Consider the following 111,805-nt stretch of genomic DNA (forward strand, 5'->3'; position numbering starts at 1 on the left):
CCGTGTCGAGACGCGGGGGCTGGGCGATGTCGTTCAAGAAGCGGTAGGGGGTTGCCACGGAGAGCCCCGTCACCGGGGTTTGGGGGGCGACGGCGAAGAGCTCCGCCAGGACGCTGTCGATCTGCGCGTCGGTGATGATCCGATCCTGCACAGGCAGGCCCTTGAAGCCATGGATGAACCCGATGCCCTCTCCAAGCGCGTGCAGGGCGGCCGCTCTGTCCGCATCCGTCGCCGCCGCCGCCAGCTTTTTCTTCGTGTCGGCCGCGTAAAAAAGCGTGGTGGTCACCAAGGCCTTCTCCCACGCGCCCCTCAGGGTCGCAAGCGCGCTGGCCAGGTCGGCCGCGCACTCCACGGGCTTGGCCGCCGCCGCGCGCGCCCGGATCGAGGCGTACTTGATGGTCAGGTACAGATTGTCGGGGTTGGCGCGGTTCGAGCGGCGCGAGGCGTACTTCGCAGCCCCCACGTCGGTGGGGGTGTCGTAGGGGAAGGCGGGGGTGAGGTTCATGATGGCCACCATGCCGTCGACGTCAGCGGGGGTGACGGAGGCTTTGCGGGAAAGCTCCGTCAGATGCTTGTACTGAACCGCCGCCATGAAGCCCTTGTCGGTCTGCTGGCGCAGGTCGACCCCGTTTGCGTTGAAGATCCAGGTGCCCCAAAGCCCTGCGGTCATGCCAGCCATGAAACTGGGGCTGCCCGAGGCGGCTGCATACTGGCCGAGCACGCCGTTTGTGCCCTCGACTTGGGCGGCGTAGTAAGCGGTGGTCTTGGCCTTCAGGCTATCCGCCCCCCCGCTGAACAACGCTTCCAGTTCGGGGAGCGAGACTGTCTTCGCGGGATCCGTCTCGACGCTGGCCATCGCCGTGTTCAGAGCGGCCAGCTTGCCCAAGACGAGCGTCTCGTTGGCCGTGTTGGCTGCGAAGCTGTCGGCGGGGTAGGTGTTCGGGTTGGCGGGCGCGCAGGCAGGGGTTACGACGCCGGCATCGGGACCGAGCGCAAGAGCGTCGCCGCTGTGGCTGTCAGGAGCGGCGCCGTCGGGGCCGCTCGCGGCGTCAGGAAGGGAGGCCGCGTCCACGGCCGCGTCGGCTCCCGATTCCATGACGTCGTCATCGTCGCAACCGGCGAAGGCGAAACACGCGAGCGGGGCGAGCAGTAACAGGGGGCACTTCGAGAGGTTCATGGACCGAGGACCTTCCTTGGAGGCGTGAGCGCGAGCTCGGAACGAAATGGATTTGATAGTCGTTCTCAATATCAGTCACGGCTTGCCCTTGTCAACTGTTTCGGGGAAGGGGGGGCCTCGGGCGCCGCGGACATCGGGCTCAAGTTTTTTTGACGAAAGCCGCACCGATTGCGCCCTCACGGCGAAACCTCTGTTTCTTTTCATTACTTTTTACGGGAGCCGAAAATCATGTTGCTCGGGAACCAAGCTCGACGAACCGCAAGTTATGGCCTCGTGGTGGCCACTGCCCTCCTCATGGGCGCCCTCAGCACTGCCTGCGGCGGTGGCGACGGGAATAGTGGTGGCAACGGCGGCGCGGGCGGCGCCTTGCCAGGCACCGGGGGCGACGGCTCGGGCGGCAGCCTGGGCTCGGGCGGCAGCCTGGGCTCGGGCGGCAGCCTGGGCGCCGGTGGGGAAACGAATCCGGGCGAGGGTGGCGCTCCCGGCGGCGAGGGTGGCGCTCCCGGTGCAGGTGGCGCTCCCGGCGGCGAGGGTGGCGCTCCCGGTGCAGGTGGCGCTCCCGGCACGGGCGGTGCGGCCCAGGGGGGCTCGCCCGGTACAGGTGGTGCGCCTCAGGGTGGCATGGGCGGCGCGCCGGTCGCTTGCGGCGCCGTGGGGCAGCTCTGCTGTGGCGGTAACTCTTGCAACGGTGATGCGGTTTGCGACGAAGGGCCTGGTGAAGACCGCTGCGTAGCCTGCGGCCAACCCGGTGGTCCCTGCTGCGGGCGCAACGCCTGCAACGGTGGCGGCTGCTGCGTCGATGACGAGTGCGTGGCGGGCGGCCAGGAATGCGGCAACGGCATCGATGGCGTGTGCACGGCTGGCGCGTGCGTCGAGGGCACCACGAAGTGCGGGGGCCAGGGTGACGCGTGTTGCGACGGCTTCGAGTGCACCGCAAGCGGCCTTGGCTGTATCCAGAACATGTGCCAAGCCTGTGGTGCTGCCGATCAGCGCTGCTGTGGCGGCGGCGGCGGGAGCTCCTGCAACGACGGTCTGAGCTGTCAGGGTGGCGGCCAGGGCCAGCCCGGCATGTGCAAGCCCTGCGGCAAGGCCGGTCAGGCGTGCTGCGGTGGTTTCGGCGGCAGCTGCGAAAGCGGAAACAATTGTGTGCAGGGGGCGCAAGGCAGCTCCTGCGTGGCCTGCGGCGGCCCGGGTCAAGCGTGCTGCGGTTTCCAAAACACCTGCGGCAACGGCCTTCGCTGCAGCGGCTTCGGCGATGAGGCCGTCTGTGAGGCGTGTGGTACGGAAGGCGCCACCTGCTGCGGCAACGGGGGGAGCAGGACCTGCGGGATGGGGCTTGCATGTCGCCAGGTCCAAGACGCGCTGTCCTGCGTGAAGTGCGGCGCTGAAGGCCAGGCCTGCTGTGGAATGGGCCTTAACGGAAACATGTGCAACCAGGGCCTCTCCTGCCGCCCAGGCGAGAGCGGCGTGGCCTGTCGGCCGGCGATGATGTCGTTGCCTCCAGCGCCAATGCCCTAAACGGCCAAAGCGTCAGCGGATGCCCCGCGGCCTCGTCGAGGCGCGCGGGGCATTTTTGCGTTCGCTGGTGGGTGCCTTGCGCGCCCACGCAGGGCCCGGCATCCTTGCGCCCATGGCAACAGCTTTGGTCACGGGAGCGAATCGGGGCATCGGTTTGGCGCTAGCCGCTTTGCTGAAGCAGCGGGGCGACCGGGTGATTGCTACCTGTCGAAGTCGTTCGGCTGCACTCGATGCGCTGGGGGTAGAGGTGGTCGAGGGGATCGACGTGGCTGACGCGCAGGGGGTGGCGAGCTTGGCCGCGGCCGTGGGCTCCCGACGCCTGGACCTGCTCGTGAACAACGCGGGCATTTTGGTCTGGGGCGATACGTTCGAGAGTCCCAACTACGAGGCTCTCGATCGGCAGTTCCAGGTCAACGCCGTGGGCCCCCTGCGGGTGACCTCGGCGCTGCGCGAGAACCTGCAACGAGGCGCCAAGGTGGCGCTCGTCACGAGCCGCATGGGCTCGATCGGCGACAACACGTCCGGGGGCGCCTACGGCTATCGCATGAGCAAAGCCGCGCTCAACATGGCCGGCAAGTCGATGGCTGAGGACCTCAAGGGCGCGGGTGTCGCCGTCATCGTGCTTCACCCCGGCATGGTGAAGACCGACATGGTGGGCGACCATGGTCAGATCGAACCCGCCGAAGCGGCGCGGGGACTGCTGGCGCGGATCGACGAGCTCACGATCGAGACCACCGGCCACTTTTGGCACGCCAACGGCCAAGCGCTTCCCTGGTAGGCACGGGCGAGGCCGCTCACCGGAGCGCGCGCAGCGCCGCGTGGCCAATCCCGAAAGCAATGACGTCTTCGAGCAGAGCGGTCGCGAAAGACGTGCGTTTGCCCCGAGGTGCGGCGAGGGCACGCACCCTGTGAGCCAGGCAGGCCGCTCCCACCGCGCTCATCGCCCCCGCACCTGCGGCTACGCGTCGGGCGCGGCTGCGCCGGCCCCCCAAGACGAGTCCCACGAGCATGCCCATGGCGGCGCGCCCGGCAAGCGGCAGCGGGGCCATCCGCGAGGGGGCCGCGGGAAGTTTGTCCATGGCAAGCTCGGCCCACGCAAGCAGCGACAGCGCGTGAGCAAGGACGGGCGTGGCCATCAGCGTGGCCGTGCGGGTCCAACATGGATGGGTCGGGTGCGCACGCAACCAACGCGACACCAGGGCAGGTCCCATCATCGAGCGCAGGCCGGTGACAGCGCCCAGCGCCACCGAGAGGCCCCATCGTCTCAGCATGTCTCGCGTCCGGCGAGGCATGGCGTTCGCGGCGGGGCTCTGCGCCTCGTGGGCGAGAGCGCTCGCCCGCTGCCGCGCCAGCGCTCTCGTGGGCGGCCTCCGGACCCTCGCATCGTGATGGCCCCGGCCCTCGCGCGGCGAAGGTGAGACGACCGGCAGCAGGTCACCCGCCTCGAGGAGGTGTCGCATGCGCAGGTGTGCGAGCCGGTGCCAATCCTGTCGCGCCCGGCGTTCAACGAGGCCAAAGCCCACTTCGCTCCACCAGTTCGGAAAATCGCCAGGGCGCCAGATGGCCTCGATGCGGAAGCAAAGGTCGCCGGTGAGATGATCTTTGGTCAGGACAAACCACTCGGTGCCTGCTTCCACGTGTCCCGCACGCGTGTCGTAGCGATACCCGAACGCTGTCTCTGTTTTGCCACGCTCGTCGCGTACGTCACTCACCACCACGCCACACAGGTAGCGAAAGCCGCACGCCTTGAGCTCGAGCACCATGGGCCGACCCAACAAAGGCGCTTGAGGATCGAAGTGTCCAGCGACGATCTCAGGGTCGGAAAAGGCGTAGCTTGCGAGGAGCGCGCGACCTCGGGCGAAGGCGCCGTGGGGCCCAGGGGGGCCCGGTGCCTCGCGGCCGACCCACGCCTCGGACGTGTGTCGAAGCCAGCCATGGCTCGAGGTGGCGTGGGGCGCGGCGGGCGGCGCCGTCGACGGCCTGTTCGTGACCTGAGCGAGTTCCTCGGCCAAGGTGCGGGCAGAAAAGCCCCGCAGGAAATGCCAGCGCGTGCGGCTGGTTTTTGCTGCGGGGTTCTGGTTGCGGTCGGGAATGTAGATGCGGGCACACATGTCCTCAATCTCCCGTTGCCTCGAAGGTGGGTCCGTCGTCCTCGCGGGCCGTGTCCACGACGCGGGCCGTGTCTGCGTGAATGAAGCCCACCACGCCGTCGCCGAACGTGGAGGCTACGGTGCCCACGAAGTCGGTCCAGGTATAGGTTTGCATGGGGTCGCCAGCCAAAAGGAACCCGTAGCGCCTCACTCTCGAGCTCGAGCGGGCGCGGCTGCGAATGTGGAAGAGCACATCGCCTCGTTCGTTGCGGTACGCGCCGAAGGTGATGCGCCCCGCCTCCGGGTGGCCTTCGAGCGTGCTGAGGGTGAACGTTTGCGAGGTCACGTGCGCCACCCGCACCTGCGCCGCGCCGGCGCCACGAATCCGAACGTCCATCTGGTCGCCCAGGCAGAGCGGCTGGGTCCCTCCGTGCGGCCGGCGAAACGAGACGATGTCCGGCGGCGCCAGATCTACGAAGCGGGTTCGCACCGCTTCCACCAGCTCCGTGGGCCGGAAACGACACCTTGCCATGACGGCCCAGTAGTCCCTTTGTAGGAGAGGGCCCACGCCCCGCTCGGCGCGCAAAACCCTCCTTGGCGTCTCAGAGACTCGGCGCAGGCGCTCACGAAAATCGGTCCACACACGCGCAGCCTCATGCAACCGACAGTCCACCGCGGGGCTGGCCCGTCGTTTGCTAGCAAGGTCCGAACGAGGCCCTCTGCGAGGGCAGCGCTGAAGGAGACCTCTCGTGGAGCCTGAAAACACCAACCCTGCAGCCGAAAAGTCGCGCGCCTGTTACCGAGAGATCCCCGTGTTACGAACCGAGCACAGAGAAGGGTCCGTGACTCGTATGGTCGAGGCGCAAACCGCGCGCATCCCGTCGGACGTTTTTCTGTTCTTGGCCTTGGGGGCCATGGCCGCCTCGGCGGTGTTCCAAGCTCAGGGCAACACGCGGGCGAGTCACTTCGTGGGCATGTGGCCTGGGCCTTTGCTCACGATGGGCGTCTACAACAAGCTCGTGAAGCTGCTCGGACCTCGCTGAGCCGTCGGGCTTTGCCTAAGGAGCCTTGGGGCGTACGAAGCGGCGTGCTCCCACGACGACGGTCACCAGGATCGCGCCGGTCACCACACCCAACAGGGCGTCGAGGAGCAAGGCCAGCAATGGGCTCAGCACAGCGCCCACGGTGGAAACGTGTCGGGCACTGGCAGACCACGTCTCGAAGGCGTGGTGTAGCGGCGCGATGCCGTGACTCAAGATGCCGCCACCGACCAGAAACATGGCGATGGTACCCGCCACGGCCAGGCCTTTCATGAGCCACGGCGCTGCATGTACCAGGGCCGCTCCCGTCCACGCCGCGACACCCGAGGCGGGTTTGCCCGCCCGCGGCCGCATGAGGTAGGCCCCTGCGTCGTCCATCTTCACGATACCGGCCACCAAGCCGTAAACCCCCACGGTCATCAGCGCAGCCACCACGAAGAGCACGCTGATGCGGGTGCCGAGCGGGGCCGACGAGACCGTGCCGAGCGCGATGATGACGATCTCGGCGGAGAGAATGAAGTCGGTGCGAATCGCGCCGGCGATCTTGTCCGTCTCGAGCGCAAGCAGAGCGGACTCCGAGTCCGCCGACGCCGCAACGAGGGCCTGCGCGTGGTCTTCGTGAGCCTTGTGGGGCTCCAACCACTTGTGCACGAGCTTCTCGACGCCTTCGAAACAAAGAAACGCGCCGCCGAGCATCAGGAGGGGGGTGACGAGGAACGGAGCCAGGGCGCTGATGGCCAGAGCCAGCGGCACCAGGATCAGCTTGTTGCGGACCGAACCTTTGGCCACCCGCCAAACCACCGGCAATTCACGGTGGGCGCGGACCCCTGCGACTTGCTGCGCGTTTAGAGCCAGATCATCGCCGAGCACCCCGGCCGTCTGCTTCGCCGCGACTTTCGTCATCGTGGCGACGTCGTCGAGGATCGTCGCGATGTCGTCGAGGAGAGTGAGGAGGCTGGCGCCAGGCATGGGCTCGTTAAGGGGCGACGCACAGGGAGCGGCGTCGGTGTCGCGTCGGTTCTGCCAGATCCTGCGTCACGCGGAAAGGGGCGTCGCACAAGTTTCGAAAGCACGCGGACCCGTTCCCCCCCGCGCCCGCCCTCACGGGTGGGGGAGCGCTTCGAGGGACTCGGAATGGGGAACATCCCTGTCGAGCGCGGCGGCGAGGCTCCTCAGACTCCAGGGCTGGGTGACCACGGCGTGGGCATGGCCGGAGGCCACCGCCAGGTGCGGGAGGGAGTGATGCCTCAGCCCCGAAACCAAGAGCCGGCGGGCCGAGGGGCGGGTCTCGGCAATGGATTCGAGCACGGCCTTTTTTTGTTCCGGCTCCATGTGGCCGTCCACGATCACGATGGCGAAGGCTTGCTCCGGATCTTCCAGCCAGTCCGCGGCCTCTTGAGCGCTGGCGGCCGCGGCGGTCTCGATCCCCAGCGCCTTGAGGTCCCGCATGAAGGCACGGCGGGTGAGCTCCGTTTCGTGAACCACCAGAGCACGCACGCGGGCGTGCCCCAGTTGCCGTTCGATCGTCTCGATGACCACATCCTGAAGAGCGTCCTCGACGTCGGCGGGCACGTTCGAGAAGCGCATGGCGTAGGAGGGCAAAGCACGTTCTGGGGTGTTGATTTCGCGGAGCACGCGCCCCTCCACCTCGACGGGCCTGCGATCCTCGAGATGCAGTTTGAGCCGCACCACGTCGCCTCGGTGCAGGCGCTGGGGACCCAGGAGCAGGGCCCCACTTGCGGAGAGATTTTCGCAGGCGTAAAGCCCGACCCAGTGCCCTGTGGCAACCACTGTGGCGGTGCCCGCCACGGCTCCCCGCGGAAACTTTCTGCGCTCGGAATCACCCATGAGACCTCCAGGGCGGGACGTCGCCCGCTGTCATCGATCCCTATCGTCAGCTATTCAATAATATGTAAGCAATAATTCGATTTTTACAACGGTTATCTGCGGCGAGCAGGGCTTTTCGAGTTCGCAGGGGCTCGAGAGTGCCGAGGCTGCAGGCGGGTCTTTCAAGAGCCTCTCGGGGAGACCTCCCGGCGGAAGCTGGCTATAGTCCGCCGGGTCTTTGGCCCGCCCGGAATCAGTCATGCCGCCCATACTCTCCGTCAAGAACCTCAGTAAGTCCTACGCAACCGGGCACAAGGCGCTCGACGGCATCGAGCTCGACATCGCGAGGGGAGAGATCTTCGCGCTGCTCGGCCCCAACGGCGCGGGAAAAACCACGCTCATCGGCGTCGTGTGCGGAATCGTGTCGGCATCGGGCGGAACCGTGACGGTGGATGGTCACGACATCGTCCGCGACGCCCGCAAGGCACGCGCCAAGATCGGGCTCGTTCCCCAGGAGCTCACGGTCGACATGTTCGAGACGGTTTGGGCCACGGTGAGCTTCAGCCGCGGGCTGTTTGGCCGCCCTCCGGCACCCGCCCATATCGAACGGGTCCTCAAGGACCTGTCGTTGTGGGACAAGCGCGACGCTCAAATGATGACCCTCTCGGGGGGCATGAAGCGTCGGGCGATGATCGCGAAGGCGCTGTCGCACGAGCCAGAGATTCTGTTTCTCGACGAGCCCACGGCGGGCGTCGACGTGCAGCTGCGGCGCGAGATGTGGGCGGTCGTCCGGCGCCTCCGCGAGCAGGGGGTAACCATCATTTTGACCACCCATTACCTGGAAGAGGCGGAAGAGATGGCTGATCGCATCGGCGTCATCCAAAAAGGACGTCTCATCGTGGCCGAGGAGAAACACAAGCTCATGAAGACGCTCGGCAACAAGCGAGTGACGCTGGTCTTGGAGCAGCCGCTCTCCGTCGTGCCGCCGGAGCTTGCACACTGGCAAGTGGTCTTGAAGGCGGGGGGCCAGGAGCTCGAGGTCACCTTTGCGGGTGAATCCCATGGTGACATCCGCCCCTTCCTCCAACGCCTCGACAGCTGTGGCCTTCCCTGGAAAGACCTGAGCACACGGCAAAGCTCACTGGAGGACATCTTCGTGGACCTCGTCGGGCAGGAGGTTCGGTCATGAGCCTCAGCTTCAACCGCCACAGCGTCTGGGCCATCTACAAGTTCGAGATGGCGCGGGCACTGCGCACACTATGGCAAAGCGTCGCGGCGCCCGTGATCAGCACGTCGCTTTACTTCGTGGTGTTCGGCTCCGCGATCGGCGGGCGCATGAGCAGCGTCGAGGGCGTGAGCTACGGGGCGTTCATCGTGCCGGGCCTCATCATGCTCTCGGTGTTCACCCAGAGCTTGTCCAATGCTTCCTTTGGCATCTATTTCCCAAAGTTCACCGGGACCATTTATGAAATCCTGACCGCGCCCGTGTCCGCGCTCGAGATCGTCACGGCGTACGTGGGAGCCGCAGCCAGTAAGTCCATGGTGCTGGGCGGCATCATCTTGGCCACGGCAGCGCTCTTCGTGCCCTTGAGGATCGCCCATCCTCTGTGGATGGTGGTCTTCCTGATCCTGACCACGGTCACGTTCAGCCTGTTCGGTTTCATCATTGGGATCTGGGCCCGAAGCTTCGAGCAGCTACAGTTCGTTCCCATGCTGATCGTCACGCCTCTCACGTTTTTGGGAGGTGCGTTCTACTCGATCGACATGCTGCCACCCGCCTGGCGTACGATCACGCTCTTTAACCCGGTGGTTTATGTGATCAGCGGCTTCCGCTGGAGCTTCTATGGCTTGGCGGACGTCAACGTGGCTGTCAGCTTGGGGCTGACCGTGAGCTTCCTCGTCGCGTGTCTCGCGGTCGTCGTCTTCATGTTTCGCACCGGGTACCGCTTGCGCCGCTGACGTTGACACGCCCTTCCTGCCGAAAAAGGTGAAAGCCGGCGGGTGAGGCCGGCTTTCAGGGGAGGAGGGAGTGAGGGAGAGATCAGGTCTTGAGCTTGACGTTGTCGATGCAGGTGCTGCCTGTGGTGGAGATGATTTCCACCTTGAGGAGGTTGTTCCACGACAGGCTGACGGTGGAGGTGCCCGAGGCGGGCAGGGACACGTCCTTGACGAGGCGGCCAGACTGGCCCTTGACGTAGCCGTAGACGCGGTAGCTGGTGGCGGCAGACTCGTCCCAGAGCTTCGTGAGGTCGAAGGTGGTGAGAGAGAAGGGCTCGCCCGTGTTCTTGGTGATGGTGATCGTGTCACGTTGGTCGTAGGCGCACAGGCGCTTCGAGCCCTTGACCGTTTCGATGCTCAGCTTGCCAGGCGAGAAGGCATCGATGATGTTCGCGAACTCGAAGTTGTGCGACGTGGTCCAGATCTCGGAGGGGTTCTCGGTGACGGTACCAACCGCGTTGGCCTCGAAGGAGAGCGTGCGGGAGACGTTGTCCTGGGTTACGGCGCCGTTGTAGTTGGAGTTCACGTAGGTGGTCATCGTGTAGGGCCAGTTGGTCCAGGTGCCACCGCCGAAAGCCGCGCTGTGGAAGTCGCAGGAGGAGTAATCGTAGTGCTCGCCATCACCCACCGGCACTTGCCTGCAAAGGCGCTCGGCGAGGCCCGTGTACTTGGTGGCCTGGTCCACACGGTAGCCTTCGATGGGCTTGTAGGGGTTGCCAGAGCTGGCGCCCAGGCGGCCGGCGATGTTGGCCTTGAAGCCCTGGCCCTTGGCGTAATGAGCCACGGGCGGGTTGGACGCAAACACGTTGCCCATGTACACGCCTTCCTGAATGTGCGCGTCGCTACCCACCTGGTAAGCGAGGGAGAAGCCCACCGAAGGCATGTCCTCGGGGTCGGCGGTGACGAAGATGGGCACGTTCTGGCCGGTGCTGTTGAGGTGTGCGAGCACGCAGGCGCTGATCTGCTGCTGGCAGCGCGCATCACAAGCGCCGTTCTTCCAGCCGGTGCCCACACCAAGGCCACCGGGGAAGGTGTGCCAGTTGCCGTTGTTGTCTTGTTTGCTGATCGAGTCGTTGGCGGCCAGCGCGCACTTGGCGATGTACCTGACCGTGAGGCGGCCCCCGTTGGTGGTCATGAGGCCGTTGGTGGTCATGAGACCGTTGGTGGTCATGAGGCCATTGGTGGTGGCGAGGCCGTTGGTGGTCATGAGACCATTGGTGGCCACGAGGCCGTTGATGGCGGACAGGCCGTTGATGGCGGACAGACCGTTTTCGCTGAGAACGCCCTGGGAGATGGGATCGTCCTGCAGGAGAGAGTTGTCGTTTTGGCCGGGGGCGGCGCCGCAGCCCACGGCGCCTCCCAGGAGCAGGAATCCAAGGGTCTTGGCGAATCCGGTGTTCATCTGAGGTCTCCTTCGGTAGCCCGGCCAGCTCGAGGAGCTCCGTGGCTTTGCGTAACGCGGTCGCCCGCGTGTTGCCGTTTCGGGAACATTCCCTTGTCCCGGAGAAGAGCAATCGGTGTGCCATGTATAGAACGTAAGCCAGCTTACTCAACATGCAGCGAAATCGTCCTTTCGGCCCCGGGACCTGTTGTGCCCCGCACAACACCTGCTGATTCGCTGTCGACAGAACACATCCGCCCGCCTGTCGGCACCCCGCTCACCCCTGGCGGGGGTACGGGGGCACGATGGAGACGTTCAGTTACGCGATGGCAACAGGCGTGCGGGCCGGGGGCCCTTCCCTGACGGGGTCAGGTTGGCGCGCTTCGTGCTTCCTAGTGAAGGGGGCGCTCGAACCCCCGCCCAACACGAGGCCGCGATGCAGAGCACACGAGACCCGACCCACAGCGAAGACACCGCCAACGCGGGCAGCGGGCCCTCGAACAAGCCGTGTCCCGAGCACATGCGTATCGACGGAGGTCCCGTGGAGCCGGGCCTGCGCGGCGCCGACGAACAAATCTTCACCTACGTGCTGGCTGAGACGATTGGCGCCATGGAGGCCGCGGCGGTCCCTCACGCGATCATCGGGGGCATCGCCGCCAGCGGCTTTGGGCGCCCGCGTTGGACCCACGACATCGATCTCTTCGTCCGTCCCGAGGATGCGGGCCGGGCCCTCGAGGCTCTGTCCGAGCGAGGCTTCCGCACCGAGCGCACCGATCCTCGCTGGCTCTACAAAGGCTACAAAGAGGACGTGATGGTGGACATCATCTTCAGGTCGACCGGAGGCTTCTACCTCGACCAGGAGATGCTGGATCGGGCCGTGACCTACCGGTTCAAGGGCCACGACGTGCGCCTGGTTCCTCCGGAGGACCTCGTCATCATGAAGGCTGTGGTCCACGACGAAGCGGGCCCGCGGCACTGGCATGACGCCCTCTCGATCATCGCCTGCGGAAACGTTGACTGGCCCTACTTTGCACGCAGATCGATGAAGGCGCCCCGGCGGGTGTTGAGCTTGCTCGTTTATGCTCAGTCCATCGACATGTACGTTCCGAATGACGTCATTCGTCAGTTGCATGGGCAGCTGTACGGGATGTGAGCTGGATTCATGGACAAGATTCCTGCCGAAGAGCCCGTCAAGTACCTGGTGGCCAAGGTTCGCGAGGCCCTGGCGCAAGACCCGCGCACCAACGTTTTGGATGTTCACGTGCGCGTGGAGGGTGAGCGCGTTTACTTGTTGGGAACGGTGGAGCTGGCGGCGCGCAAAAAGGCGCTGGAAACCGTGGTGCAAGAGATCCTTCCGCCGGGTATGATTCTCGTGAACAACGTCACCGTCGCAACGTACAGCGCCGAGCCAATCGAAGAGACCGTGGAATGATCCGGGTGGCTGCAGTGGGTGATCTTCACGTGGGTTGCGAGGGCCCTGACCCGCTCTGCGGTGCCTTCGCGAACGTCCATGAGCACGCCGACGTGTTGCTGCTGGCGGGCGACCTCACCCAGCACGGAGATCCCAAGGAAGCGCGCAACCTGCTGCACACGATCGAAAAGGTGCGCACCCCCGTGGTCGCCGTGTTCGGAAACCACGATTATCATATGGGGCACGAAGAAGAGCTTGCGCGTGACCTCCGCGGCGCGGGCGTTCACGTGCTCGAGGCCGAGTCCGTCGTGCTTGACGTCGCGGGCACGAAGCTGGGCATCGCCGGCTGCAAGGGCTTCGGTGCAGGCTTTCCCGGCGCGTGCGGCACGGAGTTCGGGGAGCCAGAGATGAAAGCCTTCATCCACCACAGCAAAGCGGCGGCCCACGCGCTCGGCGAGGCGCTGGCCGCGATGGTCTGCGACGTGCGGGTGGCGTTGACCCACTACGCGCCCGTCAAGGACACTTTGGTGGGGGAGCGGCTCGAGATCTTCCCCTTTTTGGGATCCTATTTTCTCGGAGAGGTCATCGACCATGCAGCCTGCGATCTGGCGCTGCACGGTCACGCCCACCGGGGGACGGAGCACGGCATGACCCCGAGCGGGGTGCCTGTGCGCAACGTGGCTCGACCGGTGATCCGCTGCGCCTACAAGGTGTATCGGGTGGCCGCGTCGACGCTGCGGTCATCGACGCCCGCGCGGTGCTGAGAGTTGGCCCCGCTCGCGAAGGGCGTGGCTCCGTCTGGGCCTAGCGCGTGACGAGCGCGGCGCGCGGGCCCCGGCCCTCGACGTAGTGGCTTGCCGCCTGCAACCGCGCGAAGGCCGCCCGCACGGCCTGTGCATAGAGCGCGTGCGATGGGAGCTCTATGCGGGCCTTGACGTCGGCGGACGACAAACGATCTCCCCTCCTGGCCGCGCGCAGCAGGTGCAGCAGCGGGTCGCGGTCTGCGTAAAGGGGGGGCGTGCCGTTCACGTGGCGGGCCCAAAGGCCGGGATCTGGGGAGGCTGTCACCCGCGCCAGGGACTCGAGCCAGGCTGAACGTTGCAGACGCCAGTCGATGAGCTTCTCGATCCAGCCCGTGGGATCTTCGCTGTCGGGTTCGATCGTGTGGATGCGCACGAAGAGTCGCCGCTCGAGGGTGTGGAGCGCCTCGAGGATCACGGTGGCCTCGGGCGGTGTGGCCTCCGCGGGAGCGCTCCAGGCTCTTACGAGCGCGCCGTCGCGGTAGAGATTACGCTCGGCCGCGTCAGGGGCAGGCGGCGCGAGCACGCCTTGGGCGCTGTCGTGCACCAGCCACATCAACGCCGCGGCGAGCCGCGGGTCGGCGCGGGTGCCCCGGGCGGCTGCATCCAATTCAGCGAGCGGCTCGGCCGGGCTCCGCCAGACACCTGCCAGGGCCGAGGCCGCTTCATGGTGTTCAGCCAACGTGTCCCAGGCCCGCCCAGGCAACGCGTGCGCGCAACCCACCAGGGCGAAGGTGTCCTCCGCGGCCGCGAAGGTGACGAGGCTAAAGGGCGCGGCAGAGAAAGGCGCTCCCGCTCCAGGCGCCGCCTCGGCCCGGGACCAGTGGGTCTCGAGGAAAGGCAAGAACCCCGGCAGGCCCAGCAGGGCCCGGCGGGTCAGGGCAACGCTCATTCTTCACCTCCGGTCTTCGTGCTGCGCGCCTTTTCGTACTGGCGCAGGAACTCTGCGACCTCGGGTGGTTTGTGAGGGCGCAAGAGGTCACAACGGTCGGTCAGCACGTCGTCGTCGATCGTCCCACAAAGGTAATCACTGCAGGCCTCCGTGTAGACGAGCGCCCGGGTCACGGCCTCGGCGTACTGGCTGCGTGGCGGTGGGCGGCGGCTCTTGAGGAGCGCGTCGGGTGCGGCCGCGCCCCCCTGGCGTAGCCGTTCGAGGAGAACGAGCAAGGGCTCGTCGGCATCGTAGAAGTTCGGCGCGACGAGGTACTTTTGTACCCGCACCGGATCGGGTCGGTGGTAGGCCTCGGCGTAACGAGCCGGGTCCACTTCCAAGGGCTCGAAGACGCTTTTGGCCTTCGCGAACCGCTGTGACACGGAGTCTTGTCCTGCGAACGATTGCAGACGCAAGAGCTCGCGCTGCCACATGAGACCGAAGAGCGGCTCCAGGGCTAAGGTGGGCAACGACGCCTGCGGGCCCGGCAACGAGGGGCCGAAGGCCAACGTTCCAGGTGTCATGGGGGCGCGCCGTCCGTGCGCGTACACCTCTTTGAACACCGCCACGTCATGGTAGATCGTCACATCACTCACCCCGGGCTGCTTGGGCACGTAGTGTTCGGGCTGCAGATACCGGTAAACGGGTTTCCACTGCCTGTCCGCTGCGTTGTGAGCCCTCCAGCCAAGCGTGAACGCCAGGAGGCGCAGCGTGCGTGCGGGCAGGACGGGTGCGGTGAAGCCCTGCCGCAAAGGGGCGAGCACCGGCAGCGTGTGTTGGTCGCCAAGGCGCGTGACCGAGCCAAGCACGCCCACCGGCCAGGCGGAGCGCAGCGCTTGTTTGAGATGCGGATGGACCGCGGGGGACAGCAAGGCCAAGCGGGCAGCGTCCTCGAAGACCGCCACGTGCGTGATGTGTTCGGACACGCAGGTACCATAGGCCCCTTGGGGCGCTCGTGCGAGCTGGGCCTGTGCGCCCCGTCATGGTCTGCCCTTCGGATCTTGCCCTCATGCCCCAGCGGCCGTTTTCGAGGCATGCCGCAGCGGCCGCGGGCTGCGCAGGGGGCGGCGCCCGTGCCCTGGCCTCGCATTGCGCCGCTTCGCCCCGCCCTGTACATGATGGGCCCGCCCCTTGTATGTGGGCGGTGGGTCGTCAAACTACCCCCCCAGGAACGCTGCATGAACCGGATCTCCTTGGCCTTCGCGTGCTTTTTCTCGCTGCTCTTTCGCGGCCGATTGCCCGAGGGCCCGATGAGACAAAAGCTCGCAGCCCCCCCGGAGCCGCCCCGCCCCGCGCCCGAAGCCTCCCCCGTCGCTGAAGTGGTCGTGGCCGCCCCGGCTCCCGAGCGCGCAGCCGCGAGCTCTGCAGACAAAGGCCGCTACCGCAACGAAGGGGCGCTTGCGCTGCTCGCGCTTTTGCAACGGGAAGGGCGCCTGGTGGACTTCCTGCGCGAGGGGCTCGACGGCTACTCCGACCAAGACATCGGCGCCGCCGTCCGCGATGTGCACCGCGGGTGCCGCAAGGTTGTGGAAGATCACGTCAAGCTCGAGCCTGTGCTGCCCGGTGAGGAAGAATCCCCCGTGCTCGTTCCGCCCGGGTTCGATCCCGGCGAGGTGCGGCTCCTTGGTGAAACCCGGGGGGCGCCCCCGTTTCGAGGCACTCTGGTGCATCATGGCTGGCGGGCCGTGGAGGTACGCTTCCCGCAGCTCAACGACGGTGTGGACAGGCGGGTGTTGGCACCGGCCGAGGTGAAGCTGGCCTGAGCCGGCGGAGGGCGAACATGGCGCGTTTCATCGTAGGCATCGATCTGGGAACCACCAACTCGGCGGTGGCGTCGGTCGATCTGGAAGCCCCGGGGCCCGACGGCCCGCGCATCGAGCCGTTTTCGATCGTGCAGGCCATCGCCGCGGGGCAGTTCGCGCCGGCGCCCACGCTGCCTTCGTTCCTGCTCGTGCCGAACGAACACGAAGTGGCGCCGGGCGAGATGTCTTTGCCCTGGGTGGAGAGCCCCGCGTACGCCGCGGGCGTATGGGCCCGGGAGCGGGGCGCCGAGTTGCCCCACCGGGTCATCTCGTCGGCGAAGTCGTGGCTGTCGCACCCGGGTGTGGATCGCACGGCGCCGCTTTTGCCCTGGCGGGGCGCGCAGGTGGCCGAAGAGGAGGCGCCCGGCGAGACCGACGGGGTGAGGCTCTCCCCCGTCGAAGCGTCGTCGATGTATCTGTCCCACATTCGCGACGCCTGGAATCACGCCCACCCGGACGCCCCGCTCGAGGCTCAGGAGGTGCTGGTCACGGTGCCCGCCTCGTTCGATGCCGTGGCCCGCGAGTTGACCGTGGTGGCCGCCCAGCAGGCGGGCCTTGCGTCCGTGACCCTGCTCGAGGAGCCTCAAGCCGCGTTTTACGCGTGGCTTGCGAAGAACGGTGATACCTGGCGACAGGCGCTGGCCCCCGACGACGCGGTTTTGGTCTGTGACGTGGGCGGCGGCACCACTGACTTTTCCATCATCAAGGTCGCCGATGATGGCCAGGGCGCTCTGGCCCTCGAACGTGTGGCCGTGGGGGATCACATTCTCCTCGGTGGCGACAACATGGATCTTGCGCTTGCGCACCTGTGCACGCAGCAGCTGGGCGAAGCCGGCGCGAAGCTGTCCACCTTGCAGCACCGGGCGCTGGTGTTTGCCTGCCGACGGGCCAAAGAGCAGCTGCTTTCGATTTCGCCCCCCGAAGCGGTGCCCGTGAGCGTGCTTGGCCGCGGCGCCAAGCTGATCGGCAGCACGTTGCGCACGGAGCTGCGGCAGGACCACGTGCAGCACCTCGTGCTCGATGGCTTCTTCCCCTTCGTTCCCAAGGACGCCCGCCCCCAGAAGCGCCGCACGGTGGGTCTGCGGGAGCTCGGTTTGCCCTACGCGCAGGACGCCGCGATCACGCGGCACCTGGCCGAGTTCCTCGCACGGCATGGTCAACGCCCCTCCGCGATCTTGTTCAACGGCGGCGTGATGCGGGCGGCGTTGCTGCGTGAGCGCGTCTCGCAAGCCGTGGGGCTTTGGGATGGCCGCGGCGATACGCCCGTGCTCTCGGGTACGGATCTGGATCTCGCGGTGGCGCTGGGCGCGGCCTACTACGGGCTCGTGCGCCGGGGCCGGGGCATTCGTATCCGCGGTGGCACCGCACGCGCCTACTACATCGGCCTCGAAGCGGCCATGCCCGCCATTCCCGGCTTTCCTCCGCCCCTCAAGGCGCTCTGTGTGGCGCCTTTTGGCATGGAAGAGGGGGGCGAGCCCGTCAAGCTTCCCGATGAAGAGCTGGGCCTGGTGGTGGGCGAAACGGCCGAGTTTCGCCTCTTCGCCTCGACGGAGCGCAAAGACGATGCGCCCGGCGTGCTCGTCGATCCCGACCAGGCCGGGCTGCAAGAGCTGGCACCCGTGCATGCCGAGCTGCCGGCCGGTCCGCGGGCGCTTGCCGGCGAGCCCGTGGCCGTTTCGCTCGAGTCCCGGGTGACGGAGCTGGGCACGCTCGAGCTGTGGTGTGTGGCGCGCGAGGGGTCCGATACCGGAGCGGGGCGGTGGAAGCTCGAGTTTTCCGTTCGCCACCACGACTGATCCATGTCCAACGCCCGCTACGTCATCGGCATCGACCTTGGCACCACCAACACGGCGGTGGCCTTCGTCGACACCCAGGCCGCCTCGGGGCGCGTCGAAGTGTGCGAGCTGCCGCAGCTCGTGGCGCCCGGCGAGGTGGCGCCGCGCACCCAGTTGCCTTCCTTCGTGTACTTGCCTCGCGGCCAGGATCTGTCGGCGGCGCAGGTGGCGCTGCCTTGGGGTCAGGACGAACACGCGCCCGTGGTGGTGGGTGAGTTGGCCCGTGCGCAGGGCGCGCGCCATCCGCAGGGCCTGGTTTCTTCGGCAAAATCGTGGCTCTGTCACGCAGGCGTCAACCGCCACGCCGCGATTTTGCCCTGGGGGGTGGGGCTCGAAGGCGGAGAGACTCCGGAGGGAGGCGGCCGCAAGCTCTCACCGGTAGACGCCTCGGCCGAGGTGCTGCGCCACGTACGGCAGGCGTGGGGGCACGTGCGGGGCAGCCAGCCCGGCTCCGACCTGGCGAACCAGGACGTGGTGGTCACCGTTCCCGCTTCCTTCGACGAAGCGGCGCGCGAGCTCACGCTCGAGGCTGCGCAGAAGGCGGGGCTGCCGCACTTGGTCCTGCTCGAGGAGCCTCAGGCCGCGTTTTACGCCTGGGTGAACGCGCGCACGGGCAAGGCGCAGCTTGCGCCGGGTGAGTCGGTGCTGGTGTTCGACGTGGGCGGCGGCACGAGCGACTTCACGCTCATCACCGTGGGTGAAGACGGCGACAGCTTCGCGCGCAAGGCTGTGGGTGAGCACTTGCTGCTGGGTGGTGACAACATCGATCTCACCCTGGCCAAGCACGTCGAGGCAGGCTTGGCCACGAAGCTCGATTCCGTGCAGTGGCACGCTTTGGTGCACGCCTGCCGGATGGCCAAGGAAAAGCTGCTCGCAGACGACAGCCTCACGAAGCTCACCCTCACCGTGCCCGGCCGCGGGACCAAGCTGATCGGGGGCGCGCTGCACGCCGAGCTTTCCCGCGGGCGCCTCGATGAGGTGCTCTTTGAAGGCTTTTTTCCCCTGGTGCGCAAGGAGGAAGGCCGCAAGCGCACGCGCAGCGGGCTGCAAGAGTTCGGTTTGCCCTTCGCCTCCGACCCCGCCATCACACGGCACCTCGGCGCCTTTTTGCTGCGCCACGCACAGGGCCGCATCGACGCCGTGTTGTTCAATGGAGGCGCGATGGCGCCCCCGTCGCTGCGCGCGCGCGTGCTCGAACAAGTCGCCGCCTGGCAGCCCGATGCCCCGGCACCGCGCGAGCTCGCGAGCCCCCAGCCCGCGCTGGCCGTGGCCGAAGGCGCCGCGGTGTACGGTCTTGTGCGGCGGGGCCTGGGTGTGCGCATCGGAGGCGGCACGCCCCGCAGCTTCTACGTGGGCGTGGGCCGTGTAGAAGGGCGCGAGCGCGCCGTGTGTATCGCCCCCCGGGGGCTGACGGAAGGCCAGCGCCTGGAGCTGGATCGTGCGTTCGTGTTGCTCACGAACAAGCCCGTCAGCTTCAAGCTGTACTCGTCCACTACGCGGAGGGGTGAGCCGGGCGCCGTGGTGGACGTGGGCGATGGCCGCGCCGACACGGTGGACGACGGCAGCGATCTCTTCGAGCTTCCCCCCCTCGTCACGGTGGTGAAGGCCCCCGGGCGTGCGGAGGTCACGGTGCACCTCGAGGTCACCACCACGGAGGTGGGCACCCTGGATCTCGGCTGCCGCGAAGCTGCGCCCGCCGATCCCCAAGCCCCCTTGCGCTGGCGGCTGTCTTTCGACATGCGCGCCGGGGGCGCACGCCTCGAGGGGCCGGACGAACCGGCCACGCTGGAGCCGCGCGTGCGTGAGGCACAGGCGCTCATCCGTAGCGTGTTTCGCGACAAGCCCTCCGAGGTGTCGGGGCTCAACAAGGCGCTCGAGCACACGCTCGAGGCGCCGCGCGACGCCTGGTCGATGAGCGCCGCCCGTGCGCTCTTCGACGCCGCGTTCGAGGTGGTCGAAACGCGGACGAAGTCGCCGCAACACGAGGCACGCTGGCTTCACCTCGCGGGCTATTGCCTGCGCCCGGGCTGCGGGGCCCCCGCCGACGAGTGGCGGGCCAAGCAGATGTGGGGGATCGTGTTTCATCAAGATCTCCACCACCCCAAGGACGAGGTGTGTCGCCTGGCGTGGTGGATCACCTGGCGCCGCGTGGCGGGAGGCCTCAACAAAGGCCAACAGCACCAGCTCTACCTGCGCCTGGCGCAGCTCTTTCTCGGCAGCCGCCAGGGCAAAAAGCGCTGGTACGAGATGAAGCCCAGCCCCCAGGAGGCCGCCGAGATGCTGCGTTGTCTCGGCAACCTCGAGCGCTGCACCCCCGAGCAAAAAGCCACGCTGGGCGACGAGCTCACGAACCGCATGGTGGGCAGCCGCAAAGTGCGCAGCGACCCCGGCACGTTTTGGGCCCTCGGCCGCCTGGGCGCGCGGGTTCCGCTTTACGGCCCCGCCGACGCGGTGGTTCCCCCTGCGCGCGTGCAGGCTTGGATCGAGGCCCTGCTCGAGGTGGATTGGCCGGACCCGCAAAAGGCCGCCTTCCCCATGGCGCAGCTCGGTCGCCGCACCGATGACCGCAGCCGCGATCTCGAGCCCGCCGTGCGCGACAAGCTGGCTTCCCGCCTGGCCACCATCGAGGGCGCCGAGCGCAGCGCTCGCTTGGTCACCGACGTGGTGGAGTTGGAAGCCCGCGAAGCCTACATCGCCCTTGGGGAGACCCTGCCCGTGGGCCTTCGTCTTTCGGGTGACGACGGGGCCGTTTCGTCTGCGTCTTGAGTCCCATGGGAGACGAGGCCGTGGTCCCCGCCCTGCGCACGCCAAGTTGTCTCGCACCTTTTCTGCTGGCCAGTGTGTCCGCCTGCGCGGCACACACGCCCCGCCTACCCGGGGAGCCTCGGGTGTGGATGGAACCGTGGGGCGAGGTGGAAGGTCAGCCGGTGGCCCTATATCACCTGGCGAACCGCAACGGTGTGAGGGCAGCGATCAGCACCTACGGCGGAAGACTCGTGTCGTTGCATGTACCCGATCGGCAGGGGCGCTTCGACGATGTGGTGAGAGGCTACGACGAGCTGGCAGGCTACGAACAAGATCCCGCTTACTTCGGTCCCCTCATTGGCCGCTTCGCCAACCGCATCGCCGAGGGACGTTTCACGCTGGACGGCGTCGAGATACAGCTGGCGCACAACGAGAACACCAACGCGCTTCACGGGGGCGTGCGCGGCTTCGACAAGGTGGTGTGGCAGGCGACGCCAAGCCGCGAGCGTACGAGCGTGAGCCTGCGCTACGTGAGCCCTCACCGGGAAGAGGGCTATCCGGGCACACTCGAGGTGGTGGTGCGCTACGCGCTCACGGAAACGAATGAGCTGCAGATCGACTACGAGGCAAAAACCGATCGCCCCACCGTGGTGAACCTCACCAACCATTCGTATTTCAACCTGGCCGGGCCCGACAGTGACGACGTGACGGCACACCTCATGACCATCGATGCCGAGGCCTACACCCCCGTGGACGAACGCTTGATCCCCACGGGCGCGCTCGCTTCAGTCGAGGGCACGCCGTTCGACTTTCGGCAGCCTCACGCGATCGGCGCGCGCCTCGGGGTGGTGCACGAGCAGCTTCAACGAGGCAAAGGGTACGACCACAACTGGGTGCTGAGGCCCGCGGGCTCCTCCCCGCTGCGGCGGGCCTGCCGCGTGGAGGATCCGGGCAGCGGCCGGGCCCTGGAGGTGCTGACCACCGCACCCGGGCTGCAGTTCTATTCCGGCAACTTCCTCGACGGACGCCTCACCGGCAAGGGTGGTCGCCCGCAGCGTCACCGCAGCGCGTTCGTGCTCGAGACCCAAAACTTCCCCGACGCGCCGAATCACAGGAGCTTCCCTTCCTCGGTGCTGCGCCCGGGTCAGACCTACCGGCACACGTCGGTGTATCGGTTTTCGTGGTGGGACATTCCACCGGCGACACCTCCGAAAACGCAACGCGCTAGATAGGTGGTAGGGCGCAAGCGAAGAGGCCCAGGCCCTCGCAAGCCTTTCCCGCGGGCTCGAATCGGTATTTCCTCGGTGACGAAAAGACCTCGTCAAGTATCATATTGTTTTGCCCTTCGTTGTCTCACGAGAGGCGATTCGACTCACTTCAACCTGCAATCGAGCATATCCAGCGGAGGCATGATGTACCGAAGGACCGCCTTGCTGCCGTGCGCCATGAAGCGCTCAGGCTTTTTCTTGGTTGGTGTAGCAGTTGGCATCGTTGCGTGGAGCGGCACAGCCCAGGCGTTCCCAGACGGCTTCGCGGGCAAGCCGCTGGCCCAGGCGTGCGGAAACTGCCACTACAAGACCAAGGGGCCGAAGATAGACCTCATCTTCAGCAAGGAGCGCCCCAGCAAGGGAGAGACGATTGACATTACCGTCAAGCTCGAGGCCCAAGCAGCGGTGGCGATCAACACAGGCGTGTACATCGAAGGCAGTGCTGGAAAGTTTGCCCTCATCGACGCCAACGTTACACGGCTACACAGCCCGAGCGAGGTGCTCCACTCGAAGCCAATGCCCTTGGTCGACCGCAAGGCCGAGTTCAAGTTCAAGTGGACGGCCCCGACGACTCCGGGAGCCGCGACCTTCACGGTAAATTCCGTGACTTCAGTGCCCGAAATCCCCACCGAGTGGCCGGGCGAGTTCAACTCGTCCTCGAGCTCCGCGGGCGTCGCTGTCGACTGCGACGGCAAGTACTACTACCCCGACGACGACGGCGACGGGCACGGTAGCGCCGACCCCAACCTGCGGAAGATGTCCTGCGAGCCGGTGCAAGACTACATCGACGTGGGCGGTGACTGTTTCGACGACGACGACAAGTCGTACCCCGGCGCTACCGAGATCTGCGACAACAAGGACAACGACTGCGACGGAGAGCCGGACGAGGGCCTAGAGCCAGGTCTCTACTTCAGAGACGATGACCGTGACGGCTTTGCCCGGGGAACCTCGGGGGGGGCATCGATCTTCACGTGCAACGACAACGAGGGGTACGCGAAGGAACGCGGGGACTGCGACGACAACAACAAGGACGTACGCCCCGGCGCCAAAGAGATCTGCAACGGCGTCGACGACGACTGCAACGGCGAGGTCGATGACGATTGCGAGGACGAGGCAAGTGGGGGCGCCTCTGGAGGTTCTGGGTCCGGGGGGGCTGCGTCTGGGGGTTCGGGTTCCGGGGGCAGCTCGGGAGGTGGCGATGGCGACGACGATGGAAACACCGACGAAGACGATGAATCCAACACGATGGTTGGCGGTTGCAGCTTCGGTGGACAGGATGCTTCGCCGTTCTCGATAGGCCTTTTCCTCATTCTTGGCGGTGTGCTCCTCGGCCGGTTGACCCGCCGCTGGCGCGCCTGAGGAAGAGTGAGTGCAACGATCCCCCGGCTAGGCCCCGCGCCCTCCCGGGGGTTTTTGCTTTGGCGCCGATGCCTGCGGCCTTCAGGTCCGGCTCTAGGGCGCGCTTACTGTGCACGCCCTGCGGTGGGCTATAGGCTTTACCGAAATCATTGCGCTTTTTCTCCGATAACACCGCGTCAGACCCTGACGAACGTACCCAATCCGGCCGAAATGTGCGAGTTACCCATTGATCCCACGGTGGGGGGAGTTATCGTTCCCTAGTTGATACGCTCGACAGCCGCCCCGTTCGGCTTCGGGCTTGCGATTCGGCCGTACACCGGCCCGTCCCCCGGAGAAGTCACATGAAACGCTTAGGACGTCTCGAATCCATTGCTACGGCTGTCTTGTTGTTTGCTGCCTGTACGGGTTCACCTGGAGGAGGGGATGAGGGGGACGGTGACGAGGATGGCCCCGGAGGCCAAGGTGGATCGGGCGGAACGAACGGCGGGGGATCCGGAAACGGCCCTCCCGAACCTCTTCCGACCCCGCCCGCCGCGAACTCGCTCGAGCGCAACCCGATCGAACCGCTCTCGTGCAATAAGTCGCTCTTCGAGGACCCCGAGTCGTCCCCTCTCGAGCGGCTGACCCGCGAGCAGTACCTCAACACGATGCGGGATTTGTTCGCGGGCCTCGTGGACGCAGGCAGCCTCCCGAAGAAGACAGACATTCCGGACCCGCCCCGAGAAGGAAGCTTCTCAAACAACGTGTTTGCGCAGCTGGGCTCGGAATCTGAAACGAATGCTTGGGAAGCCGCGGCGTTCAAGATTTCGACGGAGGCCGTGAAGGACCTGCCCAAGCTGATGGGGTGTAACCCGGACGGCAACACCGGCTGCGTCGATACGTTCATCGACGATTTCGGTATGCGCGCCTGGCGTCGTCCGCTCTCGGGCGGAGAGAAAGACGCCCTCAAGGGTCTTTACCAAGAGGCGCGCGCCTCCCTCGATGTAAAGGGTTCCGTGGCCACGGTGCTCGGCGCGATGCTCAGTTCGCCGCAGTTCCTGTTCCGCGTGCAAGAGGGTGCGGGTGACGTGGAAGAGGGGCAGAAAAAGCGCCTTTCGGGATACGAGATGGCGTCGCGCCTTTCTTACTTTCTCTGGAACTCCATGCCCGACGCGGAACTGTTCGCTGCAGCCAAGGACGGGAAGCTTTCGAGTGAGGCCCAGGTGGAGGCTGCAGCTCGACGGATGCTCGAAGACGACCGATCTAAGGATACGATTCGCCTTCTTCAGAAGGAATGGCTTCACCTCGAACGCCTCGAGGTTCGGTCGACGGCCAGCCAGAAGAGCGACGAGGTCTACCCAAGCTTTAACGAAAAAACGGAGGTGGCTCTCCGGGAAGGTCTGCAGGCGTACCTGGATCACACCTTCTGGGACGGGGACCACTCGCTGAAAAACTTCTACACGTCGACCAAGGGATGGGTTAACGACGATTCCGCTGACATCTACGGCGTCGGGAAACCCGGTTCGGGCAACCTGACGGAGGTTGACCTCGACGCCAGCAAGAGGAAGGGCTTCCTGACCCAGCCGCAGGTGATGTCCGGATACGGCAGCCAGGTGGCTCAGTCGGCGATCTTGCGAGGTGCGTTCATCATGGAGTCGGTGCTCTGTGCGCCGTCGCAACCTCCTCCGATGAACGTGGTGAGAGAGTTCATCGAGGTCCCAGACCGGAACGCGGTCACGTTGCGGCAGGTGGTGGAAATGACGGTTGAGCAAGGGACCTGCGCAGGGTGCCACAAGGTGATTGACGGGTTCGGGTTCCTCTTCGAAAACTACGACGGCATTGGCGCGTACCAGACGAAAGAGCGTGACCTCGACATCGACGCCAGCAACGAGGTGGTTGCAACCCTCGACTTGAACGGGAAATACAAAAACGGGATCGAGTTCACGGAGGCTCTCTCCAAGAGCGAGCAAGCCGCTGACTGCGCGGTTCGGCAGTTTTACACCTTCGCCGTGGGGCGGCCCCAGCTGGAAAATGACGGCTGCTTCATCGCCCCGCTCGCCGACGAGTTCATAAAAGGCGGCACGAACATGAAGGACCTCCTGGTGAACATCGCGAAGAGTCAGGCATACCGCTACCGCAGCGCTGCCAAGTGAGGAGTACGACCATGAAAGACAATCGTTTCTCGCGACGGAACCTCCTGAAAGCGGCAGGGCTCGGCTCTACGGCAGCCGCTTTGCTCCCGGAACTCAGCAACCCGGCCTACGCGGACGGTGCGGTTCCGAAGATGTTCCTGATGTTCTACAGCTACCACGGCACCGTCAAAAGTCGGTGGGGTACTGGGAACGGAGGGCTGACTCTGGGCTCGTTTCTCAAGCCTCTGGAGCCCTACAAAAACGACATCGTGTTGGTCTCGAGCCTGCACATGAAGTCGGCTGACCTCTTCCCGGGTGACGGCAATGCCGCTCACATCCAGGGTCAGGTGCACTCGTTGACGAGTGCAAAGCACACGAAGGCATCGGCGAACGCAACGCCGATAGCGGGAGGCCCCTCTATCGACCAGGAGATCCTGAGCCTCCTCATCGCCAAAAACGGAGGCAACCCGCTAACGCCCGTGGATTCGCTGCAGCTTGCCATCTCCGACTCGGGTCCGGGCTCTGACCAGATGATGGGTCGGGCCGGTTATCGTAGGCGAGCAGGGGCAATCGTGCCGTTCTCTCCCGTCTATGACCCGCTCTTCGCACACCAACGCATTTTTCCGCCAGGTATGGGGGGGAATCCTAGCGAGGCCACGCAGCGGAAGCTGATGGCGAAGTTCTCGAAGGGCCAGTTCAACGAGGTGTCGAACAAAATCAAAGATCTTTACGGATCGAGCTCCCAGACACGGTTCCAGGCACACGCTGACTACATGTCGGCACTCGAGAAGAGCTTGGCTGCCGTACCGGGAGGCACGGATGCGCCCCCGGACGTCACCGTCGCGGCCTCAGCTTGTGAATCTGGTAAGGCAGTCACCTACACCAACAAGACGCCTGACGCCAAGGGCTGGTTGAGTACTCTGTCCGACACGATGCCCAAGCTGGCACACCTGGCGTTGTCGTGCGGGCGCACGCGCTTCGTGACCATCAACATCGAGGCCACCGTTGACCCCGACACGGGGCTTCACGACAAGATCCACAACAATGCCTTGAACGCCGAGCCGTTCTACGTACGCACCGCGGAGCAGGTGGCCAAAACGCTCAAGCTTCTCAAGGAGACGCCCACGGCTGATGGCAAGAACATGCTGTACCACACGGTGTTCCTGTGGGCCGGCGAGCTTGGGAACGGCCAGTCTCACAAGTGGGACGACGTCAACTGGATCGTGGGTGGACAGGCCGGGGGTGCTTTGCAGACGGGTCGGTTTGTCGAAGCCAACGGCAAAACCACCGCGGACCTCTTCGTGTCCGTTGGCAAGCTGATGGACTCGGGCATGACGACCTTCGGTGACTCGAGGGCCTTTACGGGCCCCATCGCCGCCATCAAGGCCTGAACGCAAGGCCTGAACGAGACCTGTGACGCCGCTTCGCACTGCTCTCCGGGGCAGCCGCGTGGCGGCGTCTCCGTTTCGAATGCGGGGGCTTGGCCGGGCGAGGTTGAAGTCGAACCAGCCGCCTCCGTCGCCTATGGTTTCGGTATGGGTGAGACAGGCCAGGGACGGGGCCCGATCGGTTCGGGCGGGGGCGAGCCGAACGCAGAGGCTGAGATTGCGAAGGTGGTTACGCTTGCGCGCTGGTTGGACGATCGTTTCCTGGACCCGCTCTTGGGTTTGGTGCTGCCGGGGGTGGGCGACGCGGCCGGGGCCCTGGTGGGCCTTTACGCGGTGCGGGTGGCAGCCAGGCTTCGTTTGCCGCGGGTGGTGATCGCGCGCATGTTGCTCAATCTTGCTGTTGACGCGCTGCTCGGGAGCGTGCCCGTCGTGGGAGAGCTCTTTGATTTCGTGCACAAGGCCCACAGCCGCAATGCCGACCTGCTTTTGAGGCGCGGGCAGAGCCGGGCGGCAAGGCCTAGCGACACGTTGGTCTTGGTCGGCGCGGCGCTGCTGTTCCTGGGCGCGTTGCTCCTGCCCCTGGTGCTGGTCGCCGGGCTGCTCGCGGCCCTGTTCTAGGCGTCGGGCCGGAAACACTCCAGGTGCGCGCTGCCTGGACGCGTCAGGTCGGTTGTTTGGTGACTTTCTCGCACATCCTTGAAACGTTCCCCCTGGAGTGTCATCTCATGCCCGCATGCGGTACGTCGTCGCGGTGGGGGTGCTCCTGGTCCTCATCACCGGCCTGGCCGGGATCAAATACAGGCAGATCTCCACCCTCATTCAATTCGGGGAGGCGGCTCAACAAGCCGGTCCACCTCCTGAAGCCGTGGGTACGGCTGTCGCGGGGAAAAACGCCTGGCAGGGCGCTCTTTCGGCGGTGGGCAGCGTGGCTGCGGCTCGGGGCGTGACCATCGCCAACGAAGTGCCGGGGGTGGTCAAGGCAATCCGCTTCGAGTCGGGCGCGCGGGTCAAGCCGGGGCAGGTGCTGGTCGAGCTGGATAGCAGCGTCGAGCAGGCTCAGCTGGCGGCGGCCCAGGCGCGCCTGGAGCTGGCCACGGCGTCTGCGGCGCGTACACGGAAGCTGGTCGAGGGCGGCGCCGCCACGCAGGCGCAGCGTGAGTCCGAAGACGCGCAGCTGAACACCGCCGCCGCGGACGTGGCGGCGCTCAGGGCACAGATTGCGAAGAAGACGGTGCGGGCGCCCTTCGGGGGCCGCTTGGGCATTCGGCAGGTGAACCTGGGCCAGTACCTGACGCCTGGAACGTCACTCACCGTGCTCGAGTCCTTGGGCTCGGTCTACGTCGATTTCACCTTGCCTCAGCAACAGGCCGGGGACGTGGAGGTGGGGGCCGTGGTGAACGTGACGGTTGCGGGTGCCGCGCCCGGAGAGGCCCCGCTGAGCGGGAAAATCGCGGCGATTGATCCCAACCTCGACGACCGCACGCGCAGCTTGCGCCTGCGCGCCTCCCTGGACAACGCACAGGAGCGGCTACAACCCGGCATGTTCGTGAACGTCTCCGTGGTGATGCCCGATCGGGAGCCGGTGGTCACCGTGCCTGCCACGGCCATCGTGCACGCGCCCTACGGAGACTCGCTCTTCGTGGTGGAGGATAAAAAAGACGACAAGGGTGTGGCCGTGAAGGGGCCTGACGGCAACCCCGTCAAGGTGGCGCGGCAGCAGTTCGTGCGGGTGGGAAGTGCCCGGGGAGACTTCGTGGCGATCGAGGATGGCCTTACGGGCGGAGAAGTGGTGGTGTCGCTGGGCGCGTTCAAGCTTCACAACGGGGTGCCCATCGTGGTGAACAACGACGTCAAGCTCGACCCGTCGACGAGCCCGCGCCCCGCAAACCGGTGAGTTGCCGATGCGCTTCACCGACATTTTCGTTCGTCGTCCGGTCCTGGCGGTCGTCGTCAATCTGGTGATCGTCATCGCCGGGCTGCAGGCCATCCGCACGCTCAACGTGCGGCAGTACCCCAAGCTCGAGAGCGCGACGATCACGGTCCGCACACCCTACGTGGGCGCCAGCGCCGACCTGGTCCGTGGCTTCATCACCACGCCGCTCGAGCGGTCGATCGCTGCCGCCGACGGCATCGACTACATCGAATCGCAGAGCGACCAGGGGCTCTCGACGATTAATGCCCGACTCAAGCTCAACTTCAATGCTCCGAACGCGCTGGCCGACATCAGCGCGCGCGTGAACCAGGTGCGGGGTGATCTGCCGCCCGAGGCCGAGGTGCCGGCCATCGCGCTCGAGCCGTCTGACTCTGTCTTTGCGGCCATGTACTTGAGCTTCAGCTCACGGGTGCTTGAGCAGAACCAGGTGACGGATTACCTCATCCGCGTCGTTCAGCCGCGCCTTTCGGCCATCGAAGGGGTGCAGAGGGCGGACATCCTGGGTGGCCGCACGTTCGCGCTGCGCGCCTGGCTCAAGCCAGACCGCATGGCCGCCTTGAACGTCAGCCCGTCGCAAGTACGCCAAGCTCTGGCCGCCAACAACTTTCTCGCGGCGGTGGGGCAGACCAAGGGCACGTACATGCAACGGAATCTCACGGCCACCACCGATGTCAGCACCGTGGACGAGTTCAAGAAGCTGGTCATCCGCCAACAAGAGGGAGCCCTGGTGCGGCTGGAAGACGTTGCGGACGTGGTGCTGGGCGCCGACACTTACGAACAGGACGTGCGGTTCTCCGGTGAAAAAGCCGTTTTCATGGGCGTGTGGGTCCTGCCCACGGCCAACTCGCTGGATGTGATCGAGCGTGTGCGCACGGAGATGGGACTGCTGCAGCAGGAGCTGCCCTCGGGGCTCGATGCGAGCATCGCCTTCGATTCCACGAAGTACATCCAGAGCGCGATTACGGAGGTGCGCTCCACGCTGCTCGAGACGGTGGGCATCGTGATCATCGTCATCTTTCTCTTCCTGGGCTCATTCCGGACAGTGCTGGTGCCCCTGGTGGCCATTCCCGTTTCGCTCATCGGCGCCGTGTTTTTGATGCAGGTGCTGGGCTTCACCTTGAACCTGCTGACCCTGCTGGCCATCGTGCTTGCCGTGGGCTTGGTGGTGGACGACGCGATCGTGGTGGTGGAGAACGTGGAGCGGAACATGCGGGCGGGCAGGACGCCCTTTCAGGCCGCTATCGTGGGGGCGCGCGAGCTGGTGGGCCCGATCGTCGCGATGACAATCACCTTGGCCGCGGTTTACACGCCGATCGGATTTCAAGGCGGCCTCACGGGCGCCCTGTTCCGCGAGTTTGCGTTTACCCTGGCCGGTGCTGTCTTCATCTCGGGTGTGGTGGCGCTGACGCTCTCGCCGATGATGGCGTCACAGCTGCTCAAGCCGAAGCAACACTCGCGGTTGAGTGGGGCCATCGACCGCGGCTTCGATGGCATACGCAAGCGCTATGGCCGGTTCCTGGACGCCACGCTGCGCGCCCGGCCCGCGGTGTACATCGTCTGGGGGGGACTTTCGCTGCTGGTGGTGCCGCTTTACCTGTTGTCTCCCGTCGAGCTTGCGCCCAACGAGGACCAGGGGGTGGTGTTTGGCGCCGTGGACGTGCCAGCCAACGCGACCTTGGAGCAGTTGACCCCGTTTACCGAGTCCGTGAACGAAGTGTTCATGTCGACGCCGGAGTTCGACCACAGCTTTCAGATCACCTTCCCGAACGGCGGCTTCGGCGGCCTCATCGTACGCCCCTGGGATGAGCGAGAGCGCACCATTTTCGAGATCCAGCCCGAGGTGTTCGGCAAGCTGTCGATGAACCCGGGTGTGCGGGCGCCTGTGTTTCTGCCTCCCGCGTTGCCGAGCCCAGGGACCTTCCCGGTGGAGTTCGTCATCTCGTCGACGGCGGACCACGAAGAGATCGTGCGCTATGCCCAGCAATTGGTGCAAGCGGCCACCGAGAGCGGGCAGTTTGCGTTCCCACCGGTGACCGACGTGCGCCTCGACCAGGCGAAGTCCGAGGTGGTGCTCGATCGTGAAAAGATCGCCTCGATGGGCCTCAGCATGCAGCAGATTGGCAACGACCTTTCCACGATGCTGGGGGGCAACTTCATCAACCGGTTCAGCCTTGCGGGCCGGAGCTACAAGGTCATTGCCCAGGTGGAGCGTGCGGGCCGGCTCACGCCCGCGCAACTGCAAGACATCCACGTGACCGGGCCGAACGGCACGTTGATGCCGCTGTCCGCTGTGGCCACTCTGAAGGACGGCGTGGAGCCCCGAACGCTCAATCGCTTTCAGCAGCTCAATGCCGTGAAGATCTCCGGCGTGGCGCCGCGCTCGCTCGATGCAGGACTCAAGGTGCTGGAGGACGCCGCCGCCCGGACACTCCCGCCGGGATACCGGATAGATTACACGGGCGAATCGCGGCAGCTGCGGCAGGAAAGCGGGAAGTTCCTGCCGGCCATGGGGCTGGCGATCGTGCTCATCTTCTTGGTGCTGGCGGCTCAGTTCAACTCGTTCCGGGACCCTTTCGTGATCTTGGCGGGCTCGGTGCCTTTGGCGATGTTTGGCGCCCTGGTGTTCACCTTCCTCAAGTTTGCCGGGCCACCGGGGTTGTCCTTCGGTCTCACGGAGGGCTGGACCACCACGCTCAACATCTACTCTCAGGTGGGCCTGGTAACGCTGGTGGGCCTCGTGGCGAAGAACGGCATCCTCATCGTGGAGTTTGCCAACGTGAGACAGTCGGAGGGCTTCAGCAAGCTCGAGGCCGTGCGTGACGCCGCCACCACGCGCCTCAGGCCCATCTTGATGACCACGATGGCCACGGTGGTGGGTCACTTTCCCCTCACGCTGGTGAGCGGGGCCGGGGCCGTGGCCCGTAACTCGATCGGCATCGTGCTGGTGGGTGGCATGACGATCGGAACGATCTTTACGCTCTTCGTGGTTCCCTCCGTATACGTCTTGGTGGCCCGCGATCAATCCAAGGCGCGCGCGGCCGAGGCGGCCCGCGCTGAAGAGGGCCGGGCCGTGGGCCTCATGACGAGCCCTGCATCGGGCGCGTGAAGCCTCGCGGCCCCGGGGACGAAACGCGCGCTGCGTTCCGTCCCCCCGTTCATCGTGGTCAGGGGAGGGCGCGGGAGATGACGCTCCAGCGGCTCGACTGTCCGGCCTTCATGGCCAAAATGGTGGTGAGGGTCGCGATGCCGATGCCCACGAGCAGATCCGTTGCGCCGAGCGTGCTCACCACGCGGCTGAGCCGCTTGGCTTTACGCGAGGCTTCGGGAGAGACCGTGTACCCGTCGTTTTCGACGGGCACGCCTCCCGAGGGAGCCTGAGCGGCAAGCCGGCGACCGGCGATGGCCGAGCCGAACGTGGTGAGGACCCCGGCGGCCACCAGGGCATCCTTGGCCAGCACCAAGGCGCGGGGGCCCCGGCCCAGGGCACGTCCCGAGACTGAAAGGCGGCCTGCGATCCAGGTCAACCCGACGACGCTGGCCGTGAGGACGTGTAGACGATTGAAGCGGCGCCAGGCGTCCTGGACCAGCCGGCCGCGCTCTTCCTTCTCCGAGACGTAGCGGGTAGCGGGGTGCATGGCCATGCGGCCGAACAGTGTGCCTCCGAGGCCGGCGGCGATTCCCAGATCGTGAAACACCCAAGCTGCAGTCGAAAGTGTTGCCATGTGCAATGAATCCTCCGGCGCGGAGGCTTTGCAGATCCCGTGCCCCGCCAGCCGGGGCGACGGGCGCCGTGACGTCGTTACCAAACGTGCACGGCTCTCGCGTGTCTGGCGGTAAAACCGAGGGCCTTTGGGGACTTCAGGAGGTGAGCACCATCCTTGCAAACGCGCCGCGTGCCAGCGTTTCTGCCGGCGAGGAGGTTACATGACAAGCAAACGACGAAGTCTGGTGGTGCCATCGTGGCTCTGGGGCGCGCTTTTAGCCGTTCTGGGTCTAACGTGGTCAGCGTGCGATGATGATGATGACGACGACGACGAGGAGGACGTGACGACAGACGCGGGAGCGGATGCAGCGGTTCGGGACGGAGCGGTCTTCGACGCCGCAAGAGACAGCCAAGGCGGTGATGCCATGGCGCTCGACGATGCGGAGGTCGCGGCCGTAGCTGCGGCCATCAATACGGGCGAGATCAACGCAGCCATGGTGGCGCTGGCCCGCGCGCAAAGCACGCAGGTGCGCAACTATGCCCAGTTGATGATCAATGAGCATACGGCGGCACAGATGCGCCTGGCGACCGTGCTGCAAACGGCGGCGATCACCCCGACGCCGAGTGCACTTAGCCAGCAAGTCCAGATCGGAGGCGCCACGGTGGTCGATCAGCTGCAGATAACCCCTGCGGCTTCCTTCGATACGGTTTACCTGCAAAGTCAGATCGGGGCTCACCAATTCTCTCGCAACCTGTTGATGAATACCTTGATTCCAGCTGCGCGAAATCCATCGCTCAAAGCGACGCTCGAGATGTTCTTCGTGGAGGTGTCGGGGCACCTCATGGCCGCCCAACAGCTGGTGGATGAGCGGCGTCCGGACGGCGGGGTTGGTGACGCGGGGGCCGACGCGAACTGATTCGTGAACGACGTGACGGCTCACCTGCGGATCGTTCGCTGGTGAGCCGTGACACCCGCTGCCCCACATCGTCGGCGACGACACACCCGCACGAAGACGTCGAGAGCGGAGGTGATGCCCGCCCACGAACACCATGGCATCACCTGCTCTCGACGCTTCTGTGTGCCCCCTTCCGTCCCTTTCGCCCCGCTTTCCCCAGGGTCTCGTCCTCGCGACGCGAAAGAGGCGCAAGTCCGGCCACGGCTGCGCCGATGGCCAAGCCCAGGCCCGCAAGCACCAAGGGCTGATCGTGCAACAGCGTCTGTCCGTAGTCTCGTGCCGAACGTACGCGGGCCCCGGCCTTCGCGGACGCCTCGCCGAGTCTCTCTTTGGCCTCGTTCATCCGCTCCCCAGCAGCCTGCACGCCACCCTTCGCGGCGTTACCAAGCCGCCGGGCGGTGTCCTTGGCCTGGGCGCCCGTGGATGTGCCACCGCTTTCGTATTCGCCTTCGCCTTCGCTGCGTCCCGTTTTTCGCTGCTGCGCGTCCGAATAGATGAGATACCCGAATCCCGCTGCGATCATGGCCAGCGGAACAGGGTTTTCCTGCACGGCGCGCGACAGGTTGTGCGTGAAGCGGCCACCACCTCCCTCCTGAAACGAACGGAGCGCCTCTTGCAACATCTCCCCCGGCCTCAGCCGCTGGGAAAGACTGTCGAGGGTGTGGGTGATCTCGTCACGAATCTCGCCGAGGTCGCTCTGGATCTCTTCAGAGCTCCTGTCTTTGCCGTTCCCTTTCACATACTGTTCGTAGGTCATGACGCCCTCTCCTTGACGAAGTCCCGATCTGCCTTGAGGTCGGCGATGGTCCGGTGGGGCTTGAGCTTCTCGGCCGTGACCCTCGAACGCCCACCCGCGATCATGATGCCCCCGATGATCGCCACCGCGCTCCCGACGAGGAGCGCAGCCCAGGGGATCGAGATCACTTGAGCCAGGGCGAATACGGCGGCCGCCAGGAGGACCAGCAGACCCGCGAAGAGCACGGCGCCCCCCGTGATCATCGCGCCTATACCTCGTTGGGCTTGCGTGATGTTCTCAGAGAACTCCGTGCGAAGGAGGTCGGCTTCTGCCCTGACCAGAGCTTCCGACTCTCGCAGCAGTTCCCGCACCAGACCCATGAAGGAGTGACCGTTGCGCTCAATCTCCGTTCTTTCGTTTCCAGGGCTCTCGTAGGGCCTCACTGACCCGATCTTCGTCTCACCAGTGTCATCTCTTGCAGTGGCCATCATGGCCTCCTTTCATCCGTGAATGCACGGGGCAGCGGCGCTTCGTTTCCAAGGCTGGGGCGGCCTCCGAAAGATGTCTCGGGTGGCTCGAGCGCGGCATCCTGGTCGTCAGTGTCGTGTTCGGGCTCACCTCGGAGGTCGGCGTCCTGCTCTTCGCGTCCGCTGCGCAGAACGCGTGTTGCAAGGAATCCCGCCACCAGGGCAACGCCGAACATCGTCGTGGGCTGCCTTCGTCCAAAGTCCTCGAGCGAAGACAAGATCTGGCCGGCGCCGCGCGACTCGATCGATCGCGAAGCATCGCCCAGGAACCGGGCCGCCTGGTGTAACGGGCTCTTGAGTACGCTGTGTTCATCAACGTGTTCGGCTGAGCGATCGATGGCTTGCCCGAGCATGCCCAGCTCGTGTGCGAACGTACGTTTCTTCTCCGAAACCGCCTCAGAGGCATCCTCCTTGACCCGGTCTGATAGGGCACTTGCCTTCTCCTGGACCTGGCTTTTGGCCTCGCTGGCTGCAGACGAGACCTGGTTCTTCGTGTCGTCGACTTTGCTCCTCAGAGCGTCTGATTCATCCGTCATGCTTGCCTCCCCATGTTGGACGCGATTGGGTGCAAGGCACATGCCTCGCCAGAGCTGCTGAGTGCGCCCTCAGCGCCCAAAGCGGAATCAGGTCCTTGGCTTGCAGGACGTTGAAGCCGGAAGTGACCCACCTCGATAGACCTGGGAAAGACGACGCACGATGAACGAGATACAAAAATCACGGTTGCCGTCCTGGAGGTTCTTCGTGATGTCAGGGGCAGTGATGCTCGTGGCCTGCAGGGCCAACCGAGAGCCCGAGGAAGGTGTATCGTCTGCGCGAACGGCCGAGCGTGGGTTCAACACGGCACCCCAAGACACCGTCGTTTACCCCACGGAGGCGGAGGGCGGCGCAGGCGAAGCTCGGGAGCAGGGGTCCGGGCCGCTCGATGGGCCTGGGGATTTAACTCGTCAGGTGCGTGGCGTGGTCGAGAGCGTCAGTCGAGCCGAAGGGCGCTTCGCCCTCGCGACCAACCAAGGACGCATCGTGCTGCAGGCGAAGCCGTTCCAGATCGCCGGGCTCCGACAAGGAGAAGTCTTCACCGCGACGTTCTCCAAGCACGGAGGCGATCGTTGGCTGACGAACGCCTTGCGAGGCCAGCCTCTGGAGGCGTTCGGCCGCCTGGCGCGCTTTTCAGGCCGCATCGAAGCGCTGGACAAGGCCGACGGGGCGTTCACGATCACCAGCACGACGGGGCAGGGGGGCATTCACCTCCAGGCCCACCCCGCCGAGTTGCAGGCGCTTCGCACCGGTCAGCGGGTGAACGTCACGGCGCAGCGGATCGGCGACACGCTCTGGGTCAGTGAAATCGTTCACGAAAGCGAAGGGGCGAGCGGCACGCGCGGCCGAGGGGCTAGGGACGACGAGTGACGAAGGCCACCGTCGAGGCGGGCGGCCTCGTGTGTTCTGCGGTTCACGTCGGTTCATTTGACATTCGTCCAGGGCGCCCGGCCGCGTCTGGGAAGACGTTGGAAGCATGCCGCCAAAAGCCATGTCGTTCGGGTCTCTTTGGGAGCGTCGCCTCGTGCTCAAGGGCCTCGCAGCCGCGCCGTTGTGGGGGTGTGCCCATGGGGGGGCGCGTGAGGGGGCCCCGGTGTTCGACGTGACCCGTTTTGGGGCGCGGGGCGATGGGCAAACTGACGACACGTCGGCCGTGGCGCAGGCGCTGGCCGCATGTGGCCGTGCCGGTGGCGGAACGGTCTGGGTACCGGCGGGAACGTATCGGGTGGGCCCACTGCGCCTCGAGAGCCGGACCACGCTTTACCTGGACGCCGGCGCGACCTTGCAGGGGTCGACCCAGGTTGCTGACTATCCGGAGCGCATCGACCCCTATCGTGGCGATTCATCCCGAGCGGGCTTGTTGACGGCGTTTGGGGCCGAGACGATCGCGATTCTGGGACGAGGTACCCTCGATGGGGCCTCTCTCGCTTTCACGACGGATGATCTGTCCCATAAGGGGAGCGATCACCTGCCAGAGCTGACGCGGCAGGGTTCTGCCTTTCTGTCGGACGTTCCGTTCTCCGATGGGCCCTACCGCAAGGGAGAGAACAGACCCGGCAACGTGCTTCGCCTGCATGACTGCCGCAACGTTCGCATCGAAGGCATCACCATTCAGAACTCTTCCACCTGGAACGTGCGCCTGTCGAAGTGCCGCGATGTGGTGCTGAGGGGCCTTGATGTGAACAGCCGCGCCGCCGGTCTCAAGATTCCCAACGACGATGGTATCGACCTGCAGGAATGTGAGAGCGTTCGCATCTCGGACTGTCACATCGAGACGGGCGACGACTGTGTGGCGCTCTTCGGATCTTCGGGCGTGACCATGACCAACTGCTGGCTTCGCACGCGTTCCACGGCGGTGAGGGTTGGCTACGACGGCCCTGCAGCCACTCGGGGCTGTACCTTCTCGAACCTGGTCATCGACGATGCGAACCGCGGCTTGGGGGTCTTCGTGCGCGGCGCGGGAGACGTCGAGGACGTTTCCTTTTCGGATTGCGTGGTGCACACGCGCTTGATGACGGGACGCTGGTGGGGCAAGGGCGAGCCGATACACGTCTCGGTGGTGCCTTGGGACGAAGAGGCCACTGGCTTGGGCCGCGTGCGCGGCGTGCGTTTCCAGGGCATCCAAGCCCGGTCACCGGCTGGCATCGTGGCTTGGGGTGATCCGCAAAGCGAAATCGAGTCGCTCTCGTTCCGCGACATCGAGATGCATGTGCGCCGGGATCCTCTGGCGGCGTCCTACGGCGGCAACTTCGACCTTCGGCTTGCCAAAGACCCGCGGCTCAATCTCTTTGCTCATGAGATCCCCGGTCTGTTCGCGCGTCACGTGAGCCGGCTTTCCGTTGATCGCTTCGACCTGTCCTGGGACGATGACGTGATCGATTTTTATGGTCCGGCGCTGGTGGCGGAGCGCTTCGGAAGGGTCTCCGTGGCGCGGCTCTCCGGGCGAGCCGCCCATCCGGCGCGCGATGCAGCCTTGTGCTTTCGTGACGGCCACGAGGTCTCCGTCGTGGACTCCCGGGTGCAGGTCGCCCACGGGGGCTTCATCGAGGTCACTGAGGTCAAGACGCCCCTTCAGCTCGACCGAAACCAGGAGGTGCCGTTCTCGCCGGCCTCATGAGGCTGGCTGCGTATGCCGAGGGGCGACTCGTCGAAGTGGGCCAGGAGGTCTTCAGGATCCTCGTACACGGCGATCGCTTCGGCCAGGGGTGGTCCTGACCACCCTCCGCACCGTAGAGCGATGGTGGCGATACCCAGCCGTTGGGCTGCCTTTACGTCGTAGGGTGTATCGCCCAGCATGCAGAGGGCTGAAGCGGGCAGTCCCAGCTTTTCTTGGGCCGCGGCAACGATGTCGGGGTCGGGCTTCGAGCGCTCTGCATCGGAGGACGATGTGGACGTCTGCACGAGATCCGCGACGCCGGCCCTCGTGAGCAGCGCATCCAGCTGCTCCCGCTTCGACGAACTGGCCACGGCGACCCTGTAGCCGGCCTGGCAGATGCGTTCGACCAGCTCGCGGGTACGGGGGAAAGCCCTGACCTGAGGCAGATAGAGCTCCTGGAAGATCTCGTCGCGCCGGCGGGACAGCGCCTCGCCGTGAGCGGAGCTCTCCTCGACGTCCAAAACCTCGGCGAGCAGCTTGTCGCCGCCTTTACCGATGAGGGGACGCACGGTCTCGAAGGTGACCTCGTGACCTGCCTCGCAGAACGCGTCGACCCACGCCTGCGCGTGCAAATCGTTACTGTCCACGAGGGTTCCGTCTACATCCAGAATCACGGCGCGATCGTCAGTCATGGCTGTTCGTCCTCTCGCCACGTGGCTGCATCTCGCGTGCCATGCCCGACGGCGGGCGTTTGCCCTTAGGTCTGGTAGCTTTGGCTCATGGAGAGTCGGGAAGGGCGGGAAGTGCCAGATGTCGAGGTCAACCACGGTCGCAACGGCGCGTGGCAGCCTCTCCGCTCGGGGCTTGTGTTCTCGGGCAAACGCATCGTGGCCTTCGGACTCCCCGGGGCGTTCACGCCTACGTGCTCCTCTGCGCACGTGCCCAGATTCGAGGAGTTGGCGCCCGCCTTTGCGCAGCAGGGGATCGACGAGTTGCTCTGCATCGCCGTCAACGACCCGTACGTGCTCGAAGCCTGGCGACGGAGCGAGGGGGTCAGCCGTCTTTCCTTCCTTGCCGACGGCAACGGAGACTTCACGCGCAAGCTCGGGATGCTCGTGGACAAGCGTGCCGAGGGTCTGGGCGAACGGTCATGGCGCTATGCCATGGTCGTTCGTGACGGCGTGATCGAGAAGATGTTCGTGGAAGCCGAACGCTCTGGCGATCCGTATCAGGTCTCGAGCGCAGACAACGTTTTGCACTGGCTGGATCCTGGGGGAAGACGCCCCCCTGACATCTTCATGCTCGGGCGGGAAGGTTGCTCGTACTGTGAACGAGCACGGGCGCTGCTCGAGGAGCGTCAGCTCGAGTTCGAGGAAGTGGCGGCGAATCCAAGGCGCCTCAAGGCGGTCTCGGGGCGTGAGACAACACCGCAAATCTTCGTGGATGGTGAGTACGTGGGAGGCTGCGACGATCTCGAGGCCTACCTGGAAGGTCACGCCTTGGAATTTCCTCGGCGGGGGGAGTCACGGGGCAGAGGCCCCAGCGGTTCGTGGTGGTGTCATCGGTTTTTTGAATGACTGAACGCCGTTTTATCTCTTCGACGAGGGGGCGGGAAGCGCCCAAACCTTCCCCCGCCGGCGCCGACGTGCGTCGGTCGCCGAGAAGAGAAGACGGAGTCCAACCATGGCCCCCCCACGAGGGATCGAACAGCTCGAGCAACAAAGTGTCTATGTGCTGCGTGAGGCGTTCCGCCACTTCGAGCGCCTCTGCATGCTGTGGTCCATCGGGAAAGACTCGACGGTACTGCTGTGGTTGGCTCGCAAGGCGTTCTTTGGTCACGTGCCGTTCCCCCTCGTTCACATCGACGAAGGCTACGAGCTTCCCGAGATGTTGACGTACCGAGACCGGCTCGCGAAGGAGCTGAACCTCCGTCTCATCGTGGGTCGTAACGACGAGGCCATCGCGAAGGGCTTGACCTTTCCATCCACCCAGCACTTGCCCGACGACCATCCCGACAAGGTGACTCGCTTTGCGTGCTGCACCCGGCTCAAGAGCGAGGCGCTGCGCGGAACTCTCGATGGCAGCATGACCAGGTGGCGCTTCGACCAGGCCACGGCCGCCTACGTCGAAGACGAGGATCGCGGGCCGTATACGGGCGTCATCGTCGGGGCACGGGCCGATGAAGAGGGGAGCCGCTCGAAGGAGCGCACGTTCTCTCCCCGAGACAAAAACCACCTGTGGGACATCGCGGACCAGCCTCCGGAGTTCTGGAACCAGTTCAAGACGGATTACGCGCCCGGAACGCACGTGCGGATTCATCCCCTTTTGGATTGGACCGAGGTGCAGATCTGGGAGTACATCGAGCGTGAGCGCATACCCACCGTGAGTCTCTACTACGACCAGGGGCAGGGACGACGTTACCGCAGCCTGGGCTGTGAGCCCTGCCAGGCCTCGATTGAAAGTCACGCCAAAAATCCCCAGGAGGTGCTCGTGGAGCTTCGCTCGGGGCGTCTGCGCAACATCGCTGAGCGTTCGGGACGTCTGCAGGACGGAAAACACGGCCTGGAAGAGCTTCGACGCGGCGGCTACATGTAACAGAGGCTTCTCGCGCTGAGAGCGGTTTTTGGAAGTGGTCGCGAGCCGGCCGCCCGCGGGTGTGGCATGGTTTGGTGAGGTGAGGAGTGGAGCCACGCAGTAGGGCAAACGCAGGAGGCGGTTCCGAGGAAAGCGCGGCGCGGGTGGTGCTGGCCGACTTGATCGAGCAAAACCGACTCGAGATCGTCGAGAGTTGGATCGAAAGGCTGCATGAGCTGAAGTTCCCGCCGGCACTCTCTCGAGAGGATCTGATGGACTCTCTCCCGGAGGTCTTGCACATCCTCGCCGAGCGGTTGCGGCAGCCCGGGCGCCCCGCGCTCGATGACGCCACGCTGGCCGCGCGGCACGGGGAGCAGCGCTTTTCGCTTCATATCTCCCTCGAGACGCTCGTGGCGGAGTACCTCCTACTCCGCGACGAGCTGGTCAAGTTCGCGCTCGAACACGGGGATCTCCGGGGCACGGAGTATCGGACGATGAACGACTTCGTATCGTTCGGTCTCGCCAAAGCGACTGAGGCGCACGCGAGGTGCCGCGAGCGCCAGGTTCAAAGAGAGGCCGCGGACCAGCTGCGAGAGAGCCAGCGGGTGTTGTCTGAGCTCTTCGCCACGATGCCTTCGTACGCGGCCCTCACCCGCGGCCCCCAGCACGTCATCGAGCTCATCACGGAGCCGCTCAAGGCACTGTGGGGCGGGCGCGATCCCACGGGAAAGCCCCACCATGAAGCATACCCGGAGCTCGGGGCAGAGCACTTCCGTGCGTGGGATGGTGTCTACGCCCTGGCGCGCCCGTTTCGCGCGCAGGAGATCGAGGCGTGGGTCGACACGGGCGGCCCCAACCCAAGGAGGATGTTTTTCGACCTGACGTTGCTGCCGCGCCGCGGGGCCGACGGCACGGTTGAAGGCGTCGCGGCGTTTGCCTTCGACGTGACCGATCGGCGTGACGCAGAGGATGAGCTGCGCAGGCGCGCCCTCTTCGAACAGCAGCTGGTCGGCATCGTCAGTCACGATCTGCGCAGCCCGCTTACGGCGGTGATGTTCGGTGTCGAAGCTCTGCTTCGACGTGGCGACTTGTCCGAGCCCGCCATACGCACGGCCCTTCGCATGCGCTCGAGCTCCCAGCGTGCAAGCCGTCTCGTCGATGATCTGCTCGATTTTTCACAGGCCCGTCTCGGGGGAAGCATCTCGATTCGTTTGCAGCCCGTCCATCTTGCAGAGGTCTGTCTGCGCGCCATTGAGGAGCTACGCATGAGTCACCCCGAGCGCACGATCGCGTTCGAGGTCGCGGGCGATGTGAGCGTGAGGGGCGATGGCGACCGGCTTGCTCAGGTGGTGGGCAACCTGGTCTCGAACGCCTTGAAGTTCAGCCCGAGCGATGCGCACGTCGTCATCACGCTGCAGGCCGTGGAGGGAGGTGCAGAGATCGCCGTCTTCAATCCCGGGCCTTCGATTCCCGCTGATGCCCAGCAGCGCATATTCGAGCCGCTGCAACAAGTCTTTGGGGCCAGCCGAACGCCGGGAAGAAGCCTTGGACTTGGTCTGTTCATCGTCAAGCAGCTCGTCGAGGCGCATGGAGGCCGCGTGGCCCTGCGCGCGAGCGATGCCAACGGCACCACCTTCTCGGTTTGGTTGCCCTCGGCGGGTCCCTCTCCTGAGACGCAGCAAGCGGGCCCCGCGCTCGTGAGGTGAGCGTCGAGGCCGCGTCCGGGATGTTCAACGTTGCGGGTGGGCGCCCGGGTGTGCTTGCTCTTGCGCGGGGACGTTCGTTGGCGCGTGCGGCTGCGGCGGGTCGTCAGCCAGTGTTTGGGGAGCCAAGGCCCGCGTGGCGGGGCCGTTCAGTACGGCGCCCCTCGTATCGAAGCGGCTGCCATGGCACGGGCAGTCCCAGCTCTTCTCCGCACCGTTCCAATGGACGAGGCACCCCATGTGCGGACACACGGGCGACAGCGCGTGCAGCGCGCCGGCGTGGTCCCGGTACACGGCCAGCTGGCGACCCTCGTGCACCAGCAGCGCCCCCTCCCCCGCGGGTAGATCATCGGGCTTGGTGCGGGTGGGGCGCAGCCGGTCCCGGAGCATGTGAAGCGGAAAATCCACGTTCTCCATCACGAACTTTTTGGCTGATGCGAATGACGCCCACCGCGAAGGCCGGTACGTGTGCGCATAGCGATTCTTGTGACCCAGCACGCGGTCCGAAAGGATCATGGCGGCGAGCGTGCCCATCGTCATGCCCTGACCTGCGAACCCGGTGGCGATGTACACATGGCGCGAGAGCGGGTTGCGACCGATGTAAGCCAGGCCGTCCAAGGGATCGATGATCTGACCCGACCATCTCTGCTCGATCGGCAAGGGACCAAAGTGTCCCTCCACGTAGCGTTCGAGCGCCTCGAAGGGCCGGGTGGTGTCGGTCTCCTGACCCACCTTGTGATCGCTCCCCCCGACGATGAGCATGTTCGAGCCATCCTGGGTCACGTGCGTGCGGATGTAGTGGTAGGGGTCTTCCGTGTCCCAGAAAAGGCCAATCGGGTCCGGCGTGGGCAAACGCGCCGCGAGCGCGTACGAGCGGTACGCTGGGATCTTCGTGGCCATGCGCAGGCGATCGTTGACGGGGACGTGAGCCGCTACGATTACGTGGTCGGCGGTGAGCACGCCACCTTCCGTGATCACGCGGCATCGGTCGGGCTCTTCCACGTCCAAGACCTGCGTTTCCTCGAAGATCTCACAGCCGTCCCCTGGGATCCGTTCGGCCAATGCCAAAACGTAGCGGCGCGGCTGGAACCTGGCCTGGTTCTCGAAGCGCAGGGTGCGGAACGTATCGAAGGGCAAAGGCGCGTGATCCATGAGGGTCACGTCCATGCCCAGGCGCATGCACGCGTCCGCTTCGCGCTCGATCTCCTCGGCGTGGGCGCGCTGGGCCGCATAGAGGTAGCCCGGAAGTCGTTCAAATTCGCAAGGGATCGAGAGCTCCGTGGTGAACTCCGCGATGCGCTCGATGGCGTCCCGCTGGGAGCGTGCCACCAGGCGGGTCGTTTCGAGCCCGAAGCGGTCCAGCAGGCTGTGGTATCGGGTGTCGAGCGATTGGGTCAGGTGGGCGGTGGTCTTGCTGGTCTCGCCCTTGCCCACCCGGCGCGACTCCAAGACCGCGACGGACTTGCCCATCCGCTTGAGCAGCAGCGTGGCCGTGATGCCCGTGATGCCCGCACCGATGATGGCTACATCGAAGCGTCGATGGCCCGTGAGCTTGGGATGGCGGGGCGCGACCTCGGAATCATCCGTCCATAGTGACGTCGCGTAGTTCGGCATGGGATCTCTTTCGTGGGCGGGAAGAAACGGCCGAGGTCACGCGCGTCTCGCTGCGCCCCCGCCTCGAGAGGCAAGCCGCCATCTCGCCTCTCTTGCGATGAGAGCGTGCAAGGGCTGCGCCGCTCTGACCGGCGTGGGTGTTCACATCCAGGAATACTCGAGATCGAGCGAAGCGGCGTGCTTGCGGTAGTTCCGATCTTGGAGATCCAGGGGGTGACACACCACCTCCAAGTCTTCACAGGCGGCCGTTCGAGTCCCGTCCACGTTCGAGACGTTCTGTGAATAGGTGTAGCGCGCGACCAGGGACAGCTTGTCCCACAGCCCCACGGCCAGGGTGGGAGCGAGGAAGAGCCGTCGGTCGAAGCGGCGCCAACTGCGTAGCGTCTGTCGATTCCCCTGTTCCGTTTCCCCTCGCACGCGGTTCGGAAGAAGGAAGGGGCGCTCCTCGTATGTGGCGCTTGCACTGAAGCGCACGCGCTTACCGAAGGGCGATAGGAGCAGCAACGAGACGCTGCGCCCGTCGTGGCTGTAGGGCGTGATGTTGCTGACGTCGTTACAGGCGTCGCAGTCGCTGGCCGCGAACGCGCCCGGCTGCACGCGCACGCCCAGGAGATCGCGCCGGTAGCGTAGCCTCAGGTTCAAGAGCCAATTGGCCCACGTCACCGACTGGGTGAGCGTGATCTCCTGGCGCTGTCCATCGAGAAAAGGCAGGGCTTCGTCGACCACACGACGACGGGACCACCCCACCTGCACGCGGGTGCGCGTCAGTCCAGCCCAGCGGTACGAGAGCTCGGGATAAAGGCCGCCCGTGACCTGAAACAGCTCGTAGGTTTCGCGCAGCCCCGAGAACGAGACCTCCACGAGCGCTGGCAGCGACAAAGTCACGCGCCGCCCGAAATGAACGTTCTGGGTGAGCGAGAGCGCGTGCTCCTGAATGGCGAAGAGATCGTATGCCGGCTGCTGGTAGGCCAACTGGAAGAAGGCATAGTCGAGTGCCAGGTCATAGCGACGCGTGGGCGCGAAGGTTCCACCGAGGGCAACCACCGCGGTCGCGTAGGCGTCACCACCGGCCCCGAAGGCCTGGCGCTCGGTCCCGAAGAGATCGCCCGTCCGCGGCAGATATTGCACGTTGCTATCAAAGCCCAGCCCGAGGCCCAAGAGCACGGACCCCGTCCAGCGATCTTCGTCGTCGCTGCGGTCCGCTTCCGTTGCGAGTGGGGGAGAGCGTCAACGCCGAGGCCCGCTCTTCGCCGCTCGCACGGGCAGACGCCCGATCGGCTCTGGCCTGGCGGGCGCGCTCTTTGCTTGCTGTCTCGGCGTCTTCGAGCTGGATCCCAACCAGCGCCAATTCGTCCTTCAGATGCGGGCTCTCCGGATGCATGAGAGCCATCTCGAAGAAGTCCTGTGCGGCGACCACGTCATCGCGTCGCAACGCGAGCAATACCAGTTCGACGCTTGCGAGCGCTCCCAAGCGCCCCTCGTCCCGGGCCGCTTCGAGGTAGAGGCGCTCGGCCTTCGTGTCCCGCCCCTGCAGCTCGAGCGCACGCGCGCGATCGAAAGCGAGCAGGGTAGGGCTCAAGCCGTTGCGATGGCGCTTGGCGCGGGCGAAGTGGGCCAGCGCAGCCTTGGGATCTCCTGCGTCCAGGTGGCAGAGCCCCATGAGGTGATAGGCTTCGCCGCGGTCTTTGTCGCGACGGAGCACGCGCTTGGCGAGCGCCGTGGCTTTCGAGCAATCACCTTGGTTCCGCGCCTCGCGGGCCCGCTCCAACAGGGCGTCGGCGCTTTCATCCGCAGCCCGCGCGCGCGGCGTTGCTTCCAGGCAGAGGGAGAGCGTGAGGAGAACGATCAGGCAGCGACGCATGAATAACCCGAACGGCCTACGAATCACTTCGAAAGACGCAAACCCCTCCGCGTGCACGCAGAGGGGTTTCGTGGATCAAGCTGGAAGGGAGGCCCCCCAGCCCGGTCCCCAATTAGCTGCGGTTCTCAGACTTGCGAGCTTCCCATTCGGCCTTCTTGGCCTCGGCTTCGGCTTGCTTGGCAGCGGCCTTCTCCTTGGCTTCGGCCATCTTGGCCTCGGCCTCGGCTTGCTTGGCAGCGGCCTTCTCCTCGAACTCAGCCTGCTTGGCAGCGGCCTTCTCCTCGAGCTCGGCCATCTTGGCCTCGGCTTCGGCCTGCTTGGCCGCGGCTTTCTCCTTGGCCTCGGCCATCTTGGCCTCGGCTTCAGCCTGCTTGGCAGCGGCCTTCTCCTCGAACTCGGCCATCTTGGCCTCGGCTTCGGCCTGCTTGGCCGCGGCCTTCTCCTTGTGCTCGGCCATCTTGGCTTCCGCATCGGCCTTGTGCTCGGCGATCTTGGCTTCGATCTCCGCCTTGCGTGCGGCGATCTTGGCTTCGATCTCGGCCCGACGTGCTTCTACGTCGGCTTTCTGCTCGGCGATTTTGGCTTCGATTTCCGCCTTCTTCTGCGCGATCTTCTCTTCGATCTCGGCGCGCTTGGCCTCGGCTGCGGCCTGACGGTCGGCGTCGCCCTCGGCGCGCTTCTCCGTGCGGTCCTTCAGCTTGTCACCGAGCTCGGCCTGGCGCTCTTGCGCCGCTGCAGCCCGATCTTCGGGTGAAGCCATGGAAATGGCGGGCAGCAGCAACAACGTGCCGGCAAGCAGGGATGTCAGGGTTCGCTTTTTCATCTGTCTGGCTCTCCTTGATCTGTGGTCTGTCTTGCCCAACCAGCGATTGCGGACGCAGCTTCGCGTCGACCTCAGGTCCGGGCCGCCGCGAGGAGGCAACCTCGGACGCTGTCAGGCACGGAGTGAGGGCGAGCGGGCCCCGGGACACTTCAAAAAAAATGTGCCAGAAACGCGTCGGCAGGATCCAGGACACTCTTTGGCCATGATTTAGCGGTGTTGCCGCTGTTTTGGCTGCTTCGAGGCTGCTTGCGCCGGCAAGCTGCGTTTCATCACGTCCGCGAGGGATCGCAGGGCGGCGCCCTGGGGCGCGCGCTTGCGCCAGACGAGCGCGATGGTGCGATGGGCCCCCGCCATGGACAACGGGCGAACCACCAGCCCGGCGCGCACGGCCTCGGTGGCCACGGACATGGCCGGAAGCAGCGTCACCCCGGCGCCGCTTGCGACCATCTGGACGAGTGTCGCCAGGCTCGTGGCCCGAAACTCGGCCTCGCGGGCGCGGGTGGCAGAACACAGCGCCAGGGCCTGGGTGCGGAAGCAATGTCCATCGTCGAGCAGCAAAACCTCGCTCGTGCCCAGATCGGCCGCGGAGGCCGCCGTGGCCTTCTTCGCCAGGGGGTGATCGGGCCTCATGGCCAACACGAAAGGGTCTTCGGCGATGAGGGCCTGCTCGACGTCCGGGACGTCCGCCTCGAGCGCCAAGAGCGCTGCCTCCAACTCCCCGGTCTCGAGCGCGTGGACCAAAACTTCGGTTTTGTCCTCCCGCCACGCGAGGGTCAACCGCGGGAAAGCCTGGCGAAGGGCTGGGGCGATCACCGGCAGCCAATATGGCGAGATGGTCGGAATCACCCCCACGCGCAAGCGCCCCGCCAAGGGATCGCTCACCCCTTCGCTGGCCCTCAGCAGATCGTCGGCCGCCAGCAACACCGCACGCGCGTGCGCGACCAGGGCGGCGCCCGCGGGCGTGACGAGCACCCGCCTGCGGTCGCGCTCGAAGATCCGTACGTGAAGCGCGTCCTCCAGCTGCGCGAGCTGCGCGCTCAGCGAGGGTTGCGACACCCGGCAGCGTTCGGCTGCGCGGCGGAACGACAGCAGGTCGGCCACCGCCACGACGTACTGGAGCTGACGGAGGGTGAAGGGGTGTGGACGCACGTTCACGATAGGATCAAGCTATCACGTCGTCGTGCCCCCCAGGGGCGGCCCCACCTTATGAGGCCGCAGGCATGGACACCCGGCGCGCCTGGCGTCAAAATGCCCGGCGATGCCACTTACGGTGAATCCCCGTTTCTGTCGACTCGCCGTCCTCCGCGCTTGAGCGGGTGGTTTCGATGCCCCAAAGCAGGCCTGGTCCCCTCCTGGGTGAGGACATCCCTTCGCCGCCCCGCGACCCCGTGCGCCTGGCCGGCTGGGTGAAAACTTGGGGCGTCGAAGCGTTCGCCTCGCTCACCGCCGTGGGCAGCCCCGAGGCCCCCTTGCCGCGTCACCGCTTTTCGGGCGGCCGCGACGTGCCGCTGTCGTTCCTCGAACTGCTGTTGCAGCAGTCCGGCACCCTCGGAGGCATGGGCAAGCTCTTGCAGGACGCCGCCCTAGAGCGGCTGAGCCAAGCGGCCTTGGCCCGGGCGACCCTGGAGGAGGCGCGCCGACGCTTCGAGCAAGCCACTCCCCCCGCCGACCCCGTGTTGGCCGGCTTTACCGACTGGCTGCTCGCGGCCCACAGGCGCTTGCCACCCGATACGCGGGTGCCCGGCCGCCACGCCCCGGTAGGGGTTCACGTGGAGGCCGCGGCCGAGCCTCATCTGGTGTACCGAGAGGACGACCTCTACGCACCCACGGTGGACGGCACGGTGAAGTGTCACCTGCGGCTCATCGGCTGGGAGACGGACGTGCCCCACCTCTCGGTGAGTCAGGGCCACAAACACGACCAGGAGGCGCACCCAGGTCTGCAACGGGCGGCGCTGGAGGCGTTCGTGCGTTTCGTCTGTGGAGAAGGCTCGCAAGATGCCCTCGAGGGGCTGCGCCACGTGCTCGTGACCCCCGGGTGGTCGTACTTACTCCAGCGGCTGGATGGCGAGCTCGACGATCTGCCCGAGCCCGATCCCGAAGGCGAAGAGCGGCGGATCGGGTTTCGTGTCACGGGACAGGCGCCGCTGTTGAAAGTCCAGCCCGTGCTGCAGAAGCGGCAAAGAGGGGGAGGGCTCTCGGTGGGCGCGCGCATCGACTGGCGAGAAGCCGCTGCGATGGAAGACGTGCTGACCCCCGAGGATCTTCAGGTGATTCGGGCCCACTTCGACCCGGTCGGCCGGCCGCCCTACGGCACGGGGCCTCATGACCTCCGCGCCACCTTTGCCTGCCTTCTGGCGATGCGGGAGCACCCGCGCACGTTCTGGGATCTGCCAGGGCATCCCGCGCTCGAGGTGGCGTCGGCATCGGTGGCGGTGCGCTTCGTGGAAGACGCGGCTCACAATTTGTCCTCGACGTTCGAGCTCGGCCCTCTGTCCCTGTCGGCCTCGGCACTCCTCCGCTTCACTCCGGATCGACGGCATGTGATCGCGGTGGGCGCCGAAGAGCCTCATCGCATCGTCCTGGCCACCTTGACGCCGCAGACCGCGGCCCTGGTCAAGGCCTTCGCCAACACCGACGTGCGGCTGGCGCCGGAGGCGAAAGAGGATCTGCTGGCACGACTGCAACCGTTGCAAGGGCAGGTGGATTTGTCCCTGCCGGCCAGTTGGATAGGTGAGCTGCGTCCCGCCCGCTTCGAACCCGTGGTGAGGGTGGAGCCCCAGCAAAGCGGCGCCCTCGACGTGACCCTGCTCGTGCGTCCGTTGCCTCGCGGGCCCACCTGGCGGCCCGGCCAAGGGCCCGCCGTGGTCCTGGGCGGCGTTTATCAGCAGCGCCACTCGGTACGCCGCGATTTCGCGCAGGAAGAGCTTGCTGCGGCGGCCTTGGCGACGCGTCTCGGTCTCGATGCGCCCGAAGACGACACCCCCTTCAGCTACCGCGTGGCCGCGGGTGACGCCGCCTTCGATTGGCTCACGCAGCTTCAGGAGCTGCAGTCCGCCGAGGACAACCCTCTTCAGGTCGAGTGGCCTCGTGAAGGGCCTCTGGTTGCCGGGGGGAGTGTGGGGCGCGCACAGCTCAAGCTGCGTGTAAACACCCAACGGGATTGGTTCGGTGTGCAGGGCGAGGCGCTCGCGGCCGATGGCACCACCATACGGCTCGCCGAGTTGTTGGCAGCTGCCCGCGAAGGACGCCGCTACGTGGTCGTGGCGGGCCGCACCTTCTATCGGCTTGCGGAAGAGCTGCGGCAGCTTCTCGAGCTGGCCGAGGCGGAACGCACCGATGCCCGGGGTGATCTGCTGCAGCTCGGGCGCGCGCAAGCGGCGCGGGTCCTTTCGCTGCTGGATCATCCCGAGCAGATCGAGGCCGATGCGGCCTTCGCTCGCTTTCGTCGCCGCCTCGACGAGAGCGAAGACATCGAACCCCAGGTGGGCCCCGCGCTGACGGCAGCGCTCCGGCCCTACCAATGGGAGGGCGTGCGCTTTCTCGCGCGTCTTGCGCATTGGGGTGCGGGCGCTGTCCTGGCGGACGAGATGGGGCTCGGCAAGACGCTGCAGGCGCTCGCCTTGCTCGAGCACCGGGCCCCCGAGGGACCCGCGCTGGTCATCGCGCCGACCTCCGTGAACGCCAATTGGCTTGCGGAGGCCGCGCGCTTTGCTCCCGCCCTGCGCGTTCAGGCGTACCGCGAGGCGGGGCGCCGGGAGCTGCTTGCCACGCTGGGGCCCGGGGACGTGCTCGTCACCAGCTACGCGATCGCGGTGCTCGATGCCGGGGCTCTCTCCGAAGTCCCGTTCGCGTCGCTCATCCTCGACGAGGCGCAGGCCATCAAAAACGCAAGCACCGAGCGCGCGCGCGCCGTGCGAAGCCTTGCAGCCGACTGGAAGCTGGCCCTGACAGGCACGCCGCTCGAGAACCGCGTCAGCGAGCTGTGGAGTTTGTTTCACACGGTCTCTCCGGGCTTGCTCGGCAGCTGGCAGAGGTTTCGCGCCGTCTTCGCCGTGCCCATCGAGCGCTATGGCGATCTCGAGCGGCGGCGACGTTTGGCCGAGATCATCCGGCCTTACGTGCTTCGTCGTCGCAAGGCCGAAGTGGCCCAGGAGTTACCGCCGCGAACCGAAGTGGTGCGCAAGGTGTCGCTGGGGCCCACCGAACGAAGGGCCTACGAGACGCTGCGCACGAGCGCGTTGGCGAACATCGACAAGCAGCAGAGGAAGGCCAACGAAAAAAAGAACGGCGAGCCCAAGGCGCAGGACGTCCGCATGCTGCTCTTGGCGGCCCTGACCAGGCTCCGCCAGCTGTCCTGCCACCCACGGCTCGTACAGCCGGACGCTGGCCCCTCGTCCGCCAAGCTCGAGACCTTGCTCCGCCTCGCGGGCGACCTTCAGGAAAACGGCAGCCGCGCGCTGATCTTCAGCCAGTTCCGGTCCTTGCTCGACATCGTCGAGCCCCATCTGCGCGCCGCTGGGTACGATACCCTGCGGCTCGACGGCACGACGGCCGCCCCCGAGCGCGCCGCGCGGGTCGAGCGCTTTCAGGCGGGCGAAGCGCAGTTCTTTTTGATTTCGCTCAAGGCAGGCGGCGTGGGGCTGAACCTCACCGCGGCCGACGTGGTCATCCACCTGGATCCCTGGTGGAATCCCGCCGTCGAAGATCAAGCAAGTGATCGGGCCCATCGGATCGGGCAAACGCGGCCGGTGACGGTCATCCGGCTCATCGCCGAAGACACCGTGGAAGAAGCCGTGCTGGCGCTGCACGCGGACAAGCGCGCTTTGGTGGACGGTGTGCTCGAGGGCACGGGGGTCGCCGGTGCCCTTTCGGTCGACGAGCTCGTGGGGCTCATCAAGGGGCGCACACCCGCTTGATCCGCGCGCTCAGCTCGCCCGACCCTGCTTCTTCGCAAGCACCAGCAGACCGTCGACGGGCTTGGCCTTCTCGAGGCGTAGGTGCACGCAGGCGATGAGCTTCGGGCTGAGGCCTGCGCCCTTGAGCACCCTGCGCACGTAGGTCTCCGTTTGGCTGTAGCGCCCATGGGGATGAATCGCAAAGCCGTCGGGTGCGTGGGCCTCATCGGCGCGCTCCACCGTAAAGGCCAGAAGCCCGTTCGGACGTAGCGCCCTCGCCAGGGACTCCACCGGCGCTTCGAGGCGCCCGAAGTAACAAAGCGTGTCTGCGGACACCACGAGGTCGTAGCATGCGGGGCGGCCGAAGAAGTGCGCCGTCAGCTCGGCCACTGTCAGCTCATCGTAGGCGGGGGCATCGCCCACCTTGCGATCCCGCGCGTGGTTCACCATGGCTTTGGACAGGTCGACCCCGTCGAGCGTGCGGGCCCACGGGCGCAAGAGCGGCCCGCACAGGCCCGTCCCACAACCCGCATCGGCCACATCGAAGCGCGGCGCCGGAGGGCCGAGGTACTCCTCGATGGCCTGCGCCAGTAGAGCCGGCGCGCGGTACTGCAGGCCCGACAGCACTTTATCGAAGCTGTTGGCGAACCTGTCGAAGGTGGAGGCCACGAAGGCGTCGGACGCCCGCTCGGGGATCGCCTGCTGCGTACAGGCGGCCAGCAGGTGTTGGGGATAGGGGTTTTCGGGTTCGAGAGCCACCCAGCGCCTGTAGACCTCCGCGGCTTCTTCAATCTGCCCCACGGCATAAAGCGCGGCACCGAGGCCACGGTAGGAATCGGGATGCTGAGGGCGCAGGAGGATGGCCTGCTTGAAGGCCTCGAGGGCTTCGTGCGGACGCTTGCGCAGCCGGAGCACGTTGCCCAGCGTATGGTGGGCATCGGCGTGGGCGGGCTGCAGCTCCAAAGCCTTGCGGGCGGCCGCCTCGGCCTCTTCGAGGCGGTCTTGCTCCTTGAGCGCCGTTCCCAGGTTGTTCCAGGCGTCTGCGTGCTGTGGCTCGATCTCGAGCACCTTGCGATAGGCCACCTCGGCGTCGGCCACGCGTTCGGCCTGCAGCAACATGTTGCCCAGGTTGTTCCAGGCATCGGTGTAGCGAGGCGCAACCACCAGGGCGCGTTCGATGGACGCGATGGCCTCTGCAAAGCGGCCTGTCTGGTGAAGGCCGAGGCCTCGAAAATGAAGGGCGCTTGCGTGTTCGGGCGCCACCTCCAAGATGCGGTCGCACAGCTTGAGGCCATCGTTCGTGTTGCCGTCCCTCAACATCTCGACGGCGAAGGCCAGGGCGTCATCGATAGACATCTCCCGGGGGGTGGGCGTTGCAGCGTGCGAGTCAGTCACGATGCGCCAACATTATCACGCACGGGTTGGCTGACACCAGGCGCTCACATCTGCACGATCACCCTTCGGTATGACGTGAGCGGTGGTGAGCCCGTGTCCGTCACTTCCAGGATCACGTGAAGGTCGGTATGGGCGCCGTCCTGAGGGGCGCGCAGGCGCACGCGGGGCCCTTCGGCCGGGGGGGGGCTGTGCGCGCCCAGGTAGGTGCCCGCTTCGGCGTAGGTCCACCAGCGGAAGGTCAGGGGCTGAGCGTCGGGGTCCGAGGATGCCGACGCGTCGAGAGTGAGACTCTCCCCCGGAGGGACCCGCCTTTGCAGGATCGCGAGCGAGGTGTCCCCGTCGACGACGGCGTGCGGGGGGTGATTCGCTTCGCCGACGGGCTTCACACACCAATCCATGCGCGCCGCGAAGCTGTTCTGAAACGCGGACCGCCAGCGGTACACGGTGGCGCGCGCTTCGGTGCGGCCGGCGACGCTATCGGCGGCGTCGCGAAACACACGTGGGTTGTTTGCCGAGGGGACAAAGCGGCCGCCCCATCCCCCAAAGGCGGGCTGCTCGGGATCGGACAAGCCCTGATTCAAAAAGTAAAACCACGAGGGCGTGTCCCCTTCTTTGAGAGCACCGTGGGGGTTCGGGGCGGTCCAGGTCTTGGGCGGGTAAAGTGCGCCCAGGGGCCCGTGCCCCGTGCGTACGTTCTCCTCCAGCCAAGCGCGCGAGGTGAGCTCTTCGTCGCCGCCCAGGTACATGCCCCGGTAAACGGAGGGGCGCCGATCGATGTTGGGTCCGCCCACAGTGCGAGGCTGTGCGTCCACGACGTCCAAGACGTAAAACAGCGTGGGAAAGGTCTCGAGAATGTAGGGCCCACTGTCGTCTTGATGATCGATGGCATGCACCCGGAGCTTGCTCACGAAGCGCTCGACCTCGTCGGCGCTGCGGTCGTGCTTGACCCGGTAGAGCGCCTGCGCGAGCTCCGTGGGCCCCCCCCAGACGGCGACGTTCACGGGCCCTGTTTCGGCAGCGTCCACCCGCGCGATGATCCAGTTCGAGCCCTCGGTGTCGTGCCCCTCGCCGACGTGGGCGCGGCCTCGGTGGGGATTGCCCGCCTTCACCACGCTGTGAAGCGCTGCGGGCTTGGGAAAGCCGGGGGCGTGCTGGGACAGCTGCGTGAAGACCTGGGCATAGGCGTCAATCTGCTGGTGAATCGACGCGGGGTGCACCACGTGCCGATCCAGCTCCCCCGGGGTGCCGGCGGCCGACGCGATGAGGCCTTCGATGCGGAACAGATTGGCATGGACGAGCAGCCGCACGAGGGCTTGTTCGTCGTCGGGATCACCACCGATGTCCGTGGTGACGATGAGGCGAGGCCGCTCCGGCGGCGCCTCTGGTGGTACCTGTTGGGTTCGTGGCGCGGTTTGTTCGGAACGACCTGTCGTGCAGCTTGCGAGCAGCAGAGCGGCGGCCGCGGGGACGAGGGGCGAAGACGGGCGGAAGGCCATGGGGCGAAAGCTACCTCAGGGGCGGCCATCCCGCGCCTCTCTTCGTCAGTCCCCGCACGGGTTGCCCCGAGCCGCTAAGCTCCGGGGACCTCCTCGTGATTTGTGATGACGAACGCCGCTATGACGCCCATCACGCTCTGTGTGTTCGCCAAGCCGCCTGTGCCTGGACAGGTCAAGACCCGCTTGGCCCGTACGGTGGGCAGGGACGCCGCGGCCGACCTGGCGCGCGCCTTTTTCGATGACACGCTGGCCGGTCTCGTGGTCTTGCCATGGGCACACGTGATTGTGGCCCTGGCGGCGCCGTGGCCTGCCTGCCCCTTTCCCGGTGGGCAGATCTGGCTTCAGGGGCCGGGCGACCTGGGGCAGAAAATGGAGGCCGTCCTCGCGCGTGCGCTCGCACGGGGTCTTCCGGTCATGGCCCTTGGGACCGATGCCCCCGGCCTACCGGTGGCGCGACTCGAGGCGGCTCGGGACCTGCTGCTGGCGGGGCGGGCGGAGGCCGTGTTGGGGCCGGCCGACGACGGCGGGTTTTATCTTTTGGGGCTCTCTTCGTGCCCACCTGGTGTGTTGCATGACTTGCCGTGGAGCGTGCCGGAGACCTGTGGCGCCACGGCTGCGCGCCTGCAAAGTCGTGGCATGTCCGTTGCCCTCGTGGAGTCCTGGTTCGACGTGGACGACGAGGTGGGCCTGCGTCGGCTCAGCCACCTTCTGGCCAGGGGCGAGGTGAGCGCCCCCCGCACCGCCGAGGTGATCGCGCGCCTCGGGATAGGGCTTCGATGAGCGCAAGGGCGCGCGAGCTCTCGATCGGGGTGGTGATTCCCACCTTGAACGAAGCCGAACGTATCGGTTCCCAGCTTTCTGCCTTGCGAGACGCCCGGGGTTTCGCGCGGGTGGTCGTGAGCGATGGCGGCAGCCAGGACGACACGTTGGCGCTCGTACGTCGCCATCCCGAGGTCACGCTCGTCGAAGGTCCCTGCGGACGAGCCCCGCAGATGAACCGCGGCGCCGCGTGTCTTGCGGACATGGACGTGCTTTGCTTCGTTCACGCCGACGTGCGTCTGCCCGTGGAGGCGCCCCGTCTGATTCAACGCGCCCTGGATCGACACGACACCGTGGCGGGCGCGTTTCGGACATGGACCATCGCCGACGGCGTTCGTCGTCCCTGGTGGCGCCCCTTGTTGCACCTGGCAGATTTGAGGTCGCGCTACGCGGGCTTGCCTTACGGAGATCAGGCGCTGTTCGTCAGGCGTGAGGTCTTCGAGAGGCTAGGGGGCTTTCCGGAGCAGCCGCTGATGGAGGATCTCGAGTTGTCTCGGCGTCTGCGTCGCCAGGGCCGCATCGCGCGGGTCAAGGCGTCTGTCACGGTCTCGGGACGGCGGTTCATCGAGCGGCCCGTGTTTTTCACGGCCGTAGTGAACGTCTTTCCTCTGCTCTACCGCGTCGGGGTTCCTGCGCACACCCTGCGGAAGCTCTACGACGACATTCGGTGAAGGTCTCGGGTGCGGACCTTAGGGCCTCTCCGCCTCAACGAAAGAGCTGCAGCGCCTCGGAGCGCGCTTCGTTGAGCTCGGGCCACAGCTTGGCGAGCTCCTCTGCGGAGAACGACGCGAACGAGGCGTCGGGTCCCGAGGCCAGCTTCTTGAGAGCCGCGGGGTCGGGCGCGCCGGGGACGCGAATCAGCGCCTCGAGCTGGTCGGCCAACCGCAACAGAGCTACCAACGATCCCACCTGTCCAGCATGCGCGTAGGCGCGCCCGGGCTGATGGTGCCAGGCCACCACCTGGGGCACCGGATCGGGGATCTGCCATCCCACCAAGACGTGCCCCCCCAGCACGGCGTGGTCGAAGCCCAGCATGCGCCGCTCGTCCAGATGAATGCGGTCAGGCTCTGCCGCGATGGCGTTGCCCAGGCTCTGGTACTCCTCTTCATCGGATTGCAGCAGCAGAAGCTTCCCCATGTCGTGAAGAAGCCCGCACAAAAACGCGGTGCCCGAAGGAACCACCCGGCGCGCCGCCAGTGTCCTGACGATCGCCGCGGTACCGGCAGAGTGATCGCGGACCAGCTTGCCCGCTCCCGTGGCATCGTTCAACACGCTCATCGCACCCACCGAGGCCACGAGCTCGGTCACCGTGCGCGCTCCCATCCGGATCATCGCCTCACCCACGCTCACGCAGGCGTCTCGACCGCGGAAGAGGGGCGAGTTGGCCGTACGCAAGAGCTTCGCGCAAAGCGAGGGATCCTCCTCGATCATGCGGAGTACGGCGCGGTGCTCGAAGTCGGGTTGGGCCAACTTCGCAAGCACCTTTTGCACCACCACGGGAAAGGGGCGCAGGCCCTCCACCTCGCCCAAGAACGCAGCGAAATGCGTGGACGCTTCTTGGTTGCTGGCCTGGAGATCGTCCTCCCCAAACCACAGCTCCTCCAGGATCGTTTCTCCCAGTTTTCTCGAATTCAAGGCGCCCACCGGTTGTTTGAATCGGCAGGGGCTCACCCCCGCTTGAGACGTGGCACAAGCTCCTCGTGAGCCCGGGTGCGTCGCGCTCCTGTTGCGTCATTTGCCAGGAGCGCGACCCGCACCGTGCTTTACGCCGCTGACCGCGCCAGCACTTTGGCGACGGCGGCCTCGGTCGAGCTCACGCTCGCCTTGGCTTGCACCAGGAGCAGGCTGTTGCCGGCGGTGGCCGAGGTGGTCGCCTGGTTGACGTGCACCGAGATCTCCTTGCCCGCAAGAGGGATGGAGATGGACGGAATCGTGTACACAGGGATGGAAAGCCCCGAGAGTGCGTCCTTGATGAGCGGACCAAAGACGGCGTTGAGGGCGTCGGCAAGGCCGTCGAGCAGGGGCGACAAGATCCACTCGACCCAGTCGGGGATGCTGCCCCAGGAGAAGCTGAAGCTCGGCAGCACGATCCCAGCCACCTGCACCACCAGCTCACCGTTGACGACGGAGGGTTGAAGCGTCGCGGTGAGCGACGCGGTTGCGGAAGGACCGAAGCTGAAGTTCGGGAGCGGCCAGGGCGTGTGAACCGTGAGCTGCGCGGAGGCATTGGCCACGGCCGTCGCCGTGAGGCTGCCGTCCGCATTGATTGTGATGCCCTGGGGCGGAAGCACCTGCGCCCGCGCCTCACCGCTGATGATCTTCCAATCGAATCCCGTCGAGGGTCCGATGGGGAAGGGGATGCTGGCGGCGGCCGTCAAGGCGGCCACGTCGGTGGCCACGTAGACGCAACCGGTTGGCCAGGTGGACGGTGGAGGGACGTCGGGCGGGGTCGCGCCCAGGGCGGAGTAGGCGGTGACGTACGGCGCGTTCACGACCGGCACAGGCATGCTGACCTGCAGGGACCCGTACGCGAGCGCGGGGATCTGAATGGGCGACAGAATGTTTTGGTTCAGGTAGGGAATCAGAAATCCCGGCACGAACCCTTCGTTGAGCAGAGCTTGAAGCGCCGACTGCCCAGGAATGTTGAGCGCTGCGGTAACCACCTGTACGGTCAGGACGTTGTTGCCCGAAACGACGGCGGCGTCGATCGAGACCGTGGCCGCCAAGGACGCGGTGACCTGGGTGGGGGTGCCTCCGCCGGTGTAATTCACCGTGAGGGCGACGCTCGAGGCCTGAAGGCCCAAGGTAGCGGTGGTTGCGGCAGCCACGGTCTTTGCGGCAAGCGACTCCGCGGAGGTGGCGCTCGCATGTACGGCGAGGGCCTTCTTGTACGCTTTCTCCAGCTGCTCCCGATCTGCCTCGGACAGCGTCAGTAGAGCCGTGGGAGCCTGGTTAATGTCGAACGAAACGGAAGAGATGCCCGCCTCGTTCACCTGAATGGTGTCGCGAAAAAGGCTTGGATACACCGCCGCATACACCTGTGCAATGAGCGTGTTCAATGTGCCGTTGTCAAGACCAGCTGCAATGTCGAAACCCATGATCCCATCCTTCCTTGTGTCCACCTGCGCTCGTAACGAGACGCGGTTTGCCCCATCGTCGGCCCCCGGCAGGAGCTTGATGGAGAATGCGCATCGATCCCTGCGACCACCACCTGCCGTGGGCGGCTCGGGGCTGAGTTCGTGCACCTGGCTCAAGCTGCCCGGAAGGCGTGCCGAAGCAGCGCTGCACGATGAGCAAGGCGCCGCAGCTTCAGGAACCGATGGATCTCGCCAACTGGATGTCCAAGACGCCAGGCGTTTTGGCCAAACCGTTGTGGAAGCTCGTGTTACCCGAGTCGCATGATGCGGGGACCTACGATGTCTCGGGAGGTCTCGTTCCCTCGTTCGCGGATCCCACGTGGGACAAAGTGGTCGAGTATCTCGACGCCGAGGGGCTCGGGCATTTGCTGGGCCCTCTGGTGAAGGCGTTTACCCAGGCACAGTCCCTCCCCATCCTACAGCAACTTCGTGCAGGGGTGCGGGTCTTGGATCTGCGTGTCTGCTGGCTCGAGGATGCATTCTACATCCATCACGGTCCGATCGTCTGTGGCCCGCTCCAGGAAGTTCTGTCTGATATCGCCAGCTTCCTCGCCGAGACCGAGCGCGAGCTGGTGGTGGCGGTGGCCTCTCACTTCGCGTTCGGCGACTACCCAGGAGGAGAAGCCGCCGCCTGCGAGGCCCTCGCGACGTGTGTGGTCTCGGCCCTTGGCGATACGCGGTTGGTGCCGCGTCCCGAAGCGCCGATGGAGACGCTGCGGACGGTGCCCCTCTCCTCGCTGATGGCCACGCGCTCGCAGGCGCTGGTCGTATTCGAGCTGCCCTCGTCCACGCCCAGCGTGGCCTCACCCTGGGTGTGGTTCCCCGATCCCATCGAGGGCTCTTACGCGGACTCCACGGATTTGGCCGTGATGGAGAGCCGCGAGCAGTCGTTCCTGGAGGCGCATGCTCAGTCTCCCGAGCAGAGCCTGTTTCAGCTTCAGTGGCTCCTGACCCCCGACGCCGATTTCGTGATTCGCACCGTGATAGCAGCGCTCGCGAGCGGCGCGGGATCCTTATCCGGCGTGCTCGTTTATCTCGACGCCCACGGGTTGACCGCCTTGGCCGCGGAGGCGCACGGGGCGTTGGGGCCCTTCCTCGCGCGGAACGCGGGCCAGCCCATCAACTGCTTGAGGGTGGACGAATGCGCAGGTTCGCCCGCCGTGGGTTGGGCGATCAGCCTGAGCGCGGCGAGCTGAGGCTCGAAAAAGTCTGGTGAAGCGGGGTCAGCGTTTCGGCGACCCCGCTTTCGGGCCTACATCGAAAAATCGTGGGTGCGCAGACCGTCGTTCACGTTGGTCTGGTGGCAGTTCACGCACATGGGAACCGACTTGCCCTCGAGGGGAACGCCCATGCCGTCGAGGAAGACCTTGCCATCTGGGGTCACCTGGCTCCAGTACCAGTCTGCACCCTGCTTGTGCATGATGGTGAGCGCCATGGGGCCTGCGTCGGTGGCTGCAGCCCAGTTCTCCTTGACGATCAGGGCGCCGTTGGGGAGTGGCAGGGTCTTCGCGGCGATGGCTTGCCCTACCACGTCGTTGTAGTAGCTGATGACCTGCATGTTGTTGTGGGTGGGAGAAGGCTTGAGCGTGGGGTTCTCAGCGAACTTGGACCAGTTTCGGTAGCCGGCGGTGAGCGCCAGAACGCTTTGCGTTTCGGCGGACGCCTGCTGCATGGCCGGACCCGGGGTCATGTCGGTGCTGTCACTCTCATCGTCGCTCCCGCAAGCAGCGGTGAATGCGGGCATGATGGCCAGAAGGCCTAGGCGAAGTGTACGGTTCATCGGTGTGTCTCCGGTTAGGGTTCGGGCGATTGGTCTCGCCAGCCCTGCCGTCGTTACACCTTTTTTTATCCGAGGGCTCCGCCGCAGCTCGAGCCCGCGCCCGCCGTACAGCCGAGGCAGTGATCCTCCACGGCGATACGTGCGCCCACGAACGCAGCAAAACTTTCGATTTCGAAGACCGTGGAGGTGCGGGCCATTGAATCTTCGGCTGGCATCTCGAGCATTTGGTTGAAGTCACAATCGTAGAGCCGTCCGTCCCATCCCACGCTCACCAAGCTGCGGCACATCAGCTCAGGTACCGTGTCCGGATTGAAGTGGTTGGCCAACAAGGACATGTACGCTTCATGCTGGCCCGTACGCTCGAGCGCGTGCGCGAACCGGCTGATCGGCATGTTGGTGAGGGTGAGCAGTCGATTGAACGAAAGACCGAAGTGCTCGGCGAGCTCGGCTTTGTAGCGGGCCTCGAGCTTCGCCTGCTCGGGCGGAAGCGACGGACCCTGTGGGTTGTAGACGAGATCGAGCTGCAGCGGCGAGCCAGGCTGTCCGTATCCCAGCGCGTTCAAGCGCTTGATGCCCTCGATGCTCTTGTCGAACACCCCTCGGCCCCTTTGTTTGTCGACGTTCTCGGCCGAGTAACAGGGCAAGCTGGCCACGATGTGCACCCCTTGTCCTGCAAGAAACTCCGCAAGGCCGTCCATCCCGGGCTCGAAGAGGATGGTGAGGTTGCACCGATCGATGACCCGTTTGCCCAGCGACTGGGCCCTCACGACCAACGGACGAAAGTGTTCGTTCAGCTCGGGGGCGCCTCCGGTGAGGTCGATGGTTTGAATTTGTGGGTCGTCCATGAGCGCCATCAATCGCTCGGCCGTGTGCCCCTGCAGCGTCTCCGTCCGTTTGGGGCCCGCGTCCACGTGGCAGTGATGGCAGGCCTGGTTGCAACGCTTGCCCACGTTGATCTGAAGCGTCGTGACAGCGTCCCGACGCAGCATGGGCAGCCCGTGAGCCGCGAGCTTGCGGGCGAAGAGCCGCGGTCCGAACAGCGGCAGCCGCGGCTGGGGATCAGGGGCGGGGAAGGAAGACATGAGATACGGTCTCGGATGAAGAATTACGCCGATGCACGTAGGCCTTGCCGTTTCCGTGCCACGCCCCAGGTGGCAAGGATGAACGCCGTCACCACACCCACGTGAAACAACGAAAGGTGCATGAGGTCGTCGCCAGGGCAGCCCGTCTGCGCAAACGCCTGCCCGCCAAGGGCGCCGAGACCTCCCACGCAGACGACCGCAGCGGGAGCCAAACGGAGGCGCAGGCCCCGGGAGGCCACCGCGAGCGCAACCAGGGGTAAGGCCCCCCCCACGAGCTCGACCAGGGCGCACATGGCCCCCGCCGACAGCGGCATCCGCGCGTGCGCGGAGATTTCTGCGAGGGGGCTTTCCCCCGCGTGCACCCCCAAGGCCTCGCTTCCGGGAAGGAACGCCAAGAGCCCGGACGCCACCACCAGAGTCACCGCGGCCCCAACACCCCAACGCCGCCGGGCCATGACGGCGCTGACCGACGCGACGAAGCGCGCAACGGCGGAGGGTCTGGCTGCGCGCAAGGCGTCCGCCTGGGCTGCGAAGACGCGCAACAGCTCGGGGGGCGGGGGTGTGTCGACGGGGACTTTCCCGACCTGCGCAACGAAGCGCGTGGTGGCCAGGACCTCACGACGGTAAGCGCCACACCGGGCGCAGCGCAAGGCATGCCACCGCCAACGGGCGTAGCGGAAGGCTGGCAGGGCGCGTTCGATCTCATCGCTCGCGTCGCGAGTAAAGGAAGGACATACGTCGTGGGACATTGCAGGGGGGGGCTCCGAAACGGCCTCGATCGGGATAGTCGCCGAGACCCCCGAAACGTTACAACGGTTTCGCCCCCTGCTGCGCAAGTGCTTGCACCGTAACCAGTCCCTCGGTGCGGCATCCACCAAAGCGGTGTCTTCGGCCGTTCGAGTCCGCGTTGCCGGAAGCCAATTCTTGATATGGTGCCTGCGGTGATGTCGCACTCGCAAGGGGGCCCCTCGCAGCCCGCCGTGTCGGACCCCCCGGGCGTGCCGGCCGCCCCCGCGCCGCCGGTCGACCCGGGGCGAGATGACGCTGATCGCCTGGTGGAGAGCCTGCGACACGCGGACAGCGCGGCTTTCACGGCCGTATACCAGCGCTACCACCGCTCGATGTTGCGGGTGGCCGCGGCCTACGTTTCGAGCCAAGCCCTGGCCGAAGAGGTCGTGCAGGAGACCTGGGTTTCCGTTTTGGAGAGCATGGCTCGCTTCGAGCGCCGGTCGAGCTTCCGCACCTGGCTGTTCTCCATCCTGGTTAACCGGGCGAAGACCCGGGGGCAGCGGGAAAGACGTACCGTGCCCTTCTCGGCGTTGACGGCAGGGGGCGAAGGGGACGAGCCGGCTGGTGCCGAAGCCGTGGGGGCGCAGGCGCTGCCATGGTCCGGCGGGGGCGCTCCGGAGGCGTCTCCCGAAACGGAGCTCGGACGCAAACGTCTGGCTTTGGCACTCGACGAAGCGTTGTCACGGCTGCCGGAGAACTACCAGGTGATCGTGACGATGCGGGACATCGAAGGCATCGACGCCGCCGAAGTGTGCCAGGTGCTCGACCTGTCCGCCGAGAACCAGCGGGTGCTCTTGCACCGCGCCCGCCACCGGCTGCGCGTTCTCCTGGCCGACCTCGTGCCCGCGTTCGAGACGCGCTAGCGTCGTCACGGCCGCGGGAAACGCGCCTAGCGGCGCCGGGCCAAAAGCCAAGAAAACGCGCGCTTGATACCGGGGGTCAGCCGGGTTCGGCTGTACGCATCCGCCAGTTTTTTGAAGACCTCCGCCTGCGTGGGGTAGGGCCGGATGGTCTCGGCGATCTGGCCCATGGTGATACCGGCGGTCATGGCCAGGCTGAGCTCGGCGATCATCTCCCCGGCGTGGCGGGCTACGAGGGTGCCCCCCAGGATGCGCCCTTTGCGATCGATGTGGACACGCGCGAAGCCCTCGGTGTCACCCTCGAGGAGGGCGCGGTCCACGTCCTTCATGTGAACGGTGAGTGTGGAGACACCGGGGGTGGCGTCGGCCTGCTTTTGGCCCATGCCCACATGGGCGACCTCCGGATCCGTATACGTGGCCCAGGGGACGATCAAGCGGGTCGAGCGTGCGCGCCCAAAGAATAGGGCGTTGCGCAGAACGATCCGCGCCATCGCATCTGCGGCGTGGGTGAACTGGTACTGACCGGCCACGTCGCCCGCGGCGAAGAGGCGACGGTTGCTGGTGCGGAGCCTCTCATCCACGCGCACGCCTTTGCGGGGCTCGAACGCCACGCCGGCGGCCTCGAGGCCAAGTCCCTCCACGTTGGGTGCGCGCCCGGCCGCAACCAGCAGGGCGTCGACCTCGAGGCGTACCTCGGGCGCGCCCGGCGCGGGGGAATACGTGAGGCACTTATTTTCCCCTGTGACCTCGACGCGCGTGATCGTGCTGCCGAGCGCGAGGTGGATGCCCTCGCGTTCGAAGGCCGTGCGCACCACGGCGGCGGCATCGGCGTCCTCTTTGGGCAGAAGCTGCGCGCCGGCGGCGAGCACGGTCACCTCGGCGCCAAAGCGGCGGAAGGCCTGCGCCAGCTCACAGCCAATCGGACCGCCCCCGATCACGGCCAGACGCCGCGGCCGTGTGGTCAGGGAAAAGACGCTCTCGTTCGTCAGGTATCCGCTTGTGGCGAGCCCGGGGATCGGCGGGAGCGCCGCCCGCGCGCCCGTGGCGATCACGGCCCGCGAAAAGCGCAGTGTCTGGCCCCCCACGTCCAGGGTGTCTTCCCCCGTGAAGCGCCCTTGTCCCAAGAACACGTCGACGCCCAGGTCGCGAAACCGGGCGGCGCTGTCGATCGGAGCCAGGTCGGCTCGCAGACGCCGCATGCGGGCCATGGCGTGCGCGAAAGAAGCCTCGGCGCTTTCCTGCCACGCACTTCCGAAGTCACCAAGGTTCCGGGCCGCGTGCAGGGCGCTTGCGGCGCCCAGCAGGGCCTTTGAGGGGACACAGCCGACGTTGAGGCAATCGCCGCCCAGGAGATGCTTTTCGACCAGCGCCACCTTGGCCCCGAGGCCCGCTGCCCCGGCGGCACAGACGAGCCCCGCGGTGCCCCCGCCCAACACCACCAGGTTGTAACGGCCCGAGGGGCTCGGATTGACCCAGCCCCTGGGGTGCACGGCCGCCAGCAGGCGTCGGTTGCTTTCGTCGTCAGGTTCGAGGTGCGGGGCTGCGTCCATGTCGTTCGCCTTTGTCGAGCTCGCGGGCAAGGGCCCGCCGCGCGGTGCGGGTGATGAGTACGGTGACGAGCAGGGTGGCCCCGAGCCCCACCCAATAAAAAGCGTTGGTGGCGCCTCCTGCCCCCCCGCGGGCCTGGAGGAGCTCGCTCGCGTTGGTCACCAACGAGCCGAGATAAACGTACAGGAACGTCCCAGGCAGCATGCCCACGAACGAGCCGGCCACGTAGGCGGGAAGGGACACGCGGGTCAGGCCCAGGCTGTAATTCAACACGTTGAAGGGCAAAATGGGGGAGAGACGCAGGAGGAAGACGATCTTGAAGCCCCCTTGCCCGATGGCATCGTCGAGCGCTGCAAAGCGCGGACGGCCCGCGAGCCTCCGGCTGATCCAATCCCGTGCCACGAAGCGTCCCACCACGAAGGCCAGCGTGGCGCCTGCCACGCTGACGGGCGACACCACCAACGTGCCGAACAGCGGCCCGTACAAGAACCCAGCGCCGAGCGTCAGCACGGAGCCTGGAAGCATGAGCACGGTAGCCAGAACGTAGGCGAGCGCGAAGACCGCCACGCCCAGGATCCCAAGCTCTCTCACCCACGCGACGAAGCTGAGGAGCCACGTGGCCACGGGAAGCAGGCTCACAGCCACGAGGACGGCACCTGCCGCGAGGCCGGCAAGGATGAGCTTGAGAGTTTTCGTCATGTTCGGGTCAATCGTCGAAGCGGAAACGAGAGACGAAGCCGCGGTCGATGCGGTCCTTGAGCCACGCCACGGATCGTCCCTGCAAAGCGAGGCCCCACTTGGAGCCCAGAGCCGTTCCGTCCGCCAGATTGAGGAGGCGCAGGTAGTCGCTCTGGGGGCGATGACTCTCGAGGGGGCGCCCCGCGAGGCGCCTGCGTAAGTTGGCGAGCAAGATGGGGCCGGCTCTCACCGCGTACACGCCCGCGCGCTCTTTTTCGGGAGCGCTCGCCAAGGTGGCGCAATCTCCCGCGGCAAAGAGGTTCGAGCAGCCCTCGACCAGCAGATGTTGATCGGTGCGCACGAAGCCGCGGGCATCGTGGGGCAGCTCAGAGTCACGAATGACCGGCGGTGCGGCAGCCCCCGTGGCCCAGATCGTGAGATCCGAAGGCAAGCGGACACCTGACGCCGTGGTCAACGCCGACGCGTCCACCGCGCGCACGCGGGTGTTGCCGCAAAAGGCAATGTGATGACGTCCGAGCGCGGCTTGCACGCGCGAGAGCGCCCGCGTCGTGGCTCCCGGAAGCGGCCTTCCCCCCCCGCCGATGAGGCTCACCTCGTGGATGCGGTGTCCCCCGTCTGTCGCGCCGAGCCGGGCTGCGATCGCACAGGCCAGTTCGACCCCCGCCGCACCAGCCCCCACGACGCAGACCTTCGAAGGACGGGTTTCTCGAGAAAGTTTCGCGAGAGCCAGCTCGAGCCGCGAGACCAACTCCGAGATCGGGCGTGTGGCGATTGCATGTGCAGGGCTGTCCTGGCCTTCCGGCCCCCTGGCCACTGAGCCCACGTTGAGACTGGCGTATTCGTAGTGAAGGAAGTTTCCCCCCGCGAGTTCGATGTGGCCCGCGCCGGCATCGACCCGAACGGCCTTGCCGATCACCAGGCGAGCCCCGGCGCGGGCCGCCAGAGGCCGAAGGTCGATGGTGGCCTCCTCGCGTGTGTACTGACCCGAGATGACCCCTGGAACCATGCCCGAGTAGAGCGCTCCGGGCTGATCGACCAACAGGGTGAGCCGCACGTTGGGAATGGGCTTGGTGACCAGCCCGCGCAAGACCTGAACGTGTGCGTGTCCCCCGCCGACCAACACCACCTCGGGGCGTTGATCCCTCGGGTTCGAGAGCTCCCCGTCGTTCATGACCAGGAGTACTCTAGCGGGCGGGACACGGTTGGCGACACGCTGGGTCTCGAACCGCCCGTCGGAACGCGAAAACTTTACGCACCCCGAGTCCGCGCCGTTGCGATAGGAGAGGGGACAACGACATGACGTACTCGTTTGCACTGCGCTTCGCTGGACCCTTGCTCCTGGCTGGCGTCGTGAGCGCCGGTGCTTGCGGCGGTGCTGCACGGACGACAGCCCCGCCGCCCCCTCCTGCCCCGGACGCCTCCCCGTCAGCCGCTCTTTCGCCTCGAACGGCGGCAACGGCGCTTGCGGCCCTGGAAGACGGGAACGCCCGCTTCATGCTCGGGCGGCCCCGCCACCCCCACGAGCACGCGTCGTTCCGCCACCGTCTCGTGGGGGAACAAAAGCCGTTCGCTACCATCCTCGGATGCAGCGACTCCCGTGTGCCGCCGGAGCTGCTCTTCGACGAAGGCTTGGGAGATCTCTTCGTCATCCGTGTGGCAGGAAACATCGTCGGCACCGACGTGGCGGCGAGCATCGAGTACGCGGTCGACCACCTGAAGACACCTTTGCTGGTTGTGCTGGGACACGAGAACTGCGGGGCCGTCACGGCAGCGCTCCACCACTTTCACGGCAAGATGGCCGAAAACGCGGAGCCACCCGAAATCATGTCGCTCCTCGGGCACATCGAACCGGGCTTGCACCACGACGATCCATCTCGTCCCTTTTCGGAACAGCTCCACCTGGCGGTCGAGGACAACGTCCGTCACTCCGTCAAGGACCTGCTCGCCGTCCAGGACATCCGAACGGCCGTGGCGTCGGGGCGTGTCGCCGTGGTGGGGGCCGTCTACGATTTAGCTTCCGGTCAGGTGCGGTTCCTGTCCGATGACCTCGTGAACCCTACCGGGACGGCGGAGGAGCCCCATGAGCCCGCTGCGGGGCAGCGCCACTAGGGGATGCCTACCAAGCGAAACGGAGCGGGATATCGGGCTCGAACCGACGACATTCAGCTTGGGAAGCTGACGCTCTACCAACTGAGCTAATCCCGCGGAGAAGGTCTAACTACCCTGGTTGTTTGGGTTTTGCAAGACCCTCCTGGCACGCCCCCCACCCGTGCTCAGAACGGAACGTCGTCCATCGACTCCATGAACTCGGGCAAGGGCTCTTCGTCCCGCCCCCCGGCGCCCTTCTGAGGGCCGCTCACCTGCCACACGTCGAGGGTGTTGAAGTACTTCACCTCGCCCTTGGGGCTCGTCCATTCCCGGCCGCGCAGGCTGAACTCGACCTCGACGGTCTGCCCCTCCTCGTAGCTGTCCAGCTGCTCGCAGCGGTCGCCGGTGAGCTGAAACATCACGGTTTGTGGATACTTGCCGTCGGCCAGCTCGAGCACGAACTCGCGCTTGCGAAACCGATCCGAGATCTGATTCGTATCGAACTTCTTGAGCAGCCGACCCGTCGCTTGGTAACCCATCGCCCATCGACTAGCGCACCTTGATGCCGGCGACGAGACGAAAAGCGCCTCCTCCACCCTTTTCCGAGGGGGAGGCCCAGGACCCGGGTCCGGGGGACGGGGCGTCAGGCGATGACAGAAAGCGTCGAATTGGGATTCCGGGCGCGCTCGGTTTCGGGGGAGCGCACGGCGGCCTCTTCGATGAGCTTCACGTTGGCCCGCCCTTCGGCCTTCTGCTGCTCCTTGGCCTTGACCAGCATCTCGGTGTCGTAATTCGTGGATCCCTCGACGGCGTTGATCGGCATAAATTACCCATCGGCGGACCGCAACGGGCGCTTGAGCGGATTTCAAGCCGCCGGTCGATGCGCGCGCGGAGGGGCCGGCGGAGACGCTGAGGCGGGGCGCGCTAGCGGCAGACGGACCGTGATGCTGGTGCCTCGCCCGGGGGTGCTTTGCACCTCGATGGTCCCGCGGTGGTCCTCCACCGCGCGGGCCACGGTCGCAAGTCCCAGCCCCGTGCCCCCCTTTTTCCCCTTCGTGAAGAAGGGCTCGAAGATGTGCTCCTGGTCTCCCGGCGATATGCCGATGCCCGCGTCCGAGACCGTCAGCACCGCTTCACGCTGGCCCGAAGTCAGCTCGTCCTGGCTCAACGTGACGTGAACGCAGCCTCCCGACGGCATGGCTTCTCCCGCATTGCGCAGGAGGTTCCAAAGCACCTGCCGTAGCTGGCCCGCCGCGCCCTGCACGGTGACGTCGGGCTCTGCGTCAAGTACCACCTCCACCGTGCCCTCGGGCTGCCCCGAGCGAAAGGCGCGCACGACCTCCTCCACAAGCTCGGTCAGGAGAAGGGGGTTACGTTCCTGGCAGGGTGGCCGGGCGTAGTCGAGCAGCGCCGAGATCAGCTCGTTCAACCGGTCCACTTCGCGGACGGTGATGTCGATCAGTTTTTTGGCATCGCCATCGGCTTCGGGCAGCGTTCGCAGCACCTCCACCGACCCCGAGATGCTGGCCAGGGGGTTGCGAATCTCGTGGGCAACACCCGCCGCCAGGCGTCCGATGCTGGCCAGCCGTTCCGAGCGCGCCACGGCCACCTCCATGCGCCTGAGCTCCGTGAGATCCTGGAAGTGGATCACACGACCGATCACGCGGCCGGTGTGATCCGAAAGCGGCGTGGCCGACACCCCCAACCTGCGCACGGCCCCGTCAGGCCGTACCGCATCCACCTCCTGGCGCCGCACGTTTCCCACCAGCCCCACCTCATCGAGCAACGCCGACAAACCCGGTACCCGCATCGCCAACGGCTGGCCCACCCCGGCCCGCCTCGTGATCCCCAAAATCTCACAGGCCGCTTCGTTGACGGACGTGATCACGCCTTCGCGATCCACCGTTACCAAACCCGACGACAAGCAGCGAATCGTGTTTTCGTGCAACGAGGCCAGATCGCCCGCGTACTGCTCGTGCCGCTGGAGCTTCTCGCCGGCCTCTCGCGATTGGGCCGCCAGCGACAAGCCCAGGGCTCCCACTGCGGCCACCCCCGCCAGGTTCAGCACCAGGCGAAAGAGCAGCTCGCGCCGGGAGACGTCCCAGGGCGCCAGGGTCTGGCCCGGCAGCTCGGGCAACCACTGCAGATAACCGGCGAGAGAGACCAGGGTCAGAGCACCCCCGGCGGCCAGCGAGACCCACAGAACCCCGCGGCGCGCGGGAAGGAGGGCCACCGCCACGATGTCAATCAGGTAAAGAAAATGAAACCCGCTCTGCACGCCGCCGGTGCCATGCACGAGCACGGTCACGAACAGCAGGTCGACCCCCATCTGCACGTACGCGAAGCGCACCAGATCGGTCACGCGCTTGACCACGAGCCCGTAGACCAGGCTCACCACGTAGGTCCCCACGAGCAGCGTGAGGGCAAAGCGGCCCGAAGGGCCCGTCAGGGTCTCCGCGCTGCCGTTCGCCAGGGCCACCGCCACCAACGCGCCCAGGAGCAGCGTGGCCAGGCCCACCCGAAACAGCATCAGGTAGACCACGGTGCGCAGCGCTTCGCGCCGCCTCAGCTGCTTGCGCCCGTCGTCGCCGCCCGTGCTCGCCCTCTCGAGGCCCACGGGCGTGGGGATGGGGGTGAAGCGGCCCGAGTCCGCGGCCCCGGCCTCGGTGTCACCCCCCGTCGTCGTCGAGCCATCCCCTTTTGCGAAGGGGCGGCCCGAGCCGGCGCTGTCGCCCGCGGTGCTCACGCCCCGTCGCCCTCATCCGGCCTTGACGTTGCCCGCCATCTCGAACACCGGCATGTACATCGCGAGCACGAGGCCGCCGATGACCGTGCCCAGGACCACCATGATCATGGGTTCGAGCAAGCTGGTCATCGAGGCCACGGCCACGTCGACCTCTTCTTCATAGAAGTCAGCGATCTTGTTCAGCATGTTGTCGAGAGCGCCCGTTTGTTCACCCACCGCGATCATTTGCACGACCATGGGCGGCATGAGAGCCGTCTCCATGAGCGGGGTAGCCATGTCTTTGCCCTCGGAGATCTTCGTGCGGGTGTAATTCAGACCCTCCTGAACGATCGTGTTCCCCGCCGTCTTTCCCACGATGTCCATCGCCTCGAGAATGGGAACGCCCGAGGCGAGCAGAGTTCCCATGGTGCGCGTAAACCGGGCCACCACGACTTTCCGGATCACGGCACCGAGCACCGGCAGCTTGAGAACCACTTGATCGAAGGTGCGGCGGCCCTTCTTTGTTCTCATGGCCCACCGCCAAGCGAACACGGACCCCACGAGCGTGACGATGATGTACGGCAGGTACTCGATCATCGCGTGGGAAATGTCGATCACGAACTGGGTGGGTGCGGGTAGCTTGCCGCCCCCGAACTCCTTGAACATCTTCTCGAACACGGGAATGACCTTGGTCAGCAAGACCACCACCACCAACGCCGAGATCCCCAGCACGGCGATGGGGTAGGTCATGGCGCCTTTGACCCGGCGCCGCAGCTTCGTGGCCTTCTCCATGTACTGAGACAAGCGCTGCAGGATCGTGTCGAGGATGCCGCCGACCTCACCAGCTGCGACCAAGTTCACGAAGAGCTGGTCGAAGATTCGAGGATGTCTTTTGAGCGCGTCCGACAGCGTCAATCCGCCCTCGACGCTGGCCTTGACCTGGCCAAGGATCTTTCCGAACGCCTTGTTCTCAGCCTGGCTCGAGAGAATGTCGAGGCATTGAACGATGGGCAAGCCCGCGTCGATCATGGTGGCAAAGAGCCGCGTGAAGATGACGATGTCGCTGGTCTTGACGCCCGAGCCGAAGCTGAAAGAGAGCTGCTTCGGCTGCTTCTTGATCGAAACGGGCGTGAGCAGTTGAAGCTTGAGCTTCTCCTCGACGGCCTCCGGGCTCTCCGCCTCGATGACCCCTTTTTTGACCTCGCCGCTGCGCGCGCGCGCCTCGTAGATGAATGCCGTGGTTGCCATCGTGCCTCAATGCCTCCCCATCGGCCGGACCCCGCCGGCTACGGCTCCCGGCTGAACGCCGCCGTTGGCGATGAGCTGCTCGAGCTCTTCCGGATCCGAGCTGTGGGTGACGACCTCCTCGAGACTCACCCGTCGCGCGAGGTAGAGCGTGGCCAGGGACTGGTTCAGGGTCTGCATGCCCGATTTTCCTTGGCCTATCTGCATCTGCGAATAGAGCTGATGAATCTTGTCCTCGCGGATCAAGTTGCGAATCGCCGCGTTCGGAATCATGACTTCCACCGCCGGCACGCGCCCACGCCCCGAAATGTGGGGCAGCAGGCTCTGGCTGACTATGCCCTCCAGCACGAAAGACAGCTGGGTACGTATTTGCGACTGCTGGTTCGACGGGAAGACGTCGATGATGCGGTTGATGGTCTGAACCGCGCTGTTGGTATGCAGCGTGGCGAAGACCAAGTGGCCCGTCTCGGCGGTGACCAAAGCAGCCTCGATCGTCTCGAGATCGCGCATCTCTCCCACCAAGACCACGTCCGGGTCTTGCCGCAGGATGTACTTCAGAGCGTCCTTGAACGATTTTGTGTCACCGCCCACCTCGCGCTGATTGACGACACAGCTCTTGTGGGCGTGCAGATACTCGATCGGGTCTTCGATCGTGATGATGTGCTCGTGGCGCTCGGTGTTGATCTTGTCGATCATGGCCGCGAGAGTGGTGGACTTCCCGGAGCCCGTGGGACCGGTCACCAACACCAGGCCTCGGGGCTTGTTGCACAACTCGTCGAGAATGGGGGGCAGCCCCAGCTCGTGGGTGGTCGAGATCTTGAACGGTATCGTACGGAAGGCCCCTCCCACGGCCCCCCTCTGCATGAACAGGTTGGCACGAAACCGGGCGAGGTTGCGCACGCCGAAGGAGAAGTCGAGCTCGCTGTCCTCCTCGAACCGAAGCTTCTGAGCGTCTGTCAGCACCGAATAGCAAAGCTGCTTCGACTCCACGGGGCCTAGCGGCGGAAGCCTCAACGGAACCATCACCCCATCGATGCGCAGCTGAGGCGGTGTCCCGGTGGTCAGGTGCAGATCGGATGCACCTTGTTCTACCATCGCCTTGAGCAGTTGCTGGAGGTTGACCTGTAAAGGGGGGGCCGCTGCCGTCATGGTCCATACTCTCCTAGTCGCCTGCCGTGACGCGCATGACCTCGTCGAGGGTGGTGGCGCCCTTGGCCACCTTGATGAGCGCCGACATCCGTAGAGTCTTCATGCCCAATCGCACGGCCTCCACCTTGATCTCTGCGGCCGAGGCGCCTTGGAGCACCAGCTCCTTGAGGGGCTCCTTGACGGTCAAGATCTCGTAGACGGCCAAGCGTCCCTTGTACCCCGAGCCTCCGCAGGTCTTGCAGTCCCGTCCGTGGCCCATGTAGAACTGGGCGGTGTCGATGAGCTCGTCCCAGGCGCCCATGGCCTTGAAGCGGTCCTTCGGCGTAGGGACCTCCTCTTTGCAGTCGCTGCACACCTTGCGTACGAGCCGCTGCGCTTCGACCAAGTTGACCGATGCGGTCACGAGGAAAGGCTCGATGCCCATGTTCAAAAGGCGCGTGATGGTGGAAGGGGCGTCGTTCGTGTGCAGGGTGGAAAGCACCCGGTGACCCGTGAGCGCTGCCTTGACGGCGATCTCTGCCGTCTCGAAGTCGCGGATCTCACCGATCATGATGGTGTCGGGGTCCTGGCGCAGGAACGACCTCAGGGCCGCAGCGAAGTTCAGCCCGATCTCCTCGTGCATTTGCACCTGGTTGATCCCGGGCAAGTTGAATTCGACCGGGTCCTCTGCGGTGCTGATGTTTTCGTCAGGCGTATTCAGCTCTTGAAGCGCCGAGTAGAGCGTGGTGGTCTTTCCAGAGCCCGTGGGTCCGGTGACCAACATCATGCCGTACGGCAGTTTGATCGCGTCCTTGAACTCCTTGAGCTGATCGGTCTCGAACCCCAGCTTCGTCATGTCGAGCTGGAGGTTGCCCTTGTCCAAAAGACGCATCACGATCTTCTCGCCGAACAAGGTGGGCAGCACCGAGACACGAAAGTCCATCTCTCGCCCGCCCGCGATCTTGAGCTTGATACGCCCGTCCTGCGGCAGCCGTCGCTCGGCGATGTCGAGCTGCGACATGATCTTCACGCGAGAGGAAAGCGCCGCCTTGAGTCCGATCGGGATCTGCATGATCTCGCGCAGAACACCATCTGTCCGCAGACGCACGCGGTAGCTCTTTTCGTAAGGCTCGATGTGGATGTCGGACGCGCGGACATCGATGGCCTGCATCAAGATGTGATTGGTCAGGCGAATGACCGGTGCGTCCTCCGACATCTTTTCGAGATCGACCGCCTTGATGTCTTCTTCCTTGACGGCCTCGATCTCGATCGCGGCCTCGAGCTCGTTCATCAAGCTCTCGATCGCCACGCTGAACGACTTCTTCGGCTCGTAGTACTTCGTGACCGCCGCGTCGATGGCCACGTCGGACGCGACCACCACCTCGATGTTGTAGCCGGTGAGGAACTTGAGATCGTCGATGGCCAGGATGTTGGACGGGTCGGCCATGGCCACGATCAGCGCCTGACCGGAGCGGCTGACGGGAATCACCCGATGCCGGGCGGCCACATCCTTCGGCACCAGCTCGATGATGGTGCTTTCGATCTCGAACTCGGCCAAGTTGATGGCCGGCACCCCGTACTGACGGGAAAGGAAATGGGTAAGGTTTTCCTCTTGGATGGCCCCGAGCTTCACCAGGCTGTGCCCGATGCGCTCGCCGGACTTGCGGCTTTCCTCTTGTGCCAGCTCAAGCTGTTCGGGCGAGATCAGCTGATCTCGTAGTAGCAACTCTCCTAGTCGGCTCATGAACCCCGAAGAGCCGGTCGTCAGATTCTCGACGCGACTTGAATCGGTGTGGTCTCCGGCAGTTATCGGCTTTGCTCGTCCGTCTGCCGAGCGGCGCGACCGGTCCCGCCTCGCGCCGCGGAGAGGGGCTCCGCGACGCCCGGGGGCTTCACCCTCAGCGGGTGGCTTTTTTCAGATTGGCCGGCTCAGCCCCGGCCAACTTCTTGTCAGCTTTTTTCTTTGGGCCCAGGGGCGCTGCCGCTTGGACCGGCGCAGGCTTCGCCGCCGGGGGCTCTGGTGGCGGGACCGGTGTCGGCAGAGCGACGACCTCGGGCGCGGAAGCCCGAGGAGGCTGTGTGGCTGCGGGGTGTACCGTGGGGGCGCTCTCGTGCTCCCCCCCCCGCGCCAGGACGGCCCCGAACAGACCGGAGGCCACCACCAACAAGCCGAGCTGAAGCGCCGAGAGTGAAACGGGCTTGCCCAGCACCTTCCTGAGCCGCGCGCCGAAAGGGCCGGGCTGTGCGCGTGCCGCCAAGGCCGCCATGCCGTACGTTTGAGCCGCGGGGTGCAACGGCATCATCGGAGGTGCCTCTTCGGGCTGGGCCTCCAAGATCTGCGCGTCTGCCGTGGGGTTGGTGCGATCGTCCGACTCCGGCGGAATCGGGGTAGGGGCAATCACGGTGCGGTCTTCTGAACCCAAGTCGAGATGAGCACTGCGGCTTTGGGCCTCGAGCGCCGCTTCGATGGCCTCGATCGAGCCCAGCATGGTCGGCTCTCCGGGCGTTTCGTCCAGGCTCCCCTGCAAACCCTCCATAGACACCTCCGATACCTCGTCCACCTCTTTCCCTCCTGCTGCTGCGCGGACTCCACCGCTTCCCATCGGAGAGGGCAAAGACTGCACAACCCCCTGCAAGACGGGCTCTTCTCGATCGACATCGGCCATGGGCCAAACTCCTTGTCGCCGGCGGCCCGTGGCCGGCAGAACCGGGACCGCGCGAGCCGCTCACCTTTGTATAACGAGCCCACCGTATACCACAGGTGGGGGGGCGTGTCACCTCGGGGGCCCGGGGGGCCGGGCGATGGCCCCCGGACGCTGCGGAATGGCAGCTGAGCCGGTTTGACAGCGAGGTGAGGGCTCTCTATATGGTGAGGTCCCGTGAAACGTCCTCCACCATCATCGTATCGCTCTGGCCCTTCCTCTGGCGCCTCTCGGGGCCCTCGCCCCGACCGAGGGCGGCCCCCGCGTGGACCTCGCGGGGAGGGGGGCGACGGGCGCCCAGGGCGCTTCGGGGACAACCACCCGCCACAGACGGAAGACGCGCGAGGCGAGAGCGACGAGGGCCGAGGGGGGCGCTTCGGAGACCGCCCACCCCTGAGGCGCGAAGACATCCCCGCCCGCCGGGTGATTCGGCCCGGTCAGGACGCCGCCCCGCCACGGGCGCGGGCCCGCGGGGTGCAGGCGCGGGACGGTCAATACCGTCTGCCGGACGACGTCGCCCGCCGGGTCATTTTGGGGCACCCCTGGGTGTTTCGGGAGGCTCTCGGCCGCCCCGTTACGGAGCCCACGGGCACCTTGGTGGAGATGATCGGGGGCAACCGCGAGTTCCTCGGTCGGGGGTTCGTGGACCAGGATCACCCGGTGGCGATCCGCATGCTCACGCGCGATGCCCGCGAAGCGGTGCATCCCGGCGCAGGCGCCATCGTGCGCCGCTTCGAGAAAGCCTTCCAGACCCGCTGGATTCTGTTTGGGCAGGAGCGGCCCAACGCGCTGCGATTGTTCACAGGAGACAGCGAGGGCTTTCCCGGGGTCACGGTGGATCGCTACGGCGATTTCGTGCTGCTCCAGTGGCTCTCCGCCGGCTCCTTGCCCTGGCGCGATGAGCTCCTCGATGCCATCGAGCGCGTGGTGCGTCCTCGGGGCATCTACGAGCAGAAGCGCTTGCGGCCGCTTGGCGGACAGGCGGCCCCCGAGCCCGCCGTTCGGGCGCGAGGTGACGAGGCGCCGCTCGAGATCGTGGTGGAAGAGGCGGGCGCCAAGTTCTCGGTGGACGTGACGGCGCCGTTGGGGGTGGGCATGTTTCCCGACCTGCGCCTCGGCCGCGATGCCGTCACCCGGAAGGCTGCGGGCCGACGAGTCATCAACCTGTTCTCGTACACCGGCGCGTTCTCGGTGCGTGCGGCCCTGGCCGGAGCCACCGAGGTGGTGGCTGTGGACACGGCAGCCCGCGCCCACGCCCGGGCCCGGCGCAACTACGAGCTGAGCGGGCTCGATCCGGCCAGCATGGAGCAGATCACCGGCGACGCGCAAAAGGCGCTCGAAAAGTTCGCTGATCGCGGCCGTCGCTTCGATCTGGTCATCTGCGACCCTCCCACGTTTTCTCACGGCAGTGCGCCCTCCGAGAGCTTCTCCGTAACCCGGGACATGGTCTCCGTGATCGCGGCGAGCCTGCGGGTGCTCGAACCGGGGGGCTTCATGGCCCTTTCCACCAACTCGGTGAAGATGAGCCCGGCGGATCTTGATAGGGCTCTGGCGGACGCGGCGGGAGTGGCTCACGCCGACGTGCGCATCGTTGAACGGGTGGGCTTGCCACCGGACTACCTCGTGGCGCCCGGATTTCCCGAGGGCAACTACCTCAAATTCCTCATGGCCCTTCGGGTGTGAACCTTCGCGCGCAAGCCCTTTCGAAACGTGAAAGGGCCCCCGAGGAGCCCTGTCCGCTTTGTCTCTGTGGGTGCCCGGCTTCGGCCGGCCCCGGGCCCCTTAGCGGGGCGCCTTCATACCGCGCCGCTTGACCTCTTCCAGGAACTGGAAGACCGTACTGTCGACGGACTCGTTGAAGGCCACCCAGCCCTTGGCCACTTCGCGCAGAGCGCTCACGGCAGGCTTGTTCTCGCAATCCACGAGCGAGCTGGCGCCGCTCGCGAGCTGCCGGGCGCGTTCAGCCGCCAGGATGACGAGCGCAAATCGGTTGGGAACTTTCTCCAGACAATCTTCGACGGTGACGCGGGCCATGGGAGGGTCGACTCTAGAGAACGACGACGGAAAGTCAAGGTCGCGGTGATGCGGACGGCGGGCAATTCTGCCGCCCAACGTCAACGGAGCGTTGCAAACTGGGCCCGGCAACCTTAGGCTGGAGTTCGGGGGCCGCGCGCCGCCCGAAGCGATTCTCACCGTAGTCTATAGACAAATTCTTGGCCGCTCTCTGTGGGAGGAGGGCGACAGGAGTCAGAAAATGGCCATAACCGTCAATTGGAGCGATCTGGAGATTGCGTTCGAACGCAACTCGCCGGATCAAGAGAGCTTTTTGGACCTCGAGGCGGGCGACCTGCTCTCCATCACGGAGGGCGAGCCGGACGCACCGGCGCGTCGCGCGAAGGTTGCCGCGAACCCGGACCGCTACCTCCGGGTCGACCCGGCTTCGTCGCGGGAGCAGTACCGCTGGATGGAGCGTTTCGTCGGGTCGGTCGCGGACGACGCTTTGCGGGATCGCCTGCTCGTCGCCATCGACGGCAAGGGGGCGTTTCGCCGGTTCAAGGACGTCCTCCTCGCCTTCCCTGCCGAGCGGGAGCGATGGTTTTCCTACCGGTCGGACCTGCTGCACTTTCACATGCAGACCTGGGTCGAGCACATGAAGATCGAGACGGCGAACAGCCCCCCCTGGGGCCGCGTGGAGACGCCGGCCGAACCGACGACGCTGCCGAAGATGGCGGTGGCCGGCGAGGCCCCCGGTGAGATCCTGCGGCGCCAGGCGCGCGACCTGCTCGACGAGATCCCCGCGGCGGAGCTGCCCTCAGCGCTGGCCTTTCTCGAGTTCTTACGGGACCGGGGCGCCACGGTGCTTCTGCACCAGGCCCGCAGCGACGACGCCAACGACGAGCTCGACGCCAAGCCAGGCGCCGTGGCTATGCGCTGAAGCGCAAGCGGGCCCTCACGCGCCGCTCACATGGCGGGTGCGAGGGCCGGGGGCGTCTTCTTGTTGGCCGTCTTGCTGAGGCGTCGCTTCGGGTTCGGGCGGAACCCAGATCCATCCGTCTTCGCTGGGCAGATCGGCGAGATCGTCCGGTTTGCGCCACCCATCACGGGCCCACAAGAAGGCGGTCAGCGCGCAGATCACGGCGTCGAAGACGTGGTCGCTCTGCACGCACTCTTCACGCCACACCCCAGGTGCAAAGGCGAGCTCGCCCTCGAGCGCCGCCAAGATTGCCACGCGGGTTTCCCGCTCGCGGATGTGCCGCTTGTACGGTTTCGGGAGACGGAGCAGCGACACCGTGGCCTTCGGCAGCACCTCAATCAGGCTCTCGCCACGCTGGTGCGTGCCTGCAAGCGCCCTGGCCAGGTGCATCGCGCGCGCGGCCAGGGGCCCCGTGCTTTGGACCGGCGTTTCGTGGGGCAGCAGACTGCGCCTCCGGTGCAGGTAGACCTCGGTGGCTCTTTGCGTGTAGGGCGTGAGCACGGGCTTACCCCGGCGGTAGTCGCGGTGCGGGCTGACGGGGTCCGTGGCGAGGCGACGCATCACCCGAACGGCGGGGTCTTCGCACGCCTCCTGTCCCGGACACACGGGCACCTGACAACGCAGGCAGGCGGGCTGGCTCAGCGGTGCGTCGATCGCGACCACGCTCGGGGCGTCGTCGAACGACTGGATGAGTTGCACGAGGCGATCGTCGTACAGGGGCTTTTCGCCGAGGCGCGGCGCCACACGCTCCACCGTGGCGCCGCCGTGGCCGTTGCGGCTCAGCACGGCCACCGCCGTCTTCTTGCCCTTGCCGCCGCCGAGGTCGACGCCGATGAACCGTTGGAAAGGTTTTCCTCTCACTCTGCTCCGCAGCTCTTCCCCCGGAGGGAAAGGTCGTTGGGTGTTTTTCTGACCTTGCGGGATCCCCGTGTCCGAGTCAACCGAACCAGGCCCAAGGCGACGCCCTCCCTTCGCTGCGTGCCAGGCCGTTGACACGCGGACCGATTACGTCACGATAGAAAGATAGGACACCTCGCCTGGACCCGTCAGGGCCGGGACGAAAGGAACTCGATGAAACGCTCGCTCTTCAAATCCAAGCTGCACCGGGTGCGCGTCACCGACGCGAATTTGGCCTACGAGGGCTCTGTCACCATCGACGAAGACTTGATGGACGCTGCCGACATTCTCGCGTTCGAGCATGTGCACATCTGGAACGCCACCAACGGCAGCCGCCTCGAGACCTACGCTATCCCCGGTCCTCGGGGCTCGGGTGTGGTGTGCATCAACGGTGCTGCCGCTCGGCACGCTCAGCCCGGGGATGTGGCAATCATCGCCACGTTTGCGGAGGTCGACGAGTCGGCCGCGCGGACGTGGAAGCCCACCGTGGTGCTGGTGGACGAAAAAAACCGGATCGTGGTGGCCAATCACCAGGAACGACCCGGCCCGGCCTTACCGCTGGCCACCTCCTGAGTGCCATGCCCGCCGCACCCAACCGCCTCGACCTGCTTCGAGGCTTCATCGCCCAGCGCCCGAGCGACCCGTTTCCCCGCTACGCCTTGGCGCAGGAGCTGAAGAACGGCGGCGATCTGAACGCCGCCTGGGACGCCTACTCCGACCTGATGGCGCAGCATCCAGCCTACGTGCCGGCGTATTTTCACGCGGGGGGGGTGCTCGTGGCGCTCGGGCGGCGGGACGAGGCACGCACCGTATTCGAGCGCGGCGTGGCCCTCTGTGACCAGGTAGGCGACGGCAAGACGCGCGCCGAGCTGTTGGGCGCCCTGGCCGAGCTCGGCTGAACGGGCCGACTCAGCCGCCGACAGCCACGTCGGAGCTGTCCGCGTCGGGGCCGTTCGCGTCTTCTGCGCCCGCGTCCAGGCCGCCTGCGTCTGGAGCGTTGGCGTCGCCGCCCATGCCCGCGTCGGCGCTCTGGACGGCTTTGGCCACCACGCTCGCCTCGAGGTTGACGTTCGGCACGATGGCCACGGGGGCCGAGCTGCCACGCGCGAGGTCGACGCCGTTGAGATCCCGCATGATCGCCGTGAAAACCAGCTGGCCACGGCTCTCGTCGGTGCTGAACTCGGCCTTGCCAAGCTCGTAAGGCACGCTGTTCAAGGTGCACGGGAGGCTCACGAAGTCCGTGTCGTCGCCTTCCACGACCAGGACGCAGGAGGCAATCTTTCGCCTCAGCTCGTCAGGCACCGTGGCCCGGTCGATTGAGACCTGAACGGAAAAGTAGGCGTACTCAATCTCGCTCCCGCATCCTGCCAACGTCAATGCGGCCGCAAGCAGGCCCGAAAACAGCGAACACCGGTTGAGAGCGGCGTGGCAGCGAGAGTGTTTGGTCGTCGAAGAGCTCATGGTCGTCCGTCACCGAAGCAGGCAATCGTTCCCGGGGAGCAGGTGCGCGCGGGTGAGTCTTCGGGCTGGGCCGCCCAGATACCCAGGCCCACCGTCCCTCCCACGATGGCCGCCGTCAACGTCCAGAACCACCACGTCTTGAACACCGAGGGCTCCTCCTCGTCCATCGCCACCTGTTTTTTGACCGCCGGGCTTTGGTCGGCCTCGGGCTCGGCCGTCGGGCTCCCCAGGAGCAAGCCCGGGGTCTCGGCATCAGTGGCGGGAATGGGCATAGGCTCGGCGTCGCCCGCGGTCGCCGGATCCTCCACCGCCAACAGGGCACGCAGCGGAACCACCGCAGGATCGGCGACCGCAGGGCGCGCGGCCGACATCCCCAAAGCGAACACCACCACGGCCGCGGACCCGAGGGCCACCCCCGCGTCGAACCAGCGTCTCCGAGCTACGCGCGTCATCTCCCCAGCACTATAGGGCCACAGCTTGGCTTTGGCCAGAAGCGTGCACGAGCCCCCCCGAGGGCTCATCCGATGGCGGCGGTTTGCCCGGCTTCCGCCAGCGGCACGTCGGCCGTGGATAGAGACACGCTGGCTGGATTCTCGGGCAGCAACGTGCCGATCTGCTGGGTGCCGAAGCGGGGAAAGAGGGGCGCCAGCAGGTAGCACTTCGTGAAGTACCAAAACAGGCCCTTTTCGACGAGCCGCGGGTCGATGCGGGACTTGATGCGGTCGTGCACCTCCCGCAGTTCACTCCAGTGTGTGCCGGCGTTCTCGTGGTGCGCGGCGTGCAAGCCATTGTTGAACAGGAAAAAATTCACGAGATGCCCGGACCAGCTGCGCGAATGGTTATGCGGCGACCAGGGATCCGCGTGCACGTGTTGCTCGTAGTTGAAGAGCATGATGGTCCAAAGCGCGAACAGCGCTGGAAAGAGCGTGGCGCACGCCCACACCCACAGGCCTCGCTTCCACCCGTGCAGGGCCACGCCGAAGCTGGCCGTGGCGAGGGCGGCCGTTCCCCATACGGCGTACTGAAAGAGGATCTCGCGATACAGCCGGCGGTTCCCCTCGCGCGCCTTCCGGATGAAAGTCTTGATGGGCTCGCTCTGCCAGTAGCTGGACACGAAGAAGTAGGTGACCGCCGTGAACAGATCGTGGGTGTTGCGGTAGCGCCAGGTGATGGTGGCGTCTCCCGGTCGGTTCACATACTTGTGATGGTTCATGTTGTGGGTGGGAATCCACGCGAACGTGGGGTACCCGTAGAACAACGACAGCCACAGGCTGAACCATCGATTGAGCCGACGGCTCTTGAAGGTGGTGCAGTGGTTGTGGTTGTGCGCGATGACGCCCGCGCTCAACGCCAAGTAGCAGCCCACAGGGAAAAGATAGGCGATCCACTCTGGCCGCAGATACTGGGCGAGGGCCACGGCCGGCATCAGGGCGGCCCACAACAGGGTTCGGTAGTCGGACGGTCGACGAAGCCACATGGGTGCGCGCATCCTAGCTCAGGTGGGTTGTACCGGCGGCGCTTTCTTCACGGCGTGGGCTTGGGAACACGGCTTGCGGCTAGCAGATCCTGGAGCATGGCGATCGTCTTGGGAGCCACCTCGTCGAACTGGGGCTCGTCGTTCGCTTCCACGCTGACCCCGCCTCGGTAGCCGATCTTCCGCAAGGTCTCGAAGAGCATGGCGTAATTCGCCTCGTCCGGCGTGCGAGGGAAGGAGCGATCCGGGGCCGCGATGTGCACGTGCTTGAGGCGCTTGCCGGCCCGCAAGATGACGTCGAATCCCTCGTTTTCCTTGAGCATGTGGTAGTAGTCGACCATCAGTGCAAAGTTTGGGCGGTCCACCGCTGCGACGTAGTCGAGCGCTTCGGCGGCGGTATTGAAAATGTTCGTTTCCCCCCGGTTCAAGGGCTCGACCGCGATCGTAATGCCGTGCTTCTTGGCTTCGGCTGCTGCGCGCCTGCCGAAGTCGATCAGCTGGTAGAGTGCTTGGTCACGAGGAAATCCGTCGGGCAGCTTGCGAGCGCCTCCGCTGCCGAACACGACCGTCTTGACCCCCAGCTGCTTCGCCCGGGACAACGCCACGGTGATGTACGCATTTTGGATGTCCAGGTTCGCTTCGGGCCCTACCAGCTTTATGTCGCTCGGAACGAAGCTGTTCGAGACGGGTACCTTCACGCCCAGCTGCTTGACCTCTTTGCGCAAGGCCGCGAATTCGGTGTCGCTCAGGCGGGCGTAGCGTTGCACGCCGATCTCGAAAAAGGCGAACCCGGCCTGCTTCGTGGCCGCGAGGTGGTTCACCGGCGTGCACCGTCCCACCACGATCGTGTCTCGTGGAGGCGCCGCGCTCGCGGAGCTGCCTGCCAACGTGACGAAAGCGGCCAGCAAGGAGGCGCGATGGGCAAAAGCTGAAACGAATGGCTTGCTCATGGGGGCAGGCTAGCCGCTTTGCTGCGTCTTGCCCACCCCGAAGCCGCACAGGGGAGCCGCGGGCCGTCGCGGGGCCGGGAGAAGTGCCAGAACTCGCGTCAGAGGGTGCCGACACCATCCACCGGGTGTGCCATGCTCCGCCCCTCGTGACCGTCGTCCGCCTTCCCCTTCTGCCTTCCGAAGGCATGGTTTCGAGGGCGGCGGCATCGGGGGCCGTGACCCGTCCCGGCCCTCCGGGCGCGGAGTGGCTAGACTTCCACTGTACGGATTGCGGTAACTGCTGCACCCAGACGTTGGTACCCATCACCGCCGACGATCTGTGGCAGGTTTGCCGAGGTACGGGGCTGGCTCCGGGACGGGTGGCCTCGTTTCAGCCAACGAGCCGCTTCGATGACGGCGGTGAAGGGTTGCCGGTGGTGCAGCTCGATGAGGGGCGGCGGGTGATGTGCCTCGCTCGCCAGCCTGCGGGAGCTTACGACGACCTGTGCGGGTTCCATCAGGAAGGGCGGTGCTCCGTGTACGAGCATCGGCCGGTGACCTGCCGCCTGTTTCCGTTCGTCGTGTCACTCGACCCGGAGACGGGTGAGATCGACGAGCTCACGATGAGCGGGCGCGTTGAATGCGTTTACGAACGAACGGGAGACGTGCAGCTCGAACAGCTGAAGGAGCAAGCTTCCATCGAGATGTCTCGCGATGCGCGCTTTTCCGAGCTCGTCGCGCTGTGGAACCGGCGTCATCCGGGAGGAACGCGCAAAGCCTTCTTCAAGTTCTTGAGGGAGTACGCCCCGGAGCCCGTCCGGGACGGAGCCTTGCTCGAGGGCGGTGGGCGATAGCGCCCTCCTCGTTGGCCGTGGCGCTTCGAGCTGGCGCAGGTGCCCTTGCGACGGGGCTCTCTGCATGCCACATGCACTGAGGGGGATTGCTGACATGCGGGCACTTGGGGCGGTGGCAACGGAGCTGGGAAAAGGCTCGATGGCGGGCATGGTGGGCACGGCAGCGATCACGATCGCGAGCACGCTCGAAAAGAAAGTGAGAGGGCGCCCTGCGAGCGACGCTCCGGCCGGGTCCGACCTGGTGAACCACGCCGTCTACGCCGCGGCCACCGACACCGCGTACCGGTGGTTGAGCCGCTCGCAGGGGAAGCCCGGCGCTCATTGAACCTGAGTAGGCCCTTGACGTGCGGGCTTGGCGTTGCTCTTCGCAAGGCCGGGCAGGAGTATGCATATGACGAAGCTTGGTGAGAACGAACTCATCCACCTCGATGCGTGGTGGCGTGCAGCGAACTATCTATCGGTGGGGCAAATCTACCTGCTCAGCAACGCCCTCCTGCGGAGGCCCCTCGAACGGGAACACATCAAGCCACGGCTGCTTGGCCACTGGGGGACCACGCCCGGCTTGAACTTCATCTATGCTCACTGCAACCGGGTGATCCGCACGGGCGATCTCGACATGATCTATGTCACGGGGCCCGGGCACGGGGGTCCCGCCCTGGTGGCCAATGCCTATCTCGAGGGAACGTACAGTGAGGTTTATCCCGAGATCTCACGGGACGAGGCGGGACTCGATCGGTTGTTCAAGCAGTTCTCCTTTCCAGGGGGGATCCCAAGCCACGTGGCGCCTGAAACACCGGGCTCGATTCACGAAGGCGGAGAGCTTGGCTACGCGCTTTCCCATGCCTATGGCGCGGTCTTCGACAACCCTGAGCTCATCGCCTGTTGCGTGATAGGTGATGGCGAGGCTGAAACAGGGCCCCTGGCCACGAGTTGGCATTCGAACAAATTCCTCAATCCGATTCGTGATGGGGCCGTCTTGCCCGTTCTTCACTTGAACGGCTACAAAATTGCGGGACCCGCTGTGTTTGCGCGCATACCGCGAGACGAGCTGACCAGTTTTCTGCGCGGCTGCGGGCACGCTCCTCGCTTCGTGGAGGGCAGCGAACCACACGCCTTGCACCAGCACATGGCCGAGGTGCTCGATGACTGCATCGCCGACATCAAGCGCTTTCAGGCTGAGGCTCGCGCCTCGGGACAGGCCCGGCGTCCCCTGTGGCCGGCGATCGTACTCGCAACGCCCAAAGGGTGGACGGGCCCCGCGGAGGTGGATGGTCGTTCTGTCGAGGGCACAGCCCGATCGCACCAGGTTCCCATCGCCGGTATGACGAAACCCGAGCACGTTCATCAACTCGAGGCGTGGATGAGGCGTTACCGTCCCGATGAGCTCTTCGACGAGGCGGGACGGTTGCGCCCGGAGATTGCCGAGCTGGCGCCGAAGGGGCAGCGACGCATGAGCGCCAACCCGCACGCCAACGGGGGCGAACTCTTGTGCGACCTGCATCTGCCCGACTTTCGCGCCTTCGCCGTGTCGGTGCCTTCGCCGGGTGAGTCCGTGGCCGAGGCCACCCGTGTTCAAGGCACCTTCATGAGGGACGTCGTGAAGCTGAACCAGGACAACTTCCGCATCTTTAGCCCTGATGAGACGGCGTCGAACCGTTGGGGTGACGTATTCCAGGTGACGGAACGCGTGTTGGTCGCCGAGCTGCGCCCCGGGGACGAGCACGTGGGCCCCGAGGGTCGTGTCATGGAGATGTTGAGCGAGCATCAGTGCCAGGGTTGGCTTGAAGGTTATTTGCTGACCGGGCGCCACGGGTTCTTTTCCTGTTACGAGGCCTTCATTCACATCGTGGACTCCATGTTCAACCAGCACGCCAAGTGGTTGAAGGTCACGCGGCACATTCCCTGGCGCCGCCCGATTGCCTCGCTGAACTACCTGCTGACGTCCCACGTGTGGCGCCAAGATCACAATGGCTTTTCGCACCAAGACCCTGGATTCATCGATCACGTCGTCAACAAGAAGTCGGAGGTCATCAGGGTCTACCTGCCGCCCGATGCCAATACTCTGTTGTCGGTCACCGACCACTGCATGCGGAGTCGCAACTACGTCAACGTAATCGTTGCAGGAAAACAGCCAATGCCCCAGTGGCTCACCATGGAGCAGGCCATCAAGCACTGTACGATGGGTATCGGGATATGGGAGTGGGCCAGCAACGATCACGACGTGGAGCCCGATGTGGTGATGGCTTGCTGTGGCGATGTCCCCACCCTCGAGACTCTGGCCGCCGTGGGCATCCTCCGCGACTTGGTCCCCCATGTTCACGTGCGGGTGGTGAACGTCGTGGATTTGATGCGCTTGCAGCCCGACACGGAGCACCCGCATGGTCTGTCCGATCGTGACTTCGACATGCTGTTCACGAGGGACAAACCCATCATCTTCGCGTTCCACGGATACCCTTGGCTGATTCACCGCCTCACCTACAGGCGTACGAATCACCACAACCTGCACGTGCGGGGCTACAAGGAAGAGGGCACAACCACCACGCCCTTCGACATGACCGTATTGAACGACATCGATCGCTTCCACTTGGTCAGCGACGTGGCCGCGCGCGTTCCTGCCGTGGGGCCGCGGGCGGCACACCTTGGACAAGCCATGCAAGAAAAGCGGATCGAGCACAAAGCCTACACCCGCCGCATCGGTGACGACCTTCCCGAGGTGAAAAACTGGAAATGGAAGCCCCGGTAGTCGGCCCGCAGGCGCGATCCACAAAGAGAGGGGGCGTGATGAACCAAGCACTCATCTTGAATGCAGGCTCGAGCAGCCTGAAGTGGGCTGTGCTGGACTTCGAGGGTGAGATCAAGGCACGGGGAAACGAGCGCTGGCGCTCCGAAGGGGCGCGCGCGCAGGCAGAGCAGATTAAAGATGTTTTGCATCGGGCGCCCTCCTTCGACGTGGTGGGGCACCGCTTCGTCCACGGCGGGCTGCGGTTTCGGGCACCGGCTCGCCTCGACGCCGACGCACGCGCGGCTCTGCACGAGCTCCTGCCGCTGGATCCTCTGCACATGACCCCTGCGCTCGCAGGCCTGAGCGCGGTCACGCAGGCTTTTCCCACGGCGCCCCAAGTGGCCAGCTTCGACACCGCCTTCCATGCCCAAATGCCCAGGGCGGCGGCGGGGTACGCCTTGCCCTCCGGGTGGAGCGAACGTTGGGGCCTCGTGCGCTTTGGGTTTCACGGGCTGAGCGTCAGCCATGCCGTCGAACGGGTGGGGGAGCTCCTGGGCGGGGTTCCCCCGCGTCTGGTGGTTTGTCACCTGGGCGGGGGCTGCTCGGTCACGGCCGTGGACAAGGGACGCTCGAGCGATACGTCGATGGGCTTCTCTCCGCTCGAAGGCATGATGATGGGCACACGTTGCGGATCGGTGGATCCGGGCCTTCTCCTGTTCCTTCTCCGCCGATGCGACGTGACGCCGGGCGAACTCGAAGACGCGCTGACGAACCGCTCGGGGCTGCTCGGTGTCTCGGGCGTCTCGTCGGATCTGCGCGAGGTCCGGGCCGCGGCCCTCGAGGGCTCGGCCCCGGCGCGGCTGGCCTGTGACCGGTTTGCTCTCTCGTTGCGCCGCAGTGTGGGGGCGATGGTGGCGGTGCTGGGGGGGGTCGATGCGATCGTGTTTACCGGGGGCATCGGCGAAAACGACGCCGAGGTGCGCGAAGATACCGCCGCCGCCCTCGCGTTCGCCGGGCTCGAGCTCGATGCCGTGCGAAACCGCCAGGGCCGCGGAGATCGGGAGATCTCGAGCGAAGAGACCCTCGTGCGCGCGTTCGTCATCGAAGCCCGGGAGGACCTCGCCGTGCTGCACGACGTGCGGACGCTCACCGAGGCTTCCGCCTCGGCTGACTAGGGCGAACGCCGCGCGCCAGAGGAAGAGCCACCGCGGCGAGGGCCGGGACGGCCCGCAGGCCGGCGTCCCCCACGGTTGAAGCCCCCGGGGCGGTTCGGGCGGGGACCCGCGCTCGGCGGGCCCTCTGCCTCGGCGACAGAGGGTGTGCGGGGCGGGAAAGGATGAGAGTCGTCCCGCGGAATGCGCAGGCCGATGAGACGCTCGATATCGTTCAAGTAGGGGCGCTCCTCTGTGTCGACCAGGGTGAAGGCCGAGCCTGAAGCGCCGGCCCGTCCGGTGCGGCCGATGCGGTGCACGTACGTCTCGGGCTCGTTCGGTACGTCGTAGTTCACCACGTGGGTGACGCCGTCGACGTCGATGCCGCGCGCCGCGATGTCGGTGGCCACCAGCACGGGAATGCTGCCGCTTCGGAATCCCTCGAGGGCCCGCGTCCGTGCGCCCTGCGATTTGTTCCCATGGATGGCTGCTGCGTTCATCCCGGCTTTTTCCAGCAGCCCCACGACGCGGTTGGCGCCGTGCTTCGTGCGGCTGAACACGATCGTTCGTTTCCAGGCGTCCTGGCCGAGGAGGAAGAGCAGCAGGCGCGTTTTGTTGGCCTTGTCAGTGAAGAGAACGCGCTGCTCGACCGTCTCCACGGTGGAAGATACGGGCGTCACGGTGACCTGGGCAGGGTTGGTAAGGAGCCCCGAAGCCAAACGGCCAATCTCGGGCGGCATCGTCGCCGAGAAAAACAAAGTTTGGCGCTTTTTGGGCAAAGCCGCGATGATGCGCCGAACGTCCGGCAGAAAGCCCATGTCGAGCATGCGATCGGCTTCGTCCAGGACGAAGATCTCCAGATCGGAAAGCGAAACGAGCCGGCGTTGCAAAAGGTCGAGCAGCCGCCCTGGGGTGGCCACCAGGACATCGACCCCCTTGCGCAGCTCTGCGATCTGCGGCTTTTCGCTCACGCCTCCAAAGATGACCGTGTGGTAAAGGTCGAGCTTTTTTCCGTAGGTGCTGAGGCTCTCACCGATCTGGGCAGCCAACTCGCGCGTCGGCGTGAGGACAAGGGCCCGCATCTTGGGGTTGTCACCCGCCACGGCATCAATACGCTGCAGGATGGGCAGGACGAACGCGGCGGTCTTCCCGGTGCCGGTTTGGGCGCAGCCCAGCACGTCACGGCCCAGAAGGGCGGGGGGAATGGCTTGGGCCTGGATCGGCGTGGGAACGGTGTACCCGGCCTCCTTGACCGCGTCGAGGAGAGGGTTTATCAGCGCGAGACTCGAAAAAGACACACGATTGGGTCCCACAGTTTCGCGGGGAAGTACAGGACATTCGGTGCCGGCAAGCCTGAGCGCTGCGCCGTCCGGGTGTGGTGCCTCAGCGGTCCAGGTGAGCGGAAGGGCGAAGATTGTTCCGAAATTTCGCTTTGCTCCTGCTTTGTCACGGTTTGGTCATGATTCGTTCATGGTGACGGGATTGCCGAGCCGGCAGCGTGGGGATCCGGCATGTTCGATCTATGTCTCCTCGTCAAACATCGTCCGTCGACTGGACGAATCTGGTCTTTTTGGCCGCCGTCCATTTGGTCGGTGTCGTGGGAAGTGCGCTTTACCTCGTGCTTGCGAGGCCCAGCATTGCACTCCTGGCCCTGGCGGCCGTGAGCACCGTCGTCACCATCTTCGCGATCTCGGCGGGTTACCATCGTCTTTTCTCACACCGCGCCTACGAGGCTCACCCGCTGGTCCGGCTCTTCTTTCTGATTTTCGGTGCCTCTGCTTTTCAAACGTCGGCGCTGACCTGGTCGGCGAACCATCGCAGACACCACGCGCGCACCGACACGCCTGACGACCCCTACAGTGTGCGCAGGGGGTTCTGGCACGCACACGTGGGCTGGGTGCTCGAGATGACCCCTTCACCGCTCGACGCGACACCCGCTCGCGATCTGCAGGCCGATCCGCTCGTCCGTTGGCAGCATCGTCACTTCGTTCTGATTGCGGCACTGGCCGCCTTCGGCTTGCCCCTCCTGGCCGGGGTGGCGCTCGGAGACGTATGGGGGGGGCTGTTGCTGGTGGGCTTCGGCCGCCTGGTCTTCGTCTATCAGGTCACCTTCGCGGTCAACTCGTTGGCGCACCGCTTGGGAAGTCAGCCTTACTCGAACCGAGAGAGTTCGCGCGACAGCTTCTGGTGCGCGCTCGTCACCATGGGCGAGGGCTACCACAATTATCACCACACCTTTCCCGGCGACTACCGCAACGGTGTGCGGAGCTATCACTTCGATCCCACCAAGTGGATCGTTTACTCCCTGAGCAAGGTGGGCTTGGCGAGGAACTTGCGCCGCACCCCCGCCAAGGCCATCGAGAGGGCCAGGGCGCGTATGCGGGCGCAGCACCAGCCAGCCGCCCCCCAGCGCTCGCTGCTTGCCGAGCTGACGGCCGACGCGCAGATGGCGCCGTCATCGTCCACGAGCTAACCCAAGCCGCGCGCTTCGACATACATCGCACATGACCGATCTCTTTGCCGACAAAGCCGCTGACTGGGATACGCGTCCGCTTCCTCAACGCATCTCTGCGGGGGTGAGTGCGGCCCTGCTCGCGCGGGTGCCGCTCGAGCCTGACCAGACCGTGCTCGACTTCGGTGCGGGTACGGGCCTTTTGACGGGAGCGATCGCGCCCAAGGTCGGGTCTGTGTTCGCGGTCGACACATCGCCCGCGATGCTCGCGCAGCTCACGGCCAAGCTGGCGTCCTCCGGCAAGGTCGAGCCCGTGTGCCAGGATCTCCTTGCAGCCCCCCTTGGCCGGCGCGTGGATCTCATCATCAGCGCGATGGCCATGCACCACGTGCAAGACACCGCGGCGCTGCTGCGCACGTTCTTCGAGCACCTGGTTCCCGGCGGCCGGGTGGCGTTGGCCGACCTGGATCGGGAGCCGGGCGACTTCCACCCACCGGAGGTGGAGGGGGTCTTTCATCACGGCTTCGACCGTGACGCGTTCACGGCTCTGTTGCGGCAGGCCGGCTTTACCGACGTGCACTTCGACACCGCCTGCAGCGTCGACAAGGACGAACGGAGCTACGCCATTTTCCTGGTCACCGCCGTTCGGCCGCAGTAAGCGCGTGCCTTGTGCCGGAGGAGAGACTCGAACTCTCAAACCCTTGCGAGTGGCGGATTTTGAATCCGCTGCGTATACCATTTCGCCACTCCGGCTGAGTGGAAGGGAACCGATGGTAGCGCGGAAGGTCGCGGCCGTCGAGGGGTCAAATGCGAACGAAAAACGTCCGCGTGAAATCCCCTCTTTCAGCCCGTGACCAGCCGCTGGCCGGACTCCCGCGGGCGTCCAAGAGCCTCTTGCAGACGCCCCACCAGCACGTCGAAGGTGGCCTGCAGGTCCTCGGCCGAGGACACCAGACGGTGGAGGCTCCCGCCTGCCATCGTGCCGTGGCCGCCGGCGGCGCCCTCGCGGTCGATGATGCGGCGAATGAGCCCCCCTGCACGCGTGTCGTCGACCTCTGTGCGCAGCGAGACGTAGACCTTGCCGCGGTAGCGGCCCGCGCACAGAGCAAAGCGCGCACCATCGAAGGTGAGCAGCATGTCGGCGATCTCGGCCACCAGGTCCGGGTAGAAGAGCTCGTCGAGGTTCGCCACCACCAGGTCGCCGTAGGTCTTCGCCGACCTCACCGCGCGATCCAGCGCCACGAAGTGCTCCTTGGGCACCTTCGGATGGCAGACGCGGTAGAGCTGGTCGTGATCCACCAGGGACACGAGGTGAAGGTAGGCGGCGCGCTCGGCCTCCGTGGCCTCGCGGCCGAGATCGCGCGTCTCGGTCTTCAACGCGTAAAACAAAGCCGTGGCGAGCCGCTCATCCAGCGGCACGGCGCGCTCTCGTAAGTACTGCAGCACGATGGTCGACGTTGCACCCAGCTCGGGCCGAATGTCGCACCAGGGAGCCAAGGCCGTTTCGCGCGCGGGATGGTGGTCGACGATCACGTCGGCGCTACGGCCTTTGGGAAGGCTGTTGTTGCCGGTCCCGGGCTGGCTGTCGACGATGGCGAGCGTGTCGAACGCGTCGGTGTCGAGGCTGTGAAGCGGAACCAACGGGATTTGGAGCTGCTCCACCATGGCCCGGTTTTCTGCCCTGCCCACGATGCCCGCCAGAACCAGCGTGACCCGGGCTCCCAGCTCCGCTTCGAACAGGCGTCCCAATCCCAGCGCGGCCGCCATGGAATCAGGGTCGGGGTTGTCGTGCATGAACACGCCCACCGAGCGGCGGCCAGAGAGCCCTGCAAGGGCGCGCGTCAGGTCGAACTGCATCCGTCCCCCCAACCCCATGGGAACGGTGATTTCGGTGGTGGCGGTGAGGTCAGTTTTCATGTCGAGCGATTCTGCGGTTCAGGGCAGGGGGCGGATGCTCAGGTTGTCGAAACGCACCTCGGTTTCCCAGTTGTTGAACCCGAAGTATTCGTTGCCGCTCCCCTCCAAAGGTTGCGGGTCCGCGTACGAGAGGAACGGTTCTCCATCGACCTTCCAGTCGATCGTGCCGTCCTTACGCGTGATGGTGAAGTGGTACGAGCGTCCCGGCTCCACCCGTTTGTCGGCCCGCTGGGCCTTGACGCCATCGTTGTGCTCGTTTTGGCGGGCGATGATGCTGAGCGAGTTGCGCCACCCGCCGAAGATCAGAACGTATCCCGTGGCGATATAGCTGTTTCCGTCCGGATCGAATGATTCGCCGTCGCCCCAGACCTCGACTTTGATGTCCCCGTTCGGGGTTTGGGCCACAGCATCGAGCTCGATGACGGCGTTGCGAGGCAGCCGCTTTCGAAGCCAGAGAGGGTGATTGCGTGCGCCCTTGGCGGACAATTTGCCTTCGACCAAGGTGTAGCCTCCGCCGGTGTCGTGCCACACGGGAGCCACTTCGGCCTGGTTGAACGATTCAACGAAAGGCGCCTCGATCTGGGGCACCTTCGCCTTACAGGCCGCAAGGCCCGCAGCGAACAACGCCAAACGCAGCAGCGAAGCGGGTCCATGCCCGTCACGAAACACGAGAGTCAACCTACCCCCCCTTCCCAGGGGGGGCAATACCCCGCGACGTTACAGCCAGGGAACCCCCGGGTATGTGAGTGTGGGTCAAGAGGTCACCGTGTGACCTGTTTTTCCAGCTGTTCGTGAAGCAGCCCCCAACGAATGCCACGGTCGCTCACCAGCACGAAGGGTGCCTGCGCCTTGTCCATCAAGCCTTTCAGCAGCAAGGCTCCCGCAAAGATCACATCAGCTCGCCGCGGATCCAGCCCCGGCATACCCTCGCGCTCGGCCTGCGTGGCGGTCGCTAGGCGCTCGAGTTGCGCGTGCAGCTCGGCCGCACTCAAGCGGTAGCCGTGGACCCGCGCGGGGTCGTAATCCGTCAGGGACTGGGCCATGGCGGCCAGGGTGGTCACCGTTCCTGCCGTGCCAATCAACGTGCTCCCGGGCGTGAAGGGGACCCGCGAAAGCTCTGCGGCCACGTGTGTGCCGAGGCGCGTAGCCTCCTCCTCCGTGGGGGGATCGTGCGTGACGAACGTCTCGGTCAGCCGCACCGAGCCCAGGGGCAGACTCTCTCGAAAGGTGATCTCGCCCTGGCGGCTCAGGATGATCTCCGTGGAGCCCCCGCCGATGTCGATCACCGCGGCCTCGCGCGCGGTGTCCTGCGGGAAAGCGCGGAGGGCGGCGAGGAAGGTGAGCGCAGCCTCGCGATCGCCGCTGATGACTTGAACCTCGGTACCCAAGATGCGGGCGGCCGGTTCGAGAAAGGTCGAAGCGTTGGGCGCCCGGCGTAGCCCCTCGGTACCAATCGCAAACACAGTGGCGTTGAGGCGCCGGGCGTCGTCGGCGTAGCTCGCCAACACGTCCAAAGTGCGGCGTATGTTCTCGTCTCGCAACAGACCGTCGCCTCCGATGCCGCGGCCAAGGCGCGTGATCTCCGCGCGCTCGAGCCGTGGCGCAGCGGTGCCATCAGGCCGCTGTTCCGCCACGAGCAACAGGGTGGTGTTCGTGCCGATGTCGATCGTGGCGATGCGCATGGAACGCTCAGCGCTGAGACGACCTGGGGGGGGGACCCCACGAGGGCGAACGGGCCTGTCCCTTGTAGATCTGCGTCTCTCCCAGCGTTTGGGGGTTCAGCAAAAACAGCCCGCCCCGTGAAGACGCGTAGACCAGCAGGCGGCCATCGGGCGACCAGTCGGGGTCGAAGTTCGAGCCCTGGTTCTGCGTCATGCGTTCAATGTGACCGTCCCGCGTGTCCAGCACGTAGACGTCGAAGGTGCGCTTTTCGTCGCGCCCCGTAAAGGCGATGAGGGGCTTGGCCGGGTTGGGATTCCAGCGGGGCGTCTGGTTGTAATTGCCCCGAAAAGTGACGCGCTTCGCTTCGCCCCCGGCCGCCGGCATGATGAACAGCTGCGGGCTGCCCTGGCGGTTCGACACGAAGGCGATCTGGCGCCCGTCCGGAGACACGCTCGGCGAACTGTCGATGGCCGGGTTCTTCGTGAGCTGCTTGAGCAGCTTGCCCGAACGCGCATCGATCCGGTAAAGCTCGGCGTTCCCTTCGTGGGTCATCGTGAGCGCCAAGGATGCGCCGTCGGGGAACCAGGCTGCGCCGGTGTTCATGCCGGGGCGATCGGAGACGCGCTTGGCGCGGCCACCCGTGGCGGGCACGATCCACAAGTCGGGGTTGCGGCGCAGGTAATTGGTGAAGGCGATGCGGTCGCCCGTCGGCGAGACCGACGGAAGCAGGGAATCCGAGCGCATCATCGTGTGGACGGCAGGCTGAGCCCCGTCGACCCCCACGCTCATCAGTTCCTCCTTCGGGCGGGCGAACACGATGCGTGAACCAAAGACGCCCGGCTCTCCGGTGAGCGCCTCGATGATGTCGTTCGTGAGCGCGTGCACGAGCGTGCGCAGATCGCTGCCCTTGTAGCTTTTGCTGAGCGTCGGGCGATCACCGCGCCCCACCTGGTAAAGGTAGCCTTCCAGCAGTGAGCCCGCGGGATCCTTCGTGGCGTGCAGCTTCACCACGGCCTGCGCGCCCACCTGGCTCCACAGAGCCGAGGAAAATCCCTTGCCCTCACCGTGCAACGCGGGAGGGAAGGACTTGGGATCGAGCACCTGAAAGAGGCCCACGATCTGAAGGTTTCGGCGCGCGATGGTCGTGGCCTCTGCCCCCGGCCCCTCGTCGCCCGAGGCGCTCGGCAGCGCCAGACGAAGGAGGTTGCGGTTCGGGTCCGTAATGGTGATTTGGGGCAGCGTTTCGTCGGCCCCACCGGCGCTATTGTTGTTCGTGGGCGCCGGGGTTTGCCCCCGGGCGGTCGCCGCGTGGGACACCCACGTGGCACATCCCACCGCCACCAGGACCAGCCGGGCGGGCAGACGGACGGAGCTCAGGTTCAACACGCGCATAAACGGTTCGCTTTCTCGATGGGTTGCGTCGGCGGGCGCCGAGCGGCCGCCCCCGCCATGTTTTATGGTGAGACGACCCCGTGCGCCTACTTCTTGAATAGCAGGGCGACGCCTCGCTCGAAAACCGCCTGACGGTCGGCTGGGGGGGGAGGCACGGCCCCCGTGGCTTGAACGGCCTGCAAGCAAGAATCGTCGAAGGTGCCGTTGCCGGAAGATTTGAAGATGGCCTCGCCTGAAAGCGTCCCGTCGCTGCCCACCTTGACCTTGACCTGTGCCTGCAGCTGGCTGAGCTCGTCGTCGGAGATGAGGCCTACCGGTACATTCCAGTTGCGCCGGATGAGGGCGAAGATCTGGCTGGCGTAAGCGTCTCCTGCGCCGGCCTCGCTTGCCGAGCCCTCCCGAATCCCATCGAGCTGGCCTTCGTCCGTTTCCTCCTCGGCGCTCTCCCGGAGCAGGCGCGCGCGGTTCAAGGCGTTGCGCAGCTTGTCGGACACCTCGGCGTCCTCGGGCTTGGGCGCCTCCTCGGGGGCTGGAGCTGCCTCTGGATCTTCGGCCACCTTGATGATCTGAGCCTTCTTGGTGGGCCGAGGTTGCGTGATCTTCGGCATCCAAAACTTCTCGCGCGGTTTACCCAGCTTCACCAGCTGCGTGGTGATGAGGTCACGGGTTTCGTCCACCGGTGGACGCCCTGGGCGGTGAGCGAAGAGGAACAGCCCCACCAGACCTCCGTGAATCGCGAGCGTGACGATGACGCCGCCCAGGCCTCCGGAGCCGAGCGAGCGTGTCCTGACGTGCGCCTCGGTCAAAGCTTCACCCTTGGCCCTAGTCGAGAGGGTCCGTCACCATGCCCAGCTTCGCCACGCCGGCTTGCTTGACGGCCGCCATGACTCTGACCACCTCGCCGTAGGGCAGCTCAGTGTCGGCGTGAAGGTAGACCTCTTTGTCGGCCTGAAGCTTGACGTTGTTTTTCAGCGTCTCTTCGAGCGCCTCGTAGGGGATTTGCAGTTTGCCCAAAAACACGCGCTTGTCTTTCGTGAGCGTGAGGATGAGCTTGCCTTCATCGTCCGGAATGGTCTGGGCTTTTGCATCCGGTAGATCCACGTCGACACCGGTTTGCAGCATCGGCGCCGTCACCATGAAGATGATGAGCAGCACCAGCATCACATCGACGAGCGGCGTGACGTTGATCTCGCCCAGCATGCCACCGCCGCCGCCGCCGCTGTCGCCGATGCTCATCGACACTAGAAGAACCTCCGCCGCACGATGTTGAGGAAGTCGCTGGCGAAGGTCTCCATGTCGGCCGAAAGCACGCGAATGCGGCGCGAGAAGAAGTTGTAGGCCATCACGGCGGGGATCGCCGCCACGAGGCCGATGGCCGTGGCGACGAGCGCTTCGGCGATGCCAGGGGCCACCGTGGCCAGATTGGCAGCGCCCTTGGCGCCGATCGATCGAAAGGAATTCATGATGCCCCACACGGTGCCGAAGAGGCCGATGAAGGGGGCCGCGCTGGCGGTGGTGGCCAGGAAGGGGATCTTGCTTTCCATCTCGGTGATGGCCGTGGTGCGGGCGCGGGCCAAGGCGCGCTCGACGCTTTCGATGTCGCCGAGAGAGGTCTCGTTCTGAACGAAGCTCTCCTGACCCTGTTCGGCCCGTCGCTTGCGCAGTTTGGCCAGCTCGGCATACCCCGCGCGAAATACCTCACTGACGGGCGAGGGACCCTGCTCCTCCGTGAGCTTCCAGACGTCGTCGAGGCGGGAGGTCTTCCAGAACGCGTCCAGGAACGACCCCGAGCGAGACCGCGCCCGCCCCAGATAGAGCAGCTTCGAGCCGATGATGTACCAGGACAGCATCGACATCGCGAGCAGCAGGAACATGACGGCCTTGACGGTGAGAGACGCGCCCTGGATGAGCGCCAAAATGTCCAATCCGCCGGAGGCGTCGAGCAGGCAATGCAGCATGGGCAGGTTTCCTTGATGATGCGCGGGGCCAATAGCCTGGAGAAGAAGCGATCTTATAGACACGGGAGGGCGGTGATGCATAGGGGGGATGCGCCTGCGAGACCTCTGCGGGCTGTGCAACCGGCCTCGGCCGTGAGAGATTCCCTGGGGGATGCTAGCCTCGCCGGCCGTGACCAAAGTGACCGCCTCCCCCGGCGCGTGCGCCCACGGTGGCTGGACGCGGGCTTGGCTGTGTTTCGGGCTGCTCGCAGCGCTGGGGTGCGTATCGGTCGAGGGAGGCGCCGTGGAGGTGTCGTGGGTGGTCCATTCGAGCGGGGGGTATGCTCTCTCGGGCTGCGGCTGCGCAGAGCCTCCGATCGACGCGATTCGGCTCGACGTGCGGCCCGCCGCACCGGCCGAGGGGCTGGCGTCCCTGTCCTACCTTTTCGGGTGCTCCCGGAAGCGTGGGGCCACGCCCTTCGAGATCCCCCCGGGGCGCTACGCGGTGTCCATCACGGCGCTCGACGGCCAGGGCCAGGCCATCGCGGCGGCCGTCACCCCGCCCCCGCGGCTTGCCACCGTGGAATGGGGTAAACCCGCGTCGATGGACGCACAGCTCGTGGTGGCGCCCTGTGCCGAACGCTGTGCGAATAAAAACGGCCGATGTGAAGCCCAATAGGGGGAACCAACCATGCCCATGCCAAAACTAGCTCCCTTGTTGCTCTTGGTGCTTGCCGCGCCAGCTTGCGTCATGGACGCGAACGATGACTCCGTCTTCTTCGTGGAGTGGAGTCTCGAGGACGTCGGCCCAGGCACAGACGTCCTCGGGTGCGACGAGATGGACGTCACCACCGTGCGCGTCCAGGCACGCAACGTGGCGACGAACACGGCCTACGAGTTCCCTTTCCCCTGCAGCGACGGTGGGGGCTTCACCTCCACCTTGCCCGCGGGCCCCTACGCGATCACCGTGAGCCTCCTGACCTCCGCAGGCCTCTCCGTGTCCTCCATCGACCTGGAGGGTTCGATCAGCCGGCGTCGTCGCACCGAGTTGGCCGTCATTTTCGAGCTGCAATCGTTCGAGTTCAGTTGGCAGATCACCAGCGCGTCGGGGGCCCCGCTGACCTGCGAGCAGGTGGGCGCCACCACCGTGTCGTTCGTGGCCCAGACCACGGGTGTGCCCCCCCAGGAGTTCCCTTTTCCTTGCAATCTTTACCAGGGGCTCTCCCCGGCCGTTCTCGACGGCACCTACACCTTGGCCGCTCGTCTCTCGAACGGCGCGGGCCAAGTGCTCTCCGAGCGAGTGACTTCGTACACCACCCCCCTCAGGTCGCTGGCCCAGCCAGGCACCGTCACCTTCTCGGTGAATTGACGCTATAAAGCGGACGTGTTGTCTTCTCGAAGGTTTTTCGTTCCGGGCCCCCGCGGGCTCTTGGGCGTCCTGATGGCGGCGCTCTTCGTGCTGGGCGCCTGTGGCGAAGAGGCCACCTACGTCCTTTCCTGGCGTTTCGCTGACGACCCTCCGGGCGCGTTCTCTGCGCGGACCTGCGGTGCTCACGGCGTGGAGGCCTTTCGGGTCACGGAGACGGCGGACGATGGCACCGTGCGGCGCTTCAACGTGCTGTGCGGCCTGGGACAGGCCGAGCGGCGCGTGTCCCCGGGCACGTACAGAGTGGGCCTGACGGGGCTCGACTTTTCCGGGCAACCGCCCGAGATGGCCGAGGGCATGGTGCTGTCCGGGGCGGCGGGGCCCTTCGAGGTGACCGAGGGTCAAGCCCCGCCCCTGGTGGTGTCCGTGGTGGTGACGCCCCGGTCCTCCTGCGTCGATGGCGTCGACAACGATGCCGACGGCCTCGTCGACGGCGACGACCCTGGCTGCCAGGGCGGAGGTGTGCGTGAGGATGGCCCTGCGCCTGCAAGAGACGCAGGGGCGATCGATGGGGCAGGACGAGAAGCAGACGCCGCAGGGCCAGACGCGGCTGGCGACGGAGGGGGGGCGGCGGGGGCGGCGGATGCCGGCGCGTCGCTGGATGGCGCAAGCGACGCCGGGGCCGACACGCAGGCCGACGCACCCTTCCCGACCTAGGCGCTCTTGCCTTGCGCGTGGGTCTCCGGAAAAGCGCGAGTAGCGTGTGCGCCGCGAGGTCCCCCTTTTGGGCTGCGTGGTAGATTCAAAGGGATGCGCGGGCCTGCTGAACGTCACATGGAACTTCCTTCGTGGATGCGTCCCATGACCCAGCGCCTCTCGCCCCTCGTGCAGGGGCTCGTGATCGTCGAGACCCTCGCGTACCTGGTGTACGTCCTGGCGCCGCCTTTGCGTGATTTCATCGTGTCGCACCTGGCGCTCTCGTCTGGCGTGGCGCTCGGGAAGCTGTGGCAGCCCCTGACGGCGCTCTTCGTTCACATTGATCTGCTCCAGTTCCTTTTCAATCTGCTTGGCATTTGGTTCGTGGGCGCGGCGATGGAGCTGGCCCTTGGCAAGCAGCGCTTCCTTCTGGTCTTCTTCGTTCCCGCGATTGCCGGGTATCTGGCGCAGGGCCTGTCCGCTGCGATCTTGGGCCACCCCTACGCATCGGCCGGGCCGGGACCTGCGGTGTTGTCGATCTTCGTGGCCTTCGGCGTGCACTACGACAAAACCCCCGCCCGCGTGCTCGGGGGGCTCGTGCTGCCCGCCCGCGCTCTGGCGGCGATCATCGTGGGCTTCTCGTTGTTCATCAGCCTCGTGCTGGCCGCCTGGCCGGCCGTGGTGGGCACTCTGGTGGCGGGCGTGTTGTCGTACGTGCTCTGCGGCGGACGAGGCGTGCCCGCCGAGAAACCCCGCCCCAAGCGTCCGAGCCGGCCGCGTGTTCAGATGCAAGTGCTCGAGGGCGGTAAGGGCAAGACCGACCCCCGCTACCTGAACTAGCGACACGTGGCAGGACGGCCTTTGACCGTGCGCGCCCGCGACGAGCAGGCACAAAGGTCCGTTGGTCTTGAAATGCGGGCCCCTGCCCGGTAGATAGCCCCCCTACACGCGGGGGAGCTGCTTGTGGCTGAGAGGCCTTGGCCGTGGGGGCCAGGGCGACCCCTAGAACCTGCACCGGGTAATGCCGGCGAAGGGAGAGACGATGAGCGAGTCGAACGGGTCATCACGTAAACTGTCCGTGCTCGGAGACGGCGCCGAGACCTTGGTTGCTGAGCCCGTCGGGCGCAGCAAGCGCGTGGACACCACACCGCCGGTGTCGACGTTGCCCGCCTTCGAGGACGATTTCCCCTCGTCGCGCAAGGTCTACGTGCGCGAGGCTGAAGGCAGCGACATCGTGGTGCCCATGCGAGAGATCACGATCTCCGGAGGCGAGCGCCCCTTGCGTGTCTACGACACGACCGGCCCCACGACGGACGATCTCAAGTTCGGCTTGCCCAAGCTGCGCGAGCCCTGGGTCAAAGCCCGGCTCTCGCGGGGCGATCGCACGCCCACGCAAATGTTCTATGCCCGCCAGGGCATCGTGACCGAAGAAATGCGCTTCGTGGCCCTTCGCGAGGGCTTCACGCCAGAGTTCGTACGGGACGAGGTGGCCTGTGGCCGCGCCATCATTCCCGCGAACGTGCGGCACACCGAGCTCGAGCCGATGGCCATCGGGCGCAACTTCAAGGTGAAGATCAACTCCAACATCGGCAACTCGGCGGTGTCCTCGTCCATCCAGGAAGAGGTGGAGAAGCTTCAGTGGTCGACCCGCTGGGGCGCCGACACCGTGATGGATTTGTCCACCGGCGCGAACATTCACGAAACCCGCGAGTGGATCGTGCGAAACGCGGCGGTGCCCATCGGCACCGTGCCCATCTATCAGGCCCTCGAGAAGGTGAAGGGCAAGGTGGAGGAGCTGAACATCGATCTGTTCCTCGAGACCCTCATCGAGCAGGCCGAGCAGGGCGTGGACTACTTTACGATCCACGCGGGCGTATTGCTGCGCTACGTGCCGCTGACGGCCAAACGCCTGACCGGGATCGTGTCGCGCGGCGGCTCCATCATGGCGAAGTGGTGCTTGGCGCACCACAAAGAGAACTTCCTCTACACCGAGTTCGAGCGCATCTGCGAGGTGATGAAGGCGTACGACGTCTCGTTCTCCCTCGGCGACGGTTTGCGCCCGGGGTGCGTTGCCGACGCCAACGACGCGGCCCAGTTCGGCGAGCTCGAAACGCTGGGTGAGCTCACCAAAATCGCCTGGAAACACGACGTTCAAGTGATGATCGAGGGCCCGGGCCACGTGCCCATGCACAAGATCAAAGAGAACATGGACAAGCAGCTGGCTCTTTGCCACGAAGCCCCGTTTTATACGCTGGGGCCGCTCGTGACGGACATCGCGCCCGGCTATGACCACATCACGTCGGCCGTTGGGGCGGCCATGATCGGTTGGTTCGGAACGGCCATGCTCTGTTACGTCACCCCGAAAGAGCACCTGGGCCTTCCGAACCGTGACGACGTCAAGGCCGGAGTCATCGCTTACAGGATCGCGGCCCACGCGGCCGATCTGGCCAAGGGCCACCCGAAAGCCCAGGAATGGGACGACGCCCTCTCGAAGGCGCGGTTCGAGTTTCGGTGGAAGGACCAGTTCAATCTTTCGCTCGATCCCCCCACGGCCAAGTCGTACCACGACGAGACTCTGCCGGCCGAAGGCGCCAAGGTGGCGCACTTCTGCTCGATGTGCGGACCGAACTTCTGCTCGATGCGCATCACGCAGGATGTACGGGACTACGCGGCCACGCAGAACGTGAGCCCCGACGACGCCCTCCAGGCGGGGCTGGCGGCAAAAGCGGCAGAGTTCCGCGCGTCGGGCAGCGAGATCTATCAGCCGTCGTCCGCGCAGGCGGGTGGGGCCGACGCTCACGTTGCGGGCGGGGGCGAATGAAGCGTGCCGGCGTCCTCGTGGTCCTCTTGCTTTCGGCTTGCAAAAACGACGCAGGCCCCGTGGCGGAGGTCAATCCCGAGAAGCTCTACACCCAGATGTGTGCCCGCTGCCATGGCGTGGACGGCAAGGGAGATCCTCAAATCGCTCAGATGATGCCGGTGCGTGACCTGACGTCGCCGCAGGTCCAGTCGAGACCCACCGAAGACCTCGAACGCGTCGTCATGATGGGCCAAAATCAAATGCCAGCGTTCGGAGAATCGCTGAGCCCACGGAAGATTCAGGCGGTTCTGGGGCACGTCAAGCGTCTCGGGCGCCAGGCGGCGCCCCCGGCCTCTCCCTAGCCCGTGCGAAGGCCTTGGTGGACAGAGGCCAAAATGCGATGTTACGACGGGTACGCTCGTGAACCGTAAGAGGTGCAATACGCTGATGGACAGGGTGAGATGCTGGGGGCCGCTCGTGGCGGGTTTCTGCGTGATGCTGGCGACAGCCGGCGTCGCAGAGGCGCAGTCGCCCTCGGTGGGCCGCGCCCACGCGCAAAAAGCGAGCAAGCTCGCGGCGGATGGTCAGTGCGCACGGGCTGTAGACGAGTACAAAAAGGCCTACGAGATCCTCGAGGATCCGGCCCTTCTCTTCAACCGCGCCGAATGCCTACGCACGCTCGGGCGTGACGAAGACGCGCTCGCCGATTACGAGCGCTTCCTCGTCGAGCTTCCCCATCCGCCGAACGGCCCCCTGGTCGAGCAACGGATCGACGACCTCCGCAAACGGCTGGAGATGCCGCCCCGGGGCGCTGGCCTCGTGCGCGCGGGCGCTCGCTTGGGCCCCGGTGGCGAGCGGCCGTTGACCCCTGGCCCTCCTGCCGCGGCCCCCATCCTCGACTTGGACGTGCCGAACGAGGAGACCGACGAGGACGAGACCGAGCCTGACACCGAGGGCTCCGCAGGGGCGGCGCTCCCTGGCTACCGCGGTCCCTCTGGCGTCGGGCACCCCGGCCTTCGCTTGGGCCATGACGACGAGGCCCCCTCCGAAGCGGACGAAGGCGTGTCGCCCTGGGTGTGGGTGACCCTGGGGGCTGCGCTCGTGGCCGCAGGTGCGGTTGTTGGTGTGCTGATTCTGAGCAAAGAAGACACCGAGATTCCGGAGAGCGGCCTTGGCAACTACAAGTTCTGAGCGCGTGGCGGGGCGGGCAGGCCGGCATCTGGCGGCGCGATTGTCTTCGAGGCTTCTGGGGTTGGCTGCCCTCGTGGCGACCAGTCTCTCGATGGTGTCCGCCTGCGGCGATCCCGATACCGTGGTCCTGGTGCGGGTCGTGGGATCGGCGTCGGGCAGCATTGCCCAATTGTCCGTGACGGTTGCCGCCGAAGGCGAGATGCGGACCTTCAGTGTCCCCGAAGACAAGCGTGCAATCGTCTTGCCCACCAGATTCACCTTGCAGATCCCGCCGGGCCGCGGGAGTGCGGTGACCATCGGCGTACGCGCGCTCGACGCGGCCGACAACGTGGTGGCTGACGGTTCCCTCACGGCCAGCGATCTCGACATCAGTAAACAGAACGTGGTGACCATCCAGATCTCGCCGGTGACGGTGGGCCTTCCGGACGGCGGTGGCCCACGGGACGCCAACGTGAACGAGCCGGATGCGTCGCCAACCTCGGACGGTATGGGGGCTCTGGACGCAAATGGACCGATGGGCTTCGACGGAGGTGTGGACGTGGGGGCGCCCCTCGATGCCGCCCCACTGCCGGATGCGGCGGAACGGCTCGACGCCGCCGCGCCCGATGCGGCGCCTGACGCCGAAGCCGACGCCGACGTGATGTAGACCCGGTTGCGCAGGCCACCCACGACGATGAGTGTCGATCTCCAGCGTGTTCCTTCTTCGCTCCCTGTCCTGGGGGCAGCATCCACCCATGCCGATGACGAAGCCCTGGACCCCAGGTCTTTGGTGCAGGCCGCGCACCGTCCGGAGTGGATGGATTGGCGCTGGCAGCTGCGCCACCGTCTGTCGAACCTCGACGACATTGGCGCCTGGGTCGATCTCGAACCCGAGGAGCGGGCGGCCCTGGAGGTGGCCCCCGACAAGTTTCGCGTGGGCATCACGCCTTACTACGCCTCGCTCATCGACCCCGGCCATCCCCACTGCCCGGTGCGGATGCAGGTGGTGCCGCGGCTTGGAGAGCTGAATGTCGAAGCGGGAGAGCTGCTCGACCCGCTGGGCGAAGACGCCCACCGCCCGGTGTCGGCCATCTTCCACCGCTACCCGGATCGCTGCCTTTTGTTGGCGCTCGATCGCTGCGCGATTTACTGCCGACACTGCAACCGCAGGCGTCTCGTGGGCCAAGCGGAGTCGGCGATCAGCCGCTCGGATCTGGACGCCGCCGTTGACTATATTCGCCGCACGCCCGCCATTCGCGACGTGCTGGTCTCCGGAGGCGATCCGCTGACGCTGGCCACGGGCAAGCTCGAAGAGATCTTGGCTGCCGTGCGCGCCATCCCTCACGTCGAGGTGATCCGGATCGGCACGCGCGTGCCTGTGGTCTTGCCCATGCGTGTGGACGACGAGCTCTGCGCGATGCTGCGCAGGTACCACCCGCTTTACATCAACACGCACTTCAACCATCCAAAAGAGCTGACGCCGCTGGCCCGTGAGGCCTGTGCCAAGCTGGCGGATGCGGGTGTGCCCCTCGGCAACCAAACCGTATTGCTGCGCGGGGTGAACTCGTCCGCCCGGGTGCTGCGCCGCCTGTTCACCGAGCTGCTGCGTGCGCGGGTCAAGCCCTACTACCTCTTCCAAGGTGACGTGGCCGAAGGCACGGGACACCTCCGCACGCGCGTGGAAACGGCGGTGGCCCTCATGGAGCAGCTGCGCGGACATATCTCGGGCATGGCCATCCCGCATTTGGTGATCGATACCCCGGGCGGCATGGGCAAAGTGCCCGTGGGGCCCGAGTACGTGCTCGAGCGCGGCCCTGCCGCGTGGAAGCTCCGCAACTACGAAGGCCAGGAGGTCTCCTACCCCCAGCCCGTGGCGGAGGACCCCACGTGTCACTACGACCCCGTCTACTTTGGCGAAGGTTGAGGCGGGCCGGGCCTTGCGGCTTCACCGCCGGGCCGATCAGCCTTCGCTAAACGCGCTCGGGCAATGGGGGGCCAAAAGGCAGCTGTTGCACTGGGGCTTGCGGGCGAAGCACAGGCGCCGGCCGTGCCAGATCAACTGGTGCGCAATCTGGATCCAGTGATCCTGAGGAATCAGGCCCATCAGATCGTGTTCGATCTTTTCCGGCGTGGTGTTTCGGGTCAGGCCAAGGCGCAGGGCCAGCCTTTGTACGTGCGTGTCGACCACCACGCCCACCGCAAGGCCGAAGGCGGTTCCCAAAACGACGTTGGCCGTTTTGCGGGCCACCCCCGGCAGGCTGCGCAGCTCCTCGAGCTGCCGCGGCACCTCACCCCCGAAGCGGTCCACGATGAGTCGTGCGGTGCCGAGGAGGGACTTGGCTTTTTGCCGGTAAAAGCCCGTGGACTTGATGAGCTCTTCCAGCACGGGGGCAGGCGCTTCGGCCATTGCCTCGGGCGTGGGGAAGGTGGCGAAGAGCAGGGGGGTCACTTTGTTCACCCGCTCGTCCGTGCACTGGGCCGAAAGAATGGTGGCGCACAGAAGCTCGAAGGCGTTTTTGTGGTCGAGCTCGCAGGTGGCATTGCCGTAGAGCGCGTCGAGCCCCGCCACGACGGCGGCGACCCGTTTGCGATCCGGGGGCCACTTGCCCTTGATTGGCTTGCGCGTGGCCTTGGTGAGGGGCACAGGTTTGTTTACGGGTGCAAGGGGGCGGCGCTTGGCAGCCCCGGGGGGCGTTTTCGAACCGGGCATGAGCGAGCTCGGTATTTATCACGCCGCCACCCTGGCGCGCAGGTCGGCGTCGCGTCGGGACGCGCGGGGCTTTCCGGCCTGAGGTAAACTCGCGGGGTGGACGAGACCCCCGAAGAGCTCGCGCAGATGCGCGAGGAAGCCGAAGGCATCGACGTTTATCGCTATCAGCGTCGCCGCAGGGCGATCTACGCCGTGCTTTTGGGCTCTGCGTTGGCCGGCGCCGTGTGGCTCGGGCTCGAGATGATGGACAAACGGCGCAATCCCTGCGAGCGGGTGCGCAACCACCTGTGCCGCCAGGATCCCAAATCGCTTGCGTGCTCTACCTACGAAGGCATCGTCAAAGAGTCCGAGTCCGATCCCAGCGAGGCCATGCGTCGGAACATCCGGCACCAGTGCGAACGCAAGATCGAGCGGCTCGCCGAAGAGGGCGAGACCGTGCGTTGACGGGCCTTTGCCCGGGGCCGGCGCTTCAGGGAAAGATCTTTCCCGGGTTCATCAAGCCCTTTGGATCGAAGGCCTGCTTGACGCGTTTTTGTAGGTCCAGCACGCCCGCGGATTGCTCCCAGGGCATGAACCGCGCTTTTGCGATGCCGATCCCGTGCTCTCCCGAAAGCGTGCCGCCCAGGGCCAACGTTTCGCGAAACACGTCGTCGATGGCGGCGTCGATGCGCGTGCGGACGGCCGGATCCTGCGCGTCCTCGTCGGACAGCACGTTGACGTGCAAGTTGCCATCGCCCGCGTGCCCGTAGGCGGCGATCGTCACGCCGTGCCGGGCGCCCACGGCGTACAGGCGCTCAAACGCCTCGGGGATGCGCGACAGCGGCACCACGATGTCTTCCGACAGCTTGAACTTGTGCGCTGCCGTGAGGCTACGCGAGGCCATGCGCCGGGTCTGCCAAATGCGCTCTCGGTCCTGATCGTCGCGTGCCACCAACACGTCGTTGGCACCGAACGACGCAAAGAGCAGGCCCTGGCGCTCGAGCTGGCGGGCGACCGCTTCGGCCTCGCCATCGAGCTCGACGAGCACGGCGGCTCCGGCATCTTCGGGCAGCTTGTAGGGCGCGTGCGGGCGCACGTGCGCCAGGGTGATACGATCCAGAAGCTCCACCGCGCGGGGGCGCGCGCCCTGGCGCAAAAGCGCGTTGATGGCCCTCCCCGCCACCACCGCGTCGGGCATGACTGCCAGCAAAAGGCCGGTGGCTTCCGGCTTGCCGATCAGCTTGACCGTGATCTCGGTGGCCACCCCCAAGGTGCCTTCGGAACCCACGAAGCCCGCAACGAGGTCGTACCCGGTCACGCCCTTTTGCGTGCGACGCCCAAAGAACAAGCGCTCGCCTCCCATGAGCGCCACCTCGAGCCCCAGCACCCAGTCCCGCGTCACCCCGTACTTGAAGGCCCGAGGGCCCCCTGCGTTGGCGGCCACGTTCCCCCCAAGGCTGCACATCGAGAGGCTGGCCGGATCGGGTGCGTAAAATAGCCCCTGCGCCTCGACCGCATTTTGCAGGTCGCCCAGAATCACCCCGGGTTCCACCACGGCCACCAGATCATCGCCGTCGATCCGCCGAATCGCCTGCATCCGTTCGGTGGACAGCACGATGCCCCCCCGCACGGGCAGCGCGCCGCCGGTTTTGCCGGTGCCCGTGCCGCGGGGCGTGACGGGTACACCGGCCTCGGCCGCCACCCGCAGCACCACGGCCACCTCCTCGGCCGATGCGGCCAAAACGGCGGCGTCGGGCATGTAGCGGCCCAGGAGGGATTCGTCGCGCGCGTAGGTTTCGAGCGCCTCTTCGTCGCGCACCACGCGGCGGGGACCCAGCTCGCGGGTCAGGCGTTCGTAGATGTCCATGCGGATCCTCTAGCGCAAAATACGAACCGCCGCGCCGGGGTAAGGCCCCGAGGCGGCGGTGTCCCGGAGACCTCGTCAGCTCAGGCGGAGAACGAGCTTCCGCAGCCGCAGGTGCTCTTCACGTTCGGATTCTGGAACTTGAAGCCAGCGCCGTGCAGGCCTTCCACGTAGTCGATCTCCGTACCCATGAGGTACATCAGGCTCATCTGGTCACAGATCAACTTCACGCCGTTGGCCTCGAAGTGGTGGTCCATGTCCTGGGCCTGATCGAAGTAGAGATCGTAGGTAAACCCGGAACAACCCCCGCCCACGACCTTCACGCGGAGGGCGTAGCTATCCTCGATGCTCTCCTCGGCGCGGATCTCGCGGACCTTGTCGGCGGCTCCGGCGGTGAGGCTCACGAAGCTGGGCGCGGCCTCATCGGCGGCGGGCGAAACGGAAGGGGTCACGGTTTCAACGCTGGCGGACATCGATGTCTCCTGTAACGCAGTGTGGCGCAGTGGTCGGGGCCCGACCGCTTCCTTGGATGCAGCGGAAGGCCCGGCGCTTCAACAAACTATACTCTACTATATCGGTTTGTCCGGCGCTGAGAAGACCCCCTTGGCACGGCATCGAAAACGGGGAGGCGCGCGTGCCGGTCCGGCGTGCGAGCTACGCCCTGCGGCGAAACCCACGGGGGTGCGCGGCATCCTAGCTGCCACCGGGTCGATTGCGACCTCGGGCACTTCGCGCTAGGAAAGGCGACCCTATGGCCACGTTTACGAGTTTTCTCAAGGACATCAAGAGCCAGATCCGTGAGGTCGACGTCCCCTCCGTTCGGGAGATCGTCGCGGCTCGCGGAAAACCCGGCACCAGCCCCGTCGTCATCGACGTACGGGAAAAGGACGAGTGGCTCGAGGGCTTCATCCCCGGAGCCAAGTGGATCCCGCGCGGCTTCCTGGAGCTGCGCATCGAAGAGCAGGTCCCCGAAAAGTCGAGCGAGGTCATCATCTACTGTGCCGGTGGCACGCGTTCGGCGCTGGCGGCCAAGTCGCTCGAGGCCCTGGGCTACGCCAACGTGTCGTCGATGGCGGGGGGCTTCACCGCCTGGAAGCGGGCAGGGCTCGCTTTCGATCGCCCCTACGTGATGACGCAAGAGCAGGCCATTCGCTATTCGCGCCACACGATGCTTCCCGAGGTGGGCGAGGAGGGGCAGATCAAGCTGCTCAAGGCGAAGGTCCTGGCGATCGGTGCGGGCGCGCTGGGCTCGCCGGTCTCGCTGTACCTCGCCGCGGCGGGCGTAGGCACCTTCGGTATCGTCGACGACGACACGGTCGATTCGTCGAACCTGCAGCGGCAGGTCTTGCATGCCACGGACCGCATTGGCACGCCCAAGGTGGAGTCGGCGGCCAAGACCATCAAGGGGCTCAACCCCGACGTCAAGGTCATCCCGTTTCAGACGCGGCTGTCCTCCGACAACGTGCTCGACATCATCAAGGACTTCGACGTCATCGTGGACGGCGTCGACAACTTCCCCACGCGCTACCTGCTCAACGACGCGGCGCTGAAGCTGGGCAAGCCCGTAATTCACGCCAGCATCTATCGCTTCGAGGGCCAGGTCACGTCGTTCATTCCCGACGAAGGGCCGTGCTACCGCTGCCTCTACCCCGAGCCCCCGCCGCCCGACATGGCACCGTCGTGCCAGGAAGCGGGCGTGCTGGGTGTGCTCCCCGGCGTGGTGGGCGTTTTACAGGCCACCGAGGCGATCAAGATCTTGCTGGGCCTGGGCAAGAACCTGGCCGGACGCCTGATCATGTATGACGCCGTCAACACCAAGTTCCGCGAGATGAAGTTGCGGCGCGATCCGAAGTGCCCCACCTGCGGTGAGGGTGTCGACCGGAGCAAGATCGAACTCATCGACTACGAGCAGTTCTGCGCGGTGTGATCCCTCGTAAGAACACACGAATTCGTGTTATCTACGGGGCCCATGCCGAAGGTCTTCGTCCCCAGAGAAACCCAAGCCGGTGAGACCCGCGTCGCGGCCACCCCCGAAACCGTAAAAGCCTTCGTCAAGGCGGGGCTCGAGGTGGTGGTGGAGGCCGATGCCGGCCGGGCGTCGCACTTGCTCGATCCAACCTACTCCGAGGCCGGCGCGCGGATCACCACCGCGCCGGCCCTCGAGTGGGGGCAAGCCGACCTCGTCTTGAAGGTGGTGGGTCCCACGCCGGAGCAGGCGGCTTCCTTGAAGCCTGGCGCCATCCTCGTGTCCTTCATCGCGCCTCACAAGAACCTAGCCCTCGTCAAGGCCTTGGCGGCTCAGAAGATCAGCACCTTGGCGATGGAGCTCGTGCCGCGCATCACGCGGGCACAGAAGATGGATGCGCTGTCCTCCCAGGCCAGCATTGCAGGCTACAAGGCCGTGCTGGTGGGCGCGAGCCGTCTTGGCAAGTACTTCCCGCTGCTGATGACCGCTGCGGGCACGGTGCAACCCGCGAAGGTGGTCATCATGGGCGCGGGCGTGGCGGGGCTTCAGGCCATTGCAACGGCCAAGCGGCTGGGCGCCGTGATCTGGGTTTCCGACGTGCGCCCCGCCGTCAAGGAGCAGGTGGAATCCCTGGGCGGCAAGTTCATCGACCTGCCGATGGAGGAAAGCGGCGAAGGGCAGGGTGGGTACGCCAAAGAGATGTCCGCCGAGTTCCTGGCCAAGCAGCAGGCGATCATCGCCGAGCACGTGGCCAGCGCCGACGTGGTCATCACCACGGCCCAGATCCCGGGCAAGCCGGCCCCCCGGCTGGTCACGGCGGCCACCGTCGAAAAGATGCGGCCCGGATCGGTGATCGTGGATCTTGCGGCCGAGCAGGGCGGTAACTGCGAGCTGACCGAGCCGGGCGCCGAAGTGGTGAAGCACGAGGTGCTGATCGTGGGCACCACGAACTGGCCCGCGACCATGCCTCTCGACGCCAGCATGCTCTACGCCCGGAACATTCAGGCTTTGGTGCTTCACATCTTGAAGAAGGCCGAGGGCGGCCCCACGCTCACGATCGACGTGGCCGAGGAGGTGACCCGGGGCACCTTGCTCACACATGCCGGTGAGGTCGTGCACGGCCCCACGGCCAAGGCGCTCGAGACCGCCTGACCTCTCGCGCAGCCACGCCATGGCTTGGGAAAGCGGCCCCTCGAGGGGCCCTCGCCCGGGCGCCGGGCCCTCACACGGGCCGCGTGGATTCCTGCCGCCAGTCGCTCGAACGCATGCCGATCACGTTGTAGACGGCCAGCTCTTTTTCTTTCCCCTTCACCTTGAGGGGGGGCAAGCGAATGGCCGCCACACGGTCCATCACCTTGCGATAGGTGTCTTCGGAGACGAGCAGCTGGCCGGCTTTGGCGTTCGAGCACAGGCGGGACGTGGTGTTCACGGCGTCTCCGATGGCGGTGTACTGAAGCGCGCGTGAACTGCCGATCGCGCCCGTGACCACTTCGCCCGTGTTGATGCCAAGGCCGATCTGCACCTCGGGCAGACCTTCGGACACGCGCACGCGGTTCCAGTCCTTGAGCACCTTCAGCATCTCCAGGGCACACTCGATCGCACACAATTCCGCATTCGGCAGGGCCACCGGGGCTCCGAAGAGAGCGATGATCTCGTCACCCACGAACTTGTCGAGCGTTCCCTGGTGGCGGAAGAGCACGTCCACCATGATCTCGAAGTATTCGTTCAACATGCGAACGATCTCTTCGGGCGACGTGGTTTCGCTCATCGAGGTGAATCCGCGGATGTCAGAGAACAGCAGGGTCACTTCGCTGCGCTGCCCACCTTTTTCGAGCTGCAGCCGGCCTTGCACCACCTGCTCCACCAGATTCGGCGAAAGCAGGCGCTGAAACTGAGCGCGGGTGCTGGCCTCGTGCTCGATCTTCTTGGCCAATAAAGAGTTCGAGATCGCGGCGGCGGCTTGCCCTGCGATGCTGCTGAAGATCTGCAGATCCTTTTCGCCAAAGGCGTTGGCCGTGATGAGCGAATCGAGGTGCATGAGGCCCAAGATCTCGCCCTGGTGCAAAAGCGGCACGGTCATGGTCGAGCGGATGCCTTGAATGATGATCGAATGCGCGCCTGAAAACCGGCTGTCCATCGACGCGTCGGAGGAGAGCACCGCGATCTTCTTCGTGAGCACTTCGTTCAGGATGGAAGACGAAAGCGCGATCTGCTCGGTGCGCCCGTCTCGCGTACGCGCGATCCGGGGTGTGGGTGCGCCGTTTTCCAGCAGCAGGATGACGCCCCGATCGGCCGGCAGCAGATCGAAGGCTTTGGTGATGATCTTGTCGAGCAGCACGTCGAGGTTCACCTCGAGGCCGATGGCGCGGCCGAGCTCGTGCGCCATGCGAAGCTTTTCGTAGTCGCGGCGGAGCACCTCGAGGTCCGTGATGCGCACCTCGGGCAGAAACTCCTGGTTTTCTTGTTCGGTGTGGAGCGTCTGCCGGATGAGCGTCTCCTGGGAGTGTTCGATGCGGACCTGCTCCGCGGGCGCGGGGGCCGAGGCCTGGGCCCGGAACACCAGGCGGGCCGCACCCATCGTGATCTCGTCGCCGTCTGCCAAAACGCGCTCTCCCACGCGTTCTTCGGCGTAGAAGGAGCCGTTCAGGCTGCCGAGATCACGGAACAGGAACCGCCCGTCGCTTTGGCGAATCACCTGGGCGTGTTCCTTCGACACGATGCGGTCCAGGATCTGGATGGTGTTGTCCGGGTGGCGCCCGATGGTGGTCACCGGGCCCAGCTCGAAGTCCCGTTCTCCCTCGTT

The 111,805-nt window shown here is 65.9% G+C and carries 105 protein-coding genes, 2 tRNA genes and 2 riboswitches (2 of these 109 only partly in view); of the genes, 51 read left to right on the forward strand and 56 right to left on the reverse strand.

Going from position 1 to position 111,805, the window contains the following annotated elements:
- Both KA712_09035 and KA712_09040 read right to left on the reverse strand, forming a co-directional pair.
- On the reverse strand, window positions 1-1,177 hold the 5' portion of the coding sequence (locus KA712_09035) for a hypothetical protein (protein MCG5053089.1). Its footprint begins 71 nt before the window's first position; 1,177 of the gene's 1,248 nt are visible here — the first part of the coding sequence; its start codon is at window positions 1,175-1,177; its stop codon lies off the left edge, out of view.
- 210 nt (window positions 1,178-1,387) lie between these two features.
- A complete protein-coding gene (locus tag KA712_09040) occupies window positions 1,388-2,533 on the reverse strand; it encodes a hypothetical protein (GenBank protein ID MCG5053090.1) in 1,146 nt (381 codons plus the stop codon).
- A gap of 274 nt (window positions 2,534-2,807) precedes the next feature.
- On the opposite strand from KA712_09040, the gene KA712_09045 reads away from it, so the two are divergent.
- Entirely contained in the window at window positions 2,808-3,473 is a 666-nt protein-coding gene (locus tag KA712_09045) for an SDR family oxidoreductase (GenBank protein ID MCG5053091.1), read from the forward strand.
- A 16-nt stretch (window positions 3,474-3,489) separates the two neighbouring features.
- Here the strand turns inward: KA712_09045 and KA712_09050 are convergent, their stop codons facing one another.
- Window positions 3,490-4,806 (reverse strand): DUF1990 family protein, encoded by a 1,317-nt coding sequence (locus KA712_09050; GenBank protein ID MCG5053092.1) that lies wholly within the window; start codon window positions 4,804-4,806, stop codon window positions 3,490-3,492.
- 4 nt (window positions 4,807-4,810) lie between these two features.
- Entirely contained in the window at window positions 4,811-5,317 is a 507-nt protein-coding gene (locus KA712_09055; GenBank protein MCG5053093.1) for a DUF1990 domain-containing protein, read from the reverse strand.
- Between the two features lie 217 nt (window positions 5,318-5,534).
- Between KA712_09055 and KA712_09060 the strand changes: the two genes are divergently transcribed.
- Window positions 5,535-5,828 carry a hypothetical protein gene (locus KA712_09060; protein MCG5053094.1) on the forward strand — a complete coding sequence of 98 codons (294 nt, stop codon included), beginning with the start codon at window positions 5,535-5,537 and terminating at the stop codon, window positions 5,826-5,828.
- Window positions 5,829-5,843: 15 nt separating this feature from the next.
- Here KA712_09060 and KA712_09065 read toward each other — a convergent pair whose 3' ends face one another.
- Entirely contained in the window at window positions 5,844-6,794 is a 951-nt protein-coding gene (locus KA712_09065) for a DUF808 domain-containing protein (protein MCG5053095.1), read from the reverse strand.
- A gap of 132 nt (window positions 6,795-6,926) precedes the next feature.
- Complete coding sequence (locus tag KA712_09070; GenBank protein MCG5053096.1) at window positions 6,927-7,673, reverse strand: PilZ domain-containing protein; 747 nt, start codon at window positions 7,671-7,673, stop codon at window positions 6,927-6,929.
- A 238-nt stretch (window positions 7,674-7,911) separates the two neighbouring features.
- On the opposite strand from KA712_09070, the gene KA712_09075 reads away from it, so the two are divergent.
- Both KA712_09075 and KA712_09080 read left to right on the forward strand, forming a co-directional pair.
- Entirely contained in the window at window positions 7,912-8,841 is a 930-nt protein-coding gene (locus KA712_09075; GenBank protein ID MCG5053097.1) for an ABC transporter ATP-binding protein, read from the forward strand.
- Window positions 8,838-9,611: an ABC transporter permease gene (locus KA712_09080; GenBank protein ID MCG5053098.1), complete on the forward strand. Its 774-nt coding sequence runs from the start codon at window positions 8,838-8,840 to the stop codon at window positions 9,609-9,611. Before KA712_09075 ends, KA712_09080 begins: the two co-directional genes overlap by 4 nt.
- Before the next feature lie 82 nt (window positions 9,612-9,693).
- Here the strand turns inward: KA712_09080 and KA712_09085 are convergent, their stop codons facing one another.
- A complete protein-coding gene (locus KA712_09085) occupies window positions 9,694-11,052 on the reverse strand; it encodes a hypothetical protein (GenBank protein ID MCG5053099.1) in 1,359 nt (452 codons plus the stop codon).
- A gap of 11 nt (window positions 11,053-11,063) precedes the next feature.
- Window positions 11,064-11,138: riboswitch (cyclic di-GMP riboswitch) on the reverse strand.
- Window positions 11,139-11,467: 329 nt separating this feature from the next.
- Between KA712_09085 and KA712_09090 the strand changes: the two genes are divergently transcribed.
- The 3 genes from KA712_09090 to KA712_09100 are packed head-to-tail and all read left to right on the forward strand — an operon-like array spanning window position 11,468 to window position 13,206.
- Window positions 11,468-12,184, forward strand: coding sequence for a nucleotidyltransferase (locus KA712_09090; protein ID MCG5053100.1), 717 nt, complete (start codon window positions 11,468-11,470; stop codon window positions 12,182-12,184).
- 9 nt (window positions 12,185-12,193) lie between these two features.
- A complete protein-coding gene (locus tag KA712_09095; protein ID MCG5053101.1) occupies window positions 12,194-12,463 on the forward strand; it encodes a BON domain-containing protein in 270 nt (89 codons plus the stop codon).
- Window positions 12,460-13,206, forward strand: a complete 747-nt coding sequence (locus tag KA712_09100; protein ID MCG5053102.1) for a metallophosphoesterase — start codon at window positions 12,460-12,462, stop codon at window positions 13,204-13,206. Before KA712_09095 ends, KA712_09100 begins: the two co-directional genes overlap by 4 nt.
- Window positions 13,207-13,246: 40 nt before the next feature.
- Here the strand turns inward: KA712_09100 and KA712_09105 are convergent, their stop codons facing one another.
- Window positions 13,247-14,134 (reverse strand): hypothetical protein, encoded by an 888-nt coding sequence (locus KA712_09105; GenBank protein ID MCG5053103.1) that lies wholly within the window; start codon window positions 14,132-14,134, stop codon window positions 13,247-13,249.
- Entirely contained in the window at window positions 14,131-15,099 is a 969-nt protein-coding gene (locus KA712_09110; protein MCG5053104.1) for a hypothetical protein, read from the reverse strand. The genes KA712_09105 and KA712_09110 overlap by 4 nt, the downstream gene beginning before the upstream one ends.
- A 252-nt stretch (window positions 15,100-15,351) precedes the next feature.
- Here KA712_09110 and KA712_09115 point away from each other — a divergent pair, with 252 nt between their 5' ends.
- The 10 genes from KA712_09115 (at window position 15,352) to KA712_09160 (ending at window position 31,720) form a co-directional block, all read left to right on the forward strand.
- On the forward strand, window positions 15,352-15,936 hold the full coding sequence (locus tag KA712_09115; protein MCG5053105.1) for a DUF2760 domain-containing protein: 585 nt from the start codon (window positions 15,352-15,354) through the stop codon (window positions 15,934-15,936).
- A gap of 17 nt (window positions 15,937-15,953) precedes the next feature.
- Window positions 15,954-17,771, forward strand: coding sequence for an Hsp70 family protein (locus KA712_09120; GenBank protein MCG5053106.1), 1,818 nt, complete (start codon window positions 15,954-15,956; stop codon window positions 17,769-17,771).
- A 3-nt stretch (window positions 17,772-17,774) separates the two neighbouring features.
- On the forward strand, window positions 17,775-20,576 hold the full coding sequence (locus KA712_09125; protein MCG5053107.1) for a hsp70 family protein: 2,802 nt from the start codon (window positions 17,775-17,777) through the stop codon (window positions 20,574-20,576).
- A gap of 128 nt (window positions 20,577-20,704) precedes the next feature.
- Window positions 20,705-21,787: a galactose mutarotase gene (locus KA712_09130; protein ID MCG5053108.1), complete on the forward strand. Its 1,083-nt coding sequence runs from the start codon at window positions 20,705-20,707 to the stop codon at window positions 21,785-21,787.
- 213 nt (window positions 21,788-22,000) lie between these two features.
- The gene (locus KA712_09135; protein ID MCG5053109.1) at window positions 22,001-23,182 is read left to right on the forward strand and encodes a putative metal-binding motif-containing protein; all 1,182 of its coding nucleotides are present in this window, start codon (window positions 22,001-22,003) and stop codon (window positions 23,180-23,182) included.
- Window positions 23,183-23,523: 341 nt separating this feature from the next.
- On the forward strand, window positions 23,524-25,314 hold the full coding sequence (locus KA712_09140; GenBank protein ID MCG5053110.1) for a DUF1592 domain-containing protein: 1,791 nt from the start codon (window positions 23,524-23,526) through the stop codon (window positions 25,312-25,314).
- Between the two features lie 11 nt (window positions 25,315-25,325).
- Window positions 25,326-26,684 carry a DUF1552 domain-containing protein gene (locus tag KA712_09145; GenBank protein ID MCG5053111.1) on the forward strand — a complete coding sequence of 453 codons (1,359 nt, stop codon included), beginning with the start codon at window positions 25,326-25,328 and terminating at the stop codon, window positions 26,682-26,684.
- A 144-nt stretch (window positions 26,685-26,828) separates the two neighbouring features.
- Window positions 26,829-27,299 (forward strand): DUF4112 domain-containing protein, encoded by a 471-nt coding sequence (locus KA712_09150; protein ID MCG5053112.1) that lies wholly within the window; start codon window positions 26,829-26,831, stop codon window positions 27,297-27,299.
- Window positions 27,300-27,414: 115 nt separating this feature from the next.
- Window positions 27,415-28,575, forward strand: coding sequence for an efflux RND transporter periplasmic adaptor subunit (locus tag KA712_09155; protein ID MCG5053113.1), 1,161 nt, complete (start codon window positions 27,415-27,417; stop codon window positions 28,573-28,575).
- Window positions 28,576-28,582: 7 nt separating this feature from the next.
- Entirely contained in the window at window positions 28,583-31,720 is a 3,138-nt protein-coding gene (locus KA712_09160; protein ID MCG5053114.1) for an efflux RND transporter permease subunit, read from the forward strand.
- A gap of 58 nt (window positions 31,721-31,778) precedes the next feature.
- Here the strand turns inward: KA712_09160 and KA712_09165 are convergent, their stop codons facing one another.
- Window positions 31,779-32,336 carry a hypothetical protein gene (locus KA712_09165; GenBank protein ID MCG5053115.1) on the reverse strand — a complete coding sequence of 186 codons (558 nt, stop codon included), beginning with the start codon at window positions 32,334-32,336 and terminating at the stop codon, window positions 31,779-31,781.
- A 202-nt stretch (window positions 32,337-32,538) separates the two neighbouring features.
- Between KA712_09165 and KA712_09170 the strand changes: the two genes are divergently transcribed.
- Window positions 32,539-33,234, forward strand: a complete 696-nt coding sequence (locus KA712_09170) for a DUF4142 domain-containing protein (GenBank protein MCG5053116.1) — start codon at window positions 32,539-32,541, stop codon at window positions 33,232-33,234.
- Window positions 33,235-33,373: 139 nt separating this feature from the next.
- On the opposite strand, the gene KA712_09175 is transcribed toward KA712_09170, so the two are convergent.
- Genes KA712_09175 through KA712_09185 form a run of 3 tightly spaced genes read right to left on the reverse strand, consistent with a single transcriptional unit; the run spans window position 33,374 to window position 35,072 of the window.
- Complete coding sequence (locus KA712_09175) at window positions 33,374-34,030, reverse strand: DUF3618 domain-containing protein (protein MCG5053117.1); 657 nt, start codon at window positions 34,028-34,030, stop codon at window positions 33,374-33,376.
- Window positions 34,027-34,497 (reverse strand): phage holin family protein, encoded by a 471-nt coding sequence (locus tag KA712_09180; GenBank protein MCG5053118.1) that lies wholly within the window; start codon window positions 34,495-34,497, stop codon window positions 34,027-34,029. The genes KA712_09175 and KA712_09180 overlap by 4 nt, the downstream gene beginning before the upstream one ends.
- Window positions 34,497-35,072 (reverse strand): hypothetical protein, encoded by a 576-nt coding sequence (locus KA712_09185; protein MCG5053119.1) that lies wholly within the window; start codon window positions 35,070-35,072, stop codon window positions 34,497-34,499. The genes KA712_09180 and KA712_09185 overlap by 1 nt, the downstream gene beginning before the upstream one ends.
- Window positions 35,073-35,277: 205 nt before the next feature.
- On the opposite strand from KA712_09185, the gene KA712_09190 reads away from it, so the two are divergent.
- Both KA712_09190 and KA712_09195 read left to right on the forward strand, forming a co-directional pair.
- Window positions 35,278-35,940, forward strand: a complete 663-nt coding sequence (locus tag KA712_09190) for a hypothetical protein (protein MCG5053120.1) — start codon at window positions 35,278-35,280, stop codon at window positions 35,938-35,940.
- A gap of 106 nt (window positions 35,941-36,046) precedes the next feature.
- Complete coding sequence (locus KA712_09195; protein ID MCG5053121.1) at window positions 36,047-37,687, forward strand: right-handed parallel beta-helix repeat-containing protein; 1,641 nt, start codon at window positions 36,047-36,049, stop codon at window positions 37,685-37,687.
- Here KA712_09195 and KA712_09200 read toward each other — a convergent pair.
- Window positions 37,642-38,358, reverse strand: a complete 717-nt coding sequence (locus KA712_09200; protein MCG5053122.1) for an HAD family hydrolase — start codon at window positions 38,356-38,358, stop codon at window positions 37,642-37,644. The two genes, KA712_09195 and KA712_09200, sit on opposite strands and share 46 nt — an antisense overlap.
- 87 nt (window positions 38,359-38,445) lie before the next feature.
- On the opposite strand from KA712_09200, the gene KA712_09205 reads away from it, so the two are divergent.
- From KA712_09205 to KA712_09215, 3 genes are all read left to right on the forward strand, one after another.
- Window positions 38,446-39,243, forward strand: a complete 798-nt coding sequence (locus KA712_09205; GenBank protein ID MCG5053123.1) for a glutathione peroxidase — start codon at window positions 38,446-38,448, stop codon at window positions 39,241-39,243.
- 106 nt (window positions 39,244-39,349) lie between these two features.
- Window positions 39,350-40,261 carry a sulfate adenylyltransferase subunit CysD gene (gene cysD / locus KA712_09210; GenBank protein ID MCG5053124.1) on the forward strand — a complete coding sequence of 304 codons (912 nt, stop codon included), beginning with the start codon at window positions 39,350-39,352 and terminating at the stop codon, window positions 40,259-40,261.
- An 86-nt stretch (window positions 40,262-40,347) separates the two neighbouring features.
- Window positions 40,348-41,946 carry a PAS domain-containing sensor histidine kinase gene (locus KA712_09215; GenBank protein MCG5053125.1) on the forward strand — a complete coding sequence of 533 codons (1,599 nt, stop codon included), beginning with the start codon at window positions 40,348-40,350 and terminating at the stop codon, window positions 41,944-41,946.
- Between the two features lie 24 nt (window positions 41,947-41,970).
- Here KA712_09215 and KA712_09220 read toward each other — a convergent pair whose 3' ends face one another.
- From KA712_09220 to KA712_09240, 5 genes are all read right to left on the reverse strand, one after another.
- Window positions 41,971-43,557, reverse strand: coding sequence for an FAD-dependent oxidoreductase (locus KA712_09220; GenBank protein ID MCG5053126.1), 1,587 nt, complete (start codon window positions 43,555-43,557; stop codon window positions 41,971-41,973).
- Window positions 43,558-43,698: 141 nt separating this feature from the next.
- Window positions 43,699-44,721 carry a hypothetical protein gene (locus tag KA712_09225; GenBank protein ID MCG5053127.1) on the reverse strand — a complete coding sequence of 341 codons (1,023 nt, stop codon included), beginning with the start codon at window positions 44,719-44,721 and terminating at the stop codon, window positions 43,699-43,701.
- Window positions 44,693-45,418, reverse strand: a complete 726-nt coding sequence (locus KA712_09230) for a hypothetical protein (protein ID MCG5053128.1) — start codon at window positions 45,416-45,418, stop codon at window positions 44,693-44,695. The genes KA712_09225 and KA712_09230 overlap by 29 nt, the downstream gene beginning before the upstream one ends.
- A gap of 112 nt (window positions 45,419-45,530) precedes the next feature.
- Window positions 45,531-46,241, reverse strand: a complete 711-nt coding sequence (locus KA712_09235; protein ID MCG5053129.1) for a hypothetical protein — start codon at window positions 46,239-46,241, stop codon at window positions 45,531-45,533.
- A 207-nt stretch (window positions 46,242-46,448) separates the two neighbouring features.
- Window positions 46,449-47,399, reverse strand: coding sequence for a LysR family transcriptional regulator (locus tag KA712_09240; protein ID MCG5053130.1), 951 nt, complete (start codon window positions 47,397-47,399; stop codon window positions 46,449-46,451).
- A 167-nt stretch (window positions 47,400-47,566) separates the two neighbouring features.
- On the opposite strand from KA712_09240, the gene KA712_09245 reads away from it, so the two are divergent.
- Complete coding sequence (locus KA712_09245; protein MCG5053131.1) at window positions 47,567-51,157, forward strand: DEAD/DEAH box helicase; 3,591 nt, start codon at window positions 47,567-47,569, stop codon at window positions 51,155-51,157.
- 9 nt (window positions 51,158-51,166) lie between these two features.
- On the opposite strand, the gene KA712_09250 is transcribed toward KA712_09245, so the two are convergent.
- Window positions 51,167-52,531, reverse strand: a complete 1,365-nt coding sequence (locus KA712_09250; protein MCG5053132.1) for a tetratricopeptide repeat protein — start codon at window positions 52,529-52,531, stop codon at window positions 51,167-51,169.
- A 44-nt stretch (window positions 52,532-52,575) separates the two neighbouring features.
- Window positions 52,576-54,027 carry a DUF1593 domain-containing protein gene (locus KA712_09255; GenBank protein ID MCG5053133.1) on the reverse strand — a complete coding sequence of 484 codons (1,452 nt, stop codon included), beginning with the start codon at window positions 54,025-54,027 and terminating at the stop codon, window positions 52,576-52,578.
- A gap of 105 nt (window positions 54,028-54,132) precedes the next feature.
- Here KA712_09255 and KA712_09260 point away from each other — a divergent pair, with 105 nt between their 5' ends.
- Together KA712_09260 and KA712_09265 are read left to right on the forward strand one after the other, a co-directional pair.
- A complete protein-coding gene (locus KA712_09260; protein MCG5053134.1) occupies window positions 54,133-54,807 on the forward strand; it encodes a TIGR04282 family arsenosugar biosynthesis glycosyltransferase in 675 nt (224 codons plus the stop codon).
- On the forward strand, window positions 54,804-55,517 hold the full coding sequence (locus tag KA712_09265) for a TIGR04283 family arsenosugar biosynthesis glycosyltransferase (GenBank protein ID MCG5053135.1): 714 nt from the start codon (window positions 54,804-54,806) through the stop codon (window positions 55,515-55,517). Before KA712_09260 ends, KA712_09265 begins: the two co-directional genes overlap by 4 nt.
- 34 nt (window positions 55,518-55,551) lie before the next feature.
- Here KA712_09265 and KA712_09270 read toward each other — a convergent pair whose 3' ends face one another.
- Together KA712_09270 and KA712_09275 are read right to left on the reverse strand one after the other, a co-directional pair.
- Window positions 55,552-56,481, reverse strand: a complete 930-nt coding sequence (locus KA712_09270) for an HDOD domain-containing protein (protein MCG5053136.1) — start codon at window positions 56,479-56,481, stop codon at window positions 55,552-55,554.
- 128 nt (window positions 56,482-56,609) lie between these two features.
- Complete coding sequence (locus KA712_09275) at window positions 56,610-57,944, reverse strand: hypothetical protein (protein ID MCG5053137.1); 1,335 nt, start codon at window positions 57,942-57,944, stop codon at window positions 56,610-56,612.
- Between the two features lie 191 nt (window positions 57,945-58,135).
- Here KA712_09275 and KA712_09280 point away from each other — a divergent pair, with 191 nt between their 5' ends.
- Entirely contained in the window at window positions 58,136-59,179 is a 1,044-nt protein-coding gene (locus KA712_09280; GenBank protein MCG5053138.1) for a hypothetical protein, read from the forward strand.
- A 56-nt stretch (window positions 59,180-59,235) separates the two neighbouring features.
- Here KA712_09280 and KA712_09285 read toward each other — a convergent pair whose 3' ends face one another.
- From KA712_09285 to KA712_09295, 3 genes are all read right to left on the reverse strand, one after another.
- Entirely contained in the window at window positions 59,236-59,763 is a 528-nt protein-coding gene (locus KA712_09285) for a hypothetical protein (protein ID MCG5053139.1), read from the reverse strand.
- A 65-nt stretch (window positions 59,764-59,828) separates the two neighbouring features.
- Window positions 59,829-60,752 (reverse strand): arsenosugar biosynthesis radical SAM protein ArsS, encoded by a 924-nt coding sequence (gene arsS / locus KA712_09290; GenBank protein ID MCG5053140.1) that lies wholly within the window; start codon window positions 60,750-60,752, stop codon window positions 59,829-59,831.
- A gap of 116 nt (window positions 60,753-60,868) precedes the next feature.
- Window positions 60,869-61,594 carry a hypothetical protein gene (locus KA712_09295; GenBank protein MCG5053141.1) on the reverse strand — a complete coding sequence of 242 codons (726 nt, stop codon included), beginning with the start codon at window positions 61,592-61,594 and terminating at the stop codon, window positions 60,869-60,871.
- A 195-nt stretch (window positions 61,595-61,789) separates the two neighbouring features.
- On the opposite strand from KA712_09295, the gene KA712_09300 reads away from it, so the two are divergent.
- Complete coding sequence (locus tag KA712_09300; GenBank protein ID MCG5053142.1) at window positions 61,790-62,497, forward strand: sigma-70 family RNA polymerase sigma factor; 708 nt, start codon at window positions 61,790-61,792, stop codon at window positions 62,495-62,497.
- A gap of 26 nt (window positions 62,498-62,523) precedes the next feature.
- Here KA712_09300 and KA712_09305 read toward each other — a convergent pair whose 3' ends face one another.
- Genes KA712_09305 through KA712_09315 form a run of 3 tightly spaced genes read right to left on the reverse strand, consistent with a single transcriptional unit; the run spans window position 62,524 to window position 65,912 of the window.
- Window positions 62,524-64,044: a mercuric reductase gene (locus KA712_09305; protein MCG5053143.1), complete on the reverse strand. Its 1,521-nt coding sequence runs from the start codon at window positions 64,042-64,044 to the stop codon at window positions 62,524-62,526.
- A complete protein-coding gene (locus tag KA712_09310) occupies window positions 64,016-64,741 on the reverse strand; it encodes a TVP38/TMEM64 family protein (GenBank protein ID MCG5053144.1) in 726 nt (241 codons plus the stop codon). Before KA712_09310 ends, KA712_09305 begins: the two co-directional genes overlap by 29 nt.
- A gap of 7 nt (window positions 64,742-64,748) precedes the next feature.
- On the reverse strand, window positions 64,749-65,912 hold the full coding sequence (locus tag KA712_09315; protein MCG5053145.1) for an FAD-dependent oxidoreductase: 1,164 nt from the start codon (window positions 65,910-65,912) through the stop codon (window positions 64,749-64,751).
- A 125-nt stretch (window positions 65,913-66,037) separates the two neighbouring features.
- Between KA712_09315 and KA712_09320 the strand changes: the two genes are divergently transcribed.
- Window positions 66,038-66,850, forward strand: coding sequence for a carbonic anhydrase (locus tag KA712_09320; protein MCG5053146.1), 813 nt, complete (start codon window positions 66,038-66,040; stop codon window positions 66,848-66,850).
- A 23-nt stretch (window positions 66,851-66,873) separates the two neighbouring features.
- On the opposite strand, the gene KA712_09325 is transcribed toward KA712_09320, so the two are convergent.
- The 8 genes from KA712_09325 to KA712_09360 all read right to left on the reverse strand — a co-directional run bounded on the left by KA712_09325 (window position 66,874) and on the right by KA712_09360 (window position 74,593).
- Window positions 66,874-66,946, reverse strand: a tRNA-Gly gene (locus KA712_09325).
- A 68-nt stretch (window positions 66,947-67,014) separates the two neighbouring features.
- A complete protein-coding gene (locus tag KA712_09330) occupies window positions 67,015-67,368 on the reverse strand; it encodes a DUF3127 domain-containing protein (GenBank protein ID MCG5053147.1) in 354 nt (117 codons plus the stop codon).
- 104 nt (window positions 67,369-67,472) lie between these two features.
- Window positions 67,473-67,652 (reverse strand): hypothetical protein, encoded by a 180-nt coding sequence (locus KA712_09335; GenBank protein ID MCG5053148.1) that lies wholly within the window; start codon window positions 67,650-67,652, stop codon window positions 67,473-67,475.
- A 42-nt stretch (window positions 67,653-67,694) separates the two neighbouring features.
- Window positions 67,695-69,575 carry a PAS domain-containing protein gene (locus tag KA712_09340; GenBank protein MCG5053149.1) on the reverse strand — a complete coding sequence of 627 codons (1,881 nt, stop codon included), beginning with the start codon at window positions 69,573-69,575 and terminating at the stop codon, window positions 67,695-67,697.
- A gap of 12 nt (window positions 69,576-69,587) precedes the next feature.
- Window positions 69,588-70,802 (reverse strand): type II secretion system F family protein, encoded by a 1,215-nt coding sequence (locus tag KA712_09345; protein ID MCG5053150.1) that lies wholly within the window; start codon window positions 70,800-70,802, stop codon window positions 69,588-69,590.
- Window positions 70,803-70,808: 6 nt separating this feature from the next.
- Entirely contained in the window at window positions 70,809-71,948 is a 1,140-nt protein-coding gene (locus KA712_09350) for a type IV pilus twitching motility protein PilT (GenBank protein MCG5053151.1), read from the reverse strand.
- 13 nt (window positions 71,949-71,961) lie between these two features.
- Window positions 71,962-73,671 (reverse strand): type IV-A pilus assembly ATPase PilB, encoded by a 1,710-nt coding sequence (gene pilB / locus KA712_09355; GenBank protein MCG5053152.1) that lies wholly within the window; start codon window positions 73,669-73,671, stop codon window positions 71,962-71,964.
- A 154-nt stretch (window positions 73,672-73,825) separates the two neighbouring features.
- Window positions 73,826-74,593, reverse strand: coding sequence for a hypothetical protein (locus tag KA712_09360; protein MCG5053153.1), 768 nt, complete (start codon window positions 74,591-74,593; stop codon window positions 73,826-73,828).
- Window positions 74,594-75,052: 459 nt separating this feature from the next.
- Here KA712_09360 and KA712_09365 point away from each other — a divergent pair, with 459 nt between their 5' ends.
- On the forward strand, window positions 75,053-76,312 hold the full coding sequence (locus KA712_09365; protein MCG5053154.1) for a class I SAM-dependent rRNA methyltransferase: 1,260 nt from the start codon (window positions 75,053-75,055) through the stop codon (window positions 76,310-76,312).
- 99 nt (window positions 76,313-76,411) lie between these two features.
- On the opposite strand, the gene rpoZ is transcribed toward KA712_09365, so the two are convergent.
- On the reverse strand, window positions 76,412-76,663 hold the full coding sequence (gene rpoZ / locus KA712_09370; GenBank protein ID MCG5053155.1) for a DNA-directed RNA polymerase subunit omega: 252 nt from the start codon (window positions 76,661-76,663) through the stop codon (window positions 76,412-76,414).
- A 220-nt stretch (window positions 76,664-76,883) separates the two neighbouring features.
- On the opposite strand from rpoZ, the gene KA712_09375 reads away from it, so the two are divergent.
- The gene (locus KA712_09375) at window positions 76,884-77,564 is read left to right on the forward strand and encodes a UPF0158 family protein (protein MCG5053156.1); all 681 of its coding nucleotides are present in this window, start codon (window positions 76,884-76,886) and stop codon (window positions 77,562-77,564) included.
- Between the two features lie 15 nt (window positions 77,565-77,579).
- Here the strand turns inward: KA712_09375 and KA712_09380 are convergent, their stop codons facing one another.
- On the reverse strand, window positions 77,580-78,464 hold the full coding sequence (locus KA712_09380; GenBank protein ID MCG5053157.1) for a DUF429 domain-containing protein: 885 nt from the start codon (window positions 78,462-78,464) through the stop codon (window positions 77,580-77,582).
- 210 nt (window positions 78,465-78,674) lie between these two features.
- On the opposite strand from KA712_09380, the gene KA712_09385 reads away from it, so the two are divergent.
- Together KA712_09385 and KA712_09390 are read left to right on the forward strand one after the other, a co-directional pair.
- The gene (locus KA712_09385) at window positions 78,675-79,073 is read left to right on the forward strand and encodes an aspartate 1-decarboxylase (GenBank protein ID MCG5053158.1); all 399 of its coding nucleotides are present in this window, start codon (window positions 78,675-78,677) and stop codon (window positions 79,071-79,073) included.
- 5 nt (window positions 79,074-79,078) lie between these two features.
- Window positions 79,079-79,399 (forward strand): hypothetical protein, encoded by a 321-nt coding sequence (locus KA712_09390; GenBank protein MCG5053159.1) that lies wholly within the window; start codon window positions 79,079-79,081, stop codon window positions 79,397-79,399.
- Between the two features lie 10 nt (window positions 79,400-79,409).
- Here KA712_09390 and KA712_09395 read toward each other — a convergent pair whose 3' ends face one another.
- The 4 genes from KA712_09395 to KA712_09410 all read right to left on the reverse strand — a co-directional run bounded on the left by KA712_09395 (window position 79,410) and on the right by KA712_09410 (window position 82,385).
- The gene (locus KA712_09395; GenBank protein MCG5053160.1) at window positions 79,410-79,961 is read right to left on the reverse strand and encodes a hypothetical protein; all 552 of its coding nucleotides are present in this window, start codon (window positions 79,959-79,961) and stop codon (window positions 79,410-79,412) included.
- The gene (locus KA712_09400; protein ID MCG5053161.1) at window positions 79,958-80,413 is read right to left on the reverse strand and encodes a hypothetical protein; all 456 of its coding nucleotides are present in this window, start codon (window positions 80,411-80,413) and stop codon (window positions 79,958-79,960) included. The genes KA712_09395 and KA712_09400 overlap by 4 nt, the downstream gene beginning before the upstream one ends.
- Before the next feature lie 65 nt (window positions 80,414-80,478).
- The gene (locus KA712_09405) at window positions 80,479-81,387 is read right to left on the reverse strand and encodes a fatty acid desaturase (protein MCG5053162.1); all 909 of its coding nucleotides are present in this window, start codon (window positions 81,385-81,387) and stop codon (window positions 80,479-80,481) included.
- 98 nt (window positions 81,388-81,485) lie between these two features.
- Entirely contained in the window at window positions 81,486-82,385 is a 900-nt protein-coding gene (locus tag KA712_09410) for a sugar phosphate isomerase/epimerase (protein MCG5053163.1), read from the reverse strand.
- A gap of 146 nt (window positions 82,386-82,531) precedes the next feature.
- Between KA712_09410 and KA712_09415 the strand changes: the two genes are divergently transcribed.
- The 4 genes from KA712_09415 to KA712_09430 all read left to right on the forward strand — a co-directional run bounded on the left by KA712_09415 (window position 82,532) and on the right by KA712_09430 (window position 87,115).
- On the forward strand, window positions 82,532-83,218 hold the full coding sequence (locus KA712_09415; GenBank protein MCG5053164.1) for a YkgJ family cysteine cluster protein: 687 nt from the start codon (window positions 82,532-82,534) through the stop codon (window positions 83,216-83,218).
- 94 nt (window positions 83,219-83,312) lie between these two features.
- Window positions 83,313-83,543 carry a hypothetical protein gene (locus tag KA712_09420; GenBank protein ID MCG5053165.1) on the forward strand — a complete coding sequence of 77 codons (231 nt, stop codon included), beginning with the start codon at window positions 83,313-83,315 and terminating at the stop codon, window positions 83,541-83,543.
- 66 nt (window positions 83,544-83,609) lie between these two features.
- Window positions 83,610-85,961: a phosphoketolase family protein gene (locus tag KA712_09425; protein ID MCG5053166.1), complete on the forward strand. Its 2,352-nt coding sequence runs from the start codon at window positions 83,610-83,612 to the stop codon at window positions 85,959-85,961.
- A 38-nt stretch (window positions 85,962-85,999) separates the two neighbouring features.
- On the forward strand, window positions 86,000-87,115 hold the full coding sequence (locus tag KA712_09430) for an acetate/propionate family kinase (GenBank protein ID MCG5053167.1): 1,116 nt from the start codon (window positions 86,000-86,002) through the stop codon (window positions 87,113-87,115).
- Here KA712_09430 and KA712_09435 read toward each other — a convergent pair.
- Entirely contained in the window at window positions 87,112-88,389 is a 1,278-nt protein-coding gene (locus KA712_09435; GenBank protein ID MCG5053168.1) for a DEAD/DEAH box helicase, read from the reverse strand. The genes KA712_09430 and KA712_09435 overlap by 4 nt on opposite strands.
- A 224-nt stretch (window positions 88,390-88,613) precedes the next feature.
- Between KA712_09435 and KA712_09440 the strand changes: the two genes are divergently transcribed.
- Window positions 88,614-89,564 carry a fatty acid desaturase gene (locus KA712_09440; GenBank protein ID MCG5053169.1) on the forward strand — a complete coding sequence of 317 codons (951 nt, stop codon included), beginning with the start codon at window positions 88,614-88,616 and terminating at the stop codon, window positions 89,562-89,564.
- A 31-nt stretch (window positions 89,565-89,595) separates the two neighbouring features.
- A complete protein-coding gene (locus tag KA712_09445) occupies window positions 89,596-90,201 on the forward strand; it encodes a methyltransferase domain-containing protein (protein MCG5053170.1) in 606 nt (201 codons plus the stop codon).
- A 12-nt stretch (window positions 90,202-90,213) separates the two neighbouring features.
- Here the strand turns inward: KA712_09445 and KA712_09450 are convergent.
- The 8 genes from KA712_09450 to tolQ all read right to left on the reverse strand — a co-directional run bounded on the left by KA712_09450 (window position 90,214) and on the right by tolQ (window position 96,472).
- Window positions 90,214-90,296: transfer RNA gene (locus KA712_09450), tRNA-Leu, on the reverse strand.
- Between the two features lie 90 nt (window positions 90,297-90,386).
- Entirely contained in the window at window positions 90,387-91,460 is a 1,074-nt protein-coding gene (locus tag KA712_09455; GenBank protein ID MCG5053171.1) for a DHH family phosphoesterase, read from the reverse strand.
- Between the two features lie 18 nt (window positions 91,461-91,478).
- The gene (locus KA712_09460) at window positions 91,479-92,129 is read right to left on the reverse strand and encodes a hypothetical protein (GenBank protein MCG5053172.1); all 651 of its coding nucleotides are present in this window, start codon (window positions 92,127-92,129) and stop codon (window positions 91,479-91,481) included.
- 92 nt (window positions 92,130-92,221) lie between these two features.
- The gene (locus KA712_09465) at window positions 92,222-93,142 is read right to left on the reverse strand and encodes a Ppx/GppA family phosphatase (protein MCG5053173.1); all 921 of its coding nucleotides are present in this window, start codon (window positions 93,140-93,142) and stop codon (window positions 92,222-92,224) included.
- A 7-nt stretch (window positions 93,143-93,149) separates the two neighbouring features.
- On the reverse strand, window positions 93,150-94,514 hold the full coding sequence (locus KA712_09470; GenBank protein ID MCG5053174.1) for a hypothetical protein: 1,365 nt from the start codon (window positions 94,512-94,514) through the stop codon (window positions 93,150-93,152).
- 86 nt (window positions 94,515-94,600) lie between these two features.
- The gene (locus tag KA712_09475) at window positions 94,601-95,320 is read right to left on the reverse strand and encodes a TonB C-terminal domain-containing protein (protein MCG5053175.1); all 720 of its coding nucleotides are present in this window, start codon (window positions 95,318-95,320) and stop codon (window positions 94,601-94,603) included.
- 16 nt (window positions 95,321-95,336) lie between these two features.
- The gene (locus KA712_09480) at window positions 95,337-95,750 is read right to left on the reverse strand and encodes a biopolymer transporter ExbD (GenBank protein ID MCG5053176.1); all 414 of its coding nucleotides are present in this window, start codon (window positions 95,748-95,750) and stop codon (window positions 95,337-95,339) included.
- Between the two features lie 5 nt (window positions 95,751-95,755).
- On the reverse strand, window positions 95,756-96,472 hold the full coding sequence (gene tolQ, locus KA712_09485; GenBank protein MCG5053177.1) for a protein TolQ: 717 nt from the start codon (window positions 96,470-96,472) through the stop codon (window positions 95,756-95,758).
- Between the two features lie 169 nt (window positions 96,473-96,641).
- On the opposite strand from tolQ, the gene KA712_09490 reads away from it, so the two are divergent.
- The 9 genes from KA712_09490 (at window position 96,642) to KA712_09530 (ending at window position 104,407) form a co-directional block, all read left to right on the forward strand.
- Window positions 96,642-97,130: a hypothetical protein gene (locus KA712_09490; GenBank protein ID MCG5053178.1), complete on the forward strand. Its 489-nt coding sequence runs from the start codon at window positions 96,642-96,644 to the stop codon at window positions 97,128-97,130.
- A gap of 18 nt (window positions 97,131-97,148) precedes the next feature.
- Complete coding sequence (locus KA712_09495) at window positions 97,149-97,820, forward strand: hypothetical protein (protein MCG5053179.1); 672 nt, start codon at window positions 97,149-97,151, stop codon at window positions 97,818-97,820.
- Between the two features lie 15 nt (window positions 97,821-97,835).
- Window positions 97,836-98,534, forward strand: a complete 699-nt coding sequence (locus tag KA712_09500; GenBank protein ID MCG5053180.1) for a hypothetical protein — start codon at window positions 97,836-97,838, stop codon at window positions 98,532-98,534.
- Window positions 98,535-98,651: 117 nt separating this feature from the next.
- On the forward strand, window positions 98,652-99,353 hold the full coding sequence (locus tag KA712_09505; protein ID MCG5053181.1) for a rhomboid family intramembrane serine protease: 702 nt from the start codon (window positions 98,652-98,654) through the stop codon (window positions 99,351-99,353).
- A 100-nt stretch (window positions 99,354-99,453) separates the two neighbouring features.
- Window positions 99,454-99,566, forward strand: a riboswitch (TPP riboswitch).
- Entirely contained in the window at window positions 99,556-101,334 is a 1,779-nt protein-coding gene (gene thiC, locus KA712_09510; GenBank protein ID MCG5053182.1) for a phosphomethylpyrimidine synthase ThiC, read from the forward strand. Its footprint overlaps the riboswitch before it by 11 nt.
- Window positions 101,331-101,675 carry a cytochrome c gene (locus KA712_09515; protein ID MCG5053183.1) on the forward strand — a complete coding sequence of 115 codons (345 nt, stop codon included), beginning with the start codon at window positions 101,331-101,333 and terminating at the stop codon, window positions 101,673-101,675. Before thiC ends, KA712_09515 begins: the two co-directional genes overlap by 4 nt.
- 133 nt (window positions 101,676-101,808) lie before the next feature.
- Window positions 101,809-102,504 (forward strand): tetratricopeptide repeat protein, encoded by a 696-nt coding sequence (locus tag KA712_09520; GenBank protein ID MCG5053184.1) that lies wholly within the window; start codon window positions 101,809-101,811, stop codon window positions 102,502-102,504.
- A gap of 73 nt (window positions 102,505-102,577) precedes the next feature.
- Entirely contained in the window at window positions 102,578-103,150 is a 573-nt protein-coding gene (locus KA712_09525; GenBank protein MCG5053185.1) for a hypothetical protein, read from the forward strand.
- Between the two features lie 27 nt (window positions 103,151-103,177).
- A complete protein-coding gene (locus KA712_09530; GenBank protein ID MCG5053186.1) occupies window positions 103,178-104,407 on the forward strand; it encodes a KamA family radical SAM protein in 1,230 nt (409 codons plus the stop codon).
- Between the two features lie 36 nt (window positions 104,408-104,443).
- Here KA712_09530 and nth read toward each other — a convergent pair whose 3' ends face one another.
- A complete protein-coding gene (gene nth / locus KA712_09535; GenBank protein MCG5053187.1) occupies window positions 104,444-105,193 on the reverse strand; it encodes an endonuclease III in 750 nt (249 codons plus the stop codon).
- Between the two features lie 96 nt (window positions 105,194-105,289).
- On the opposite strand from nth, the gene KA712_09540 reads away from it, so the two are divergent.
- Window positions 105,290-105,637, forward strand: a complete 348-nt coding sequence (locus KA712_09540) for a hypothetical protein (protein MCG5053188.1) — start codon at window positions 105,290-105,292, stop codon at window positions 105,635-105,637.
- Between the two features lie 25 nt (window positions 105,638-105,662).
- Here the strand turns inward: KA712_09540 and KA712_09545 are convergent, their stop codons facing one another.
- Both KA712_09545 and erpA read right to left on the reverse strand, forming a co-directional pair.
- Complete coding sequence (locus tag KA712_09545; GenBank protein MCG5053189.1) at window positions 105,663-107,039, reverse strand: FAD-binding protein; 1,377 nt, start codon at window positions 107,037-107,039, stop codon at window positions 105,663-105,665.
- Between the two features lie 80 nt (window positions 107,040-107,119).
- A complete protein-coding gene (gene erpA / locus KA712_09550) occupies window positions 107,120-107,509 on the reverse strand; it encodes an iron-sulfur cluster insertion protein ErpA (protein ID MCG5053190.1) in 390 nt (129 codons plus the stop codon).
- Between the two features lie 278 nt (window positions 107,510-107,787).
- On the opposite strand from erpA, the gene moeB reads away from it, so the two are divergent.
- Both moeB and KA712_09560 read left to right on the forward strand, forming a co-directional pair.
- Entirely contained in the window at window positions 107,788-108,963 is a 1,176-nt protein-coding gene (moeB, locus tag KA712_09555) for a molybdopterin-synthase adenylyltransferase MoeB (protein MCG5053191.1), read from the forward strand.
- A gap of 42 nt (window positions 108,964-109,005) precedes the next feature.
- The gene (locus KA712_09560; protein MCG5053192.1) at window positions 109,006-110,154 is read left to right on the forward strand and encodes a Re/Si-specific NAD(P)(+) transhydrogenase subunit alpha; all 1,149 of its coding nucleotides are present in this window, start codon (window positions 109,006-109,008) and stop codon (window positions 110,152-110,154) included.
- A gap of 70 nt (window positions 110,155-110,224) precedes the next feature.
- On the opposite strand, the gene KA712_09565 is transcribed toward KA712_09560, so the two are convergent.
- On the reverse strand, window positions 110,225-111,805 hold the 3' portion of the coding sequence (locus KA712_09565) for an FHA domain-containing protein (GenBank protein MCG5053193.1). 24 nt of this gene lie beyond the right edge of the window; 1,581 of the gene's 1,605 nt are visible here — the last part of the coding sequence; its start codon lies off the right edge, out of view; the stop codon is at window positions 110,225-110,227.

Source organism: Myxococcales bacterium, assembly GCA_022184915.1.
Classification (GTDB): Bacteria; Myxococcota_A; Polyangia; order Fen-1088; family Fen-1088; genus JAGTJU01.

What these genes read in the sequence shown, in the direction of transcription:
- KA712_09185 (MCG5053119.1), bottom strand. Translation starts at nt 35,072, where the DNA reads ATGACGGATGAATCAGACGCTCTGAGGAGCAAAGTCGACGACACGAAG.
- KA712_09160 (MCG5053114.1), top strand. Translation starts at nt 28,583, where the DNA reads ATGCGCTTCACCGACATTTTCGTTCGTCGTCCGGTCCTGGCGGTCGTC.
- KA712_09330 (MCG5053147.1), bottom strand. Translation starts at nt 67,368, where the DNA reads ATGGGTTACCAAGCGACGGGTCGGCTGCTCAAGAAGTTCGATACGAAT.
- KA712_09530 (MCG5053186.1), top strand. Translation starts at nt 103,178, where the DNA reads ATGAGTGTCGATCTCCAGCGTGTTCCTTCTTCGCTCCCTGTCCTGGGG.
- KA712_09130 (MCG5053108.1), top strand. Translation starts at nt 20,705, where the DNA reads ATGGAACCGTGGGGCGAGGTGGAAGGTCAGCCGGTGGCCCTATATCAC.
- KA712_09200 (MCG5053122.1), bottom strand. Translation starts at nt 38,358, where the DNA reads ATGACTGACGATCGCGCCGTGATTCTGGATGTAGACGGAACCCTCGTG.
- KA712_09345 (MCG5053150.1), bottom strand. Translation starts at nt 70,802, where the DNA reads ATGGCAACCACGGCATTCATCTACGAGGCGCGCGCGCGCAGCGGCGAG.
- KA712_09175 (MCG5053117.1), bottom strand. Translation starts at nt 34,030, where the DNA reads ATGACCTACGAACAGTATGTGAAAGGGAACGGCAAAGACAGGAGCTCT.
- thiC (MCG5053182.1), top strand. Translation starts at nt 99,556, where the DNA reads ATGAGCGAGTCGAACGGGTCATCACGTAAACTGTCCGTGCTCGGAGAC.
- arsS (MCG5053140.1), bottom strand. Translation starts at nt 60,752, where the DNA reads ATGCTGCGTCGGGACGCTGTCACGACGCTTCAGATCAACGTGGGCAAG.
- erpA (MCG5053190.1), bottom strand. Translation starts at nt 107,509, where the DNA reads ATGTCCGCCAGCGTTGAAACCGTGACCCCTTCCGTTTCGCCCGCCGCC.
- KA712_09300 (MCG5053142.1), top strand. Translation starts at nt 61,790, where the DNA reads ATGTCGCACTCGCAAGGGGGCCCCTCGCAGCCCGCCGTGTCGGACCCC.
- KA712_09155 (MCG5053113.1), top strand. Translation starts at nt 27,415, where the DNA reads ATGCGGTACGTCGTCGCGGTGGGGGTGCTCCTGGTCCTCATCACCGGC.
- KA712_09385 (MCG5053158.1), top strand. Translation starts at nt 78,675, where the DNA reads ATGAAACGCTCGCTCTTCAAATCCAAGCTGCACCGGGTGCGCGTCACC.
- KA712_09315 (MCG5053145.1), bottom strand. Translation starts at nt 65,912, where the DNA reads ATGAACGACGGGGAGCTCTCGAACCCGAGGGATCAACGCCCCGAGGTG.
- KA712_09305 (MCG5053143.1), bottom strand. Translation starts at nt 64,044, where the DNA reads ATGGACGCAGCCCCGCACCTCGAACCTGACGACGAAAGCAACCGACGC.
- KA712_09480 (MCG5053176.1), bottom strand. Translation starts at nt 95,750, where the DNA reads ATGAGCATCGGCGACAGCGGCGGCGGCGGCGGTGGCATGCTGGGCGAG.
- KA712_09095 (MCG5053101.1), top strand. Translation starts at nt 12,194, where the DNA reads ATGGACAAGATTCCTGCCGAAGAGCCCGTCAAGTACCTGGTGGCCAAG.
- KA712_09140 (MCG5053110.1), top strand. Translation starts at nt 23,524, where the DNA reads ATGAAACGCTTAGGACGTCTCGAATCCATTGCTACGGCTGTCTTGTTG.
- KA712_09070 (MCG5053096.1), bottom strand. Translation starts at nt 7,673, where the DNA reads ATGGGTGATTCCGAGCGCAGAAAGTTTCCGCGGGGAGCCGTGGCGGGC.
- KA712_09430 (MCG5053167.1), top strand. Translation starts at nt 86,000, where the DNA reads ATGAACCAAGCACTCATCTTGAATGCAGGCTCGAGCAGCCTGAAGTGG.
- KA712_09420 (MCG5053165.1), top strand. Translation starts at nt 83,313, where the DNA reads ATGCGGGCACTTGGGGCGGTGGCAACGGAGCTGGGAAAAGGCTCGATG.
- KA712_09310 (MCG5053144.1), bottom strand. Translation starts at nt 64,741, where the DNA reads ATGACGAAAACTCTCAAGCTCATCCTTGCCGGCCTCGCGGCAGGTGCC.
- cysD (MCG5053124.1), top strand. Translation starts at nt 39,350, where the DNA reads ATGGCCCCCCCACGAGGGATCGAACAGCTCGAGCAACAAAGTGTCTAT.
- KA712_09350 (MCG5053151.1), bottom strand. Translation starts at nt 71,948, where the DNA reads ATGACGGCAGCGGCCCCCCCTTTACAGGTCAACCTCCAGCAACTGCTC.
- KA712_09465 (MCG5053173.1), bottom strand. Translation starts at nt 93,142, where the DNA reads ATGCGCATCGCCACGATCGACATCGGCACGAACACCACCCTGTTGCTC.
- KA712_09395 (MCG5053160.1), bottom strand. Translation starts at nt 79,961, where the DNA reads ATGAGCTCTTCGACGACCAAACACTCTCGCTGCCACGCCGCTCTCAAC.
- KA712_09520 (MCG5053184.1), top strand. Translation starts at nt 101,809, where the DNA reads ATGCTGGCGACAGCCGGCGTCGCAGAGGCGCAGTCGCCCTCGGTGGGC.
- nth (MCG5053187.1), bottom strand. Translation starts at nt 105,193, where the DNA reads ATGCCCGGTTCGAAAACGCCCCCCGGGGCTGCCAAGCGCCGCCCCCTT.
- KA712_09405 (MCG5053162.1), bottom strand. Translation starts at nt 81,387, where the DNA reads ATGCCGGCCGTGGCCCTCGCCCAGTATCTGCGGCCAGAGTGGATCGCC.
- KA712_09050 (MCG5053092.1), bottom strand. Translation starts at nt 4,806, where the DNA reads ATGTGTGCCCGCATCTACATTCCCGACCGCAACCAGAACCCCGCAGCA.
- KA712_09105 (MCG5053103.1), bottom strand. Translation starts at nt 14,134, where the DNA reads ATGAGCGTTGCCCTGACCCGCCGGGCCCTGCTGGGCCTGCCGGGGTTC.
- KA712_09165 (MCG5053115.1), bottom strand. Translation starts at nt 32,336, where the DNA reads ATGGCAACACTTTCGACTGCAGCTTGGGTGTTTCACGATCTGGGAATC.
- KA712_09445 (MCG5053170.1), top strand. Translation starts at nt 89,596, where the DNA reads ATGACCGATCTCTTTGCCGACAAAGCCGCTGACTGGGATACGCGTCCG.
- KA712_09410 (MCG5053163.1), bottom strand. Translation starts at nt 82,385, where the DNA reads ATGAGCAAGCCATTCGTTTCAGCTTTTGCCCATCGCGCCTCCTTGCTG.
- KA712_09230 (MCG5053128.1), bottom strand. Translation starts at nt 45,418, where the DNA reads ATGCGTCGCTGCCTGATCGTTCTCCTCACGCTCTCCCTCTGCCTGGAA.
- KA712_09390 (MCG5053159.1), top strand. Translation starts at nt 79,079, where the DNA reads ATGCCCGCCGCACCCAACCGCCTCGACCTGCTTCGAGGCTTCATCGCC.
- KA712_09375 (MCG5053156.1), top strand. Translation starts at nt 76,884, where the DNA reads ATGGCCATAACCGTCAATTGGAGCGATCTGGAGATTGCGTTCGAACGC.
- pilB (MCG5053152.1), bottom strand. Translation starts at nt 73,671, where the DNA reads ATGAGCCGACTAGGAGAGTTGCTACTACGAGATCAGCTGATCTCGCCC.
- KA712_09090 (MCG5053100.1), top strand. Translation starts at nt 11,468, where the DNA reads ATGCAGAGCACACGAGACCCGACCCACAGCGAAGACACCGCCAACGCG.
- KA712_09285 (MCG5053139.1), bottom strand. Translation starts at nt 59,763, where the DNA reads ATGAACCGTACACTTCGCCTAGGCCTTCTGGCCATCATGCCCGCATTC.
- KA712_09085 (MCG5053099.1), bottom strand. Translation starts at nt 11,052, where the DNA reads ATGAACACCGGATTCGCCAAGACCCTTGGATTCCTGCTCCTGGGAGGC.
- KA712_09280 (MCG5053138.1), top strand. Translation starts at nt 58,136, where the DNA reads ATGAGCAAGGCGCCGCAGCTTCAGGAACCGATGGATCTCGCCAACTGG.
- KA712_09115 (MCG5053105.1), top strand. Translation starts at nt 15,352, where the DNA reads ATGAACCGGATCTCCTTGGCCTTCGCGTGCTTTTTCTCGCTGCTCTTT.
- KA712_09245 (MCG5053131.1), top strand. Translation starts at nt 47,567, where the DNA reads ATGCCCCAAAGCAGGCCTGGTCCCCTCCTGGGTGAGGACATCCCTTCG.
- KA712_09295 (MCG5053141.1), bottom strand. Translation starts at nt 61,594, where the DNA reads ATGTCCCACGACGTATGTCCTTCCTTTACTCGCGACGCGAGCGATGAG.
- KA712_09220 (MCG5053126.1), bottom strand. Translation starts at nt 43,557, where the DNA reads ATGCCGAACTACGCGACGTCACTATGGACGGATGATTCCGAGGTCGCG.
- KA712_09195 (MCG5053121.1), top strand. Translation starts at nt 36,047, where the DNA reads ATGCCGCCAAAAGCCATGTCGTTCGGGTCTCTTTGGGAGCGTCGCCTC.
- KA712_09080 (MCG5053098.1), top strand. Translation starts at nt 8,838, where the DNA reads ATGAGCCTCAGCTTCAACCGCCACAGCGTCTGGGCCATCTACAAGTTC.
- KA712_09360 (MCG5053153.1), bottom strand. Translation starts at nt 74,593, where the DNA reads ATGGCCGATGTCGATCGAGAAGAGCCCGTCTTGCAGGGGGTTGTGCAG.
- KA712_09065 (MCG5053095.1), bottom strand. Translation starts at nt 6,794, where the DNA reads ATGCCTGGCGCCAGCCTCCTCACTCTCCTCGACGACATCGCGACGATC.
- KA712_09560 (MCG5053192.1), top strand. Translation starts at nt 109,006, where the DNA reads ATGCCGAAGGTCTTCGTCCCCAGAGAAACCCAAGCCGGTGAGACCCGC.
- KA712_09205 (MCG5053123.1), top strand. Translation starts at nt 38,446, where the DNA reads ATGGAGAGTCGGGAAGGGCGGGAAGTGCCAGATGTCGAGGTCAACCAC.
- KA712_09515 (MCG5053183.1), top strand. Translation starts at nt 101,331, where the DNA reads ATGAAGCGTGCCGGCGTCCTCGTGGTCCTCTTGCTTTCGGCTTGCAAA.
- rpoZ (MCG5053155.1), bottom strand. Translation starts at nt 76,663, where the DNA reads ATGGCCCGCGTCACCGTCGAAGATTGTCTGGAGAAAGTTCCCAACCGA.
- KA712_09495 (MCG5053179.1), top strand. Translation starts at nt 97,149, where the DNA reads ATGCCAAAACTAGCTCCCTTGTTGCTCTTGGTGCTTGCCGCGCCAGCT.
- KA712_09180 (MCG5053118.1), bottom strand. Translation starts at nt 34,497, where the DNA reads ATGGCCACTGCAAGAGATGACACTGGTGAGACGAAGATCGGGTCAGTG.
- KA712_09150 (MCG5053112.1), top strand. Translation starts at nt 26,829, where the DNA reads ATGGGTGAGACAGGCCAGGGACGGGGCCCGATCGGTTCGGGCGGGGGC.
- KA712_09335 (MCG5053148.1), bottom strand. Translation starts at nt 67,652, where the DNA reads ATGCCGATCAACGCCGTCGAGGGATCCACGAATTACGACACCGAGATG.
- KA712_09100 (MCG5053102.1), top strand. Translation starts at nt 12,460, where the DNA reads ATGATCCGGGTGGCTGCAGTGGGTGATCTTCACGTGGGTTGCGAGGGC.
- KA712_09505 (MCG5053181.1), top strand. Translation starts at nt 98,652, where the DNA reads ATGGAACTTCCTTCGTGGATGCGTCCCATGACCCAGCGCCTCTCGCCC.
- KA712_09135 (MCG5053109.1), top strand. Translation starts at nt 22,001, where the DNA reads ATGAAGCGCTCAGGCTTTTTCTTGGTTGGTGTAGCAGTTGGCATCGTT.
- KA712_09545 (MCG5053189.1), bottom strand. Translation starts at nt 107,039, where the DNA reads ATGGACATCTACGAACGCCTGACCCGCGAGCTGGGTCCCCGCCGCGTG.
- KA712_09455 (MCG5053171.1), bottom strand. Translation starts at nt 91,460, where the DNA reads ATGAAAACTGACCTCACCGCCACCACCGAAATCACCGTTCCCATGGGG.
- KA712_09045 (MCG5053091.1), top strand. Translation starts at nt 2,808, where the DNA reads ATGGCAACAGCTTTGGTCACGGGAGCGAATCGGGGCATCGGTTTGGCG.
- KA712_09440 (MCG5053169.1), top strand. Translation starts at nt 88,614, where the DNA reads ATGTCTCCTCGTCAAACATCGTCCGTCGACTGGACGAATCTGGTCTTT.
- moeB (MCG5053191.1), top strand. Translation starts at nt 107,788, where the DNA reads ATGGCCACGTTTACGAGTTTTCTCAAGGACATCAAGAGCCAGATCCGT.
- tolQ (MCG5053177.1), bottom strand. Translation starts at nt 96,472, where the DNA reads ATGCTGCATTGCCTGCTCGACGCCTCCGGCGGATTGGACATTTTGGCG.
- KA712_09125 (MCG5053107.1), top strand. Translation starts at nt 17,775, where the DNA reads ATGTCCAACGCCCGCTACGTCATCGGCATCGACCTTGGCACCACCAAC.
- KA712_09470 (MCG5053174.1), bottom strand. Translation starts at nt 94,514, where the DNA reads ATGCGCGTGTTGAACCTGAGCTCCGTCCGTCTGCCCGCCCGGCTGGTC.
- KA712_09055 (MCG5053093.1), bottom strand. Translation starts at nt 5,317, where the DNA reads ATGGCAAGGTGTCGTTTCCGGCCCACGGAGCTGGTGGAAGCGGTGCGA.
- KA712_09235 (MCG5053129.1), bottom strand. Translation starts at nt 46,241, where the DNA reads ATGAAAAAGCGAACCCTGACATCCCTGCTTGCCGGCACGTTGTTGCTG.
- KA712_09320 (MCG5053146.1), top strand. Translation starts at nt 66,038, where the DNA reads ATGACGTACTCGTTTGCACTGCGCTTCGCTGGACCCTTGCTCCTGGCT.
- KA712_09145 (MCG5053111.1), top strand. Translation starts at nt 25,326, where the DNA reads ATGAAAGACAATCGTTTCTCGCGACGGAACCTCCTGAAAGCGGCAGGG.
- KA712_09275 (MCG5053137.1), bottom strand. Translation starts at nt 57,944, where the DNA reads ATGGGTTTCGACATTGCAGCTGGTCTTGACAACGGCACATTGAACACG.
- KA712_09265 (MCG5053135.1), top strand. Translation starts at nt 54,804, where the DNA reads ATGAGCGCAAGGGCGCGCGAGCTCTCGATCGGGGTGGTGATTCCCACC.
- KA712_09400 (MCG5053161.1), bottom strand. Translation starts at nt 80,413, where the DNA reads ATGACGCGCGTAGCTCGGAGACGCTGGTTCGACGCGGGGGTGGCCCTC.
- KA712_09425 (MCG5053166.1), top strand. Translation starts at nt 83,610, where the DNA reads ATGACGAAGCTTGGTGAGAACGAACTCATCCACCTCGATGCGTGGTGG.
- KA712_09120 (MCG5053106.1), top strand. Translation starts at nt 15,954, where the DNA reads ATGGCGCGTTTCATCGTAGGCATCGATCTGGGAACCACCAACTCGGCG.
- KA712_09255 (MCG5053133.1), bottom strand. Translation starts at nt 54,027, where the DNA reads ATGGCCTTCCGCCCGTCTTCGCCCCTCGTCCCCGCGGCCGCCGCTCTG.
- KA712_09170 (MCG5053116.1), top strand. Translation starts at nt 32,539, where the DNA reads ATGACAAGCAAACGACGAAGTCTGGTGGTGCCATCGTGGCTCTGGGGC.
- KA712_09075 (MCG5053097.1), top strand. Translation starts at nt 7,912, where the DNA reads ATGCCGCCCATACTCTCCGTCAAGAACCTCAGTAAGTCCTACGCAACC.
- KA712_09260 (MCG5053134.1), top strand. Translation starts at nt 54,133, where the DNA reads ATGACGAACGCCGCTATGACGCCCATCACGCTCTGTGTGTTCGCCAAG.